At 42.4% G+C, this 115343-nt stretch carries 108 protein-coding genes, 2 tRNA genes and 1 pseudogene (2 of these 111 running past the window's edge); 73 read left to right on the forward strand and 38 right to left on the reverse strand.

Annotation, left to right across the window (positions count from 1 at the left end; genetic code table 11):
- The 29 genes and pseudogenes from rplC to RDV52_RS11255 all read left to right on the forward strand — a co-directional run.
- Positions 1–278, forward strand: partial view of a 50S ribosomal protein L3 gene (rplC, locus tag RDV52_RS05875; RefSeq protein WP_004362529.1) — the final stretch only. It extends 337 nt beyond the left edge of the window; the window shows 278 of its 615 coding nt (coding positions 338–615); the start codon falls outside the window, past its left edge; its stop codon occupies positions 276–278.
- Positions 278–907 (forward strand): 50S ribosomal protein L4, encoded by a 630-nt coding sequence (gene rplD, locus RDV52_RS05880; RefSeq protein WP_004362530.1) that lies wholly within the window; start codon positions 278–280, stop codon positions 905–907. The genes rplC and rplD overlap by 1 nt, the downstream gene beginning before the upstream one ends.
- 21 nt (positions 908–928) lie before the next feature.
- On the forward strand, positions 929–1372 hold the full coding sequence (gene rplW, locus RDV52_RS05885) for a 50S ribosomal protein L23 (protein WP_004366552.1): 444 nt from the start codon (positions 929–931) through the stop codon (positions 1370–1372).
- A 7-nt stretch (positions 1373–1379) separates the two neighbouring features.
- A complete protein-coding gene (rplB, locus tag RDV52_RS05890) occupies positions 1380–2207 on the forward strand; it encodes a 50S ribosomal protein L2 (RefSeq protein WP_004362532.1) in 828 nt (275 codons plus the stop codon).
- Positions 2208–2229: 22 nt separating this feature from the next.
- Positions 2230–2496, forward strand: coding sequence for a 30S ribosomal protein S19 (rpsS, locus tag RDV52_RS05895; protein ID WP_004362533.1), 267 nt, complete (start codon positions 2230–2232; stop codon positions 2494–2496).
- Positions 2497–2527: 31 nt separating this feature from the next.
- Positions 2528–2941: a 50S ribosomal protein L22 gene (rplV, locus tag RDV52_RS05900; protein WP_004362534.1), complete on the forward strand. Its 414-nt coding sequence runs from the start codon at positions 2528–2530 to the stop codon at positions 2939–2941.
- A gap of 4 nt (positions 2942–2945) precedes the next feature.
- Entirely contained in the window at positions 2946–3677 is a 732-nt protein-coding gene (gene rpsC / locus RDV52_RS05905; protein WP_004362535.1) for a 30S ribosomal protein S3, read from the forward strand.
- 14 nt (positions 3678–3691) lie between these two features.
- Complete coding sequence (gene rplP / locus RDV52_RS05910) at positions 3692–4120, forward strand: 50S ribosomal protein L16 (protein ID WP_004362536.1); 429 nt, start codon at positions 3692–3694, stop codon at positions 4118–4120.
- A 5-nt stretch (positions 4121–4125) separates the two neighbouring features.
- Positions 4126–4320 (forward strand): 50S ribosomal protein L29, encoded by a 195-nt coding sequence (gene rpmC, locus RDV52_RS05915; RefSeq protein WP_004362537.1) that lies wholly within the window; start codon positions 4126–4128, stop codon positions 4318–4320.
- A gap of 11 nt (positions 4321–4331) precedes the next feature.
- Positions 4332–4589, forward strand: coding sequence for a 30S ribosomal protein S17 (rpsQ, locus tag RDV52_RS05920; protein ID WP_004362538.1), 258 nt, complete (start codon positions 4332–4334; stop codon positions 4587–4589).
- Positions 4590–4591: 2 nt separating this feature from the next.
- Positions 4592–4957: a 50S ribosomal protein L14 gene (gene rplN, locus RDV52_RS05925; RefSeq protein WP_004362539.1), complete on the forward strand. Its 366-nt coding sequence runs from the start codon at positions 4592–4594 to the stop codon at positions 4955–4957.
- Positions 4958–4976: 19 nt separating this feature from the next.
- Positions 4977–5294, forward strand: a complete 318-nt coding sequence (gene rplX / locus RDV52_RS05930) for a 50S ribosomal protein L24 (protein WP_004362540.1) — start codon at positions 4977–4979, stop codon at positions 5292–5294.
- Positions 5294–5848, forward strand: a complete 555-nt coding sequence (gene rplE, locus RDV52_RS05935; RefSeq protein ID WP_004362541.1) for a 50S ribosomal protein L5 — start codon at positions 5294–5296, stop codon at positions 5846–5848. The genes rplX and rplE overlap by 1 nt, the downstream gene beginning before the upstream one ends.
- A gap of 5 nt (positions 5849–5853) precedes the next feature.
- Positions 5854–6156 carry a 30S ribosomal protein S14 gene (rpsN, locus tag RDV52_RS05940; protein WP_004362542.1) on the forward strand — a complete coding sequence of 101 codons (303 nt, stop codon included), beginning with the start codon at positions 5854–5856 and terminating at the stop codon, positions 6154–6156.
- 105 nt (positions 6157–6261) lie between these two features.
- On the forward strand, positions 6262–6657 hold the full coding sequence (rpsH, locus tag RDV52_RS05945) for a 30S ribosomal protein S8 (protein ID WP_004366547.1): 396 nt from the start codon (positions 6262–6264) through the stop codon (positions 6655–6657).
- Between the two features lie 14 nt (positions 6658–6671).
- Entirely contained in the window at positions 6672–7238 is a 567-nt protein-coding gene (rplF, locus tag RDV52_RS05950) for a 50S ribosomal protein L6 (protein ID WP_004362544.1), read from the forward strand.
- A 21-nt stretch (positions 7239–7259) separates the two neighbouring features.
- Positions 7260–7604: a 50S ribosomal protein L18 gene (gene rplR / locus RDV52_RS05955; RefSeq protein ID WP_004362545.1), complete on the forward strand. Its 345-nt coding sequence runs from the start codon at positions 7260–7262 to the stop codon at positions 7602–7604.
- Positions 7605–7610: 6 nt separating this feature from the next.
- Complete coding sequence (gene rpsE, locus RDV52_RS05960; protein ID WP_004362546.1) at positions 7611–8123, forward strand: 30S ribosomal protein S5; 513 nt, start codon at positions 7611–7613, stop codon at positions 8121–8123.
- A gap of 16 nt (positions 8124–8139) precedes the next feature.
- On the forward strand, positions 8140–8316 hold the full coding sequence (gene rpmD, locus RDV52_RS05965; RefSeq protein WP_004366540.1) for a 50S ribosomal protein L30: 177 nt from the start codon (positions 8140–8142) through the stop codon (positions 8314–8316).
- A gap of 24 nt (positions 8317–8340) precedes the next feature.
- The gene (rplO, locus tag RDV52_RS05970) at positions 8341–8787 is read left to right on the forward strand and encodes a 50S ribosomal protein L15 (RefSeq protein WP_004362547.1); all 447 of its coding nucleotides are present in this window, start codon (positions 8341–8343) and stop codon (positions 8785–8787) included.
- A 4-nt stretch (positions 8788–8791) separates the two neighbouring features.
- On the forward strand, positions 8792–10135 hold the full coding sequence (gene secY / locus RDV52_RS05975; protein ID WP_004366538.1) for a preprotein translocase subunit SecY: 1344 nt from the start codon (positions 8792–8794) through the stop codon (positions 10133–10135).
- A gap of 171 nt (positions 10136–10306) precedes the next feature.
- The gene (gene infA, locus RDV52_RS05980) at positions 10307–10525 is read left to right on the forward strand and encodes a translation initiation factor IF-1 (RefSeq protein WP_004352768.1); all 219 of its coding nucleotides are present in this window, start codon (positions 10307–10309) and stop codon (positions 10523–10525) included.
- A 12-nt stretch (positions 10526–10537) separates the two neighbouring features.
- The gene (gene rpmJ, locus RDV52_RS05985; RefSeq protein WP_004335771.1) at positions 10538–10654 is read left to right on the forward strand and encodes a 50S ribosomal protein L36; all 117 of its coding nucleotides are present in this window, start codon (positions 10538–10540) and stop codon (positions 10652–10654) included.
- A gap of 91 nt (positions 10655–10745) precedes the next feature.
- Complete coding sequence (gene rpsM, locus RDV52_RS05990; RefSeq protein ID WP_004362549.1) at positions 10746–11126, forward strand: 30S ribosomal protein S13; 381 nt, start codon at positions 10746–10748, stop codon at positions 11124–11126.
- A 78-nt stretch (positions 11127–11204) separates the two neighbouring features.
- Positions 11205–11594: a 30S ribosomal protein S11 gene (rpsK, locus tag RDV52_RS05995; RefSeq protein ID WP_004362550.1), complete on the forward strand. Its 390-nt coding sequence runs from the start codon at positions 11205–11207 to the stop codon at positions 11592–11594.
- A gap of 33 nt (positions 11595–11627) precedes the next feature.
- Positions 11628–12236 (forward strand): 30S ribosomal protein S4, encoded by a 609-nt coding sequence (gene rpsD / locus RDV52_RS06000; RefSeq protein WP_004362551.1) that lies wholly within the window; start codon positions 11628–11630, stop codon positions 12234–12236.
- Between the two features lie 14 nt (positions 12237–12250).
- Positions 12251–13249, forward strand: a complete 999-nt coding sequence (locus RDV52_RS06005; RefSeq protein ID WP_004362552.1) for a DNA-directed RNA polymerase subunit alpha — start codon at positions 12251–12253, stop codon at positions 13247–13249.
- Between the two features lie 73 nt (positions 13250–13322).
- The gene (gene rplQ, locus RDV52_RS06010; RefSeq protein ID WP_004366537.1) at positions 13323–13808 is read left to right on the forward strand and encodes a 50S ribosomal protein L17; all 486 of its coding nucleotides are present in this window, start codon (positions 13323–13325) and stop codon (positions 13806–13808) included.
- A 225-nt stretch (positions 13809–14033) separates the two neighbouring features.
- A pseudogene (locus RDV52_RS11255) lies at positions 14034–14256 on the forward strand (transposase); the annotation flags it as partial.
- Between the two features lie 172 nt (positions 14257–14428).
- On the opposite strand, the gene cls reads toward RDV52_RS11255, so the two are convergent.
- Positions 14429–15853: a cardiolipin synthase gene (gene cls / locus RDV52_RS06020; RefSeq protein WP_004366535.1), complete on the reverse strand. Its 1425-nt coding sequence runs from the start codon at positions 15851–15853 to the stop codon at positions 14429–14431.
- Between the two features lie 34 nt (positions 15854–15887).
- On the reverse strand, positions 15888–17819 hold the full coding sequence (dnaG, locus tag RDV52_RS06025; RefSeq protein WP_023925653.1) for a DNA primase: 1932 nt from the start codon (positions 17817–17819) through the stop codon (positions 15888–15890).
- A 497-nt stretch (positions 17820–18316) separates the two neighbouring features.
- Here dnaG and RDV52_RS06030 point away from each other — a divergent pair, with 497 nt between their 5' ends.
- Both RDV52_RS06030 and RDV52_RS06035 read left to right on the forward strand, forming a co-directional pair.
- On the forward strand, positions 18317–19030 hold the full coding sequence (locus RDV52_RS06030; RefSeq protein WP_004366532.1) for a hypothetical protein: 714 nt from the start codon (positions 18317–18319) through the stop codon (positions 19028–19030).
- A gap of 2 nt (positions 19031–19032) precedes the next feature.
- Positions 19033–21348, forward strand: a complete 2316-nt coding sequence (locus tag RDV52_RS06035) for a TonB-dependent receptor (protein ID WP_004366531.1) — start codon at positions 19033–19035, stop codon at positions 21346–21348.
- A gap of 203 nt (positions 21349–21551) precedes the next feature.
- On the opposite strand, the gene RDV52_RS06040 is transcribed toward RDV52_RS06035, so the two are convergent.
- Positions 21552–21815: an EcsC family protein gene (locus RDV52_RS06040; RefSeq protein ID WP_004366530.1), complete on the reverse strand. Its 264-nt coding sequence runs from the start codon at positions 21813–21815 to the stop codon at positions 21552–21554.
- Positions 21805–22404 (reverse strand): EcsC family protein, encoded by a 600-nt coding sequence (locus tag RDV52_RS06045; RefSeq protein WP_004366529.1) that lies wholly within the window; start codon positions 22402–22404, stop codon positions 21805–21807. Before RDV52_RS06045 ends, RDV52_RS06040 begins: the two co-directional genes overlap by 11 nt.
- A gap of 717 nt (positions 22405–23121) precedes the next feature.
- On the opposite strand from RDV52_RS06045, the gene RDV52_RS06050 reads away from it, so the two are divergent.
- Positions 23122–23361 (forward strand): hypothetical protein, encoded by a 240-nt coding sequence (locus RDV52_RS06050; RefSeq protein WP_004366527.1) that lies wholly within the window; start codon positions 23122–23124, stop codon positions 23359–23361.
- On the opposite strand, the gene RDV52_RS06055 is transcribed toward RDV52_RS06050, so the two are convergent.
- Genes RDV52_RS06055 through RDV52_RS06065 form a run of 3 tightly spaced genes read right to left on the reverse strand, consistent with a single transcriptional unit; the run spans position 23334 to position 26798 of the window.
- Positions 23334–25313 (reverse strand): leucine-rich repeat domain-containing protein, encoded by a 1980-nt coding sequence (locus RDV52_RS06055; RefSeq protein ID WP_004366526.1) that lies wholly within the window; start codon positions 25311–25313, stop codon positions 23334–23336. The two genes, RDV52_RS06050 and RDV52_RS06055, sit on opposite strands and share 28 nt — an antisense overlap.
- A 45-nt stretch (positions 25314–25358) precedes the next feature.
- Complete coding sequence (locus tag RDV52_RS06060) at positions 25359–26351, reverse strand: hypothetical protein (protein WP_004366525.1); 993 nt, start codon at positions 26349–26351, stop codon at positions 25359–25361.
- 15 nt (positions 26352–26366) lie between these two features.
- Positions 26367–26798 (reverse strand): hypothetical protein, encoded by a 432-nt coding sequence (locus RDV52_RS06065; protein ID WP_004366524.1) that lies wholly within the window; start codon positions 26796–26798, stop codon positions 26367–26369.
- Between the two features lie 415 nt (positions 26799–27213).
- Here RDV52_RS06065 and RDV52_RS06070 point away from each other — a divergent pair, with 415 nt between their 5' ends.
- Positions 27214–27762, forward strand: a complete 549-nt coding sequence (locus RDV52_RS06070; protein WP_004366523.1) for an outer membrane beta-barrel protein — start codon at positions 27214–27216, stop codon at positions 27760–27762.
- 310 nt (positions 27763–28072) lie between these two features.
- On the opposite strand, the gene RDV52_RS06075 is transcribed toward RDV52_RS06070, so the two are convergent.
- Both RDV52_RS06075 and RDV52_RS06080 read right to left on the reverse strand, forming a co-directional pair.
- Positions 28073–28195, reverse strand: coding sequence for a hypothetical protein (locus tag RDV52_RS06075; RefSeq protein WP_004366522.1), 123 nt, complete (start codon positions 28193–28195; stop codon positions 28073–28075).
- Between the two features lie 10 nt (positions 28196–28205).
- Entirely contained in the window at positions 28206–30020 is a 1815-nt protein-coding gene (locus RDV52_RS06080; protein ID WP_004366521.1) for a GmrSD restriction endonuclease domain-containing protein, read from the reverse strand.
- Positions 30021–30581: 561 nt separating this feature from the next.
- On the opposite strand from RDV52_RS06080, the gene RDV52_RS06085 reads away from it, so the two are divergent.
- Positions 30582–32660: an LTA synthase family protein gene (locus tag RDV52_RS06085; RefSeq protein ID WP_004366520.1), complete on the forward strand. Its 2079-nt coding sequence runs from the start codon at positions 30582–30584 to the stop codon at positions 32658–32660.
- Between the two features lie 160 nt (positions 32661–32820).
- Here the strand turns inward: RDV52_RS06085 and rplS are convergent, their stop codons facing one another.
- A complete protein-coding gene (gene rplS / locus RDV52_RS06090) occupies positions 32821–33189 on the reverse strand; it encodes a 50S ribosomal protein L19 (RefSeq protein ID WP_004364565.1) in 369 nt (122 codons plus the stop codon).
- Positions 33190–33433: 244 nt separating this feature from the next.
- On the opposite strand from rplS, the gene RDV52_RS06095 reads away from it, so the two are divergent.
- Together RDV52_RS06095 and RDV52_RS06100 are read left to right on the forward strand one after the other, a co-directional pair.
- Positions 33434–34243 (forward strand): 5'-nucleotidase C-terminal domain-containing protein, encoded by an 810-nt coding sequence (locus RDV52_RS06095; RefSeq protein WP_040557037.1) that lies wholly within the window; start codon positions 33434–33436, stop codon positions 34241–34243.
- A 37-nt stretch (positions 34244–34280) separates the two neighbouring features.
- Positions 34281–35120, forward strand: a complete 840-nt coding sequence (locus RDV52_RS06100) for a bifunctional metallophosphatase/5'-nucleotidase (protein WP_004364567.1) — start codon at positions 34281–34283, stop codon at positions 35118–35120.
- Between the two features lie 218 nt (positions 35121–35338).
- Here the strand turns inward: RDV52_RS06100 and porT are convergent, their stop codons facing one another.
- On the reverse strand, positions 35339–36085 hold the full coding sequence (porT, locus tag RDV52_RS06105) for a type IX secretion/gliding motility protein PorT/SprT (RefSeq protein WP_004366518.1): 747 nt from the start codon (positions 36083–36085) through the stop codon (positions 35339–35341).
- Between the two features lie 233 nt (positions 36086–36318).
- Here porT and RDV52_RS06110 point away from each other — a divergent pair, with 233 nt between their 5' ends.
- The 6 genes from RDV52_RS06110 (at position 36319) to RDV52_RS06135 (ending at position 41589) form a co-directional block, all read left to right on the forward strand.
- The gene (locus RDV52_RS06110) at positions 36319–36486 is read left to right on the forward strand and encodes a 4Fe-4S binding protein (protein ID WP_004364569.1); all 168 of its coding nucleotides are present in this window, start codon (positions 36319–36321) and stop codon (positions 36484–36486) included.
- 306 nt (positions 36487–36792) lie between these two features.
- The gene (locus RDV52_RS06115; protein WP_004366516.1) at positions 36793–37044 is read left to right on the forward strand and encodes a hypothetical protein; all 252 of its coding nucleotides are present in this window, start codon (positions 36793–36795) and stop codon (positions 37042–37044) included.
- A 19-nt stretch (positions 37045–37063) separates the two neighbouring features.
- The gene (locus RDV52_RS06120; RefSeq protein WP_004366515.1) at positions 37064–37414 is read left to right on the forward strand and encodes a hypothetical protein; all 351 of its coding nucleotides are present in this window, start codon (positions 37064–37066) and stop codon (positions 37412–37414) included.
- A 152-nt stretch (positions 37415–37566) separates the two neighbouring features.
- Entirely contained in the window at positions 37567–38580 is a 1014-nt protein-coding gene (locus RDV52_RS06125; protein ID WP_004364573.1) for a class II fructose-bisphosphate aldolase, read from the forward strand.
- A 106-nt stretch (positions 38581–38686) separates the two neighbouring features.
- Positions 38687–39685 carry a sialate O-acetylesterase gene (locus tag RDV52_RS06130; protein ID WP_004366514.1) on the forward strand — a complete coding sequence of 333 codons (999 nt, stop codon included), beginning with the start codon at positions 38687–38689 and terminating at the stop codon, positions 39683–39685.
- Positions 39686–39840: 155 nt separating this feature from the next.
- Positions 39841–41589 (forward strand): GH25 family lysozyme, encoded by a 1749-nt coding sequence (locus RDV52_RS06135; protein ID WP_040556845.1) that lies wholly within the window; start codon positions 39841–39843, stop codon positions 41587–41589.
- 313 nt (positions 41590–41902) lie between these two features.
- On the opposite strand, the gene RDV52_RS06140 is transcribed toward RDV52_RS06135, so the two are convergent.
- The 6 genes from RDV52_RS06140 to RDV52_RS06165 form a co-directional block, all read right to left on the reverse strand.
- Entirely contained in the window at positions 41903–42445 is a 543-nt protein-coding gene (locus tag RDV52_RS06140; RefSeq protein WP_004366512.1) for a hypothetical protein, read from the reverse strand.
- A gap of 85 nt (positions 42446–42530) precedes the next feature.
- Complete coding sequence (recA, locus tag RDV52_RS06145; RefSeq protein WP_004362872.1) at positions 42531–43553, reverse strand: recombinase RecA; 1023 nt, start codon at positions 43551–43553, stop codon at positions 42531–42533.
- A gap of 13 nt (positions 43554–43566) precedes the next feature.
- Positions 43567–44595, reverse strand: a complete 1029-nt coding sequence (locus tag RDV52_RS06150) for a radical SAM protein (RefSeq protein ID WP_004362873.1) — start codon at positions 44593–44595, stop codon at positions 43567–43569.
- Positions 44596–44619: 24 nt separating this feature from the next.
- Complete coding sequence (locus RDV52_RS06155) at positions 44620–44940, reverse strand: transcriptional regulator (protein WP_004362874.1); 321 nt, start codon at positions 44938–44940, stop codon at positions 44620–44622.
- A gap of 37 nt (positions 44941–44977) precedes the next feature.
- On the reverse strand, positions 44978–46216 hold the full coding sequence (locus tag RDV52_RS06160) for a saccharopine dehydrogenase family protein (protein WP_004366511.1): 1239 nt from the start codon (positions 46214–46216) through the stop codon (positions 44978–44980).
- 13 nt (positions 46217–46229) lie between these two features.
- Positions 46230–46850: a DUF6621 family protein gene (locus RDV52_RS06165; protein WP_004366509.1), complete on the reverse strand. Its 621-nt coding sequence runs from the start codon at positions 46848–46850 to the stop codon at positions 46230–46232.
- A 697-nt stretch (positions 46851–47547) separates the two neighbouring features.
- Between RDV52_RS06165 and RDV52_RS06170 the strand changes: the two genes are divergently transcribed.
- From RDV52_RS06170 to RDV52_RS06210, 9 genes are all read left to right on the forward strand, one after another.
- A tRNA-Val gene (locus RDV52_RS06170) sits at positions 47548–47622 on the forward strand.
- A gap of 48 nt (positions 47623–47670) precedes the next feature.
- Positions 47671–47745, forward strand: a tRNA-Val gene (locus RDV52_RS06175).
- Between the two features lie 152 nt (positions 47746–47897).
- Positions 47898–49244: an adenylosuccinate lyase gene (gene purB, locus RDV52_RS06180; RefSeq protein WP_004362878.1), complete on the forward strand. Its 1347-nt coding sequence runs from the start codon at positions 47898–47900 to the stop codon at positions 49242–49244.
- A gap of 127 nt (positions 49245–49371) precedes the next feature.
- Positions 49372–50874, forward strand: a complete 1503-nt coding sequence (locus tag RDV52_RS06185; protein ID WP_004366504.1) for a pseudouridine synthase — start codon at positions 49372–49374, stop codon at positions 50872–50874.
- Between the two features lie 80 nt (positions 50875–50954).
- On the forward strand, positions 50955–52346 hold the full coding sequence (gene asnS / locus RDV52_RS06190; RefSeq protein ID WP_004366503.1) for an asparagine--tRNA ligase: 1392 nt from the start codon (positions 50955–50957) through the stop codon (positions 52344–52346).
- 379 nt (positions 52347–52725) lie between these two features.
- Positions 52726–53343 carry a Holliday junction branch migration protein RuvA gene (ruvA, locus tag RDV52_RS06195; RefSeq protein ID WP_004362881.1) on the forward strand — a complete coding sequence of 206 codons (618 nt, stop codon included), beginning with the start codon at positions 52726–52728 and terminating at the stop codon, positions 53341–53343.
- Between the two features lie 173 nt (positions 53344–53516).
- A complete protein-coding gene (gene sov / locus RDV52_RS06200) occupies positions 53517–61022 on the forward strand; it encodes a T9SS outer membrane translocon Sov/SprA (RefSeq protein WP_458692625.1) in 7506 nt (2501 codons plus the stop codon).
- A gap of 198 nt (positions 61023–61220) precedes the next feature.
- Positions 61221–61358, forward strand: coding sequence for a hypothetical protein (locus RDV52_RS06205; RefSeq protein ID WP_155812038.1), 138 nt, complete (start codon positions 61221–61223; stop codon positions 61356–61358).
- Positions 61359–61460: 102 nt separating this feature from the next.
- On the forward strand, positions 61461–62303 hold the full coding sequence (locus tag RDV52_RS06210) for a hypothetical protein (RefSeq protein WP_004366499.1): 843 nt from the start codon (positions 61461–61463) through the stop codon (positions 62301–62303).
- Positions 62304–62524: 221 nt separating this feature from the next.
- Here the strand turns inward: RDV52_RS06210 and RDV52_RS06215 are convergent, their stop codons facing one another.
- Positions 62525–63217 carry a septal ring lytic transglycosylase RlpA family protein gene (locus RDV52_RS06215; RefSeq protein ID WP_004366498.1) on the reverse strand — a complete coding sequence of 231 codons (693 nt, stop codon included), beginning with the start codon at positions 63215–63217 and terminating at the stop codon, positions 62525–62527.
- A 95-nt stretch (positions 63218–63312) separates the two neighbouring features.
- Complete coding sequence (gene gdhA, locus RDV52_RS06220) at positions 63313–64656, reverse strand: NADP-specific glutamate dehydrogenase (protein ID WP_004362885.1); 1344 nt, start codon at positions 64654–64656, stop codon at positions 63313–63315.
- Positions 64657–65008: 352 nt separating this feature from the next.
- Here gdhA and RDV52_RS06225 point away from each other — a divergent pair, with 352 nt between their 5' ends.
- Positions 65009–66814 carry a MutS-related protein gene (locus RDV52_RS06225; protein ID WP_040556842.1) on the forward strand — a complete coding sequence of 602 codons (1806 nt, stop codon included), beginning with the start codon at positions 65009–65011 and terminating at the stop codon, positions 66812–66814.
- A 483-nt stretch (positions 66815–67297) separates the two neighbouring features.
- Here the strand turns inward: RDV52_RS06225 and mnmA are convergent, their stop codons facing one another.
- The 3 genes from mnmA to queC form a co-directional block, all read right to left on the reverse strand.
- Entirely contained in the window at positions 67298–68428 is a 1131-nt protein-coding gene (gene mnmA / locus RDV52_RS06230; RefSeq protein ID WP_004366495.1) for a tRNA 2-thiouridine(34) synthase MnmA, read from the reverse strand.
- Between the two features lie 9 nt (positions 68429–68437).
- Entirely contained in the window at positions 68438–69364 is a 927-nt protein-coding gene (locus tag RDV52_RS06235; RefSeq protein ID WP_004362888.1) for a YitT family protein, read from the reverse strand.
- A gap of 127 nt (positions 69365–69491) precedes the next feature.
- Positions 69492–70145, reverse strand: a complete 654-nt coding sequence (gene queC, locus RDV52_RS06240; RefSeq protein ID WP_004362889.1) for a 7-cyano-7-deazaguanine synthase QueC — start codon at positions 70143–70145, stop codon at positions 69492–69494.
- Positions 70146–70265: 120 nt separating this feature from the next.
- On the opposite strand from queC, the gene RDV52_RS06245 reads away from it, so the two are divergent.
- A complete protein-coding gene (locus RDV52_RS06245) occupies positions 70266–71516 on the forward strand; it encodes a phosphoglycerate kinase (RefSeq protein WP_004366493.1) in 1251 nt (416 codons plus the stop codon).
- A gap of 439 nt (positions 71517–71955) precedes the next feature.
- Here the strand turns inward: RDV52_RS06245 and RDV52_RS06250 are convergent, their stop codons facing one another.
- The 7 genes from RDV52_RS06250 to RDV52_RS06280 all read right to left on the reverse strand — a co-directional run bounded on the left by RDV52_RS06250 (position 71956) and on the right by RDV52_RS06280 (position 79909).
- Positions 71956–72831 carry a formylglycine-generating enzyme family protein gene (locus RDV52_RS06250; RefSeq protein WP_004366491.1) on the reverse strand — a complete coding sequence of 292 codons (876 nt, stop codon included), beginning with the start codon at positions 72829–72831 and terminating at the stop codon, positions 71956–71958.
- A gap of 96 nt (positions 72832–72927) precedes the next feature.
- The gene (locus tag RDV52_RS06255; protein WP_004366490.1) at positions 72928–73458 is read right to left on the reverse strand and encodes a T9SS type A sorting domain-containing protein; all 531 of its coding nucleotides are present in this window, start codon (positions 73456–73458) and stop codon (positions 72928–72930) included.
- A gap of 269 nt (positions 73459–73727) precedes the next feature.
- A complete protein-coding gene (locus RDV52_RS06260; protein WP_004366489.1) occupies positions 73728–74084 on the reverse strand; it encodes a hypothetical protein in 357 nt (118 codons plus the stop codon).
- A gap of 93 nt (positions 74085–74177) precedes the next feature.
- Positions 74178–75896 (reverse strand): acyl-CoA dehydrogenase family protein, encoded by a 1719-nt coding sequence (locus RDV52_RS06265; RefSeq protein WP_004366488.1) that lies wholly within the window; start codon positions 75894–75896, stop codon positions 74178–74180.
- Between the two features lie 19 nt (positions 75897–75915).
- Positions 75916–76938: an electron transfer flavoprotein subunit alpha/FixB family protein gene (locus RDV52_RS06270; protein WP_004366487.1), complete on the reverse strand. Its 1023-nt coding sequence runs from the start codon at positions 76936–76938 to the stop codon at positions 75916–75918.
- 3 nt (positions 76939–76941) lie between these two features.
- A complete protein-coding gene (locus RDV52_RS06275; protein ID WP_004366486.1) occupies positions 76942–77811 on the reverse strand; it encodes an electron transfer flavoprotein subunit beta/FixA family protein in 870 nt (289 codons plus the stop codon).
- A 580-nt stretch (positions 77812–78391) separates the two neighbouring features.
- Positions 78392–79909, reverse strand: a complete 1518-nt coding sequence (locus RDV52_RS06280) for a bifunctional ADP-dependent NAD(P)H-hydrate dehydratase/NAD(P)H-hydrate epimerase (RefSeq protein ID WP_004366484.1) — start codon at positions 79907–79909, stop codon at positions 78392–78394.
- 92 nt (positions 79910–80001) lie between these two features.
- Between RDV52_RS06280 and hpt the strand changes: the two genes are divergently transcribed.
- The 4 genes from hpt (at position 80002) to pgeF (ending at position 83253) form a co-directional block, all read left to right on the forward strand.
- Positions 80002–80541: a hypoxanthine phosphoribosyltransferase gene (gene hpt / locus RDV52_RS06285; RefSeq protein WP_004362899.1), complete on the forward strand. Its 540-nt coding sequence runs from the start codon at positions 80002–80004 to the stop codon at positions 80539–80541.
- Entirely contained in the window at positions 80541–81113 is a 573-nt protein-coding gene (locus tag RDV52_RS06290; RefSeq protein ID WP_004362900.1) for an adenylate kinase, read from the forward strand. The genes hpt and RDV52_RS06290 overlap by 1 nt, the downstream gene beginning before the upstream one ends.
- 162 nt (positions 81114–81275) lie before the next feature.
- Positions 81276–82448 (forward strand): GTPase ObgE, encoded by a 1173-nt coding sequence (gene obgE / locus RDV52_RS06295; RefSeq protein ID WP_004362901.1) that lies wholly within the window; start codon positions 81276–81278, stop codon positions 82446–82448.
- The gene (pgeF, locus tag RDV52_RS06300; protein WP_004366483.1) at positions 82441–83253 is read left to right on the forward strand and encodes a peptidoglycan editing factor PgeF; all 813 of its coding nucleotides are present in this window, start codon (positions 82441–82443) and stop codon (positions 83251–83253) included. Before obgE ends, pgeF begins: the two co-directional genes overlap by 8 nt.
- A 124-nt stretch (positions 83254–83377) precedes the next feature.
- Here pgeF and RDV52_RS06305 read toward each other — a convergent pair whose 3' ends face one another.
- A complete protein-coding gene (locus RDV52_RS06305; RefSeq protein ID WP_004366482.1) occupies positions 83378–83716 on the reverse strand; it encodes a MerR family transcriptional regulator in 339 nt (112 codons plus the stop codon).
- Between the two features lie 95 nt (positions 83717–83811).
- Between RDV52_RS06305 and alaS the strand changes: the two genes are divergently transcribed.
- The 6 genes from alaS to RDV52_RS06335 all read left to right on the forward strand — a co-directional run bounded on the left by alaS (position 83812) and on the right by RDV52_RS06335 (position 96313).
- The gene (gene alaS / locus RDV52_RS06310; RefSeq protein ID WP_040557035.1) at positions 83812–86475 is read left to right on the forward strand and encodes an alanine--tRNA ligase; all 2664 of its coding nucleotides are present in this window, start codon (positions 83812–83814) and stop codon (positions 86473–86475) included.
- Positions 86476–86980: 505 nt separating this feature from the next.
- The gene (locus RDV52_RS06315) at positions 86981–91018 is read left to right on the forward strand and encodes a DEAD/DEAH box helicase (RefSeq protein ID WP_004366480.1); all 4038 of its coding nucleotides are present in this window, start codon (positions 86981–86983) and stop codon (positions 91016–91018) included.
- A gap of 115 nt (positions 91019–91133) precedes the next feature.
- Positions 91134–91994, forward strand: coding sequence for an enoyl-ACP reductase FabI (locus RDV52_RS06320; protein ID WP_004366479.1), 861 nt, complete (start codon positions 91134–91136; stop codon positions 91992–91994).
- Between the two features lie 742 nt (positions 91995–92736).
- Positions 92737–93915 (forward strand): IS4 family transposase, encoded by a 1179-nt coding sequence (locus RDV52_RS06325; RefSeq protein ID WP_115098571.1) that lies wholly within the window; start codon positions 92737–92739, stop codon positions 93913–93915.
- A 187-nt stretch (positions 93916–94102) separates the two neighbouring features.
- Positions 94103–95074, forward strand: coding sequence for a YitT family protein (locus RDV52_RS06330; RefSeq protein WP_004366478.1), 972 nt, complete (start codon positions 94103–94105; stop codon positions 95072–95074).
- A 210-nt stretch (positions 95075–95284) separates the two neighbouring features.
- Positions 95285–96313 carry a porin gene (locus RDV52_RS06335; protein WP_004366477.1) on the forward strand — a complete coding sequence of 343 codons (1029 nt, stop codon included), beginning with the start codon at positions 95285–95287 and terminating at the stop codon, positions 96311–96313.
- A gap of 286 nt (positions 96314–96599) precedes the next feature.
- Here the strand turns inward: RDV52_RS06335 and RDV52_RS06340 are convergent, their stop codons facing one another.
- The 4 genes from RDV52_RS06340 to lysS form a co-directional block, all read right to left on the reverse strand.
- On the reverse strand, positions 96600–97343 hold the full coding sequence (locus tag RDV52_RS06340; protein ID WP_004366476.1) for an HAD family hydrolase: 744 nt from the start codon (positions 97341–97343) through the stop codon (positions 96600–96602).
- A 61-nt stretch (positions 97344–97404) separates the two neighbouring features.
- A complete protein-coding gene (locus RDV52_RS06345; RefSeq protein ID WP_004366475.1) occupies positions 97405–98751 on the reverse strand; it encodes a glucose-6-phosphate isomerase in 1347 nt (448 codons plus the stop codon).
- Positions 98752–98758: 7 nt separating this feature from the next.
- Complete coding sequence (locus tag RDV52_RS06350) at positions 98759–99754, reverse strand: NAD(P)H-dependent glycerol-3-phosphate dehydrogenase (protein WP_036882105.1); 996 nt, start codon at positions 99752–99754, stop codon at positions 98759–98761.
- 41 nt (positions 99755–99795) lie between these two features.
- On the reverse strand, positions 99796–101526 hold the full coding sequence (gene lysS, locus RDV52_RS06355) for a lysine--tRNA ligase (RefSeq protein ID WP_004366473.1): 1731 nt from the start codon (positions 101524–101526) through the stop codon (positions 99796–99798).
- A 1019-nt stretch (positions 101527–102545) separates the two neighbouring features.
- Between lysS and RDV52_RS06360 the strand changes: the two genes are divergently transcribed.
- From RDV52_RS06360 to RDV52_RS06405, 10 genes are all read left to right on the forward strand, one after another.
- Positions 102546–103127 (forward strand): hypothetical protein, encoded by a 582-nt coding sequence (locus RDV52_RS06360; RefSeq protein ID WP_147278294.1) that lies wholly within the window; start codon positions 102546–102548, stop codon positions 103125–103127.
- 105 nt (positions 103128–103232) lie between these two features.
- Positions 103233–103616, forward strand: coding sequence for a hypothetical protein (locus RDV52_RS06365; protein WP_004366469.1), 384 nt, complete (start codon positions 103233–103235; stop codon positions 103614–103616).
- 18 nt (positions 103617–103634) lie between these two features.
- Complete coding sequence (locus tag RDV52_RS06370) at positions 103635–104135, forward strand: pyridoxamine 5'-phosphate oxidase family protein (RefSeq protein WP_004366467.1); 501 nt, start codon at positions 103635–103637, stop codon at positions 104133–104135.
- Between the two features lie 243 nt (positions 104136–104378).
- On the forward strand, positions 104379–106130 hold the full coding sequence (locus RDV52_RS06375; RefSeq protein WP_004366465.1) for a M6 family metalloprotease domain-containing protein: 1752 nt from the start codon (positions 104379–104381) through the stop codon (positions 106128–106130).
- A gap of 352 nt (positions 106131–106482) precedes the next feature.
- A complete protein-coding gene (locus RDV52_RS06380; RefSeq protein ID WP_004364479.1) occupies positions 106483–106902 on the forward strand; it encodes a PaaI family thioesterase in 420 nt (139 codons plus the stop codon).
- A gap of 17 nt (positions 106903–106919) precedes the next feature.
- The gene (locus tag RDV52_RS06385; RefSeq protein WP_004366463.1) at positions 106920–107936 is read left to right on the forward strand and encodes an isochorismate synthase; all 1017 of its coding nucleotides are present in this window, start codon (positions 106920–106922) and stop codon (positions 107934–107936) included.
- Between the two features lie 15 nt (positions 107937–107951).
- Positions 107952–109613, forward strand: coding sequence for a 2-succinyl-5-enolpyruvyl-6-hydroxy-3-cyclohexene-1-carboxylic-acid synthase (gene menD, locus RDV52_RS06390; protein WP_309149738.1), 1662 nt, complete (start codon positions 107952–107954; stop codon positions 109611–109613).
- A 17-nt stretch (positions 109614–109630) separates the two neighbouring features.
- Entirely contained in the window at positions 109631–110458 is an 828-nt protein-coding gene (gene menB, locus RDV52_RS06395) for a 1,4-dihydroxy-2-naphthoyl-CoA synthase (RefSeq protein ID WP_040556836.1), read from the forward strand.
- Between the two features lie 6 nt (positions 110459–110464).
- A complete protein-coding gene (locus tag RDV52_RS06400; RefSeq protein WP_004366456.1) occupies positions 110465–111502 on the forward strand; it encodes an o-succinylbenzoate synthase in 1038 nt (345 codons plus the stop codon).
- A 70-nt stretch (positions 111503–111572) separates the two neighbouring features.
- Entirely contained in the window at positions 111573–112589 is a 1017-nt protein-coding gene (locus tag RDV52_RS06405) for an AMP-binding protein (RefSeq protein WP_040557033.1), read from the forward strand.
- A gap of 56 nt (positions 112590–112645) precedes the next feature.
- Here the strand turns inward: RDV52_RS06405 and aroB are convergent, their stop codons facing one another.
- The 4 genes from aroB to RDV52_RS06425 all read right to left on the reverse strand — a co-directional run.
- Positions 112646–113692, reverse strand: a complete 1047-nt coding sequence (gene aroB / locus RDV52_RS06410; protein WP_004366452.1) for a 3-dehydroquinate synthase — start codon at positions 113690–113692, stop codon at positions 112646–112648.
- Positions 113693–114329: 637 nt separating this feature from the next.
- Entirely contained in the window at positions 114330–114782 is a 453-nt protein-coding gene (locus RDV52_RS06415) for a copper resistance protein NlpE N-terminal domain-containing protein (protein ID WP_004364486.1), read from the reverse strand.
- 160 nt (positions 114783–114942) lie between these two features.
- Positions 114943–115128 carry a hypothetical protein gene (locus RDV52_RS06420; RefSeq protein WP_004366450.1) on the reverse strand — a complete coding sequence of 62 codons (186 nt, stop codon included), beginning with the start codon at positions 115126–115128 and terminating at the stop codon, positions 114943–114945.
- Positions 115129–115163: 35 nt separating this feature from the next.
- Positions 115164–115343, reverse strand: partial view of a phosphoribosylaminoimidazolecarboxamide formyltransferase gene (locus RDV52_RS06425; RefSeq protein WP_004366448.1) — the 3' end only. Its footprint extends 996 nt past the window's final position; the window shows 180 of its 1176 coding nt (coding positions 997–1176); its start codon lies off the right edge, out of view; its stop codon occupies positions 115164–115166.

A 115343-nucleotide genomic window follows, 5' to 3' on the forward strand; every position in this document is an offset into this window, starting at 1 on the left:
GAAAAGGTTTCCAGGGAGTTATAAAACGCCATGGGTTTGGTGGTGTTGGTCAGACAACACATGGACAAGATGACCGTGCAAGAAAGCCAGGTTCAATAGGTGCTTGTTCATATCCGGCGAAAGTTTTCAAAGGTATGCGAATGGGCGGTCAAATGGGTGGCGATAGAGTTACGACCCAGAATCTCCAAGTATTAAAAATTATTCCAGAACATAATCTTCTTCTTGTAAAAGGTAGTGTAGCTGGATGCAATGGTTCAACCCTTATAATAAATAAGTAATGGATATTAACGTATTAGATATTAAAGGTCAGGAGACCGGCCGAAAGGTTACTCTTAACGAGAATATCTTCGGAATTGAGCCAAACGACCACGTGATTTATCTTGATGTAAAACAATATCTTGCTGATCAACGTCAGGGAACTGCTAAAACGAAGGAAAGAAGTGAACATGCTGGTTCAACACGTAAATTAGGTCGTCAAAAAGGGGGTGGCGGTGCACGCCGTGGTGATATAAATTCACCGGTCCTTGTTGGTGGCGGTCGTGTATTTGGTCCCTCACCACGTGATTATAGTTTCAAACTTAATAAGAAGGTCAAAGTGCTTGCTCGCAAGTCTGCGTTAGCATATAAAGCAAAAGAAGCGGCTATTCTTGTTGTGGAAGACTTCGATTTTGAAGTTCCGAAGACGAAAGAGATTTTAAATATTGCTAAAAATCTTAAAATAACTAACAGGAAGGTTCTCTTCATTTTGCCAAAAGCGCAAAATAATGTATATTTGTCAGCTCGTAATTTACAGAGGACTCAGGTTACAACCGCTATGCAAGTAAATACTTATGGTGTTTTGCATGCAGATGTGATTGTTGTTACTGAAAATTCTTTGAAGACGATAGATGAGATCTTAACCAAGTAAAAATAAGGAGACAGATTAAATATGGGATTTATCATAAAACCTGTGGTCACTGAAAAGATGAACGCTATTACGGAGAAGTCTTCTGTTGACAAGACTATTAAGGTAGCAAACGAAAGATCGGCTAAAAAACATAATGCAACAGCCGAGACTCGTAACTATATCGTAAAGAATAAACGTCATCCTGAAGGTCTTAAAAAAGAAAAGACTGTTTATACTTATGTAAAGCCTGCACAGCCTAGGTATGGATTTATTGTAAAGCCAGAGGCAAATAAACTCGAGATAAAAAAGGAAATTGAGAGTTTGTATAATGTTCATGTTCTTGAAGTTAATACCATTCGTTATGCAGGGAAGCGTCAGTCTCGTTATACGAAGGCTGGATTAGTACGTGGTAAGAAGAATGCTTTCAAGAAAGCTATTGTAACAATTAAGGCAGGCGAAGAAATAGATTTTTATAGCAATATTTAAATAAAAAATGGCAGTACGTAAATTTAAACCGGTTACCCCGGGACAAAGACACAAGATTATTGGTACGTTCGAGGAGATTACTGCATCCGTACCAGAGAAGTCTCTTGTTTACGGTAAACGTTCTACTGGTGGTCGAAATAACACTGGTAAAATGACTGTCCGCTATATGGGTGGTGGTCATAAAAGAAAACTTCGTTTTATCGATTTTAAACGAGAGAAAGATGGTGTTCCAGCAATAGTAAAGACTATTGAGTATGATCCTAATAGGTCTGCTCGTATTGCTTTGTTATACTATGCTGATGGTGAAAAACGTTACATTATTGCTCCTAACGGACTGCAAGTGGGTGCAACCTTAATGTCGGGTGCAGAGGCTGCACCTGAAGTAGGTAATGCCCTACCATTATCTAGTATCCCTGTTGGTACTGTAATTCATAACATAGAATTACGTCCAGGACAGGGTGCGTTGCTCGTTCGTTCGGCTGGTAACTTTGCTCAACTTACTTCTCGTGAGGGCAGTTATTGTGTCATTAAACTACCTTCTGGTGAAACTCGCCAGATTTTATCAGCTTGTAAGGCAACTGTTGGTAGTGTAGGAAATTCAGATCATGCGCTTGAACAGTCAGGTAAGGCTGGTCGTTCACGTTGGTTGGGACGTCGTCCCCACAACCGTGGTGTTGTAATGAACCCTGTCGATCACCCAATGGGTGGTGGTGAAGGTCGTCAATCAGGGGGACACCCACGTTCACGTAAGGGATTGTACGCTAAAGGTCTTAAGACTCGCGCACCTAAGAAGCTTTCAAATAAGTATATAATTGAAAGAGCTAACAAGAAGTAAACAAAGTATTTAAGAGTAAATTATGAGTCGTTCATTAAAAAAAGGTCCATATATCAATGTATCACTCGAAAAAAAGATTCTCGCTATGAATGAGAGTGGTAAAAAGAATGTTGTAAAAACTTGGGCCAGAGCATCAATGATTTCCCCTGAATTTGTGGGACACACTGTTGCAGTTCATAACGGAAATAAATTTATCCCTGTTTACATTACTGAAAATATGGTTGGGCACAAGCTTGGTGAGTTTAGTCCTACACGACGTTTCGGTGGTCACTCTGGTAATAGAAAGTAACAGGTTATAACCCTTAGAAAAGAAATAAATAATGGGAGCAAGAAAACATATAAAGGCAGAAGAGCGTAAGCAGGCTCTTAGAAGCCAATATTTTGCAAAGCTCAAGGATTGTCCTTCTTCTCCACGGAAAATGCGTTATGTCGTTGATATGGTCCGTGGAATGGAGGTTAATCGTGCCTTAGGCGTATTAAGATTCTCAAGAAAGGCTGCTGCACAGGATGTAGAGAAACTTTTACGTTCAGCTATTGCAAATTGGGAAATTAAAAATGATCGCAAGGTTGAGGGTGATGAACTCTATATCTCTAAGATCTTCGTTGATGAAGGTGTTACAATGAAACGTATGCGCCCTGCACCTCAAGGACGCGGTTACAGAATTCGCAAACGTTCTAACCATGTTACGCTTTTCGTTGATTCAAAGGTCAATGCTAATAATATAAATAAATAGTAGAATGGGACAGAAAGTTAATCCAATAAGCAACCGTTTAGGTATTATTCGTGGTTGGGACTCAAATTGGTTTGGGGGTAAAAATTTTGGAGACAATCTTTTAGAAGATAAAAAAATCCGAGCCTATTTGAATAAACGCCTTGAAAAGGCAAGCGTTTCACGTATCGTAATTGAGCGAACATTGAAGCTTGTTACCATCACTATTTGTACAGCTCGTCCTGGATTGGTAATAGGAAAAGGTGGTCAGGATGTTGATAAACTCAAAGAAGAATTGAAGAATCTTTTTAATAAAGAGATTCAAATTAATATCTTTGAGGTCAGAAAGCCTGAATTGGATGCAAATATAGTTGGTATGAACATTGCGCGTCAAGTTGAAGGTAAAGTCGCATATCGCAGAGCTATTAAAATGGCTATTGCTAACACTATGCGCGCTGGTGCTGAAGGTATAAAAATTCAAATTTCCGGTCGTCTGAATGGAGCCGAAATGGCGCGTAAAGAAATGTTTAAAGAAGGACGTACCCCTTTGCATACATTCCGTGCTGATATTGATTATTGTCAAACTGAGGCACTTACAAAAGTTGGTCTTTTAGGTATAAAAGTATGGATTTGTCGTGGTGAAGTTTATAATAAAGTAGATTTGATGCCAGACTTTAGCCAAGAGAAAAATAATGGACGCCCCAACAACAATAACGCACGTTCTGGACGAGGTAATCGTAGGAGAAACAATAACCGTTAAAAGAGAGAGCTATCATGTTACAACCAAAAAGAGTAAAATATAGAAGACCTCAAGATGGACGTGGAAATAAAGGAAACGCCCATAGAGGAACACAGTTAGCTTTTGGCTCCTTTGGTATCAAGACACTTGAGCCAAAGTGGATTGACAGTCGACAGATTGAAGCGGCTCGTATAGCAGTTAATCGTTATATGAATCGTCAAGGTCAAGTCTGGATTAGAATATTCCCTGACAAACCAATTACTCGTAAACCTGCAGATGTGCGTATGGGTAAAGGAAAAGGTGACCCTGCTGGCTGGGTTGCTCCAGTTACGCCAGGGCGTATCCTCTTTGAAGTAGAAGGGGTTAGTTTTGAAATTGCCAAGGAGGCTCTTCGGCTCGCTGCGCAAAAGCTACCAGTAAAAACAAAGTTTGTTGTTAGACGTGATTACGATAAAAACGCTTAAGAAAGATGAAGATTAAAGAAGTTAAACAACTTGATACCAAAGAATTGGTAGAAAAGATACAGAACGCTGAAACAGCTCTTGATAAAATGAGACTGAATCATCAAGTTACTCCTCTTGAAAATCCATCTCGGATTAAGGTAGCTCGTCGTGATATAGCACGTATGAAAACTGAACTTCGCCAAAGAGAACTTAATAAATAATAATAGTTCAGATGGAAACAAGAAATTTAAGAAAAGTAAGACAGGGTGTAGTTACGAGCAATAGAATGGATAAAACCATTGTTATTGCTGCAAAGTTTAAAGAGAAGCACCCTATATATGGTAAGTTTGTTCAAAAAACAAAGAAATACCATGTCCATGATGAAAAGAATGAGGCCAATGTTGGCGATACTGTATCGATCATGGAGACTCGTCCTTTGAGTAAAACAAAAAGATGGAGATTAGTTCAAATAGTAGAAAAGGCTAAGTAATTATGATACAGACAGAATCAAAACTTACAGTATGTGATAACAGTGGAGCACGTGAAGCAAAGTGTATCCGTGTACTTGGCGGTACACGTCGTCGTTATGCAAGTGTTGGTGACGTTATCGTAGTTGCTCTGCAAAACGTTATACCATCAAGTGATGTTAAAAAAGGTGCAGTTTCAAAGGCATTGATAGTGCGCACTAAGAAAGAAATCAGACGTGCCGATGGCTCTTATATTCGTTTCGATGATAATGCTTGTGTATTACTTAATAATGCTGGTGAACTTCGTGGGAGCCGTATTTTCGGACCTGTCGCTCGTGAACTTCGTTCAGTAAACATGAAGGTTGTTTCTTTAGCACCAGAAGTTCTTTAATAGTTAAAACGAAATCAAAATGGCAAAATTCCATATAAAAAGAGATGACCAAGTTATTGTACTTGCCGGCTCTGATAAAGGTAGAAGTGGTAAAGTGCTCAAAGTTCTCGTTGACAAAGAACGCGTGTTAGTTGACGGTATCAATTTAGTTTCTAAGAGCACAAAGCCGACTGCGGCGAATCCACAAGGTGGTATTGTAAAGCAAGAAGCACCTATTCACATTTCAAATGTTAGTCTTATTGACCCCAAAAGTGGTCAACCTACACGTATTAGAATTAGACGTGAAGGAAAGACGGTTACACGTATCGCAAAAAAATCAGGGGAGGTGATTAAATAATGAATACAGCTGCATTAAAAAAAGAATATAAAGAACGAATTGCTCCTTCTCTCCAAAAGCAATTTAATTATACTTCATCAATGCAGATTCCTGTATTGAAGAAGATTGTTATCAATCAAGGATTGGGTGATGCAACTCAAGATAAGAAGATCATCGAAATCGCTATCAATGAAATTACAGCTATAACAGGTCAAAAGGCAGTTGCGACATATTCTAAGAAAGATATTGCGAACTTTAAGCTTCGTAAGAAAATGCCTATTGGTGTTATGGTGACATTACGTCGAGAAAGAATGTATGAGTTCTTAGAGAAACTTGTACGTGTTTCTTTGCCTCGTATTCGCGACTTTAAGGGTATTGAAACCAAGTTTGATGGACGAGGAAATTATACATTAGGTATAACTGAGCAGATTATTTTCCCAGAAATTAATATTGATCAGGTAGATCGTATTCAAGGTTTAAATATAACGTTTGTAACATCTGCTCAAACAGATGAAGAAGGTTATGCACTCCTGAAAGCTTTCGGACTACCATTCAAGAACGCTAAAAACGATTAAGATATATGGCAAAAGAATCAATGAAAGCTCGCGAAGTAAAACGTGCAAAATTAGTAGCTCGTTATGCTGAGAAGCGAAAAGCTTTAAAAAAGATAATTGCAACGACAGAGAATCCTGCCGAAGCTTATGAGGCAGCAAGAAAATTACAAGAAATTCCTAAGAATGCAAATCCTATCCGATTACATAACCGTTGTAAAATAACAGGTCGCCCCAAAGGATATATCCGCCACTTTGGTATTTCTCGTATTCAGTTCCGTGAGATGGCATCTCAAGGTTTGATTCCTGGAGTTAAGAAGGCAAGCTGGTAAATTTAATTATCAACCCGAATGTGCATTATTAAATGCTCATATCGTGTTCTATTCAATAATTTTTTAATATTGTCGGGATTGTCCCGATTAATTAAATATTTAATTATGACAGACCCAATAGCAGATTATCTGACACGACTCAGAAATGCGATAATGGCTCATCATCGCATTGTTGAAGTTCCTGCATCTAATTTAAAGAAGTCTATTACAAAGATTCTCTTTGAAAAAGGATACATACTGAACTATAAGTTCGTTGAAGATGGACCGCAAGGTATTATTAAGATCGCTTTAAAGTACGATCCAATTACAAAGCAAAACGCTATTAAAAACTTAAAACGCGTTTCTTCGCCAGGTCTTCGCCAGTATACTGGTTATAAAGACATGCCGAGAGTAATTAATGGACTTGGAATTGCAATTATTTCTACGTCTAAAGGTGTAATGACTAATAAAGAGGCTACAACTGAGAAAATTGGTGGTGAGGTTCTTTGTTATATTTATTAATTGGAGGATTTGAAATGTCTAGAATAGGAAAATTACCAATTAGTATTCCTGCAGGAGTAACAATCTCTCAAAAGGAAAATGTTGTTACAGTGAAAGGACCAAAAGGTGAGTTATCTCAATATGTGCATCCTTCAATCAAGGTGATAATTGAAAACAATCAAATCACTTTCGAAATCGATGAAAAACATATCGAAGGTTACAAACAAAAACAAGCATATCATGGACTTTATCGCTCACTCGTTAATAATATGGTGATAGGGGTAAGCGAAGGTTATTCAAAGACACTTGAATTAGTTGGTGTCGGATATCGTGTTTCTAATCAAGGAAATTTAGTAGAATTTACACTTGGTTATACTCATCCGATTTTCTTGCAACTCCCGAAAGAAGTTAAGGTGGAAACGAAAAGTGAGCGTAATCAAAACCCTATCATCACTATTGAAACAGCTGATAAGCAATTGTTAGGTCTTATTTGTGCTAAGATTCGTTCTTTCCGTAAGCCTGAACCATATAAAGGTAAAGGTATATTGTTCAAAGGCGAAGTTGTTCGTAGAAAATCAGGTAAATCGGCTGCCGCTAAGTAATTTTAATAATTCATTGCGATTATGACAACAAAGAAAGAACAAAGAAGATTAAAGATAAAGTATCACATCCGTAAGAATGTGAATGGTACTGCGGATCGTCCACGGCTAAGTGTTTTCCGTAGTAATAAACAAATTTATGCACAGGTTATTAATGATATAACGGGAACTACGCTTGCTGTTGCTTCTTCAGTAGGTCTTGAAAAAATGCCGAAGATCGATCAAGCCAAGAAAGTTGGCGAACTTATTGCAGGAAGAGCGGTTGCAGCTGGTATCCAACAAGTAGTATTTGACCGAAACGGTTATCTTTATCATGGGCGTGTACAAGCATTGGCTGATGGTGCTCGTGAAGGTGGACTTAAATTCTAAACGATTATGGTAACGAATAAAGTAAAAGTAAATAGTGACGTGGAACTAAAAGACCGTTTAGTTGCAATTAATCGTGTAACTAAGGTTACTAAAGGTGGACGTACATTCACATTTGCAGCTATCGTTGTAGTAGGCGATGGTAAAGGCGTAATCGGTTGGGGACTTGGTAAAGCTGGCGAAGTAACGGCTGCAATCCAAAAAGGAACTGATGCTGCAAAGAAAAACCTTGTGAAGGTTTCTATTCTAAAAGGGACAGTTCCTCACGAAGTAGAAACTCGTTATAGTGGAGCGCAAGTTCTTCTTAAACCCGCTGCAGCTGGAACAGGTCTGAAGGCTGGAGGTGCTATGCGTGCTGTTTTAGAGAGTGCAGGTATTACCGATGTCATTGCTAAATCTAAAGGTTCATCTAACCCACATAATCTTGTAAAGGCTACGATATCTGCGCTTGCTCAGATGCGTGATGCCTATACAGTGGCAGGAGAAAGAGGAATTAGTATGGATAAAGTTTTTAATGGTTGATGTAGGAGATTGACAAATGGCAACAATAAAAGTTAAACAAATAAAGAGTCGTATTAATGCTCCGAAGGATCAAAAAGCTACCTTGATGGCTCTTGGACTCCATAAAATTTCACAAATCGTCGAGGTAGAAGATACTCCAAGTATTCGTGGAATGATTCGCAAAGTACATCATTTGGTATCATTAGTTGATTAATAAATCCTTTAAAGTAACTTAGGTATGAAATTAAATAATTTGAAACCTGCAATGGGGGCAACCCAATCACGTCGTAGAGTTGGACGAGGAACAGGATCTGGACTTGGCGGAACTTCTACTCGTGGTCATAAGGGTGCAAAATCTCGTTCTGGTTATAAGAAGAAGATCGGTTTTGAAGGTGGTCAAATGCCACTCCAGCGCCGTGTTCCGAAAGGTGGCTTTAAAAATATAAACCACAAGGAATATTTTGTAGTGAACTTGTCTACTCTTCAAGAACTTGCTGAAAAAAAGAATCTTACAAAAATTGGATTGGCAGAACTTGTTGATGCAGGTCTGACAAATGGTAAGGTGCTTGTTAAGATTCTTGGAAATGGAGAATTGAAAACGAAGGTAGATGTTGAGGCTAATTCCTTCTCAAAAACTGCTGAAGCAGCAATTAAGGCAGTAGGTGGTAACACAACTATAATCTAAGTAAATGAAAAAGTTTATTGAGACACTGAAGAACTGTTGGAAAATCGAGGATTTGCGAAAGCGACTCCTCGTGACCATATTGTTCACGGCCATTTACCGTTTTGGCTCTTTTATTGTACTTCCTGGTATTAATCCAGGATTATTGGAAAAACTCCAGTCACAAACGGCTGGCGGTCTAATGTCATTGTTGGACATGTTCTCCGGTGGTGCATTTTCTAAAGCATCTATTTTTGCTTTAGGAATTATGCCTTATATCTCAGCTTCAATTGTTATGCAGCTTTTGGCTGTTGCAGTGCCATATTTCCAAAAGATGCAAAGAGAAGGTGAGAGTGGTCATAAGAAGATAAATTGGTATACGCGTGTATTGACAATTGTTATTTTGTTGTTTCAGGCTCCTGCGTATCTGATTAATTTGAAGACGCAAGCAGCTGGTGCATTGGCAACAGGCGTAAACTGGACGCTCTTCATGGTATCTGCCTCAATAATCTTGGCAGCTGGGTCTATGTTTATATTGTGGCTCGGTGAGCGTATTACTGATAAAGGAGTTGGCAATGGCGTTTCTATCATCATTATGGTGGGTATCATTGCACGTCTTCCACAGGCTTTCTTTCAAGAAGTAAGTAGTCGTTTTACAGCAATTACGAGCGGTGGTCTTGTAATGTTTATAGTTGAAATAATCATTCTATATTTAGTTGTATGTGCTGCTATTCTTCTGACACAAGGAACCCGGAAAATACCTGTACAATATGCTAAAAAGGTTGTTGGGAATAAGCAATATGGAGGTGCACGTCAATATATTCCTTTGAAATTGTTTGCTGCTAATGTTATGCCAATCATCTTTGCTCAGGCTTTGATGTTTATTCCATTGGCTATAGTTCAATATTCTACAGATAGTGCAAGTCCAATCCTTCAGTCACTGATGGATACAAAGAGTTTATTGTACAATACTATATATGTGATTTTAATAGTTGCATTTACATACTTCTATACTGCAATCACACTCAATCCGACCCAAATGGCTGAAGATATGAAGCGTAATAATGGTTTCATACCAGGTGTTAAACCAGGTAAGAATACTGCAGAATATATTGATTCTGTAATGAGTCGTTTGACAGGACCAGGCTCAGTTTTCATAGCTTTCATAGCAATTATGCCTGCATTAGCTGGGTTGTTGAATGTGCAAGATTCATTTGGTCAATTTTTTGGTGGAACATCATTGTTGATACTCGTTGGTGTAGTTATTGATACACTGCAGCAGATCGAATCTCATCTGATGATGCGTCATTATGATGGACTATTAAACTCTGGTCATACGCGTGGTAATAATAATATAGTCTCAGCATATTAAATCTTTTCTTACAATGAAAGTTTTAAAAAGATGAAGAGTAAAAGATGAGGGTGGTCAATTTACATGGAAACTCTTGTGTATCTTTGATTACCCAAATCCTTTTTGCTATGCAATATGAGCGGTTTTATTTCCGCATTTAAATATTTCATTTTTAAGACTCGTGTTTAAAATATGGCGAAACAAACTGCTATAGAACAAGATGGAACGATTTTAGAGGCACTTTCTAATGCAATGTTCCGCGTAGAATTGGAGAATGGTGTAGACATTACTGCACATATTTCTGGTAAGATGAGGATGCACTACATCAAGATACTTCCTGGTGATAAAGTGAAAGTAGAGATGAGTCCATATGATTTAACGAAAGGCAGAATAGTTTTCAGATACAAATAATAAAACATAAAAATGAAGACAAGAGCATCATTAAAGAAACGTACAGCTGACTGTAAGATAGTTCGTCGAAAAGGTCGTTTGTTCGTAATTAACAAGAAAAATCCCAAGTTTAAATTACGTCAGGGTTAAAGTTAAAATAAATAAAATTTATGGTTGCTTAATATAAATTGGGTAACTTTGCATGATTATTGTGAATAAGAAGTTTAATTAATTACAATCAATGGCAATAAGAATTGTTGGAGTAGATTTGCCCCAAGAAAAGCGTGGCGAAATCGCATTGACCTACATATATGGTATAGGTCGAAGTAGTTCAGCAAAGATATTGGACAAAGCAGGTATTAACCGCGACCTTAAGGTGAGCGAGTGGTCTGACGATCAAGCTGCTAAAATCCGTGAAATCATCAGCGCTGAATTTAAAGTTGAAGGTGATCTCCGTTCAGAGATACAGATGAATATCAAGCGTCTCATGGATATAGGTTGCTATCGTGGAGTTAGGCATCGTAATGGTCTTCCCGTTCGCGGTCAGAGTACAAAAAATAATGCTCGCACTCGTAAAGGAAAGAAGAAGACTGTTGCTAATAAGAAAAAGGCTACTAAATAGAATTTAGTTATGAGTTATGAATTATAATCTTTTTTAAGATCATAATGTAATTGCTTAAAACTTAGACTAAAAAATGTTATGGCAAAGAAAACAGCAACATCAAAAAAGAGAAATGTAAGAGTTGATGCGCTTGGTCAACTTCATGTACATAGTTCGTTCAATAATATTATTGTATCCTTGACAAACAATGAAGGTCAGGTTATTTCTTGGTCTTCAGCAGGTAAGATGGGATTTCGTGGTTCGAAAAAAAACACTCCTTATGCTGCACAAATGGCAGCAGAAGATTGTGCTAAAGTTGCATTCGAGCTTGGTCTGCGTAAAGTAAAGGCGTATGTAAAAGGACCAGGTAATGGTCGTGAGAGTGCTATTCGTGCGGTCAATACTGCTGGTATCCAGATTACAGAAATAGTTGATGTAACTCCATTACCACATAATGGTTGTCGTCCTCCTAAACGTCGTCGCGTATAATCCACATCTCTTAACAATTTAAAGAATTAAATTATGGCAAGATACATAGGTCCAAAATCTAGAATCGCACGCCGTTTTGGTGAGCCAATTTTCGGTGCAGATAAAGTGTTAGCTAAGAGAAATTTCCCTCCTGGTCAGCATGGAAATAATCGTCGCCGTAAAGTTTCTGAGTATGGTGCTCAGTTGGCTGAGAAGCAAAAGGCAAAATATACTTACGGTGTTTTAGAGCGTCAGTTCCGTAATCTATTTGACCGGGCTGCTAAAGCAAGTGGTATTACAGGTGAAGTACTTTTGCAGAGTCTTGAAAGCCGTCTCGATAATGTTGTTTATCGTCTCGGCCTTGCACCAACTCGTGCTGCCGCTCGTCAATTAGTGAGTCACAAGCACATTGTTGTAAATGGTAATGTTGTTAATATTGCCTCTTATGCAGTTAAATCTGGTGATATCGTAGGTGTTCGTGAGCGTGCAAAGTCGCTAGAAGTTATTGAAACGGCATTAGCAGGTTTCAATCACAGTAAGTATCCTTGGATAGAATGGGACGAGAATAGCAAGTGTGGTAAGTTCCTCCACCAGCCTGATCGTGCAGATATTCCAGAGAATATTAAGGAGCAGTTAATCGTTGAGTTGTACTCTAAACAATAAAAATCATTAAATTAATGGCGATATTAGCATTTCAAAAACCTGATAAAGTGGTGATGCTGGAGGTAAATGACAGATTCGGAAAATTCGAATTCCGTCCTCTTGAGCCTGGCTTTGGAATTACTATTGGTAACTCTTTGCGCCGCATCCTTCTTTCGTCATTAGAAGGTTATGCTATTAACACTATTCGTATTGCAGGTGTTGAGCATGAGTTTTCTACAGTTCCTGGCGTAAAAGAAGATGTTACCAACATCATTTTGAATCTCAAGCAAGTTCGATTCAAACAAGTAGTAGAAGAATTCGAGAACGAGAAAGTTAGTATCACCGTAGAGAATTCTACAGAATTCAAAGCTGGTGATATTGGTAAGTATCTGACTGGATTTGAAGTGTTAAATCCTGATTTGGTGATTTGTCATTTAGATTCAAAGGCTTCAATGCAGATTGATTTAACCATCAATAAGGGACGTGGCTATGTTTCTGCTGATGAAAATCGTGAATTCTGTACTGATGTAAATGTACTCCCAATCGATTCAATCTACACCCCAATACGTAATGTGAAATATTCAGTTGAGCCATATCGTGTTGAACAAAAAACCGACTATGACAAACTGATTATTGAAGTTACAACAGATGGTTCCATTCACCCCAAAGATGCACTAAAAGAGGCTGCTAAAGTCCTCATCTATCACTTTATGTTATTCTCTGACGAAAAGATTATGTTGGAGAGTCCCGACCAAGAGGGAAATCAAGAATTTGATGAGGAAGTTTTGCATATGCGTCAGTTGCTTAAGACTAAGCTTACTGACTCTTCACTTAATCTCAGTGTTCGAGCTCTTAACTGTTTAAAAGCAGCAGATGTTGAAACGCTTGGCGATTTAGTTCAATACAATAAGACAGATCTCTTAAAGTTCCGCAACTTTGGTAAGAAATCGCTTTCAGAGCTTGATGATTTGCTCGAGAGTCTGAATCTAACGTTTGGAACCGATATAACAAAATATAAATTGGACCGAGAATAATTCTAATGCAAGCACTATGAGTTAGTGCTCTTCATTGGTAAAATTTTAGTCCCCAATAAGTTTAAAGAATAAGATGAGACATAATAAAAAATTCAACCATTTGGGTCGTACTGCTAGTCATCGTAGTGCTATGCTTTCTAACATGGCAATTTCTTTGATAAAGCACAAAAGAATCACTACGACTCTCGCAAAGGCTAAGGCTTTAAAGAAGTTTGTTGAGCCTTTAATTACACGTTCTAAGAATGATACGACAAATTCACGTCGTGTTGTATTCCGTTATTTACAAGATAAAGACGCCGTAAACGAATTGTTCAAAGAAATTTCTCTTAAGATTGGTGATCGTCCAGGCGGTTATACTCGTGTAATTAAGCTTGGTTTCCGTAAAGGAGATGCTGCTCCTATAGCCTTTATAGAATTGGTTGATTATGATGAGAATATGGCTAAGACGCCTAAAGCTGAAGTTAAGAAGACACGTCGTAGCCGCCGTTCAACAAAGAAGGCTGATGCTCCTGCTGTAGATGCTCCTGAGAATGCAGCTGAAGAGGCAAAGGCTGAGTAATCGGAATATTAATTATTCTTTATATAAAAACTCCCAGCATTATGTGTTGGGAGTTTTTTGTTATTTCCTTTTTGAAGATGATTAAAAGTTTTCTATTTCAACATCTTTGATACATAGCCGTTGTGATAGAAAGGTAGGTACTGTCTTAAAAATGTGTGTAAGTCCATATTTTCCTTATCTTTGTATAATTTAGGCAATAGCTGTCATGAAGGCGTTGAGCAATGCTCAATGGCTTGCTTTACTTACATGGACTTTCCCGTACAAGTGCAAAGGTATATATACAACTAATTGGATTGAAAGGCTCAAATAGAAAGTATAAGAGGGACGATAAAATGTGAGCATTGATGCCATCAGACAAGTCAGTACCTTTCCTCCTGGCAAGTGTTGCCATGGAAGAAACAGAAGCAGCATACAGAGGAAAATACATCAATGGAAATTCTGGAGATAAAAGAAAGAGAAATGAAGAATAAGCAAAGAAAGGAACAATAATCTTACACACTTTTTAAGATATTATCGGTTTGAAACCATATATTGCCATGGGTTAAAGCTATACGCGACAAGCGTTTACGTATTTAACTGAGGAACCTTTTTATGTGGTTTCTTTATGTACAAAATGTATGTTATAATAATGGACTTAGCAGGCGGATAACCGATTCCCATAGTCGGTAAAGAAATGTTTTCTGATTTATTTCCTTTATATTTTCTAATGGGACACTATTTGCTTCATCGGCTAAGAAGATATTTTTTATGCGTTGTGCCATTGGTTTGTCATAGAAGAAAGCATTGGCTTCAAAGTTGTTTTCAAAGCTGCGGAAGTCTATATTTGCCGAACCTATCGTTGCAACATTGTCGTCAGCAACCAGCAACTTGCTATGATTGAACCCCCTTTTGTAGCACAAAACCTTTACACCTGCCTTTACTGCCTGAGAAAGATAAGACCAGGAAGCCATTTGAACTAACTTTGAATCGGTTTCTAACGACACCATCAACCGTACATCAACACCCGACAGGGCAGCTGTTCGCATAGCAAAGAACATGGGTTCGGTGGGCAAAAAGTAGGGGGTCTCCATGTAAACATATTGTTTTGCGCTTAGCAATATCTTTATATAGCCTTGCTCTAATTCTTCCCAAATACTGGTAGGACTGCTTGTTACTATCTGTATCAGACAATTATTTGGTTGCTTTGTTTTTATTTCAGGATAATATTTACGATCGGTTATTAGTGTACGGTCAGCATAAAACCAATCTACAAGGAAAGCACGTTGAAGTCCGTAGACAGCCGCTCCGCATATTTTTACGTGAGTATCGCGCCATATTCTTCCTTTATACCCTTTGACATAACGTTGCGCTAAATTCATTCCACCTATAAAACCAACCTCCCCATCTATTACGATAATCTTGCGGTGGTTTCGATAATTCACCTTTCCCGTGAAGGCTGGAAAGCGTACAGGCATAAAAGGGTGTACCTCGATACCTTCTTCGCGCATTTGTTCAAAGAAGCTGTTAGATGTTTTCCATGAACCCACATCGTCAAACAAAAAACGTATTTCCACTCCCTCGCGTGCTTTATCTATAAGAGTATCGCGTAATAAATGCCCTAACGGGTCGTCGTCTACAATGTAAGAAACTATATGAATGTGATGTTTTGCCTTGCTTATGGCGGCTAAGACTGCAGGAAAGAACTCATATCCCGAAATATAAACCTCTGCAGTGTTGTTTTTAAATGGCAAAGCTAAATTTTGATTCATGAAAAGCTGAATCAGCTTCTTGTTGTCTTCGGGGAGTTCCAATTGTTTTTGTTCGGCAAATTCTATCATAGACCGCTTTGTAAGTTGGTCTAAACTCTTTTTCCAGATATTATGATTTTTGCGGGTGCGACGACCGAAAAAGAAGTAAAGAACGATGCCTACCAACGGCAAGAACGACAGCACCAGCACCCATGCAATGGTTTTTGCAGGCTGGCGATGCTCCATCAGCACCGTAATCATTGCCACAACGGCTATCACGGTGTAGGCTGCAAGAACTATCCAGTGTACGTAAATCATTCCTTTTCCTTCCTTAATGCCTATTTCCTATCCATCACACCACAATATCGTTTCCCAATTTGCGTGCAAGCACGTTGCGCATGTCTTGCATCTTCTTTATCTCTCCCATTATTTCCATTACTTTATTCAAATCGCTCTCTGCCGACAGACTTGCCTGCAACTCTTTCAGGTGTTGTTCCACATAGTCCATACGGTAATCGAGTATAAGATGCATTATGCGGTCGCAGAGGTCAATCTCCCGTTCCTTCATCTGCATACTTTCTGACAGCTGGAAACGGTCTACGCTCAACTTTACTGCTAATGTTGAAATAAGTATATCGGGGTGATGCGTGAAATATTCTTCGGCTTTAAAATTTTCGTCTCCACTATGTTCTATGGCTTCTGTAAGAATTTGAACCGATAATGGATTTTTAAACGAAAGATTGTCCAGCCCGAGGTCGTAGGCAATATATTGTGCTACATTAAGATTGATTTTTTCGCCTGTCTCGTCGTTCAACACGTTGCGAATAATGATTTTTTCACCGTCTCGCACAATGGCTTGCACCAACATCGTTTCTACTTTCGATGCCTGCTGCATAGGCGTTGCAGGGCGCAACACTTGCTCTTCGCTTACAGTTTGTTCGGCTTCCCGCACTTGCTCCTTTCGTTGCTGTTCTCTGTCGTTATAAATGAAACGGTTCATCTGTGCAATGAGTGTGTTCTCTTTCATTCCCGTTCTGTGTGCACACTCGCGCAAATAGGTGTCGCGCAATATGGGATCTTTAATCACAGCAATGCTTTGCACAATGGAGTTTATCGCCTCCGACCGCTTCACGGGGTCGGTTATACCTCGTAATAATACATTTATCTTGAAGACAATAAAGTCTGTTTGGTTCTCTTCGATATACTTTCTGAAAGCCTCAGCAGTCAGATTGCGTGCCAACTCGTCAGGGTCTTTCCCGTCGGGCAACAACAAAACTTTCACATTCATACCTTCCGAGAGCAACATATCCGTACCGCGCAAGGCTGCATGCTGCCCCGCCTCGTCGCCGTCATACAGCAACACAATGTTTGAAGTAAATCTGCGGAGCAGCTTTATCTGATAGACCGAAAGTGCCGTACCGCTGTTTGCCACCACGTTTTCTATGCCACACTGATGCATAGATACCACGTCGGTGTAACCCTCCACCATATATACAAGGTCGAACTTGGCAATAGCTTTCTTTGCTTGGTATATTCCGTACAGCGCGTGGTCTTTCTGATAAATCTCACTACCTGGCGAATTGACATACTTCTGGCTTATTCCCTTCGTTCTTGAATCGAGCAGACGACCGCCAAAGGCAATCACCTTACCACTTACATTCAGCCAAGGGAAGATAACCCTGCCATTGAAACGGTCTGCGAGTTCGCCATTTTCACGTTCAAAACAAAGCCCCGTCTTTACAAGAAATTCAGCCTTATAGCCAGCTTTCAGTGCCGCATTGGCAAATTCTTGCTTTCCCGGGAGACAGAAACCTAACTGGAACTTTTCTATAATATCGTCTCTGAAGCCACGGTTGCGGAAGTATTGCAAGCCTATAGCCTTGCCGTCTACGTGATTGTGCAGTATGTTTTGGAAATATTTTGCAGCCCATTCGTTTACAAGAAACATCGACTCGCGTTCGTTCTCAAGTTGTTTCTCCTCCGTGGTAAGCTCCCGTTCCTTTACCTCAATACCGTATTTCTTTGCTAAGACTTTCAGAGCTTCGGGGTAAGTCATCTGGTCGTGCTTCATAATGAAGTTCACAACGTTGCCCGCCTCGCCACACGAGAAACACTTGTAGACACCTTTTGCAGGACTGACCGAAAACGACGGCGTGCGGTCATCGTGGAATGGGCACAGTCCCTTGTAGCTTGTGCCTGCCTTTCGCAGCGAAACATATTCCGAAATCACGTCCACAATGTTTGCGGCTTCCAATATTCTGTCTACTGTTGGTCTGTCTATCATAAGTCTTTTCAATCGTTGAAGTTGCTACAAAGATACAACAACAAAATAGGTCTTCCAAATTTGAAAGCACCGAAAACGATATCTGCAAACATTAGTGTGCTATAATTTTTATTATAAGCACCTGTAAACGAGAAGTACGATACCTGTGAGGCACAAAAATGAAGTAGGAAAACACATTTGTAATATGCTGCCACTCAACATAATATTTTATGACACTTTTTTTTATTATAAACCACGAAAAATATAATAAGAAAATATATTTTTTTCATTATAAAATCTGATTGTTATAATAATAATTTTTTAGCCATTATTGTCATTGGCTTTTTCTCGGTTCTTATCGGGAATGAATAATACCCTGTAATGTATCGAATTTGGGAAGCTATTACAAAAGATTATAAACTATTGCAAGCTGTTTTCTTGTGTTAAATAATAAAAACATATGAAAAACAAAATTTTATCTATACCTTTGCACTGTTAATAATAGAGAAATAAACAATATGCGATATAAATTTATTCTATTTCTGCTTTTGACATTAAAAAGTTTAAGTGTCTTTTCACAAGAAAATACCGATTATTGGTATAATGGCATAGCATACACCGACAGTACAAAATTAACTTCTGGCGTTCCTTATCTTACAATAGCATTGACTAAAGAAGGAGAGCAAATGCCCAAAGCTATTACAGTTTCAAATTCTTTAGGTGCTTTTTCTTTCTATGGAGTTCCTATGGATATATTTAAGGATTATACAATTTCGGTCATCGAAGGAAATTCAAATGCAGCAAGTTATTTATGTAACAAGTTTAATGAGAGACCAGAATTTGTAGGCAATATTAATGCCTATTTCAAATACATTCCCACCGAGAAAACATATTCTGAAACAATTCTAACCCCAACAAAAGAAGATGTAAAACTCTTGTTGTTAGACTTTCTTAAAAAGAAATTAGAAATAGAATATGAAGACAGGGTGCTGTTCCCCAAAGCATCTGATTCTCCTTATAAAGTTTTTGCAAACAATTCGGAAATACCTGATGAAAAGATGGATATGATTCTGCAGCAGGTACCTATGGAGATGATAAAGCAAATAACAGTGGTAAACTATAATACACCAAATAAATATTTTTCGGGAGTTTTGAACATCAAATTCACTGTTGGCGATGAACTAACAATAGACAAGGAAACTCAATTATTCTCATTACCAAGAATAAAATAAAAATGTACAGAAAAACCCTATTTCTATTTGCTTTTACCTTTCTAACACACTTATTTTGTAATGCTCAAATAAACGTACAAGGGAGTGTAAAAGATTTAACTACACAAGAGAAAATTGAATTTGCTCACATTGCGGTACAAAATGCTTCCGATACAACAAAAATTCTGTATAGTGCAATAACAGATATGGAAGGCTCCTACCTTATTGAGAATATTCCTATTGGTCGCTATCGTTTTATAATTTCGTGTATAGGTTACGAAACTCTTACAACTTCCACACGCATCACTATGTCCTCTTCTGGTCAAGTCTTAACCAAGAATTTTGATTTAAAACCTTCAGTAACTCAATTGAATGAAACGGTTGTAACTGCAAGTCGTAATAATCAGAAAATAGACCATCGCTCTATTGTTTTTACAAGTGAGGAAATGAAACGAGCACAAATGGCACGCGATTTATTAAAAAATATCTCTGGAGTAAGAGAAGACTTAATGTCGGGCAAACTGACAACCAACCAAGGTAATCCTCTCATTCTTATTAATGGTGTACGATCTACCGAAAATGAACTGAGAGCCATAGCTCCCAATAAAGTAAAACGAGTAGACTATTACGATTTTCCACCCGCTCGCTATGCTTCTGCTACTTGTGTTATCAATGTCGTAACAAAACAATTAGATAACGGTTATTCTTTTGGAATAAATACTTCTAATGCCGTAACAACAGGTTTTTCTAACGATGGATTGTTTTATGCAGCAACAAAAGGAAACAGCATTTTTCACATAGAATACAATTTTAATTATCGGAATTATAAGGATTGCTTTACGCAGAATAGCTACAAATACGCATTGAATGGGATTGATTGTTTAGATGAAACTTCTGGAAAAGAAAAATTCGGCTATGCTACGCACAATATTTCTCTGAAATATACCTACACACAATTGGATAAAAAGATATTCCAAGTAACACTCACACCAAATGTTGAGCGTATATTTTCTAAATCTAATAACACAGGTATATATGTAAATGGCAATTCGGCATTGAATATAATGAGCTATAATACAGACAAAACACATACTTTCAACCCTTCCATCGACTTGTATTACTGGCAAAAGTTTGGAGAAAAAAATGAATTGACTGCCAATGTTACCACTACTTTTTTCGAAACAAATGGAAAAAATAAAAACAACCAATATGTTTTACCAGGGAATAGTTTATTCTTTCAAGACGAAATGAATTTAAACAACAAGAAGTCAAGTTTTATAGGAGAAGTAATATACACACACCAAATAGGGTTAGGAAATATAAATACTGGCTATCGTTTTGACTATTCTCACTTGTTTTCTGATTTGAAAAATCTGAAAGGAAGCTATAATTACACTTCAAATATTTGGCAACAACGTATTTATACTGCCGTGGACGGTGTAAAAAATAAGTTTATGTACCAACTAAATTTGGGTTTGACACTCTTAAATATTAAAAGTGCTATAACTTCTTACCATAGAACTCTTTTTAATCCTCGATTTATTTTGGGCTATAAGCTATCGAACAAGTCTACTTTACGTTTTGTGTTTGTCTCTGGTACTAATGTTCCAACAGTAACACAACTTAGCAATAACGTAAAAATGATTAGTAAAGACATTTACTATTCTGGAAATCCAAACTTAAGGAACGAGCATAGTTGTACAAGTGGGCTGTTATACAATTTTTATAGCAAATATCTGGATTTAGAATTAATATTAAGCCATCTTTATAAAACGAAACCAATTATAGGGTATTATAGCGAAGAAGATAATCATTTAATCTACAATTCGGTGAATGGAAACTATGCTTACACGTATGGTGGACGAGTAAATGCCTCTATAAAACCATTTGGTTCAAATTTATTGCGTTTACAAATAACATTGGATCCTTGTACGAGTACAACTTCTACAGCAGATAATAAGTTCAGTGCTTTCTCTTGCAAAAACTATTTTAGTTTAGATTTCAATTATAAAAACTTGTCGGCAAACTATACTTATTCTATTCCGACTTATTCAGCAGAGGGTATTTACAAAACAAGGAGTGAATCACAAAATAATTTGAGTATTGCTTACCAGTTAAAAAACTGGAAGTTCTCATTGGGAATGCTATTTATTAGCAAAGATGCTATCTACATTACCAAAACAAATAACAACTCTATTGTTCAGGAATACTCAGAACGCAGCATCAGAGATAACAAATCGATGTGTATTTTTGGTATTGAGTTCAGTTTTAATTCTGGAAAAAATAAGTCGATTAGTCGAAAGATAGAAAATAAAGACACCGACGCTCCTATATTTTAATGTTACAGTAACCACTTTCCACGAATAAGATAGTGCACAAAAAGATAGATTCTAATTAACGATGGATGTAAACCTCACTAACAACAAACCCATCGGTAGAATTAAGTATGCACTAAATTAATTCTACCAACGGGTTAAGAAAATATTTTTTCATTATAAAATCTTATGGTTGAGAGCGACCTTTCAATTGAAGTGCAATACTATTAGTTCACCTCATCGGTATTTAAGTCTTCAATACTTTCTTCCATCTGAATAAGACCGTTGTCACTGAGCCATCTTTTTTGATAACTTTTTTGTGCTGCTCGTGCAATATCATTAATAAACGAGCCATTCATTGCAGCCCCAATACCACCGCCAATTACAGGAATAGTTTGCCCAGCTTTACGCTTAGTAAGGTTTATACCTATTATTTTTGCAATCTGTTTTATATTCAATATGCCTTTGGCGAGGAAATTTTTAGAAGCCATTTCTCCTATTTTCTTCCATGTGTTTTTTTTGTATCATAATGGAAACCTGCTTCAAAGAAAATAAGATTGCAGTTTTTTCTTCCATATTATTCGCACTTGCTGCCGAAAGAACACCTAAGGCAAATACATTTTCTTCTTCGGCATTACTTGGATTAATGTCATATCCATAACATGCACCTATCTTGTGAATGGTACGTAATGCAAAAGTTATAATAAAAGGAATATCAACTCCCATTCCCAGTACACCTGTAGATCCAGTAGCAGCTCCTTCTGCCATAGCAGTTCCAATCGCCCATTTACGAACACTATCAGCGAGTTTATCACTAAGCTCCAAGTCTTTTTTACGTAATTCAGCTATATTATCTACTTTCCCATCACGCTTCACATCACTAATGTCAGTAAAGAATACAGCCGCTTCATTTGCTCCTTTCAACGCACTTTCAATAAGACTATCAGGGACAACCTTAGTAAAAAGCTTAGTAAAAGGACCCATAATTTTCCCCACAGCTTTACTTGCAATACTTGGTTCTCTTTTCTCCCATTTCTGTATAAGGGCGAGTTGTTTTCTTTGGTATTCCGTTAAATCCATAATTAACGCAAATTAATGCCCACTGTTTCCCAGAAGTAAGCTATTAATAATTTATTAGATTAAAAAGCGTGGGAACTTTTGCTATTACTCGACTTAGGTTCTGGACAACCTCTTATGTGTAATATGCAAAAGCCCACGCCATAAGATATACTATGTCCCATAAGGGAATAATAATCCTAAGCGTGAGCGGAATTGCCTATTATCCACATAAGATTGAATTGTCCAGATTCAGTCGAGGATAATGAGTCAAACGCTCTTTTTTTAAAATGAATTCTTTATAACGCACACCTTCTCGCAGATGCACTTGAATTTCATTTGCAAAGATAATTAAAATTTTTTATTAATTACGAGGGTATGTCAAAATAGTCCTTTTTTTTTGGCTCTTCCGGAATTTGGAGTGATGGAATTATATTTTTTAGGCTTCCTGTTGATAAAGAAGTATTGTAAACTATAAATATAAGCTCTTTATGGTGTATATAGCCCATATAAGCTACATATAGATATAGTAGTCCTTATTTTAGCACTTTATATTCTTTAATACTCAACAAATAAAGGGATATAAAAGAATCAAAGTTACAAAGGTTATTGATAATCAGATATTATACGGTATCACTCCAAATTCTGGAAGAACCCTTTTTTGCGCAAAGCCCCTACTTTCTCAAGCCAGGGCTTTGCTATGTCTTAAAGTTTTTGTACCTTTAGGCAAACAAATCCATTATGGCAAAGGTACACTTTCGTTCTTACACTGACAACAAAATGGTTCTTTTTCCTCAAAGAATCGATAAGGATATTCGGGAAGATGACCCTGTCCGTCTGCTGAATGTCTTAGTGGATGGCATTAGTTTGGATAAGGTCTATAAACTCAAGAAGGTTGGCGAAACTTGCCTGCCTTTATTCTTGTTAGAATTTGGTGGTATGATAGCGGATTATCATATTATCTTTTTCTTGCCATTATGAATATAAATGCCCTTCTTTGGTTTACCATTGAGTTTTATTCCTTGCAGATTGAACCAAGAGTTGTCGTCATCGTCCTTGCTTGCCGATGGGGTGTCTATTCCTGTTGGCTCTTCTCCCTCGAACGAAACGTCTAACTTTGTTTCCGAATCTTTGCTGTTAAGGTGGAAGAATGCGTGGAAAGGAGTGATTTTAGCATACTCCCCAGCTCGTACGAAAGCACCTTTTCCTTCGTTTCCTGTAGAACTGTAAATATAGATAGTGCCCTGAAGTTGTAGGTTGTTTGCCAACTTTTTAATGTAATCAGCCTTGTAGACGCCATATAGATTTGTGACTTCCGCTGGTGTTGTTCCTGCTATTTGTGGGTTTACTTCCACATTGTTAGCCGAGATTTCCTCTCCGTTAGATATGTATATATAGGGCTTGTTTGCCTGCATTTCCTCTTCTATAGAGAATACAATGGTTTCTTTTGCACCGTTCTCTCCTTGCATCTTACTGAACGCAAAGGCTTTTCCGCTTGGCTTGGCCGTAAACGGCAATACGAGCGTTTCTTTCTTTTTCTTTTGGAAAGAAGAACGATTGAAAGTGGCTTTGTCTGCCATGAACTTATGAGGAAGGTAGTAGTTCATGTTTCCTTTCATTGCCAACTCGTTAAAATTGTCGTCAATGTTTATTTTGAAATGGCTTGTGCGGCGTTCTCCGTTGTCTGCTGTGAGAACTGTGTTGTAAGCCCGATGTTCATCGGTTTGTCCCTTTGGCGCATATACCACTGTGTTTTCGGGCAGTCCGCTTAAAAGTTCGTCGCTTTCGTTCTTTTCCAATGGTTTCAACTTAGATAAATCGAGAGATACGAGAGCCTTGCATTGTGCAAATGCGTTTTTGGCTTGTGCCGCCTCTATGTTTGTTGGCAGGGCAATATGGTGTAGCTTTTCTATGTCCTCACCCGCAAAGAAGTTTGGGGTTATACCGTTTACACGGAATGATGGTTTCCACTTGCCTGCGAAAGTATCGTTGAATACATTCTCTTTAAATTCGTTGAAAGTGTGGCTCCAAGTTGTTTCGTTACTTTTCTTATGAACCGAAGCGGTGAAGATGCTGGGGTATTCTCCCTCTTTTAGAACTTTGTAGGTAAGGCCTTCTGCGATGAATTCCTTCTGTGGAATCATGGCACTGATAGGCAGCAAACCCTTGCAGAAGTTGTTTGCAGCGTAGATTTCAGGGTTTGTGGCATACCAATGTCCTTTCTGATTGACGCTCTTTTCGTTTACCATTGGTGCTGTTGTTCCGTCGAACATATAGAAGTCGCAATCTTCAGAATGTAGGAAAGCGTCTTCTTCAATGCTTGTCAGCGAAGGTGGCAATACCACGATTTGCAGCTTACTGCTTTCAAAAGAAGCAAGCGGAATGGTTGTTATCTTGTTGGGGATAACTATTTTGTTGTCAGCGAATTGGTTTTCTGCAAAGGTTTCCTGCCCGATTGTGGCGAGATTTGCAGGTAGATTGGTGTGCTTAAGGTTTCTGCAACCTCTGAAAGCACCCCTGCCTATGGTTGTCAGCGAGGCTGGATAGCCGATGTTCAGCAGGGCGTTGCAGCCGAAGAAAGTCTGTTCGCCTATCTCCGTAATTCCTTCTTCAAGTACTACTTCTGTCAGTTTGTCGCAAAGACTGAACGCGAAATCACCGACCTTTGTAACTTTGTACTGGCGGTTTTCAGCAGCATTGGTGAACGAAGCAGGAATGACAAGCTTTCCCACAGAGTATTGACTGATAGCTGCATTCTTACCGTTTCCAACTTCTGCGACGCCTTCTCCTGTGATGTTAAACCAAATTGGAATATCTGTTCCATTCAGTTTGGCTGTACCTTTTACGAGCGTTTCTTTCTCTAAAACAGAGGCAAAGGCAGAAAGCTGTGCGCATACTGCTATTAAAAATATTAATATATGTTGTTTTTTCATATCTTTCAATGTTGAAGATTGTATATAATTTGATGTTTAATGCTGTTATGGTTTGAACTTCTTCCAGGCTTCCTCGCCACCTGCAATGGCTTCTACGCCTTGTTGTTCGTAACATTTACCAAATAATGCAAAGTAGAAAGTCTTTCCACTTTCCACGTGTCCGCCTTTATTTACATAGGTGTATTTGACAATGTTTGGATTAGCATCGGTTCTCATTTTCTGGTAGGCACTTTCCGCATTGCTCAAAGGCACAACCTCGTCAACCTTTGAATGGAAAAGATAGATGGGGTACTTGGGCTTCCAACCTTCTGTAAGATTATTAACGGTTGAAGCTGTGTACAGGTCGTCAAATTTAGGATTCTTTTCCGTTTCCTCTCCTTTCACCTTTTTAGACATAAAGGCAAATGCTTCGGGAGTGAATATTTCAGATACCTTTATATATTCTCCCTTTGCATCTTTTTGGAAGTTATATATTTTCTTTAGTTCATTTTGTATAACCTGAGTATCTTTTTCTTTCTTCTCTATCCAATCAAGGATTCCTGTCTTGAGAAACTTCTCATTGAAGTAATCTTTTATGTTGTGCCTTCCCATGTAAGGATTGTAGTCGAGCATACCTTTTATAATAAGGGGGAGGGCTACAGGCATGTATATTTTATCCTCGGTGATATAGAATTTCAGCGTGGCGATAGGGTCGTACGGACCATCTCCGCATACCGAGCCACCCAACTGGAGGTCCTTGTCGAGAAAGTTGGTTTCTATAAACTTATGAGAAGCCATAGCTACCGAACCTCCTTGAGAGTATCCTACACAGATGGTTTTCCAATCATCTCTGAGTTTAGCACGTCCTTTCTTGCTGCTTTTGTATAGCTCAATGCCGTAGCGGAGCGCATCGACACTCTGTCGGGCTGTTACTTCCTGTGCTAAGTAAGGGTGGGCTTCGTTTTGTGTTATTCCGTATCCCTGATAGTCTGGCAATATCACCAAGCAGTTGTATGCCAACTCCGAAGCACTCTTGCTTTTTGCGTGCATGACCAACATACCCACATCGCTTTTTCAATCTCCGCTCTTTATGTATTCTGAAGGCGTACTCTTATTATCGGTTATCGTAATATGGCAACCTAAAATAATGTTGTTGATAAGAACTTTATAATTGGTTGGCATTGCTGCCAGGGCTGTCAGAGTTACAGGCTCGCCTTTGGTGTTGATGCTGGGGTAGGTGTATCTGTAATATTCGTAATTCAAGCCCCAACCTGTTGTTGCGTGATGGTCTGGGTTGTCATCATCAAAGCTGTTTGCTCGCCTTGGAAGTTTTCCTTCTATCTCTTTGAAAGATTTGACACCACTCTCGATAATCTTTGCATCTGCGACATTTACGCCGGTGCGAATAGAGGAAAAGTCTTTCTGTGCAGTAACTGAAACAGAAAGAAGAACGGCTACTGTTAGACACAGATAGCGCGTAATGTTCTTTGATAAAATCTTATTCATCTTTAAATAGGTGTAATTAATTATTTACCTGTCGGTAAGGTTAAAGTTTGAAACATTCAATGCGTAAAACATAGTAAGCATAGTCATATAATACTTTGCTGCAAAGTTCCGAAATTTTCTCGGAAAGAACAAATTATTCGCAGTAAATATCGCTTTGTTTTACATAACAGAATAGACTTAGACGTTATGTTATTGGTAACTGCTAAAAAAAGTAACGCTTTGTAAAATAATCTCTAAAAAATGCAGGTCTTAACGTTCGTTTACATCACTTTGAAAAAACTTGATATAAAAATTTGGTTGTTCAGTTTAAAAGTTTTTACTTTGCACCCAAGTTCATGACTTCTTCTCTGTTTACAATAGAGTTAGGGGTGTAAAGAGATTTATATTTCAGTATTAACAAATTAATTTTATTAAGATGAAAAAGATTTTAATGACTTTTGCTGTTGCATTTGTAGCAATCGCAGCGAGTGCACAGGTTTATGTTGGTGGTAGTGTTGGTATTGCTTCTTCTAAAGAACGTGGTGGCGACAACGTAACAACCTATCAAGTTCTCCCTGAAATTGGTTATAACATCAATAAAGATGTTGCAATTGGTACCATCGTTGGTTGGGGAAAAGGTAACCCTGTAAATATAGAGGGTGAAACTCGCAACTATCTCACAGTTGCACCTTATGCTCGTTTCAATGTAGTTCGTACAAAGTATGTAGATGCTTTCATCGATGGTGGTTTCGGTTATACCCACTATAACCATGCGCATGCAGTTACCACTTCAGTTGATGAATGGTCAGTAGGTTTGAAACCAGGTATTGCTGTAAACCTTAACAAGAAAGTCAGTTTTGTAGCTCACGTAGGTTTTGCTGGTTGGAAGTCTAAAAAATACGATGGTGCAAGCAAAGATTCACACGTTTGGGGTGTAAACCTTAATGGCAATAACATTAACTTTGGTGTTTACTACAACTTCTAAAGAGCTTGCTTGAAACAAACTTAACTTAATGTTCATAGAGAGGGATGTCGTTTAAACTGCACATCCCTCTTTTTGCATTATTTAGGAAGAAGTTACCTAAGCCTGAACAAAGACTTGTAATTAGGCTATATAAGTATATGCAGACGAATGAACGTTAGGGGCTGAAAATCTCTAAATGTCCATTACTCCTGAATGTAAGTCTGTCATTTGGCATGATATGACTAAGGGCAAAATCATGAAACGATGAATGCACACGCAACAAGCGGCTCTTTTGGATAATGAGGCGTTAATATTTTTATCTATTACAATTTTATGCAAGAGAGTACTCCCATAAATTCCTCTCTAAAGTGTATGCTGTCAAATGGTCTTCTCCCTTCTCTTCTTCTGAAAGATATCCTACTTCCTTCTTAATTTTGTTTCCCCAATGTTCCATATGTTGTTTGCTACAAACTGTAATAATAGCTTTTTATTTTTGCAGCCATCATTTTTCGTCTTGCTATAAGAAATTCAGAATAATTTGAATAATCCATATTCACGATATTACTTGGTATACAGTTTTCTTCCATATTTTGTTTCAAGGCGTCTATGTCTGATACATTTCCATAAAGCGTATGCCCTCGTTCACATTGTTCCACAGCATTTTTGAAATATACGCTTGGTGCATCGTCAGATATCTCTTTGTTTACCTGTGTGTCAAGATAAGTGAAGTTAGCAATCTGGTTGTATTGTATTCGTTCGTTGTAGCCATTATCACGCAAATACTGTTTTGGGAAAATATGATGTACATCGCCCATTAATGTAATTAAATAGCTTATTTTAGTTCCGTTGCTAAATAAGGCATTATCTCCCTTGTATATTTGTGCTGCAAGAAATACATTGAAAAATGGACTGTTTATGACTTGCGTTTCGAGTAGTTGCACCAATCTGATATTCCAGAATGTCTCCGAAAGGCTGACTTCTTCTACTTCTCGAAAGAATGTCGGGAACCCCTTTTCGCGGATACGCTTGATGTCAAAATCCATTTGTGATTCAGGAGATCCAATATACCGGCTTGTTAATGTAGACATTACGAACCATTTTGCCACGTAATGCTTAATCTGACTCTTTTCTATTGCATTATCATTATTTAGCAACAAGTATAGCGTATAGGCAAAATCTAATGTTATCTGAGAATTAATTAGTTTGTTGGAGATGAAACCAGCACCTTTAATTCCAAGTATAAAGTTGGCAAATGTATATTGATTCATAAAATCGATTACTCCTTCGCTCAGCTTGGCAAAAGACTCTTCGGCTATTAATGCTTTATACTCTCGTGTCTCAAAATCGCGTCCGCCAAGAAGGTTTACAAGGTCCTTGAGCTTTGCACGACCGAATTTATACATAAAGGCTATACGTAGAATGTCGTTATAATCAGGGTCGAATATTGTTTCTCTGTCATCTTTCAGCCATTTTAGTTTGTTAAAGTATGGAGTTTTTACGAATATAGTATCTTTAACCATTTCGCCATACCAGTCGGGCTCTATCGCTAAATGTGAAAAATAGTCGATAGCCTTACGAAGTGTATTTCCTCCATATTCTGTATTGGCAGCAATTTTTGACATTGCAAAATCAGCCTGATTCAGTTTGGTACCTTGACTGTTAATACGGATAAAAATATCTGTTACCTCATCTATATTCAAATCTTTATTCAGTGTTATTATTCCGATTTGTCGGTTCTTGATATCGAGCAAACGCATTAATACGTTATTTATATGCGAACCATTCTCATCAGGATTTCGCTTACAATACTCATTCACAAAAGCCCATTGGTCAAAGTCTGGTTTGAATAATTCCGCAATGTCTGCTATCCATTTCTTATCTTTCAATATAGCATTGTCCTGAACTTTGAAAATCTCTTCATTCTCTTCCTCCGAGGCTTGAGGATTAAATGCAATCTTTATTCTGCGTTTCTTGAAATCACTGCTTATAACTTCCATTCCGACAATTGCAGTCATCAATGCCGTAACACGCTGTTGTCCATCTATCATTATCTTCTTGCCAATAGAGAGTGAACCGTCCTTCAGCTTCATATCCGGACTTTGCGAGATAATCAGATAACCTGCAGGATAGCCCTTATAGAGAGAGTCTATCAAGTCTCTTACTTGTCGGGTCTTCCATACAAATGGACGTTGTATTTCAGGTATAGCAATCTCTCCAGACTTTATATAATTTAAAATCTGTTCAAGAGAAATGTTAGAAGCAGTAAATTTTTCTGTCATAATTATTTGTTTCAATAAAAAGGCTTACTGAAGAATTATTTATATCACTTTTTAATCCTTCCATAAGTAGTCTTTTGGTTATTGTATCAATACAAGATAACTGTTGCAAATATACTATAAAAGAATCATATGAAAGATAAAGAAAGCTAACTATTTTGCTCCACCTGATATTATTTTCTCTATTATATTGGGAATAGATACAGCTGCTTTATATCTCAAATAGGTATAGGACAGTCCTTTTATTGTGGAAAAAGCCACATGTATCTTGCCGTCCTATACTCGCTTATATAGTATATTATACTCATTGTCTCGTATTGATTCTGTTGTTATCTGACATTTTTTGCTTGTTGTCATCTTGTCTGTCCGACAATTGAGCAAAATCTGTGCTGATTCTAATAACCGATTTGGATAAAATAAAAATCCTGCTCTAAGCTTATTGTGGTGGCGAAACCTACAATTGTTGCTAAGTATGTTATAAAATAGAATAAAATATTAAAAGATTATTTATAACTTTGCAAGCGTATTGAATATATTGTAAACCATAAAAATAGCATAAACAGAATGTTCTGCACAAAAGAAAATAAACTAATTAGAAGGAATGCAGCCTATCTTGTTGCCAACAGCTTTATAAAACTTTATTTGGTCTTCGGTTTCGTCTTGCGCATTATTCTGATGTTCTCAACTCCTACAACTACCGATTTTTCGTTTATCGACATTGTTAGAAGCCTTGGAGTTGGACTGCTTTCCGACTTTGGTGTTGGAACTTTACTTACCATTCCCATATTTGTTTTGTACTTAGGTCTGAACGAATGGAAATACAACAAAATGGCAGGGTATGTGATAGAGGCGTTGTTAGCTTTAGCTTTCGTCTATTCGCTTTGGGCAAAATCTATATTTCATGAATATGGTGGTGGTGCACCTCTCATAGCACGTATTTTCTTCGGTTGGAAACTCGCAAGTTTTTCGTTGCGTTTCTTTATTCCGAGATTAAGAATGGCGTGGCGACGTGTAACAATGTATGGCACATGGGGCACGTATGTGCTGCTGTTCATCTGTGTATCGGCAGGCGAATATTTCTTTTGGCAAGAATTTGGCGTGCGCTACAACTTTATTGCCGTCGATTACTTGGTATATACACACGAAGTATTGGGCAATATTATGGAATCTTATTCTATCGTTCCACTTGTTTTATTATCTGTAATTGCTACGGCAGGCATCATAATTTGGCAGTCGCGACGACGTCGCTTTAAATTAGAAAAGCTATACACGCCGAAACTGTTAGTTGTGCATAGTTTGCTTTATGTCGTTATTTGCTCCGTTGCATTCGGGGCAGCCTCGCTTACACAAGGGTTTGAAAGTTCCAATCAATACGTTAGTCAATTAGAACAGAATGGTGCCGGCAATTTTGTTGTTGCCTTCTTCAACAATAAGTTAGAGTACAACAAGTTCTACCCTATGATGGATAAGAATGAATGTATTAATACTTATCGCAGATTATCAGGTCTGAACTCGCAAGGTTATAAACTGTTAGGCAATGCGAACGGCAAACCAAGGCGTTGCAATATTGTGCTGATTACGGTGGAGAGCCTGAGTGCAGATTTCTTAAAACATTATGGAAATACCGAGGAATTAACTCCGCGGCTCGACCAATTAATTCGGAAAAGTATGGTTTTCGATAGTTTATACGCCAACGGAAACCGTACAGTGCGCGGCTTGGAAGCACTTTCGCTCTGCATTCCCCCCAGTGCAGGCGAAAGCATTATTAAACAAAAAGCGAACCGTATGGGCGATATGTCTGTAGGAGCAGTGCTTAAAGAGCAAGGATACACAGTGCAATTTTTATATGGCGGCGATAGTTATTTCGATAATATGGGCGATTTCTTCTCTCATAATGGTTACGAAGTTATCGACAGGGCAAGCATTGACAAAAACGACGTTACTTTCGCTAATATCTGGGGAGTATGCGATGAAGATATGTTCAACAAGAGTTTGAAAGTATTTGATGCGAATGCAAAAAAGGCAAAACCATTCTTCGCACAGATTATGACTACAAGCAACCATCGCCCCTATACATATCCCGAAGGACGAATAAAAGTTGAAGGTAACCCGCATACTCGGAGTGCTGCTGTACGCTATACCGACTACGCAATAGGCAACTTTATAGAACAGGCTTCTCGTAAACCGTGGTTCAACAATACAATATTTGTTATAATAGCCGACCACTGTGCATCGAGTGCAGGAAAAACGACATTACCCACAGACCGGTATCACATTCCGTGCATTATATACAGTCCAAAACATATAGCGCCACAAGCAGTAAAGACGGTTTGTTCGCAGATAGATGTCATGCCAACTCTTCTGGCTTTGCTTAATATTCCATGTAAAGTAAGCTTTACGGGACAAAACATTTTCTCTTCTGCATATCGTCCTCGTGCTTTTATGGCAACCTATCAGAATTTAGGATATTTAGAAAACAACTGTCTAACCATACTTTCGCCCGTACGCAAAATAGAACAGTTCAGTGTGAGGTACGATAAAGATGGTACAGCCATTGAGATACCATTGCGACAACAACGTAATGATTTCATACAAAAAGCAGAAGCCTACTATCAGTTTACTAATATTTATCTAAGCAGGTAAACAAATATCTAATCATTGATATTTGGAAGTCTAAGGAAGAAAAGCTTTAGGAAATAATAAAGTCCAGGATTGGAAAGGCTGAACTTGTGCATAAAAAAAAGGAAGTGCCAATTTTGTTTTGACACAACCTATTTTTATTTGGGATTTTACAAAAAACAATCTACTTGTCTTTCTTAGCAGATACCACTCTTCTTTCCTTAATACGAGCAGCTTTACCTGTAAGTTTACGTAAGTAGTAGAGTTTTGCGCGACGTACCTTACCATATTTGTTAACTTCAATAGAATCGATGTTAGGCGATTCCATTGGGAAAATACGCTCAACGCCGATGGTGCCAGACATCTTACGGACAGTGAAACGCTTCTTTTCGCCCTCACCGTTAATCTTGATTACTACACCACGGTAAAGCTGAATACGTTGCTTATTACCCTCGACGATTTTGTAAGCGACAGTTACAGTGTCTCCAGCTCTGAACTCCGGATGCTGTTTGCCGGTTGCAAATGCTTCTTCAGCAATTTTAATTAAATCCATTTTATTTATTAATTAAATATTGTTTGTCGTTCCAATACAACGTAGTACATGACTCTTCCACGACCAGCGGTTATACCGAAAAGCGATGCAAAGTTACTATAAATTATTTAATTAACGACGGAACCGTTCGTTTTTTCAAACGTTCTTTAACTACATTTTACATTTATGACGTAAAACAAGATGGCGCAGAACTCTGTTGGCTGACAAGTTTTTACTAACTTTGCAGTAAATAAAAATGTGGAATATGAATAAAAAAATATTTTTAACAGGAAGTGTGGCTGCTGTATTGACCTGTGCACCATGTGCAGCACAACACGGAAAATATCAACTCAAAGATGTGCAGCGTAGCAGAATACTGATTGACACACGCTATGATACTGCCAAAGATACGATGGCTGTAAGGTTCTTAGCACCTTACAAACATATTGTAGACAGTATTATGAGCCCAGTGGTGGCACAATCCGACCACTATATGACAGCACATCGCCCAGAGAGCGGCTTGTCAAACTTACTTGCCGATATATTGGTTTGGGCTGCAAAAGAATATAACGAGAGAGTAGATTTTGCCGTTTACAATATGGGAGGCATTCGTGCGGCTCTACCGAAAGGTAATGTTACAGTAGGCGATGTGAACGACATTGCACCTTTCGAAAATAAAATATGTTTTCTTACACTTACTGGCGATAAGGTACTGGAGTTATTCCGACAGATAGCCCACACGGGGGGAGAAGGTGTCAGCAAGGGAGTTTGCCTGGGTTTAAGCCAACGTAACACACTTCAATATGCAAGTTTGAACGGCAAACAGATTGACCCGAAGGCAAAATATCGTATTGCTACAATTGACTACTTGGCACAGGGCAACGACAAATTAGAGGCTTTTAAGGCTAAAACAGATTTCAATGCGCCACAAGATCCATCGAATAATTCGCGATACATCATTCTGAACTATTTCAAAGCGATGACAGCAGAGGGTAAGACGATTGACAGTAGGACAGAAGGACGTATTGCTTACTTCAGTACAGACGAGGAACGCCCTGCCGTTAAGGCTATGTAAGGCGAACAAATGGAATAATAATAGAAGGATTAAAATAATGAAAAAGAATATTTTACTGATAGCCTTGTGTATGTTCAGCATTGTTGTTTTCGCACAGAAGAAGCAACTCACCATTCTGCATACAAACGATACGCACAGCCAGATAATGCCTTTCAACACCACACTTGCCGATACTCTGCGGGCAGGACGTGCGGGCTTCGAACGCCGTATAGCCATGTTGAAGGAGGAAAGAGCGAAAGACCCTGACCTGTTGCTGTTCGATAGCGGAGACTTCTGCCAAGGTTCACCCTACTTCACTATGTTCAAAGGTGATGTAGAGGTTGGATTGATGAATCTGATGCACTACGATGCAGGCACAATAGGCAATCACGAGTTCGACTTCGGACTCGATAACATGATACGAATGTTTAAGGGATTGAACTTCCCTATCGTATGTGCGAACTACGATTTTGCAGGTACGGAATTGGCAAAGATAGTGAAACCTTACATTATATTAAAGCGAAAAGGACTAAAGATAGGTGTATTTGGTTTGTCTCCAGAGCTTGATGGATTGGTGGTAAAAGAAAACTACGGTCCGTTAAAGTATTTGGATCCGATAGCATGCGCTCAGAAATGTATCAATGAACTACAGAAAAAGAAATGCGATTTGATAATTTGTATATCGCATTTGGGCATAAACATAGAGGGAATTAGCGACGAGGAAGTAGTAGCAGGTACACGTGGTATCGACCTAATATTGGGTGGACACTCGCATACCTTCCTGAAAAAACTTGTATATGTAAAGGACTTGGACGGCAGGGAGGTAGGTATTGACCAAAACGGCAAGTCGGGCATATTCGTTGGAAAGATGGTTTTAGACTTGGAGAAAAAGAAGTAGGAAAGCCAAAGAAATTGTTCCGTAATCCGGAATAAGTTCTTTTGCATTGCAAAACAGGCACTTTTAGAACGCAAAAGTGCCTGTTTTGTCTTTTCGTTTATAAGGTGTTGATTACTAAAATGTTACAAACCCAATAAAAGAAGAATAAAAAAGCTGTTCCGTGCTCTCTCTCCATAGGTGGTATCCATTTGGAAAAGCATCGCCTTTTCCCAACAAACTTATTCGAAATAGAACGTAAGAGCTATCATCTTGGAGCGCGCTTCGTTTGCTGAATTAGTGTACATCAGCATACTTTTATCGCGCAATTCTTTTGAATGATTGGTGTCTAAACAATTAGACAAGCCATACATAAACTTCAGTTCGGGGCGTAATTTAAAGAACGGAAGATAGAAGTCGCAGCCCAATCCAACCTCTAAATAAGCATCGCCACCCTTCAATCGGAAAAAATCATCGGTCTTTCCAGACAGATTAACCATTGGGTTGATACCTAACATTAGGTATGGACGGTGATTATTGAAGCGTGGAGCAGCAGCTATAAGATTAAAAGCACACGAGACGTAAGCGGTTTTTAAATCTTGCATCTTTTCGGTTGGTCGCCCATTGGCATCTAAATCGGTCAGATTTCTGAAAGTAATATGTCGTGTTCCAAAATACATTGCAGGCGCAATACGCAACTGAAAGGTTGTGTTAAGTCTTAATTCGCCCAATACGCCCACCGTAAAGCCTGCGTCCCAGCGGTCTTGGTCTACTGAAACTATCTTCTGCACAGGTCCTGTACCATTATCTAAATCAACCATTTGCGGTCCGATATTGGTAAATTCGAGGTCTTGCAAGTGTGTACCGACCATTACCCCAAAGTGGAATGGGCGCAAGTCAGCGTAAGGACGGTTCTGCACAGTACGGTCTTGAGCAAAGCTATTAGCTGATGCCACTACCAATAATATTATGTAAAAAAGTCTTTTCATATATGCCACTATAACGTTCTCTGTGTCTATTTATTGTGAAATAAGGACTTTATCGTACCTAAATTGTCTTGCAGGCGATGCATTTTTATTTGTATCTTGTCTAAATATTTCAAAATATTATCATCATTTGTAGGTATTAAGAAAATATTTTTTACCTTTGCACCATACAAAAACAAGGACGCAATAACGATCCTATACAAAAACATTATTAAAATAATAAAGGAATTATAATTATGGCTTATGTAATTGGAAACGACTGTATCGCATGCGGTACATGTATTGATGAATGTCCAGTAGGTGCAATTTCTGAAGGCGACATCTACAAGATCGACGCTAATGCCTGCACAGAGTGTGGCACATGCGCAAGTGTTTGTCCAAGCGAAGCTATTAGCTTGGGTTAATAACACAACTAATTGTTACTGATTAAATTGGGCGGACTCGTGAGGGTCCGCTTTTTCTTTTGGTAAGATTTTGATTCAATATAGTTTTTTAGGGGTGTACTTTACAACGTAATGGACAGTATAATATTCGAACAGATTTTGTTCGATATAATTCAAAGTCATGACAAATTAGGAAACTAATATAGATAATCTCTAATATTTTTTGTTAGGTGCTGCCAAGAATTAGAAATATAATACTATATTTGTAGGAATTCTGATGAACAGTATGAGGGCACTTTAGACAACAAAATAATTATAAGACAAGATATGAACAAAACTTTGTGGAACTATTATAAACAATCTGCTGATGGACAGAAAGCTATACACTTGTTTGAACCACAGCCAGAAAATGTATATGACAATATCGAAGCTATTGCTACGTTTGTGAAAAAATTGGATAGTGATATTAATCCTCAGCAATTTTTTGATATGGTATTTATTCATGAAATTAATTTTGCTGAACGATACTCCATAGGCGAAGAGACTTTTAATCGTGATACCACCAATACCACGTTCTAAAGATTACAAACAATATCTAATGTATTACTATGAAATGCGTGTAGTGCTTAATGAATTTCAGAAAGGGTATGCTCTGACAGATGGAGAACTCTGTGCTTGTCTATACGATTATGGAGCAAGAGTATTGTTAGATGCAAAAGAACCAGTAGAGAGTGAACTGCCAGAACCAATAAATGTATGGCTGACAGGGGCATCGGGTAAAGGCGATTTTGAATTCCTTGACTCTTTGGGAGAATATGAGACAACTAAGACTTCTATATGGGCATGTAATGAAAGAACTCGCCGAGGAGATATAGTAATTGTGTACTGTACCTCTCCTCGCAGTTATCTACATTCTATTTGGAGAGCAGTAATAAAAGGACTCATCTAATACAAATGTTTGTTTATAGTCAAGAAATAAGTTTAAATTAACAGTTCTGCCAATATATCTTCGTGTAAGGTTTGGTATTCACAAAATAAAGGTTTATATTTGCAATCAGTTATTAGTATTCAGTATTCACATTTTAAATACATAACAATATTATGGCAGTAAATTATAAAGACTTAGGTCTCGTAAACACACGCGAGATGTTCAAGAGAGCCATTAATGGCGGTTGGGCTGTGCCCGCATTTAACTTTAATAACTTGGAGCAGCTTCAGGCTATTATTACAGCTTGTTCAGAAACAAAGTCTCCTGTAATTATTCAGGTTTCAAAGGGTGCACGCAAGTATGCCAACCAGACTTTGCTTCGTTACTTGGCTGAAGGTGCTGTTGCATTTGCCAAGGAATTGGGATGCCACCACCCGGAGATTGTACTTCACCTTGACCACGGTGACAGCTTCGAATTGTGCAAGAGCTGTGTAGATACTGGCTTTTCTTCTGTAATGATTGATGGTTCTGCACTTCCTTACGAGGAGAACATTGCCTTAACTAAGAAGGTTGTAGAGTATGCACATCAGTTTGATGTAACTGTAGAGGGCGAGCTTGGCGTACTGGCTGGTGTGGAAGACGATGTTGCGTCAGAAGAGTCTCACTATACACGTCCTGAAGAGGTGGTAGACTTTGCTACACGCACGGGTTGCGACTCGTTGGCAATCTCTATTGGTACTTCTCACGGTGCTTACAAGTTTAAGCCAGAGCAGTGTACGCGCGATCCGAAGACTGGACGTCTGCTTCCTCCTCCGTTGGCATTCGATGTATTGCAGGCTGTAGAGAAACAACTGCCTGGTTTCCCAATTGTACTTCACGGTTCATCTTCAGTTCCTCAGAAGTATGTTGACATTATTAATAAGTATGGTGGTGCTCTGCCAAATGCTGTGGGTATTCCAGAAGAGCAACTCCGCAAAGCCACAAAGAGTGCTGTATGCAAGATTAACATAGACTCTGACTCTCGCCTCGCATTCACTGCCGGTGTTCGCGAGACATTGGCATTGCACCCTGAATACTTCGACCCACGCCAGTATTGCGGTAAGGCTCGAGAGTATATGATAGACCTTTATACCGAAAAGATTAAGGACGTTCTTGGTTCAGAGAACAAGTTGGCTAACCTCGATTAATCTTTTCAGGTAATCAATACAAGCGGCGGAACCTTCATGGAGAGGCTTCCGCCGTTCTTTTCCACTTAATTAGCGAATACTAAAAACACCTTAAATAAAACAGAATATGAAGAAGACTGTCATTTCATTGGTCTTGTTTCTAATGGGCATTTCAGTGAATGCGCAAGACCAAAACTATTGGATTTATCTTGTTATCGGGCAAGATAATATGATTGGTAAAGCCGATGCAGGAACAAGTACTAATGGTTTCTTGCTCGATTCGTTCAGTAAAACAATAGCTGAAACCGCAAAAGGAAAGCGCATTGGCTTCGTTACCGTAACGTTGCCGGTAAGCCCTATCATTGCTTTCGATAAGCAAAACTATCGCAACTATGTATCGAACGTAACCGTTGAAAGCAACAAGAAAGCTTTGGAAAAGTATGATAACAACCCTTACGGCAAACTTGTCAGTATGGCACGTAGTGCCCAAAACAAGGGTGTTGTGAAGGGAATCCTGCTCCAACAAGACGGTATCGACAACTACAACGAAGCGTGGCTGAAGCGTATGAGGAGAATCTATTACGACATAGTTGGCGATTTGTCGCTCGATTCTACGAAAGTTCCATTGCTGATAGGCGAAGTAGGCCGTGCTGAATATGGCGGAAAGTATGCCGCTGCCAACGAAACCTATGGCAAAATGCACAAAGTCTTGCAGTATTCGTTTGTTGTTTCATCGGCGAATTGCCCATTGGCAGACAACAAAATCTACTATTCTAAAGAGGGACTTGAAAATCTTGGGCGCAAATTTGCTATCAAAGCTTTGCAAGGAATTGGCTATGAGCTCCCTGAAGTTCGTAGAACAACATCGATAACAAAGCAGACGATTGACCGCAAAACACTGGAAGTAAAAGTACATATAAGCGATAAGGGAATGCTGACGGCTACTTCCAACGAGCCTATCGTGAAGATCTTGGTGCTGAATGCAGCAGGAGACAACATTAAGGATATAGCAATTTCCGAACCAACAAAAGAGTATGACTTGGACTTGAACGCGTTCCCTCAAGGAAAAATCACTGTTACTTTCTATACGGCAGATGGAGAACAGTCGTTCAAGATTAATAACTAACTTCATAGAAATAACGAAAAGATGCACGTCGTAACCATTGTTTCGGCAACATTCGTGGCGTTGGAGTTTTTCAATAGTCAGCTGTTTTGTGGTTCATACTGCAACTTGTCGAGGCTATAAGAACATTTCAACCAATATAAAGAAGCAGATAAGGAATGGCGCGTTGGCATCTTACGAAACGACAATACTGCATTGTGGGTACTGTATTGTCGTTTTTTTTACTCGCATTTGTGATCTACCGAATGCTCCCACCCACGCAAGAAGACATTGATGACTGTGCCGTAGTGGTGGAGCAGCAAGCCTACTACCAACTTGAAGTAAACGGAAAGCCCACCGTTTACTTTACAGATTACAAGAATTCGGAACTCGTTGGCGGTGTTATAGAGAAAGAATTAATCCGCACACGCAAAGTCCGCACACGTGGCTATTGGGTAAATGCTTTTCCAGTCTGGCCCAGTTGCTTCGGTCGCATCGTAACAAAGTGGGCTAACAAGCCCTCGACCATCTTGAATCTCAACAGCAATGCCTTGCACAAGCTGTTAGCCAACGAGCTGGAAACTGCCGACGACGAACTGGCAGGCTTGCAAACGCAGCACAATGAACTTACCTATTATATGCGTGTGCACAATGTAAACGACTACGGATACAACAAAGTGGCTGACTATCACAGACATCTTGAACGCCAATGCGACTCGCTCCGGACGGTCATTGGCGTACTGCTGAGCATTCCAAACGACGCAGAACTGCACATAAAGCAAATCAATAGCTACGCTGTGTTGCGCAAAGATTCTGCCAAAAACACCACTTGCAACCGCATTGCCATATACAAAGACAACGGGAACTTGCTTTTGCAGACGCATTACAAGTTTACCCCCATCGGCACAATTGCTGTAATGGGTGCCGAGAGGGCACAGGAAGAGTTGGCAAAGGTGTCGCAACACAGTGAAGTGGCACTGAACAAGCCGTTTCAAATGGGTGTTCCCGATTCGTTGGGGTACTATGTCGGCGAGACGAAACACGGAAAACCGAATGGCTACGGGCAGCATTTCGGCAATAGCGGCAGCTTCTACGACGGTCATTGGGACGACGGGAAACCCAACGGATTTGGCTTCTACATTGCACCACACGAATATTTGCAGGTGGGAGAGTGGAAAGACGGCGTGTTTAAAGGCGAACGGATAAACCACAATCGCGACCGTATTTACGGCATAGACATCTCCAAACACCAGCACGAGAAGAACAAACAGCGGTTCACCATTGGGTGGAACCATCTCCGTATCACCGGTTTGGGAAAGATAAGTGTAAAGAAAGTACTCGGAAAGGTCGATTACCCCATTGCATTTATGTATATAAAGTCTACCGAAGGCTGCACGGTGCTGAACCCATACTACAAGAGCGATTATGTGCAGGCACGCAAACACGGTATAAGAGTGGGGGCATACCATTTCTTTTCCACCACTTCGGCAGGCATAGAGCAGGCTCGTTACTTCCTGAAGAATAGCATTTTCAGTAAAGGAGACCTGCCCGCGGTGCTCGATGTCGAGCCTTCCGACGAACAGATAGAGAAGATGGGTGGTGCCGAGGTTATGTTCAGGCACGTTCGCAATTGGCTCGTTGCGGTTCATCGTGCCACGGGGGTGCGCCCTATCCTTTACATCAGTCAGATGTTTACAAAGAAATACTTGCCGTTGGCTGTCGATTTGCAAGGCGAATACTTCGTGTGGATAGCCCGTTATGGCGAGTATAAGCCCGAACTGAAGCTGACTTACTGGCAGCTAAGTCCTGACGGGAGAGTCAGTGGCATACACGGCGACGTTGATATAAACGTCTTTAATGGTTATAAAAACCAGTACGAGGACTTCTTGCGCAAACATTGTATAAAGAAAGATATTGCTGTTCGCTGACGCTTGAAATGCAGCAATGTATGTTGTTGAAAGGACAGGAAAAATAGGGGAATAGTGCAAAAATTCCACGTAAAAATACCTATCGTGTAACTCCTTTATTATAAACGCTTTGCAGAACCAGTTGTTTTGCGCGTCCAAAGCGTAGGTTTTGCACGTCAAAAGAGGCTCTTTTGCAACGCAAAACCTATGCTTTTGAAAAGTCAAAGCGCAGTTATCACTTTTTAACAGAATTATTTAAGGAAAAATAGACCAAGACTACACTGTCAGCTTGCTGCATATTTCAGCCAATATGATTGTAGTTTTGGTTCTTTTATTACATAGCTGTCATATGGTAGCCTAACCGTTTCAACTCTATGGCTACACCGAAATTGTAAAGCTGATGGAGTGCTTCTACAAATGCACGGTAAGCCTCTTTGGTGCTTGGTTCGATGTTTAAACGGCGCAACTGGCTGTAAGTTCGTGCGGCACATTCGCCCACAAGGCGTTCCAAGGCGTTGGCTTCGTCGGCATTGAGCAGCAGCACCTTTTCGCGAATATAGTCGTCGGTATGGTCGAAATCGGTTTGGTCGCGCAGGTAGGCATACAGGTTTTCTACCTTGCTGTATAGTTCCCAGTCCTCGTCCCAGTATTTTGCAACTGCCATTCCGACGTACATTATCCACCCAAGCGCAACCGTCGGATAGTTCGGAAACTCGCGTATGGCATCGGGAATATAGGCTTCGGCTATTTTCTGCCACAGTTCGTCCAGGTCGGGAGCTTCGGGCAGCCGCTCGTCTACCTCGTTGTGTGATAGCAAATATTGATAAAGGTCGTCTTTGAAGATAGTTTCAAAGTTGGTTGTTGTGTCTTTTTCCATTGTCTTTTCTTCTTTTCTGGACAGAAAACAGGGCGAAGCAAGCCCACTTTTCAGTAGCTTTCTTCGCCCTGTTTTGATGTTTCCCTTATGCGTTTTGCTTTGCAGTAATGGCTTGATGTATCAGTGCTGTAATCTCTTCCGTAAGTTCTGGATTGTCTTTCAGCATGGTCTTTGTGGCATCGCGCCCCTGTGCGAGCTTTGTTCCGCCATAGCTGAACCAGCTTCCACTCTTCTGAATGATGTTGTATTCTACACCCAAGTCGAGTATTTCGCCCACTTTGGAGATGCCTTCGCCGAAGAGAATGTCGAATTCTACCTTACGGAAAGGAGGCGCAACCTTGTTTTTTGCAACCTTTACACGCACATGATTGCCTATGACATCGTCGCCGTCCTTGATGGAAGCTACGCGACGAATATCCAAACGCACCGAGCTGTAGAACTTCAAAGCGTTGCCACCCGTTGTTGTTTCGGGGTTTCCGAACATCACGCCAATCTTTTCGCGCAACTGATTGATGAAGATACAGCAAGTGTTTGTCTTGCTGATGGTAGATGTCAGCTTGCGCAAAGCCTGGCTCATGAGGCGCGCCTGCAAGCCAACGTTTGACTCTCCCATATCGCCTTCTATTTCTTTCTTAGGTGTAAGCGCAGCCACAGAGTCTACAACGAGAATGTCGATGGCTGAAGAACGAATGAGTTGGTCGGCTATTTCCAATGCTTGTTCGCCGTTGTCGGGCTGCGAAATCCACAAGTTATCTACGTCTACGCCTAACTTTTGCGCATAGAAACGGTCGAAAGCGTGCTCTGCATCGATGAACGCAGCTATGCCGCCAGCCTTCTGTGCTTCGGCAATGGCATGGATAGCGAGGGTAGTTTTACCCGAACTTTCGGGGCCGTAAATCTCTATAATGCGTCCGCGAGGGTAGCCGCCTACGCCTAAAGCAACATCGAGACCGATACTGCCGGTTGGTATTACTTCCACGTCTTCTATGAGTTCATCGCCCATACGCATGATAGAACCTTTACCGAAGTCTTTTTCTATCTTCGACATTGCTGCCTGCAAGGCTTTCAGTTTGCCTTCAGCAGGATTTTGTACTTCTTCTTTTGCCATATATTTATTAATCTTATTTTATCTGATAATTTAAACTTTTAGTCCTCGAACGTTCCCCTTTCACGGTACCAATGCCCACCAATTCTCTCAGAATGGTGCTGATGCGGCGTGTGCGTTGGGCATACTTCTCAAAGCTTTCGTTGTACGGGTCTATCTTTTCTTTCCACCCTTCATAGGGCGCAATGTAGAAGTAAGGAAGCGAATCGACTAACGAATTGCTTTTCTCTTCAGCTCCGTTCACGGTTTCCAACATCTCCAACGACTCGGGTGTGGGGTACAAACACGTTATGTTTTCTTGCTGACAATAAGCTACAACGGGCATTATCCAGCTGTTGTAGTTGTCTTTTATCGTCTGTAACGAGAAGTTGTTGTATGACGATTTACCTATGCGTTGTATGGGACGAATCTGCACAACGTTTGGTTTGGCATCTTTGAAAACTTCTTTTAGCTGTATCAGCTCTTCGGCATTGTCTGCATTGACGGTATAATTCACACGGATACGGAAGTCCGGAAAGTCTGTTCTAATCCTTGCCAAGTTCTCTATAAGTGCTGTAAACAAGTCGAATTTACCATTAGTCATCAGGCTTTCGTAAGTGTTCTTGGTGAACCCGTGTGCAGAAAGCGTTATCTCGGTTAAGCCGTTTTCCACCAGTTTATGCAATTTTTCGTAGGTCAGCAAGTTGCCATTGGTGGTTATCGTGATGTGTTTCACGCCATATTGCTTGCCCAACTGCACGAGTTGGAGCAGGTTTTGCGATACGGTAGGTTCTGCACCGCAGCCTATTTGCAGGCGAAGGGCACGTGGAAACAGCGATTTCGCAATGGCTTCAAGGTCGTCGGAGCTGAACTTTCCCCGCATTTTCTTTGCGGTTTCGGCGTCGCTGAAGTAGCACATCTTACAGCGAAGGTTGCACGACATCACAGGGTCGATGTTGATACTGAGGTATCTTCGCTTGCCTATATGGAGTGCTAAAATGCCCAAAAGTTTCACTTTCGGGCTTTTAATTCGCTGGTAAACATTCAGAAGTTTATATATATTCATGCTTGTTGCATACCACTTCGCCGTTCATTCTTTCTTCTTTCGCTTCTTGGGATAGGGCAACACCTCTGCCAAGATTGCAACAACCTTTGCTGCGTGGTCGGCTCTTGAAACGTCAAGTATGTAGTGTTCCTTTGCTCCTTCGTATGGATAGCCTTTTTCTGCCTCTGCCATTAAAGCCTCAATAGCCTCGTGTTGCTTTACGAAGGCTATGTTGTCGCAAGCTATGATGACAGGTTTTTCGTTGGCATATATCATATAGTCGCCAAACATCTTGCGGTATCTGATTGCTCCAACAGCTTCTATCTGCCGGCAAACAAACTCTATGAAGTCTAAAGAACACGCCATTTTGTTTTGCTGTTTCGTTTCTTTGATGTTTCAAATCCTATAACTCCAAGTCGCCACCGAACACCTCGTGCCAAGGCAGACCTTGCTTGTTGAGTTGCTCCATGAATGGGTCTGGGTCGAAATCTTCCAAGTTCCACACGCCCGGTTTACGCCAAATGCCCTTGAAGAACATCATTGCGCCAATCATTGCAGGCACGCCTGTTGTATAGCTGACGCCCTGCATACCTGTTTCTTCGTAGGCTTCTTGGTGCTTGCAGTTGTTGTAAACGTAGTAAGTCTGTTCCTTTCCGTCCTTGATACCACGAATACGGCAACCGATTGAAGTCTCTCCGTCGTAGTTTTCGCCCAAGTCTTGTGGGTTTGGCAATACGGCTTTGAGGAACTGAAGTGGCACAATCTTCACCTTTGCGGTCTTTCCTGAACCGTCAGCCAATGGTGCTTCGTACTCGATTTCGTCGATACGGCTCATTCCGAGATTCTGTATGCAATCCAAATAAGTAAGGTATTGCTGTCCGAAAGTCATCCAGAAGCGTGCGCGCTTGATGGTTGGGAAGTTCTTGACGAGCGATTCCAGCTCCTCGTGGTGCATTAAGTAAGAGTCGCGTGCACCGATATTAGGATACGTTAAGTCCTGATGCACCTTCAGCGGCTCCGTTTCTATCCACTTGCCGTTCTCGTAATACAGTCCCTTTTGGGTGATTTCGCGAATGTTTATCTCCGGATTGAAGTTTGTTGCAAAGGCTTTGTGGTGGTTACCGGCGTTGCAGTCCACGATGTCGAGGTAGTGAATTTCATCGAAATAGTGCTTTGCTGCATAGGCTGTGAATACCTGCGACACACCCGGGTCGAACCCGCAACCAAGGATTGCAGTGAGTCCTGCTTGCTCGAACTTTTCTTTGTAAGCCCACTGCCAGCTGTATTCGAAGTGTGCTTCGTCCTTCGGCTCGTAGTTAGCCGTATCCAAATAGTTGCAACCGCATGCCAAACAGGCTTCCATAATGGTGAGGTCTTGGTATGGCAGCGCAAGGTTTACCACCAATTCCGGCTTGAACGAATTGAAAAGCGCCTTTAATTGTTCCACATCATCGGCGTCTACCTGCGCTGTTTTAATGTCGGCTTTGTAGCCTTTGTCGTGAATAGACTTCACCAATTCATCGCATTTTTCCTTACGGCGACTTGCTATCATGAAATCAGTGAACACGTCTTGGTTCTGAACTATCTTGAATGCGGCTACCGTGGCAACGCCACCTGCGCCTATCATAAGTACTCTTCCCATTTTATAATTTATTTTACTCTATGTTTTTATCTATTTCTTGCGATGTTATCCCCATGGCATTCATCAGCGAATAGCCTAAAATCTGCTGCTTGAAGTTGCCTCCTTCCATGGGCATCATGGCGAACATGGTGATGTGTTTCTGCTCGTCGTCCACGTCTTTCAGCGTGTTGCGGATAACGCCGTAGATGTTGCTGTCTTCTGCATTCGGCACTATCATTATGCGGCGGATTTCGTCGTGGCTCAGCGCAATGCGCAGTATGTCGAGCAATACATCGTCTTTCTCGGTAAGCGCACTGCCCGTAGCAATGGTGTTGATTATGAATTCGCCCAACCGTTCATCGGTAAATGCTTGCTTGTCTAACTCTTTCTGAAAGTCGGAAGGCACAAAGTTCTCTAATTTTGCTTTGTTCTTATCGTGCAAAATCACCACTTGCGTTTCGTGGTTGCCCGGCTTCAGCCGTCCGTCGAGTGCTATATCCACCACCCATTGACTGAAGTCGGCTGCCGGAATCTTCCTATTGAGCATTCGTTCGAAGTTTACAATGAGGTTAAACGCCACTCTGTCGATGTAGTCGCCATCGACAATGATGATGTTTTCGCTCATTTTTATGTTCTGTGAATGTTGTGTATTCATTGCTACAAAGTTACATTAAAAGGCGTGAATGCGCAAAATATTTTGCCATTTTTTGCTTATTGTAACCTTAGATTGGGTAGGGAAGATGTTTGGCAGCAGATAAATATCTTGTTATTGTTCGGATTATTTGTAACGGAAAGCCATCTGCTGGGCGACAGAATAGTTTGTCGTGTTAGCTATCGTCCCCAGTCAATTGTAGCAGAATTCCATCTTTGCTTTTAAGAAGAATTGCCATTCAAAGAAGAACCCGTCGCTTTGGCGTTGCAAGAAGGTGGGTTTTGGCGCGCAAAAGGGTGGTTTTTACCGTTTAAAAGAGCCTGTTTTGTAACACCACTCTGACTCTATCCGTAACCGTCTGATACTCAATCTCTGACCATTGGCTTATATTTTCATTTTGCAAACTTGCCATACACGGTTGTAAATGCTTCACAGCAAGGATATGAAGACAATATTAAACCAATATGTTTATTTAAAAATAGACATTCGGCAACATGTAAGAACTACGTTCATCAAAATAGCTTCGTACTTCTCTCCTTACAAAATAATCTTCTGTTTCTATGTGCGAGACAAATGAAAAGTACCAATACGGTATTGATACCGGACATTTGTTATTTTCGCAAATGGCAAATAAAAACGAATTAAAAATTTGGTAGTTAAATTATTTATGTCTATCTTTGCACCCGCTTACGATAAGTAAGGGCGTTTAGCTCAGCTGGTTTAGAGCATCTGCCTTACAAGCAGAGGGTCGGCGGTTCGAATCCGTCAACGCCCACAGGGGTGTTCCCTGTAGTCTTTCGGGGTTGCAGGGAGTTTTTTAAAAGGGCGTTTAGCTCAGTTGGTTTAGAGCATCTGCCTTACAAGCAGAGGGTCGGCGGTTCGAATCCGTCAACGCCCACAGAGACATAAACAGGGCTTTACAACGATGAGTTGTGGAGCTTTTTTGTTTTTATAAGCAACCTTTAACCTTTAAAATACAAAGATTATAGAGATTTATTGCTTTCATTCCATTTTAAAATACTACTTTTGCAAGAAATAAAAAATAGATTTATGGTTCTTGATATTTTAACAGCCATATCACCGGTAGATGGACGTTATAGGGGCAAAACTGCAAAATTGGCAGATTACTTCTCAGAGTTTGCACTCATACGATACAGAGTACGCGTAGAAATAGAGTACTTTATATCTCTGTGCGAACTGCCTTTGCCACAGCTGGCTTCGTTTAATAAACAACTGTTCGAAAGTCTACGCAACATCTACAAGGACTTTACGGAAGAAGATGCGGCACGGGTCAAGGAGATAGAAAGTATCACGAACCATGATGTAAAAGCCGTAGAATATTTCATTAAGGAAGAGTTCGACAAGATTGGAGACTTGGATTCCTACAAAGAATTCATACATTTCGGTCTTACATCGCAAGATATCAACAATACAAGTGTACCACTCTCCATATCAGAGGCGTTAGTAAGAGTTTACTATCCGCAGGTAGAAGAACTCATTGCGCAGCTTCAACAATATGCTGAAGAGTGGAAAGACGTGCCAATGTTGGCTAAAACACATGGACAACCAGCTTCTCCCACTCGTCTGGGCAAGGAAATAGAGGTGTTTGTATATCGTTTGCAAGAACAGTTGGCGGGTTTGAAGGCATGCAAACTTACTGCAAAGTTCGGTGGCGCAACCGGAAACTTCAACGCACACCATATTGCTTACCCTGAATATGACTGGAAAGCGTTTGGCAATAAGTTCGTGAACGACTACCTTGGCCTACAGCGTGAGCAATGGACAACCCAGATTAGCAACTACGATCACCTTGGAAGCATATTCGATGCAATGCGCAGAATCAATACGATTATCATTGATTTAGACCGCGACTTCTGGTTGTATATCTCTATGGAATACTTCAAACAGAAAATTAAGGCAGGCGAAGTGGGCTCGAGTGCAATGCCCCACAAGGTAAATCCCATCGACTTTGAAAACAGTGAAGGAAATCTTGGCATGGCAAATGCCATATTACAGTTTCTCGCACAGAAGCTTCCAGTGAGCCGTTTGCAGCGCGACCTTACCGATTCTACCGTGTTGCGCAACATCGGGGTACCGTTTGGACATAGTATTATATCTATCCAAAGCACATTGAAAGGGCTTCGCAAGCTCATTCTGAACCAAGAAAAGCTAAATGCCGACTTGGAAAATACATGGGCTGTAGTGGCAGAGGCAATTCAAACCATTCTCCGTCGTGAGGCATACCCACACCCATACGAAGCCTTAAAGGCACTGACACGTACCAATGCCCACATGACAGCCGAGACTATCCACGCTTTCATTCAGACATTGAATGTAAGCGACAAGGTGAAAGCCGAATTAATGGCTATCACACCACTCAATTATACAGGCATGTAAGCTAAGAAGAAAATTAAGAAGTTACACATTATATATATTACGGAAATAGAAACAAAACTTAAACACAAGTACAGTTAGTTTTCGACCGTGAGGTTAAGTATTATTCAAAACAAAAGAAATTAAAATTATGGCAGAAGAATTCGAGAAGAAAGAAAATCAATCTGGACAGGCTGAAGAAAGCCAAGAAAGCAGTTCAACTACCGGGCAAGGAAGTTATTATGAAAGAAACTACCACAGCACGGGGCGTCCACAACGTCCTCGCATCCAAGCACAACGTGCTTATGGAATAAACCGTGAAGACAACAAAGAGGAAGGATTCCGTCCTGAAGGCTTCGGTTCTAACTTACAAGGGAGTGGTTTGGCAGATCGTAAAACTGGCTATCGTCCACGCACCAACAGTTATGGAAATAGCTATCAGAGTCGCCAACAACAAGGAGGATATCGTCCTCGCTACAACAACGGTGGCGAAGAAGGCGGATACCAAAACCGTGGTGGTTACCAGAACAGACAAAACAACTACAACAATCGTGGTGGCTATCGCCCACACTACAATATGAACGAAGGTGAGGAAGGTGGTTATCAGAGCCGTCAGTCGCAAGGTGCATACCGCCCACGATATAACAATAATGGTGAAGAAGGCGGCTATCAGAGCCGTGGTGGATACCAAAATCGTCAAGGTGGATACAATAATCGCGGCGGATACAACAATCGTGGCGGATACAATAACCATCAGGGCGGATACAACAACAACCGACAAGGCGGATATAACAGCCGTCAGGGTGGATACAATAACCGTCAAGGCGGATATGGACAGCAAGGCGGATACCGTCAGCACAATGCCGATTACGATCCAAATGCAAGATATTCGCTCAAGAAACGCATAGAATACAAAGAAGAGAATATAGACCCGAACGAACCATTGCGTCTAAACAAGTACCTCGCAAATGCTGGTGTATGCTCTCGTCGTGAGGCAGATGAATTCATTCAGGCAGGTGTCGTAACCGTAAATGGCGAGGTTGTTAAAGAACTTGGAACAAAGATACTACGTTCAGACGAGGTGAAGTTCAAAGACAAACCAGTTTCTCTCGAAAAGAAGGTATATGTTCTTTTGAACAAGCCAAAGGACTATGTAACTACAAGCGACGACCCACAGCAACGCAAAACCGTTATGGATCTTGTCAAAGGCATCTGTCCGGAACGCATCTATCCTGTAGGACGCCTCGACCGCAATACTACGGGCGTGTTGCTGCTTACCAACGATGGCGACATTGCAAGCAAGCTAACTCACCCTAAGTTCTTAAAGAAGAAGGTTTACCACGTATTCCTCGACAAGCCTGTAACACCACAGACGCTTCAGCAAATATCTGACGGTATTGAGCTTGAAGATGGAGAAGTCAAGGCTGATGCGATTGAATACGCTGACGAACGCGACCAAAGCCAGGTGGGAATCGAAATCCACAGCGGCAAGAACCGCATTGTTCGCCGCATCTTCGAGAGTCTTGGCTATCGTGTTGTAAAGCTCGACCGCGTACAGTTTGCAGGTCTTACAAAGAAGAATCTCCGTCGAGGCGATTGGCGTTACCTAACCGAAAGAGAGGTAGACATGCTTCGTATGGGATCTTTTGAATAACAAAAGAACCAACTCCTCGTACACAACTGCTATATGAAGCGAAGCCGTGTATGAGGAGTTATCGTAATAAATAAAATATAATGAAAAGAACAAAAGTCGTCGATGCTTTAAGTTGCACCGACTTTGGAAAAGATATTAACGTCAGAGGATGGGTACGTTCTCATCGTAGCAGTAAAGCTGTCGATTTCATTGCATTGAACGACGGTTCTACCATTAAGAACATTCAGATTGTTGTAGACCCCACAACCATAGATGCAGATACGCTCAAGAACATAACAACAGGTGCTTGTATCAGTGCAACAGGAACGCTTGTGGAAAGTCAGGGTAAGGGACAGACTTCTGAAGTACAGTGCAAAGAGATTGAAATATATGGTCTTTGCCCAAGCGACTACCCTATGCAGAAGAAGGGTCAGAGCTTTGAATACATGCGCAAATATGCACATTTGCGTCTCCGTACAAACACTTTTGGAGCGGTCTTCCGCATTCGCCACCACATGGCAATAGCCATTCACCAGTACTTCCACGAACACGGATTCTACTATTTCCACACACCGCTCATCACAGGTAGCGATGCTGAAGGTGCAGGAAATATGTTCCAAGTAACCACACTCGACTTAGACCGTGTGGCAAAATCGGACGAAGTGGATTACAGTGCTGACTTCTTTGGCAAGAAAACCCATCTTACCGTATCGGGACAGTTGGAAGGCGAACTCGGTGCAACGTCGCTCGGAGCCATCTATACGTTCGGTCCTACGTTCCGTGCAGAAAACTCTAACACGCCAAGACACTTGGCAGAGTTCTGGATGGTAGAGCCCGAAGTGGCTTTTATCGACCAAAAAGAATTGATGGACTTGGAAGAAGACTTCATTAAATATTGTGTTCGTTGGGCATTGGAGAACTGTAAGGACGACCTTGAGTTCCTCAACCAAATGATTGACAAGGAACTTATTGCCCGCCTCGAAGGTGTTTTGAAAGATACTTTCGTGCGCCTTACCTACACAGAAGGCTTCGAAATATTGAAGAAAGCACAAGAAGATGGAGTTAAATTCGAGTTCCCAGTAGCTGAATGGGGAATGGACTTGAGCAGCGAGCACGAACGCTACTTGGTGGAAGAACACTTCAAACGCCCGGTAATTATGACCGACTACCCAAGTCAGATTAAGTCTTTCTACATGAAGAAGAACGAAGACGGAAAGACTATGCAGGGCACCGACGTACTCTTCCCACGCATTGGCGAAATCATTGGCGGCTCTGTTCGTGAGGAAAGCTACGAAAAGCTGCTCGAAGAAATCCACAACCGTGGCATGAAAGAGGAGGTTTACGACTGGTATCTCGACACCCGCAAGTATGGAACGTGTCCTCACGGCGGTTTCGGACTTGGTTTCGAGCGTCTCATTCTCTTCGTAACGGGTATGCAGAACATTCGCGACGTGATTCCATTTGCACGTACTCCGAAGAATGCTGAGTTTTAATACCCACTTAATAAATAGAATTAAAATAACATTCCGGTCTGCAGATTACTTTCTGCGGACCGTTTTTTATATCATTTGACCATTTGTTCCCATCTTACTTTATCGGTCTTTCTGCAGTCAGACTATTATCTTCCTGCGCTTTCAATATAGCTTTTTTACCAATAGCTTATAAGCTTTTTGTAAAATATCTACGGTGTTCGGGTGCTTTATTCATAGTGGACAGTGAGCTTGTTCATAGAGTTAAGCCCTAATCTGACTATACCTTACAGAGAAAATATCTGCTTTTTCAGCATGGCATACAATAAACAACAGCACGTATCGTTTATAAAAATGTATATACGAAATACTGTTAAAGCAGGAAAAGCAAAGAGATTTTTTTATGATAGAATATATAAAAGGTGATCTAACCGACCTTTCGCCGGCGTTGGCAGTTGTTGAAGCACACGGCATAGGCTACGGATTGAATATTTCGCTGAACACTTACAGCGCCGTTCAAGGCAAGAAAAACATAAAGCTATACGTACACGAAGCCATCATGACGGGCGGACGCGACGACAACTATACACTTTACGGGTTCGCAACCAAGCAAGAACGTTCGCTCTACAGACTACTTATTACAGTGTCGGGAGTGGGAGCAAACACTGCACGAATGATATTGTCGTCGCTCACACCAGCCGAACTCTGCAACGTAATTGCCAATGGCGACGATAAAATGCTGAAGACTGTTAAGGGCATTGGCTTGAAAACAGCACAACGCATCATAGTAGACTTGAAAGACAAGATAGTGCAAAGCGGCATTGCCGACGAACTGCACGTAAGCAATCAGCCCGGCACGCCAAACGTAAACAATGCGGTTAAGGACGAAGCAGTTGGGGCGCTCACCATGTTAGGATTTTCTCCTGCTCCGTCGGCAAAGGTGGTTGTTGCGATATTAACCGAACAGCCTGAGCTTCCGGTAGAACAAGTTGTGAAGCTGGCATTGAAGCAAATAAAATAAAAATGTAGCGCATTCGTGTCCATCGCACAAGAAATACTGAAAGAAAAGACGATGCAAGGTCTTCGTTAATGAATCAAAGAAAATACATATTGTCCATTCTTCTGTTGCTCGCAGGCTTCAGCTTGCTGACTTGGAGCGGTGTGTTTGCAGGCGATCTTCCATTTGCAAGCGCATTGCAAAGCATGGTTGCACCGCCAGACACCACGAAGACGGCAAAGACATTAGACGTTGAACTGGAAAACGAGGACATTCCGGACTCGCTGCTGCACCCACGTTGGAAGGTGCAACGCACCACGCCCGTCACGTATGGCGACTTGCAGCAAGGCTCGTACGACCTTGCCCGCCCCGAAAACCTGAAGCAGAGCGTAGAATACAACGACTCGCTAAACATGTATGTAATAGGCAACAAGATAGGCGACACCTATATTACGACACCTATCATGATGACCCCTGACGAGTACAGGGCATGGAGCGAGAAACGCAGTTTTGCCGATTACTACCGCCAGAAGAACAAGGAGATATTAGAAAAGAAAGGTAAAGAGAAGTTCGACTTCACGGATATGCACTTCGCACTCGGCCCGGCAGAGAAGATATTCGGTCCCGGAGGCGTCCGTGTAAGAACACAGGGAACAGCCGAACTGCGCTTTGGTGCTACGCTGAAGAACATCGACAACCCATCGTTGCCCATCAGAAACCGCAAGATGACAACGATGAACTTCGATGAGAAGATAAATTTGAATGTGAACGGAAAGGTGGGCGACAAGGTGAACATGAACCTTAACTACAACACCGATGCCACATTCGACTTCGATGCGCAAAACTTCAAGCTGCGCTATGAAGGCAAGGAAGACGAAATAATAAAACTTGTGGAAGGCGGCAACGTGTCGTTCCCGTCCAACAATTCGCTGGTGCAGGGCGCATCATCGCTCTTTGGTATCAGAACCGACATGCAGTTTGGCAAGCTGAAGCTGCAAACGGTGCTGTCACAGAAGAAATCGTCCAACAAGAGCGTAAGTTCGAAAGGAGGAAAACAGCTTACTCCGTTCGAGATTGACGCAGCCGACTACGAGGAAAACCGCCACTTCTTCTTGTCGCACACGTTCCGCGAACGCTATAATGATGCCATGAAGACATTGCCCAACCTAACGACGGGCATAACCATAAACCGCGTAGAGATATGGGTAACCAACAAGACAGGCACAACAACCAATACCCGGAACATTGTTGCATTGAGCGATTTGGGCGAGAACTCAAAGATTAGCCGTACCGACTTGTGGGGCAGTGGAACAGGAAACACGCCATCGAACAATGCAAATACCGAGTACAGCACCATAGCGCAGGGCTATCCGCAGGCACGCAACATGGACCAGACCAATACCGTGCTTGACGGTTTAGGTATGGTGGGCGGAGCCGATTACGAGAAATTATCGAACGCCCGCCTGTTAAATAGTTCCGAATATACAGTTAATCAGGCACTGGGCTACGTGTCGCTGCGTACAGGCTTGCAAACAGACCAGGTGCTTGCCATTGCCTACGAATATACATCTGGAGGCGTTACCCACCAGGTGGGAGAATTCTCGAGCGACCGCACCGATGTTTCGGAAGCGCTGCTTGTAAAGTCGTTGAAGAACACAAGCAACAACCCAAAGCAAGCCAACTGGAACTTAATGATGAAGAACGTGTACTACCTTGCCTCTACGGTTGAGCGCGACAAGTTCCGTTTAGACGTGAAGTATCAGAGCGATACGACTGGCGTTTACATTCCTTATATTCCGGAGAAGCAAGTAAAAAGCCAGCCTATCATACGAATTTTAGGTGCCGACCGCTTAGACAACAACAACAATCCACATCCGAATGGATATTACGATTATGTAGAAGGATACACAATTTCCAACGGTCGTGTGTTCTTCCCCGTTACAGAACCTTTCGGCGAATATATGTATAAGTACTTGGTGTCGAAAGGGGTCTCGGCTGCAAAGGCCAGCAAATATGCGTTCACAGAATTATACGATTCTACCAGAACAGTAGCGAAACAAATTGCAGAGAAAGATAAATACTTGCTCGTTGGACAATATCGTGGTACAAGCGCCAACGTTATTTCGTTAGGAGCATACAATGTTCCGCAAGGGTCGGTAGTGGTAACAGCAGGTGGTGTGCGGCTGACGGAAGGTTCGGACTATAGCGTCGATTACAATGCGGGCGAGGTTACGATATTGAATCAGAGCATTATAGACGCAGGTACAACCGTAAACGTTTCGTTGGAAAGCCAAAGCGATTATGGGCAACAGCGCAAAACGATGTTCGGTTTGAATTGGGAATACGACTTCTCGAAGAACTTTATGATTGGCGGTACGTTTATGCACCTGTCCGAGCAAGCACTGACGACAAAGGTGAATATGGGTGCCGAACCGCTCAACAACACCATTTGGGGATTGAACATGAGCTGGAAGAAAGAGAGTCAGTGGCTCACGAATATGCTCGACAAGATACCTTTCCTGCATCTTACGCAGCCTTCGCACATCTCTCTTTCTGCCGAATTTGCTCAATTGATAGCAGGACAGAGCAGCGGAACACAAGACCGGGCATCGTATTTGGACGACTTCGAGAATACAAAGAATACCATTGATGTAAGCCAGCCTACTACTTGGGTCATCTCAAGTGTACCTTCTGATTTCCCCGAATCAACAGATAAAACAACACTTCGCAGTGGCTTCAATCGCAGTAGGTTAGCGTGGTACAACATAGACCCACTGTTTACACGTCGCAGCAGCTCGCTAACGCCGGCACATATTAAGAGCGACCTTGAACAATTGTCTAACCATTACGTGCGGGAAGTCTATACACACGAGCTGTTTCCTAATCGCGACCAAAGCAGTTATAACGGTTCAACATCTACATTGTCTGTTCTTAATCTTGCTTATTACCCTACTGAGCGTGGTCCTTATAACTTTAGTCCAACGCTCGACATTAACGGACACTTGCCAAATCCACGCCAGAAATGGGGCGGCATGATGCGCAAGCTTGATACGAACGACTTTGAAATGGCAAACATAGAGTACATTGAGTTCTGGTTGCTCGACCCATTCATCTATTCAAACAAGCAAACTGATGCTAATTTATATGGTGGTGATTTCTATATAAACCTTGGAGAGGTGTCCGAAGATATATTGCACGACGGCAAGAAGTTCTATGAGAGCGGTATGCCTGTAGATGGCAGTCAGGCTTGGACAATTACTCAGTGGGGCAAAATACCAACGCAGACCACCATAACATACGCTTTTGCCACTACAAAAGGCAGTCGTGCACTGCAAGACGTGGGATTCAACGGACTCAATGATGAGGAAGAACGCAACTTCCCTTCTTATCAGGCATTCCTTACATACGCTCGCAGCCATACTAATCAGGCTGTATTCGACTCTATCTGGGCAGACCCTGCCAACGACAACTATCACTATTTCCGTGGTTCGGACTGGGACAGAATACAAGCGCCTATACTTCAACGCTACAAATATATAAACAACCCGCAAGGAAACTCGCCCGATAGTGACAACCGCAATGAACGTTACGACACATCGTATAAGTCAGGACCAGACGTCGAAGACATTAATCAAGACTACACGCTCAACGAATACGAGAAGTATTATCAGTATAAGATTAGTATAAGACCGCAAGATTTGGTTGTGGGACAGAACTATATTGTTGATAAGAGAGAGACTGCCGCCCCACTACGCAAAGGTGGAAAGGAGACCGTAACGTGGTACCAGTTCCGCATTCCTGTGCGAGAATATCAGAAACGGGTGGGGGGTATTAGCGATTTCACAAGCATTCGCTTTATGAGAATGTTCCTTACGAACTTCGAAAAGCCTGTTGTTATGCGCTTTGCTACGCTTGACCTCGTGCGAGGAGAGTGGCGCCAGTATCAGCAGAACCTTACCAACTCGGCTTCAACGTCGGGGACAATGTCGGTAGGAGCAGTGAGTATCGAGGAAAACAACGATAAAACACCTGTAAACTACGTTCTTCCTCCAGGCATTTCGCGCGAGCAAGACCCATCACAACCACAGCTTGTGCAAAGCAACGAGCAGGCTTTGGCCATGACGGTGCATAATTTGGGATATAAAGAATCGAAAGCCGTCTACAAGAATACTACGCTCGACATTCGGCAATACAAGCGTTTGCAAATGTTTGTGCATGCCAATGCGCTCAAGCCAAATGTTTCTAATCTTGCCGATAATCAGTTGGCAGTATTCGTCCGCTTGGGTTCCGACTACAAGAATAACTATTACGAGTACGAAATTCCGTTGAAATTGACTCCCGAAAAGCAGTACGACAAGTATTCACGACAAGATTGTGAGGCTGTCTGGCCTGAAGACAATATGCTCGATGTGCCTATCTCGGTATTCACCGATGTGAAGAAGCAACGCAATATTGGTCGTGGAAACGGAACGGCAAGTTTCAATAGAGAGTTTTCTATGTACGATGAGAAGCACCCAGCCAACCGTGTCAGTGTGATGGGAAATCCGACATTGGGCGAAATAAAAACAATGATAATTGGTGTGCGTAACCTTTCGAGCAGTGAAAAGAGCGGTGAAATCTGGGTGAACGAAATGCGTTTGCTCGAGTTTAACAACGAAGGCGGCTGGGCTGCGCGTGGTCAGCTTAACATTCAACTGTCCGATTTTGGTACGGTAGACATCAATGCCAGCCACAGTACTGATGGCTTTGGCGGTCTGGAACAAGGTGTAAATGCCCGCAAGAAAGAGACAAATACTGACGTTACGGTTACAACAAGTCTTGAGTTGGGCAAGTTCTTCCCAGACAAGGCTAAAGTTTCTGCACCTTTATATTATAGTGTAACGAAGAGTGAAAGCCGTCCGAAGTATAACCCTCTTGATACGGATATGCTGTTAGACGCTGCCCTTGATGGTACTGCGAACGAACACGAGCGTGATTCTATTGAGTCGATTGCGGTTACAAAGCGCACCACCACCAACTTCTCGTTGTCGAATGTGCGGGTTGGAATACAGAACAAGCGCCACCCGATGCCCTACGACCCTGCCAACTTCTCGTTCTCTTACAGTCATGCGCACACACACACAACTGGCGAAACAACCGTATATGAGAATGAAGACAATTGGCGTGGTGCTATGAACTACAACTGGACGCCTGTCTACAAGTCGCTGTCTCCACTCAGGCGGCTCATAAAAAGTAAATCGAAATGGTTCGATATTCTTAAGAGGTTCGAGCTAAATTGGCTACCGCAGAACGTTGCTTTCAACACGGAAATAACGCGTAACTACTACGAATTGCAGGAACGCGATATGGAAGCGACAACCATGAACAAGCTGCCATTAACCTTTAGCGAGCAATTCTTGTGGAACAGAGACTTCGCTGTACGTTGGGACTTGACACGCAACCTGCACATAAACTTCCAAAGTGCTACCCATGCCGAAATAGAAGAACCATACACACCAATCAATAAAGATCTTTATGCCGACCGATACCAGGCTTGGAAAGATTCTGTATGGACCAGTTTAAAGCACTTCGGTACACCGTTAGACTATCAGCAGAACTTTACGCTTTCCTATCAGCTGCCTTTAAATATGCTCCCAATATTCGATTGGATTAACTCTGATGCTACTTACAACTCTACCTATACATGGGTTCGCGGTACACGGTTAGAGAATGGAAAATCGTTGGGTAATACGATTACGAACAATCGGACACTGAATATAAACGGTTCGTTCAACTTAGAACGCCTCTACAATCATATTCCTTTCTTGAAGAAGACCAACGAAAGGTTCAACAAGTCGCGTCCAAGTCTTAGCCGAAGTGGTACGTTCGATAGTCGTGGACGCGTAGATGAAGGCAATTTTGCCGAACAGTTGAACAAGGAATTAGGAAGAGACACCAAGAAGAAGAAAGACAGCGAGCAAGAAAAAAAGAAGGCTTTGCCTAAAAATGCAAAGAGTTTTGAGCAAGAAGTAACGCTTCCTGCCGATACTGCTATTATTGTTGCACATTCTAAAAAGACAAAGCGCATAGTAGTTTCGCTGAAGGATATAGATGGGCATGCCGTGAAACTAAAGTGGAAGAAGATGGACGACAATAGGTTGAAGCTATACAACAAGACCGACTCCGTCCTGCGTTTAAAACTCACTGTTACACCTAAAGAGCCACTCGACAATAAGGGGTGGTATAAAACAGCGCAATGTGTAGCACGCGCTTTAATGATGGTACGCACCGTCAGCATATCCTACCGTAATCAATATTCTATGTCGCTACCAGGCTTTATGCCTACCATCGGCGATGCTTTCGGACAAACTCGGCAGAACGGGATTATGGCTCCTGGACTCGATTTCGCATTTGGCGTTATTGACGACGACTATATAGGAAAGGCAAGAGACAACAGATGGCTCCTCGTTTCGGACAGCATTGCTACTCCTGCAACAACAAACAAGACGGAAGACTTGCAACTCCGTGCAACGCTCGAACCTATCCGCGACCTGAAAATAGACCTCAATGCAAGTCGTACCGAAACGGTCTCAAAGAGCATTCAGTATATGTATGCTGGCATTCCTACCACGCAAAGCGGAACGTTAACAATGACGACAATATCTATAGGGACAGCTTTCGAAAGTATGGGCAATGCCAACAACGGCTACCACAGTGCCACGTTCGATAAATTTGTTAAGTCGCTCGACACCTATCGCAACCGTGTAGAAGCCCAATACATAGGTGCCAACTATCCGATGTCGATGGGTGGAGGCAGGTTTAATCCCACCGTAGGAACTGTGAATAAATATAGTGCCGATGTCATGATACCTGCTTTCTTAAACGCATATACCAGTATGGGTGGCAACGGACTTGACATCTTCCCTAAACTTAAAAGTATGTTGCCCAACTGGACCATTCGTTACAGTGGTCTTTCACGCTTGCCTTTCTTCCAGAACATCTTTAAAAGCGTAAACATCAACCACTCTTACAAGAGTATTTTTGCCATCGGATCGTACCAAAGTTTCAGCACGTGGCAGGAATATATGAATGGTTTGGGATTTGTGAAAGATGCAACGTCGGGCGCACCCATACCAAGTTCGATGTATAACATTTCGCAGGTGAGCATCAACGAAGCCTTCGCTCCGCTGCTCGGTATCGATGTTACATTACAGAATAACCTCACGGCTCGCTTAGAATATCGCCAGACACGTATTCTGTCGCTCTCTATGACGAGTGTGCAAGTAAACGAAGCAATGTCGAAAGACTGGGTTATTGGGTTTGGTTATCGCATTAACAACGTAAACTTGTTTGGAGGTCGCAACACCAGATTGGTGAAGAGCATTAAGAAGAACAGTGGTCAGCAAAACCAGCAAAGCGGCAATACACAAAGCGTTAGCAACAGAAACAACGGTGGAATAAACCGCGACCTGAATCTTCGTCTCGACCTAAGTTATCGTAGACAGGCTTCCGTTACACGCGATATAGCGACACTTACATCGGCGGCATCGAGCGGAAACACGGCCTTCAAGGCTTCTTTCATTGGCGATTACACACTTAGCCGGCTTATTACGGCGAGCATTTATTACGACATTCAAATCAATACGCCGTTGCTTTCTTCGAGCAGTTTCCCTACGACGACCCACGATTTTGGCGTCAGCCTAAAGCTTAGCCTGACACGATAGTAACCTTTTGTAACTAAGAAATCAAGAAGAATAGTTTACCTAACTCCTCTAAAAGAACCATAGTTCTCCCTATTTACAAAGAATTGCAATTCGTCGAGCCACGTTAATTAACGTTCGTTCGATGGAATTAAAATGATATGGAACCTGACGGTATCCCTCTTCCGGGCAACTCATAAAACCGCAACAGAGTAGCGACCATTGTCGCTACGGGGTTACGGCAATCATCGCTACGGGGTTACGGCAATCGTCGCTACGGGGTTACGGCAATCGTCGCTACGGAGTTACGACAATCGTCGCTACGGAGTTACGACAATCGTCGCTACGGGGTTACGATAAATCTCTATTCATTTTAGGGAATTTCCCCTAAACTGGTAGGGATTTTATTTTCTTGAACCCTATATTTATTGCTACTTTTGTATCATCAAAAGAAAACAGAATATGAAGAAGATAATTGTATTAGGAGTTGCTACAACCTTCTTGCTAAGCAGTTGCGATTCATACATGGGTAACATCTACGCTGGCGGCTCACTGGGTAGCGTGCTTGGAAGTGCCGTAGGTGGTATTGCAGGAGGAGCGCGAGGCTCTGATATAGGTACAATTGTCGGAATGGCTGGAGGTGCCGCCGTAGGAGCAGCCATAGATGCCAACGCGAAGAAAAAGGCTAAAGAGGTTGCCTGCGACCGCTATGAACGCTTGCAACAAAACGAAGCTGACGGACAAGATTCGTACGGTCAGCAAGAGATAGATGCAGAACAATGCAGCAATCAGCCACAAACTAAAGATGAAAGCGGGTTCGATAGTACGAATTCAGGGGACGATAGGCTATACGGTTTCCAAATAGAGGCGGCAGATAGTCTTGCCAGAGAAGATGCGAGACCTATCCGATACTCAAACGAATCAAGCATTGAGCGGCTCACGCAATTTACAAGCGAGACGCCAAAGATTGAGATTAGCAACGTAGTTTTCGCTGATAATGACGGCAATAACATCTTGTCGCGCGGTGAATTTGGTCAGATTGCATTCGAGATACGTAACAATGGGACACAGGCAATTAGCGATTTGTACCCCACAATAACCGAAGCAACCCACTCGAACCACTTCAGAATAAGTCCAACAACACGGATAGACTTACTGAAACCGGGCGAGATTGTAAGATACACGGCAACAATTATTGCCGACAAACGTATAAAAACTGGAGAATATAACTTATCCATCGCAATACTCAAGGACAATAAAAGTATTGCAAAAGTGATGGAGCTGCATCTGAGTACACAGAAATAAACTGACTCGATATCAATATTTGGACTATAAAAAGAGAGAAAAAGAAGTATTGAGGATACAAATAGAAAAGGTTCAGAACAACCATTGATTAACTAATGACTCAACTCTGGCGCATCGAAAACGATGCGTCTTTTTTTATTTACTTCCTCGAAACAATATAAAACCAAGAAAAACAATCGGCTGTGTCATGATTGTTTCGGGTTAAATGGCAGTTTGTTGCTTCAATCAAACCAGCTACTGATACCTTTCTTTATGTTCTTAAAGAAGTCCGTCCAATTCTTTTGATCTGTCTTTTGTGGTATAGGACGTTTACTTTCTACAGGCTTTTGTGCGGTCTTTACAGGAGTATTTGTTGTTTTGGAGGGTGTTGTAACACGTTTGTTCTTTTTCGGCTGCAAAGATGTCTTAACCTTACGCTCAATGGTTTTCGGCTTATCTTCTTTGCCCTCTGCCTCCCATTCAGGAATAAATTCGTAGCAGACACCAGCAAAACCATACTCTACTTCAGGCATCTTCAGTCCAATTTGTTCTGAAGCATAAGGTATCTCTGTTTCCTTTGGCAATATTTCTACTTTCACGTAAGCCACACCACTGGATATCATACCCAACTCGCGGGCAGCCGCATACGACAAGTCTACAATTCGTCCATGAGCGTATGGGCCACGATCAGTAACTCTTACTTCAACCTCTTTGCCGTTTCTGGGGTTTGTAACCTTCAGTCGTGTCCCGAAAGGCAAAGTCCGATGGGCACAAGTAAAACCGTTACGGTTGTAACGTTCTCCGTTACTCATCTTTCGTCCATGTAGGCTATTACTATAATAAGAGGCTTTACCGTCCGACTGTGCAGTGCACTTTGTCGAAACAGTAAAGCCCATTATCATTGTTACTAAAAGGAGATTTCCGATTTTATCCATAAAAACAAGTTTACGTCAGTCCTCTCTTTCTGTAACTGTCTGTTTCCCTTTCCCTACAAAAGGAATGTAGGAAAGGGGAAAGGAGAAGACTTTTATTAAATTACACCTTGCTCCAACATTGCCTGAGCAACCTTCATGAAGCCAGCGATGTTAGCACCCTTAACGTAGTCAACAGTTCCGTCAGGCTTTTCACCGAACTTAACACATTGCTCGTGAATGCTTTCCATAATCCACTGTAGTTTTTCGTTTACTTCAGCAGGAGCCCAATTCAGGTGAGCGGCATTCTGTGTCATCTCAAGTCCAGAGGTAGCTACACCACCAGCATTTACTGCTTTACCAGGAGCAAAGAGTATGCCGTTCTTCTGGAAGTAGTGAATTGCGCCTGGTTGGCAGCCCATGTTAGATACCTCGCAGCAGCACCAGCAGCCATTAGCAACCAATTCCTTAGCATCGTCTTCGCTGAGTTCGTTCTGGAATGCACATGGTAGAGCGATGTCTACAGGAATGCTCCATGCCTTCTTGCCTGCTGTAAACTTAGCCTTACCTGGGAACTTGGTAGCCATATCTTCTACCTTGTTGCGGTTAGAGCTACGCATTTCGAGCATGTAATCAATCATTTCAGGTGTGATACCGTCAGGAATTTCGCAGACACCGTCAGGTCCAGAGATGGCAACAACCTTACCGCCGAGTTCAGTTGCCTTTGTTGCAGCACCCCAAGCTACGTTACCGAAACCTGAAAGTGAAACTTTCTTGCCCTTGATGTCCTTGCCTGCTTTCTTAAGAAGGTGCATTGTAAAGTAGAGAGCACCGAAACCTGTTGCTTCAGGACGGAAGAATGAGCCACCCCAAGTCAAGCCCTTACCAGTGAGAACACCAGTGTGGTACTGGCGTGTGAGCTTCTGATACATACCATTCATATAGCCAATCTCACGACCACCAACACCTACGTCGCCTGCAGGGATATCCTGGTCTGGACCAATATTATGACGAAGCTCGAGCATAAAGGCTTGGCAGAAACGCATAATTTCTGCGTCTGACTTGCCAACTGGGTCGAAGTCTGAACCACCTTTGCCTCCGCCCATTGGCAAAGTAGTAAGTGCGTTCTTGAATGTCTGCTCGAAACCGAGGAATTTCAACATTGAAGGTGTAACAGCCTTGTGGAAACGGAGACCGCCTTTGTACGGACCGATAGCGCTGTTGAACTGTACACGATAGCCAAGGTTGGTCTGAACCTTACCCTTATCGTCAATCCATGTAACACGGAATGTAAAGATACGCTCTGGTTCTACCATTCTTTCTACAATCTGGGCTTTCTCGAACTCAGGGTGTTGGTTGTAAACTTCCTCAATAGATTCGAGGACTTCCTGTACTGCCTGTAAGTACTCTGCTTCTCCTGGGTGCTTTTGCTCCAGGCTCTGCATAATCTTTTTGACTTCCATAGTAATTTTTGATAAAACGTTTATGTTAGTATTTCAAATTATCAAATCTACGGCAAATGTATTGAATTTAAATTAGAGCACCAAATAAAATTGTGCCTTTTTGCATTCATACTAACATATTTTAAATTCATAATACCTTTATTTCTATATACGTAGAGATAGAAACAAACTTTAATACTGCCTTTTTGTTACAACAATATTATATATACGTCCATTTTGCTATATATTTATTAGTTTTCCCATTCTATGGTTAAACAACTACTTTTTCGTTTTACACCATTCATTTTATTGTATAATGTCGTTTCTAAACAGAATATCTCATAGTTAAAATTATTTTGTCTATCTTTGCAATATGAATAAGACTCTGAATGGATTATACAAAAAACGAATTACAGAATTAGTACAAACAATTAGTAGTTTGCGTGCAAAAAGTCGCATATTCGTAATGGCAGAAGTGCTGTCGTTTGCCGTTTCCATTGGCTTCGTGGTGCTTTTCACGGTTCTCGACGATGCTTCGTGGACATTGGGTGTGGCACTATGCGTACTATTCCTCTATTTCTATATTCGGAATTTAGACACAAAGAACGACAGAAAGATTGCCGACGCATCGGCTTTGAAGCTTGTTTACGAAAAGGAAGTAGCCTATCAGACGGGCGACTATACGAAATTTGATGCTGGCGAACGCTACCTTCAGCCTACACACCCGTTCACTTTCGACCTTGACGTCTTCGGGCAAGGCTCGCTTTTCCAACGCATCAACCGCACCATATCTTCGGGCGGAAGCGACTATTTAGCCGAAAGTCTGTCGGGAAAGTGGGAATCTTTGCCTACTGCGGAACTCCTAAAACACATAGAACAACGTGTGGAAGCCATCGGCGAACTCGCTGGGAACGAACCTTTCCTGTCGCAGTTCAAGGCACAGGGAGCGGAAAAGCCGATAGATACCGCTGCCGTGAAAGAAGCTTTCGGAAGCATTCACGCATTGCAGATACCTTCCTACTTCGGCAATCCTACCTTCCGAATACTTCTCTACGCCAACCTTGTGGGCTTTTACCTCAGCATTTTCCTCTCTATCGGCAACTTCGTGCCTGCGTTCCTTCCGCTCTGGTGGGGCATTTTCAACTTTTTCCTTGCCACATTCTGCACCCACAAGTACATAAAATTGGTGAACGAAGCCATATCTAAACTGAAAGACCAAGTGCGCGGCTACGTAAACATGGCGTCGCTGATAGAAAAACAATCGTTTACAGCTGCTCATTTATGCGAGATGAAAGCCAATTTGTCAGGCGCAATGGCATCGTTCGGACAGTTGGAGCGCATTCTTCAGAAGATAGATAATCGGAGCAACGAAATAGGCATCGTACTTTTCAACTGCTTCGGACTATTGGACATAACCATCGTTCGCCACTTCCTGCGTTGGCAACGCACCTACGAACCCATTACCGACCAATGGATTGGCGCATCAAGCGTGTTCGACGCACTTGTGTCGATGGCGACTTTCCGCCTCAACGAGGACGAAGCGCAAGAGGCAACCATCATCGACAGCAGCGGGGTAAGCTACAAGGCACGCAGCATTTACCACCCTTTCTTAGGCGAAAAGGCTGTGCGCAACAACTTCGACATACAGAACCACGAGTACTACATTATAACGGGAGCGAACATGGCAGGCAAGAGTACCTTCCTGCGAACGCTGGGCGTGAACTATATTCTTGCCATGAACGGACTGCCCGTGTTTGCCGAAGAGATGCGCGTTTCGGTGTTCCGCCTCTTCACCAATATGCGTACGACCGACGACCTTACGCACGGCATCAGCTATTTCAACGCCGAACTGCTCCGACTGAAGCAACTCATTGCGAGCTTAGATCCCAATGTTCCGAGCCTAATCATACTCGACGAGATTCTGAAAGGTACAAACTCGTTGGACAAGCTCAACGGTTCGCGCCTGTTCTTGGAGTATATTTCCGAACGAAACGTTACGGGCGTCATTGCCACACACGACTTGGAGCTGTCTAAACTCGAAGATGAGAACCCACAACGCTTCCACAACTATTCGTTCGAAATAGAACTTGGAACCGACGTTACCTATACATATAAGATAGGTAGAGGCGTCGCACGGAACCAAAATGCCACTTTCTTGCTGAAGCAAATTCTCATCTGACGATTTCCAAATTGACATCTTCTATCTGTGTATAATGCCAATATAAATTCTAAAAAACATCAGGAAACGGCTAATTCAAACATGCAAGTAAGATAATTGCCATAGTATGGTGTAACGATAAAAATGCTATTTCTTTTCAAAAGCATCGCATTCATTTTTCAAGACAACCGTTTTCGGTTACCAAAACAGGCTCTTTTGCGTTGCAAAAGAGCCTGTTTTGGAATGCTAAACAATGGGTTCTGCAATGTGTTGAGAACAAGGTAGTTTGCTGACAGGTATTCTTTGAATAAATATTTACGTGTTTCTTGCTTTCTGTTTCTTCATAAAATAGGTAGTTTCCATCAGTTTTTTATTCGTCTAAGGTATATTTTTATTGGACAAAAAAGTAGGCGCGTCTTTGGTTAATTGCTTTTTATGACTTGCTGAAAATAAAAATTCCACGTTGCGATAAAGGCATTGCAACGTGGAGTTAAGATAGTATATTTATAGTGTAATCTCTGCCGAACCGAAGCAGCGGTTGTGGTCTTTGTCGTAGATAACGCAGAACTGACCGGGTGCTACACCGTGTATCTTGTCTTCAGAATGTACGATTGCTTCTGTCGGTTCGCCATCGTCATTGGCAGGAAGCAACTCCAAATAGCCCTTATGGAACTCCGGCGTATGTCTGATTTTAAAGCAGATGGAAATCTGTCTATACGTTTCGGCATCGCTGCTGCCTGCTTCGGGGCGGGGCGTTTCGGTGAGCCAATGCAAGCCGTGCACCTTAAAGTCTTTCTTGTACGCCGTTTCGGGGTCGTAGCCGTGGCTGACAAACAACACGTTGGCAGCTACGTCTTTCTTCACTACAAACCATGGTCCGCCGCCAAAGCCCAAGCCCTTGCGCTGTCCGATGGTGTGGAACCACAGTCCTTTGTGCTGTCCTATCTTCCTTCCTGTCTCCAATTCCACCACATCGCCTGCCTGTTCGCCAAGATAGCGGCGCACATACTCGTTGTAGTCGATGTTGCCCAAGAAGCAAATACCCTGCGAATCCTTACGCTTGGCATTGATAAGGTGTTCGCGTTCGGCTATCTCGCGCACCTCGTTCTTCTCGTAATGTCCTATCGGAAATATGGCTTTTCTAAGTTGCCAGTCGTATATCTGTGCCAGAAAGTCGGTCTGGTCCTTCACTGGGTCGGGACTTGTGCAGAGCCATTTCTTTCCGTCAATCCACTTGGTCTGTGCATAGTGCCCCGTAGCAATGAGGTCGTAGTCGTGCCCGCACTTCTCGTCGAAGGCACCAAACTTAATAATGCGGTTGCACATGACGTCGGGATTGGGCGTAAGACCTGCACGCACCTTGTCCATGGTGTACTTCGTTACCTGACTCCAGTACTCCTTATGACAGTCTATCACATTGAATCGGCAGCCATAACGCCGTGCCACAGCCGTTGCCATCTCCACGTCTTCTTCCGAATTGCAGTCCCATTCTTCTTTCTCTTCGGGACCGATGCGGATATAAAAGCAGTCGGGGGTAAGCCCTGACCGTGCAAATTCGTAGACAACGACAGAACTATCGACACCGCCCGAAAGCAGTACCGCAATGCGCTTATCCTTTATTTCATCATAATTCATACTGCAAAGCTACTGATTTTCATTAACGTTAATAGCATAATTGGAAATCTTTTTGCGGCTTCCTATCTTCATTTTGTCGAACCCAATGCCATAAACGCCGTTTACAGCACTCTGCGAAACAAAGGCTTCGGGGTCTATCTCGTCGATAACACGGAATATATCTCGGGTTTCGGAACGACGCGCAAGTATGAAAAGCATACCCAGTTCCTTGCCCGTATAGAAGCCACGGGCATCGATAAGCGTACAGCCACGCTCCACTTCACTGTTGATGGCATTGCCAATCTCGTCCCATTTTTCGGAAATAACGAAGAACTGAACCGAGCCACGCATACCATTAACAACATAATCGACTACTCCCGACATAATGAAAAGTGTGATGTAGCCATATATAATGTTCTCCCAATTGTGCAGAACCAAGTAGCCCGACGTGATAATGACGAGGTCGCAGCCCAAGATAATCTTACCCAGCGATACATCGTGGTGCTTGTTTATCATTGCTGCAATCACGTCCGAGCCGCCCGTGCTGGCGTTATACTGCAGCGCTATGCCCGTACCAAAGCCTAAAAGCACGCCACCAATAACACTGGCAAGGAAAGGATCGTCGGGGAAAAGCACATTGCCTGCCATTGATTTCTGGAAGATGGCACTGGTTAGAGTAAACATTACCACGGCAAAAATGGTTCGGACACAAAACCGCCAGCCCAAGACTTTGAGTGCTATCAGCAGCAACAATATGTTCAGCACGAAGTAAGTAACCTGCACAGGAATATCTGTGCCCCAGTAAAGCACTGATGAGAAACCCGCAATACCGCCGATAGGAATTTTGTGGGGCAATACAAATGCACACCAGCCAAAGCACCCTATGGATATGGCAATGGCAATAATCAGGAAGTTTTTAATCTCTCTGAAAATCTGTTTTTGTGTAATCTCGCTCATTTTTATGCTTTCATTTATTCTTAATTCATATTGTGTATTAAAATAATGTGTTGGTTCTTTCAGAATAAAAAGGCACTGCCTGGTTGCAGAAACCGTTTTATCAATCTGTTCTGTTGGCGACTTCGCCTTATTCCTCGTATTTTGTTGGGTCTGTCAATCCTGTTTCACGGAAGGCTTCCTTGCGCTCTATGCAAGTGCCGCACTTGCCACAATGACAATCGCCTCCCTTATAACAGCTCCACGTTTCGGCATAGTTGATGCCGAGTTTCGTCCCGATGCGCACGATGTCGGCTTTTGTAATGTTGGTAAAAGCTGCTTCTATGCGGGTGTTGTTGAATGTTCCCGCCTGCGTGGCAGCAGTCATTGCTTTAATAAATTCAGGGCGACAGTCTGGATAAATGGTGTGATCGCCACCATGGTTGGCAATGTATATGCGGTTGAGATTGTGGCTTTCGGCAATGCCTGCTGCGATGGCGAGCATGATGCCGTTGCGGAACGGCACAACCGTAGACTTCATATTCTCCTCTTCGTAATGCCCTTCGGGAATTTTGTCCGACCCCTCCAGGAGCGAACTCTTGAAGTATTGCTGCATAAACTGCAGGGGAATAATAATGTGGCGTATGCCCAAGCGTTGGCAATGCAACGCTGCAAAAGGCAATTCGCGGCTCGCATGGTTCTGTCCATAGTCGAAAGAGACAGCCAAGGCAATGGTTTCAGCCTTGTCGTACAGGAGCGTAATGGAGTCGAGCCCACCGCTAACGATGATGATAGAATCTTTCATTTATGTCTGTTTATCGGTGCAAAATTACAAAAAAGATTGCGTATAGTTTTCCCGATAAGATATTTTTTCGTATTTTTGCCGTAGGAACGTATTCATTATAATAATATAAAAATCAGTCAAATGAAGATTAGTAATTTCAACTTCGCAGGACATAAGGCCATTGTCCGCGTGGATTTTAATGTGCCATTGGACGAGAATGGCAATGTAACAGACGACACACGCATTCGTGGAGCCTTGCCAACGCTGAAGAAAGTGCTTGCCGACGGCGGCGCACTCATTATGATGAGCCACATGGGAAAGCCTAAAGGCAAAGTGAAACCGGAACTTTCGTTGAGCCAGATAGTTAAGAATGTAAGCGATGCATTGGGTGTTCCAGTGAAGTTTGCCAAAGATGCAGCAAACGCCGATGCCGAAGTTGCGGCATTGAACCCCGGCGAGGCACTCTTGTTGGAGAACCTTCGCTTCCATGCAGAGGAAGAAGGCAAACCGGTAGGTGTGGAAAAAGGCACACCGGAATACGACACTGCCAAGAAAGAAATGAAGACGCGTCAGGCTGATTTCGCAAAGAAGTTGGCTTCATACGCCGATGTTTACGTAAACGATGCCTTTGGTACGGCTCACCGCAAGCACGCCTCAACAGCCGTTATTGCCGATTACTTCGATGCCGACCACAAGATGTTAGGCTTCTTAATGGAGAAAGAGGTAACCGCAATCAACAATGTTCTGAAGAACGCACAGCACCCTTTCACCGCAATTATCGGAGGTTCGAAGGTCAGCTCCAAGCTCGGCGTCATTAAAAATCTGCTCGACAAGGTGGACAATCTTATCATTGGCGGTGGCATGGGCTTTACTTTCATTAAGGCACAAGGCGGAAAGATAGGCATGTCGCTGCACGAAGACGACCTGATGCCCGAGGCATTGAACGTAATAAAGGCTGCAAAGGAAAAGGGCGTAAACCTTTCGCTCTCTATGGCAACCATCTGCGCACAACAGTTCTCTAACGATGCAGAGCGCAAAGAGTTCCCCATCGACCAGATACCTGACGGCTGGGAAGGCATGGACGCTGCTCCCGAAAGTCTTGAAGCGTGGAAAAAGATTATTCTCGGCTCAAAGACAATCCTGTGGAACGGTCCTGTCGGCGTGTTCGAATTCGATAACTTTGCTCACGGTACAGGCGAAATTGCAAAGTATGTTGCCGAAGCTACACAGAACAACGGTGCGTTCTCGCTCGTTGGTGGTGGCGACTCGGTAGCTGCCGTGAACAAGTTTGGCTTGGCAGACAAGGTTTCTTATGTCTCAACAGGTGGCGGTGCAATGCTCGAAGCTATCGAGGGCAAGGTGTTACCAGGCGTTGCAGCGATTGAGAAATAGAATTATCGTTCAGGCAAAACAGAAACTTGATGAAGTGAAGTAAACAAGAAACATAATACTGTCCCAATGGTAGAAATGCCATTGGGACTTTTTAAATTAATCAAACACTATGGAAACCGAAAAGCAAGGAATTGTCGACTGTTTGTATTTGTAAATTTCCGATACAATAGAACGACTTGCCGGTATGTCTGTTTAAGACTTGTTTTATCAGTATTAAAACAGACAGTGAATACTAATCAAATTTCATTGTCATGCCGTTGCCAATGGATTATCTAAACATTGCGCTTCTAACTTGAATGTTTAAATATGAGAACAGGAGATAAACATCTTTGAGTGGTGTTTACCTCCTGTGTGATTGGTATCTTTGTTGTTGTTTTATCTTGCCTGATGCGTTGTTGTTTGTGGTTTCCTTGTATGGTGCTTTGTGGCAAGATGGGTTTTACTTCATCAGTACAACGCGGAAACCTGCATCGTCCAAGCGACTGCTGTGTTCGCTTCCGCCTCGATATGCGCTGCGACACTGCATTGCACGACTTGTCCAACTGCCTCCGCGCAATATGCGGTAGGTTCCGTTTTCTGGTCCTTTAGGGTCTGTTTGTTCGGTTTGAGGGTAGTCGTCGTACCAGTCGGCGCACCATTCCTGCACGTTTCCGTGCATGTCGTAGAGTCCCCATGCGTTTGGTTCTCCTATGGTTCCTACGGCTACGGTTTTCTTTCGGTAGTCTCCTTTTTCGTTATTGTTGTAGGGATAGTTGCCATCGTAGTTTGCATCGTTTGTCGTCAGGTTGTTTCCTGTATTAAATGGTGTGGTTGTTCCTGCCTTGCAGGCATATTCCCATTCGGCTTCGGTGGGCAGACGGCAGCCTATCCATTCACAGAAGGCTATGGCATCGTCCCAGCTTACGTCGATAACGGGTCGGTTTTCGCGCCCCCATGTGTAGTCGCTGGGTTTCTGTCTTCCCGTTGCTTCGCAGAACTTGTCGTATTGTTCGAAGGTGATGGGGTATTTGCTCATGTAGAAATCTTTGGTTATTGTAACTTTGTGTTGTATTTCTCCCGATTCGCGCTGGGGCTCATTGTTCGGACTTCCCATTAGGAACGAACCTGCAGGAACCTTTACGAACTCGATGCCTAAGTCTTTTGGAGTAACTGGTTCTGAGCTTTTTTTGAAGAAGGTTACGTCTTTTACCTTCTCTACAGCAATTGTGTCGTATGTTCCGTTGCTGTGTGCCACAACCATATTCCAGCTTTGGGCACAAACGTTTGCTGCGAGCGCAAAGGCTGCCATGGTACAAAATAGAAATTTCTTTTTCATAGTTCGAATGCTTTTAATTCTTGTCGATGGGTTAAATGAGTGCGTATTTTAATTTCACGACAAGATGTTGTTAATGTTACTTGTGATATAGATAAATTATTTCTTCAACCATTTGAACGATTGTTTGCCCGTGTTGACAATGTAGATACCAGCGGGCTGATTGCGCATATCGAGCTGGGCGCTTCCGTCTTTGCCTACTTCTACGACGGCAACCCGGCGACCTTCGAGCGTATATACCATAATGCGGCTTCCAGCGGGATAATGTGTGAAGTTGGCAATGCCTTGTGTAAAGTCTGCCTGACCTTGCTGAACGTTGCCTTTCTCAGTCTGTCCTATTCCAGCCGGGTTGCGTTCTTCAAAGTGGTAATCCTTAATATCCTTCAATGCGAAGTTTAGTTGTTGGTTATCATAAACTACTGCCAAGCTATCAGAAAAGTACATTAGCTTCGGACTCTTGCCTAAAAAGAAGATACTTTCTCCTCCATCTTGCAGTTTAACAACGAGACAAGTAGCATTGTCTGTTTCGTTCTGTGAAGCCTTTTGAACTTCTGACGCATTAACGGAATTGAACACGCTGCCCAACAACACGGCAACGAAAGTAAGTAAAGATTTTGTTTTGACCTTCATATTGTTATGCTTTTATTGTGATGTAATGAACTGGGAATAATAGCAATTTATTCTTTTTGTTGCTTTACAAAAATATAGATTATAATCTAAATAAGCAAGTGAATCGTCCTATTTTATTGTTTTTAACGATTATATTGAACTCTAATTGGTTGCCAAAGCGTATATGATTATAAAAGAGGAAGTCGAATAACTGTTGATTATCAATATATTATTCGACTTCTTTTATTGTTGTACGAGGCTCTATCTATAAATGTACTGAATGCTGTTAGTTATTGCAGCTGATATGTGTTATCTTTGTTTACAGTCGTAACACCTTTTATTTTCTTGAAATAGACTATGGCTTTGTCTATGTCCCAGCCTTTCGGAAGCTTTATGGCAACACCGCTAAAGTTCTTGTAATTGTACATTATAGTGCAGCCTTTTTTCTCTATAGCTCGCATCAAAGCCTTGTTGCCTTCCGACTTATCGTAATAAATAATCAGTCTATTGTTGGGCTCTGATGTGTTCTCATCTTCTTCATTGTTGCCCATTATCCGTTCTTTTATTGGACATTGTGCTGATATTAATGTTGAATGAGCAAATGTAAAGCCCATTAGTAAGATACCTATTTGAAAGTATTTCTTCATAATTCTACATTCTAAGTATATTAAAAAGGCAACTAAATAGAACTACTCAGCCGCCTTAATGATAAAATAATATATTTGGAAACCTTATCTTTATTAGATAGTATCCTCGGCTTTGAAGTATTCGAGCTCCTTGCTGTCGAATGCTTTAATGTATGCTACACTGCCTGCAACTTCTTCTTCTGTCATACGGACAAACACATTAGCCGACTTCTCGAACAGTTCTGGTGCCTTGCTTGCATCTTCAATAAGGAGCAACGACTCTATGATGCCAGCAGTCATATTGTACAGACGGCGTGCGAGGAAGTCTATCGTGTCTTGGCATTCGCTTGCCTTCACCTTTTCCAAAGCCTCTTCGTAAAGTGCAACAAGGCGTTCTACACGAGCCTTCAAGTCCTTCATACAGTCGCAAACGTCGTTTGCCAACATTTCCTTCATTATGTTGAGGTAGGTTCCATTGGTGATATAGCGCACCGCAGCCACTACCTGCAACTGTGTTGTACCTTCGTAGATAGAGAAGATACGTGCATCGCGGTAAAGACGCTGGCACTTGTATTCCATAATGAAACCTGAACCGCCGTGAATGGAAATTGAGTCGTAAGCGTTCTGGTTCGCATATTCGGAGTTGATACCCTTTGCCAATGGCGTGAACGCATCGGCGAGGCGGGTGTATTGTTTCATTTCCTGACGTTCCTCAGCCGTTAGTTTCTGGTCGCGTGCAATGTCTTCCAACGCCTTGTAAATATCTACATAGCGTGCTGTTTGATAGAGCAGCGAACGACCTGCATCTAACTTCGCCTTCATACGAGAAAGCATATCGTAGACAGCAGGGAAAGTTATGATTTTCTTTCCAAACTGCGCACGTTCCTTCGCATAGTTCAAACCTTCTTTATAAGCTTCGCTCGAAAGTCCCACACTCTGTGCTGCGATGCCAAGACGAGCACCGTTCATGAGTGCCATAACGTACTTGATGAGTCCCATACGGGTGTTTCCGCAGAGTTCGGCTTTCGCATTCTTGTAAACCAATTCGCAGGTTGGCGAGCCGTGAATACCGAGTTTGTGCTCTATGTGGCGCACGTCTACACCGCCATTGCGCTTGTCGTAGATGAACATAGAAAGTCCACGACCGTCGTGTGTGCCTTCTTCCGAACGGGCAAGCACCAAGTGAAGGTCGGAATCGCCGTTGGTTATGAAACGCTTCACACCGTTCAGTCGCCAGCAATTCTCCTTCTCGTCGAATGTCGCCTTGAGCATTACGCGCTGCAAGTCGGAACCTGCATCAGGCTCGGTCAAGTCCATCGACATGGTTTCGCCGTTGCAGATACGAGGTATATACTTCGCACGCTGCTCGTCGTTGCCGAACTCGTAGAGCGTGTCGATGCACGACTGCAACGACCAGATGTTCTGGAAGCCGCCGTCGGCAGACGAAATCATCTCTGAAAGCATAGAGAACACCACGTTGGGGAGGTTCAATCCACCGTATTGGCGAGGCATGCTGACACCCCAAAGTCCTGCCTTGCGGGTAGCATCAAGGTTCTCGTAAGTCTTGCTTGCATAGTGCATGCGGTTGTCGATGAGGTGTGGACCTTCCAAATCCACCGATTCTGAGTTAGGCTCGATGATGTTTGCTGCCACCTCGCCCGTAATATCAAGTATGCGCTTGTAGTTTTCTATGGCGTCCTCATAGTTTACAGGAGCCTCGTCGTACTTGTCCTTGTCAGCGTAATTGCGTTCTTTCAGCTCAACAATTCGCTTCATCAGAGGGTGTTCCAAGTGGAACGCAATCTCTGGTTGGTCTGTATAATAATTTGCCATGTTTGTTTCTCCTCTTCTGTTACTTACTGTTTTGCTTGTAATACTTAATCATTTTTGGCAGCACTTCGCCTACATCGCCGTTGATAACATAGTCGGCAATTTGGTTGATGGGGGCGTCTGGGTCGTTGTTGATGGAAATAATGATGCCCGAATCCTGCATACCAGCAATGTGCTGTATCTGTCCTGAAATACCACAGGCGATATATACTTTCGGGTGAACCGTAACACCTGTCTGTCCTACTTGTCGGTCGGTTGGTATCCAGCCGGCATCTACCGCTGCGCGCGATGCACCTACTTCTGCGTGCAGTACGTCGGCGAGTTGGAAAAGCGTTTCAAAGTTTTCTTTTGAGCCTACGCCGTAACCTCCCGATACAACGATTGCTGCACCCTTCAGGTTGTTTTGCGCTGCTTCGACGTGGCGTTCAATCACCTTTACGGCATATGCTGCCTCATCAACATACTTGCTTACTTCTGGATAAACCACTTCTTGCTTTGCCTTTCCTTCGTAAATGGCTTTCTGCATAACGCCTGAACGGACTGTCGCCATTTGTGGACGGTGGTCTGGATTTACGATTGTAGCCACGATATTGCCACCGAAGGCAGGGCGAATTTGGTACAAGATGTTGTCGTAGTGTTTTCCAGCCTTCTTGTCGTCGTATTCACCGATTTCAAGTTGTGTACAGTCGGCGGTCAGACCCGATGTCAATGACGATGACACACGAGGACCCAAGTCGCGCCCGATAACGGTTGCGCCCATGAGCGCAATCTGTGGTTGCTCCTCTTTGAATAGGTTTACGAGTATGTCAGTATGGGGTGCTGATGTGTAAGGGAACAAGCCTTTGCCATCGAATACAAAGAGTTTATCAACTCCGTATGGCAGTATCTGGTCTTCCACCTTACCTTTTATATCGGTTCCAGCCACGATGGCATGGAGTTCTACGCCTAATTGGTTGGCGAGTTTACGTCCTTTTGTGAGCAATTCTTGCGATACTTCCTGCACCGTTGTCTGCTCTATTTCGCAATATACAAATACGTTATTCATAGCTTATCCTATTATCTTCTCGTCCAACAATTCTTTTATCAAGCCGTCAATGTCTTCGTCCGAGCCACTGATGGTTTTGCTTTCTTTCGCTTGGAACACAATGTTCTGCACGGTTTTCACCTTTGTTGGCGAACCAGAAAGTCCGCATTGCTCTTCATCGCCATCAACATCGGCTACCGACCACTGATTTAACGTAAGGTAAGGACGCTGTTCGAAGAGTTCTGCCCAAGGCTCTTTGCCTGTGCGTTCCATAGGACAGGTTGCATATTTGTATTTCATCACGAGCTTTGCGTTGCACGGACGTGCTGGCGCAGCGGTGCCATTCACGGTTATAACTACGGGTAAGGGGGCTTCAACCGTTTCCACACCGCCGTCAATCATACGGCGAATGGTAGCCTTACCATCTTCTATCTTCTGAATTTCTTCAGCGTAAGTAACCTGATTTAGCCCTAACTTCTGTGCTACCTGCGGTCCAACCTGTGCCGTATCGCCGTCAATGGCTTGTCGTCCACCAATTACAAGGTCTACATCGCCTATCTTTTTGATGGCAGTAGCCAAGGCGTAAGAGGTTGCAAGCGTATCGGCACCAGCAAATTTGCGGTCGGTCAGCAACCAGCCAGTATCGGCACCGCGGTACAAACCTTGACGAATTATCTCGCCGGCGCGGGGAGGTCCCATTGTAAGGATACCCACTGTCGAACCCGGATATTGTTCTTTCAATCGCAATGCTTGTTCAAGTGCATTCAAGTCTTCAGGGTTGAAGATTGCGGGCAAGGCGGCACGGTTCACCGTTCCTTCTGCTGTCATGGCATCTTTACCCACATTTCGTGTGTCAGGTACCTGCTTTGCAAGTACAACAATTTTCAAACTCATATTATATAATGTGTTGTTTAGATGTTCATTACTTAAATAAAAAACGTGTAGCAAAAGTACGGTTTTTTTATAAATCACACAAATTTAATGCACAAAAACCTACAGAACGTGCACAAACAAGGACATTTGCGCAATGATAAAAGCGATAGAAGCCGATTGGCTAAAACTTTTTTACGGTGCATGAAGGTAGGGTAGGGCTTCCTGCTGTTGGGATTTAGCAGAAAGTTATAGGAATTTTCGGGGGCAGACAGTCGCCAAAACTAACCATCGGCATATTATTTTCTTTTGCTTCATTCTTGGTTTATAAAAATACGGAAAACGCTCTTGTTTTCTATAGAAAGTCCTATTAGAAAATGGTAGTTTCGCTTTGACATAGCAAAAGAGGTTGTTTTGGACGGTCAAACAGCCTGTTTTGAACGGTCAAACAGGCACTTTTATATTGTCAAAGCATTTTTATTATTTTGTTAAAGAATAATCTTTACGAAATAAAGATGCTTTGGGCATATTCTGTACGTAATAAAAGAGAAGGATTATTCTCCATAAAGTTTTTTGCCAGACCACAAGAATGGTAAGCCAAGAACTAATCGCCAAGACGCTTGAAAGCCTTTGGAAGATAGTCTACAATGTCGCCGGCAATAAGGCTTTCCTTGCCTAAATCGTTTGCAGCAAGGTCGCCTGCCAAGCCGTGCAGGTACATTCCAGCGGCACAAGCATCTGCATGGGCGTAGCCACGAGCCAGCAAAGCCGTTATGATACCAGTGAGCACATCGCCACTGCCCGCCGTTGCCATACCGCTATTGCCCGTAGAGTTGAAAAGAATGTTGCCATTTGGCAGACAAAGGGCACTGTTATGACCTTTCAACAATATATATACCCCAAGGTTTTGAGCCATCAGCTGCGCCTGTTCCAACCTTTCGTATTCTCCATTGGCAGGTGTTCCGCTCAACCTGTCGAACTCTGCTGCGTGCGGTGTCATAATTATGTTCTTCGGTAACTGCTGCAACCACGCTCTGTGAGAAGCCAGCATGTTAAGTGCATCGGCATCTACCACGACGGGACATTGTGTCCTTCGTATTTGCGAAATCATGGCAATGGCAGTGTTTTCTTGCTGTCCCAAGCCCGGACCAATACCCAACGAATCGAAATCTTCCACGTTTACTGGTTCAGAGAAGTAGGTTTCTTCGTGGTCTATCTGCATTACAGCCTCTGGAACGGCAGTCTGCATAATGTCATAGTTTCGCTTTGGCGTGTGTACAACCACCTTCCCGGCACCAGAACGGAGACAGGCACGCGTGGCAAGCACTGCTGCGCCAGCCATTCCGTAGCTTCCTGCAATAATTAAGGCCTGTCCCATAGTTCCTTTATGGGCAAAATCGTTGCGCGGAATCAACTTTGCTCGTATGTCGTTCTCTTCCAAAATGGTGTATTGCGCACCTGTCTTACAAATAAATTCTCTGCTCAATCGTATGTCGAGAACCTTTACACGCCCCAGAAATTGCTGCGATTCGCAAAACAAGAACGAAAGTTTCTTTTGGTGCAAGGTAAGTGTTAGATCGGCTTTTATGATGTTTGCAGCTACATTTCGCGAGTTATCTTCGGCTAAAAGTCCCGAAGGTATGTCGATGCTGACTACTTTTGAAGGACTCTGATTGATGTATTTAACGAGTGAGGCAAATCCGCCTGCAAGGGGTTTGTTCTGACCAATGCCAAACAAACCGTCTATGACAAGTGTTTCGGCTGTAAGTTCGGGAGGGTCGAACGATACTTTTACCTCGGTAAAGTCTTTAAAATGCCTTAAGTCTAACAGTCTGTCTTTATTCAAGGCACAGTCTTCAGACAGTTTATCAGTGATATTGAACAAGATAACTTTTACCTGATAGCCTTCGCCATGAAGCAAACGTGCCACCGCCAAAGCATCGCCACCATTGTTTCCCGGTCCTGCAAATACCACCACAGGGGTGCTGTTGCTCCACTCTTCCATAATGGCATGGGTTAGTGCTTTGGCTGCCCGCTCCATCAAATCAATCGATCTTATGGGTTCGTGTTCTATTGTATATTGGTCAAGTTCGCGCATCTGAGCGCTCGTAAATATCTTCATAATAGTGGCAAATTTACAAAATAAATGCCAATCATATAGGATAGTTCAGTTTAAATTTCGTAATTTTGCGGATAAATAACAGATTTATCACAATGAGTCGCGTAACAATTAAAGATAAAACATTCGAGATATCAATCCCAGAAACAACTATTCTTGAGAAAGTAAAGAGTGTTGCCGACAGGATAAATAAAGATATGGCAGGCAAGAATCCTTTATTTCTTGCTGTTCTCAATGGATCGTTTATGTATGCTGCAGACTTGATGAAGTTTATTGACATTCCCTGCGAAATAAGCTTTGTAAAGGTTGCTTCTTACATGGGAACCCAATCATCGGGAGAGGTTACCGAAGTTATTGGCTTGAACGAAGACATTGCAGGGCGCGAAATAGTTATCGTAGAAGACATAGTAGACACGGGTAGAACCATGGAACGTATGCTGAAAACACTTTGGGAAAAGTCTCCGGCAAATATCAATATCAGTACATTGCTACTGAAACCGGGCAAGTTGCAAGTGGCATTGGACATAAAATACGCGGCAATGGAGATACCTAACGACTTTATTGTGGGCTACGGCTTGGACTACGATCAGCAAGGACGGAATTTAAGAGACATATATACTTTAGTACAAGAATAATGAAGAATATCGTAATTTTCGGTGCTCCCGGTGCAGGAAAAGGCACACAGAGCGACAGAATGATAGAGAAATACGGCTTCGAGCACATCTCTACGGGCGACGTATTGCGCGCTGAAATTAAGAAAGGAACAGAACTTGGTAAAATTGCAAAGGGCTATATAGACAATGGTCAGCTTATCCCCGATGACCTTATGGTGGACATATTGGCTAATGTTTACGACAGTTTCGGCAAGGAACACAAAGGTGTTATCTTCGACGGATTTCCCCGTACCATTCCACAAGCCGATGCATTGAAGTCTATGCTTGCCAAACGAGGACACAAAATAGCTGCTATGATAGAACTGTTTGTGCCAGAAGAGGAACTTATGAAGCGCCTTATTCTGCGCGGGCAGCAAAGCGGGCGTTCTGACGACAACGAAGAAACCATTAAAAAGCGTCTGAACGTGTACCACACACAGACCTCTCCGCTGATTGATTGGTATAAAAAAGAAGGCATTCACCACCACGTTGAAGGTCTTGGAACAATAGACGAAATCTTCGGTCGCATCGAATCTGTTATCGAAGAACTATAATATAGAACGATGGTAAATCGCAGAAAGCTTTGCTGTATGCATACTTTTATCTGCTGTTTATCATCGTTTCTATTTTATAAAATGCCGCTACTGATAGGCATTTCTACCAGTATTCATTACAAGAACTCCCCATTAGGCTATATTAAAACTCCTTATTAAGCTATGGCAGAAACGAACTTTGTAGATTACGTCAAGATATATTGTCGCTCGGGTAAGGGCGGTAAAGGTTCTATGCACCTACGCCACGTGAAGTATAATCCTAACGGCGGACCTGACGGAGGAGACGGAGGAAAAGGCGGAAGTATTATTCTGCGTGGCAACCACAACTATTGGACACTGCTACATTTGCGTTATCAACGCCACATTTTCGCCGAACATGGAGGCAACGGAGGGCGCGACAAGTGTCACGGAAGCGATGGGAAAGATGTTTATATCGACGTTCCCTGTGGTACGGTGGTCTACAATGCGGAGACCGGAAAGTTTGTCTGCGACATCTCATACGACGGTCAGGAAGTGGTATTGCTGAAAGGCGGCCGTGGCGGATTGGGCAATTTCCAGTTCCGTACTGCCACCAACCAGGCACCACGCTATGCCCAGCCAGGCGAACCAATGCAGGAAATGACGATTATTTTGGAACTGAAGCTACTGGCAGACGTGGGTTTGGTGGGCTTTCCAAATGCCGGCAAGTCTACATTGCTGTCGTCGCTGTCAAGCGCAAAGCCGAAAATAGCCAACTATCCTTTCACGACGATGGAGCCATCGCTGGGCATTGTGAGCTATCGCGACCATCAAAGCTTCGTCATGGCAGACATTCCGGGTATCATCGAAGGTGCAAGCGAGGGTAAGGGATTGGGCTTGCGCTTTCTCAGACACATAGAACGCAACTCGCTTTTGCTGTTTATGGTGCCTGGAGATACCGACGATATAAAGAAGGAATACGAGATATTGTTGAACGAACTCCGTCAGTTTAATCCCGAAATGCTTAGCAAACACAGAGTATTGGCAGTTACGAAGAGCGACCTTTTAGACGAAGAGCTAATAGAGATGCTAAGAGAAACATTACCAACCGATTTGCCTGTGGTGTTTATTTCTGCAGTTACTGGTAGCGGAATAGAGGAACTAAAAGACATGTTGTGGAAAGAACTTAATGCAGAAAGCAACAAGTTGAACGATATTGTAGCAGAAGACACGCTCGTGCACCGCGACAAGGACATGGCACGTTTCGAGAAAGAAATGCACGAAGAAGGTGCCGATGTTGTAGATGTAGAACCGTATGACGAAGACGAACTTGACGAAATAGACGAACTTGACGACTTTGAGTACATTGATGAATAAGCCCGAGTTACATTATTATGAGCTTGCAAGCAATGTCGTTGCCTTCTCATCTACACGGTACGGAGGCGTGAGCAAAGGCAATTATGCTGCTTTCAACATTAATAAATATTGCGGTGATGTGCCAGAAGACATAGAACAAAACCGCAGAAACTTAGCCAACAGTTTAGGAATTGATATTGACAAGCTTATTGTTCCACACCAAATTCACGGTGATTGTTCACAAATCATTGCTCACGAATATTTTAATTTGCCTGCAAACATTCGTGAACAAATTATAGAAGGTGTCGATGCGGTAATGACGAATGAGCTAGACGTTTGCATCGGAGTATCGACTGCCGATTGCATTCCTGTTCTATTATACGATACCAAGCACCATGCTGCCGCCGCAATACATGCAGGTTGGCGTGGAACAGCGAAACATATAGTGCAGAAAACCATCAGGGAGATGGGCATTGTCTACCAAACCAAACCGCAAGAACTGCGAGCAGTGATTGGTCCAGGCATCTCTTTGCAGAACTTCGAAGTAGGCGATGAAGTCTACGAACAGTTTGCCAATGCGCAATTCTGTATGGAACGAATTGCCAAACGCTTTCGTGTTTTGCAAACTAAAGAGGGAGAACTCCCTTTGAAATGGCATTTAGATTTGAAGCTTTCCAACCGTATAGATATGGAAACAATGGGTATTCTGCCGCAAAATATAATTGATGAGAAAATCTGTACCTACGATAATACAAGCGATTACTTCTCTGCTCGTAAGCTCGGAATAAACTCTGGACGTATCTATAACGGAATTATATTGAGGTAAGAAGTATTTCCTTACCCATTTATTCTATTGTTTTGCCACGACCGTAAAACTATTCTTGGCGTGCCAAACGGTTTCTGTTATATATTCAAAGTACCTCTAATATATTAAGGTGTAAGCAAACCGCTTACACTAAGCCGCTGAGCTGTGCTTTCAATTCTTTTAGCTGGTCGCGTACCGACATCAGGCTCTCAAGCACTTTCTGACTCTTATCGGCACCACTGCGGTTCTCTTGCAACATTTTTCTTGCTGCAGCTATCTTAAATCCACGCACTTTTACAAGATTGTAGATAATCTTTATATGCTCAATATCTTTAACGGTATACTGTCGGACACGGTTTCCTGTGGTCTTGGGGCGGAGATGGGGAAATTCTGTTTCCCAGTAACGAAGTAAACTTTCCGACACACCTATCATCTGTGCCACCTCCTTAATGGAATAATATAGTTTGCGCGAATTATCTGCCATAGCTTAATCAATCTACAATTCGTTTGCAAAAATAGTGAAAAGTCAGTATCTTTGCAACACTTTTAGATGAATTTTATAAAATAAAGTATATGAAAATGATGACTGCGAATGAAATCCGCGACTCTTTCAAGAAGTTCTTTGAGTCGAAAGGACATGTCATTGTACCGTCCGCGCCAATGGTTATCAAGGACGATCCAACGCTAATGTTTACCAACGCTGGTATGAACCAGTGGAAAGATATAATACTTGGGACGAAAGACCCGGAGCCACGCCGCCGTACAGACTCACAGAAATGTTTGCGTGTAAGTGGAAAACACAACGACTTGGAAGAGGTTGGACACGACACTTACCACCATACAATGTTTGAAATGCTCGGCAACTGGAGCTTTGGAGACTACTTCAAGGAAGGTGCCATCGACTATGCGTGGGAGTATTTGGTTGATGTTCTGAAGTTAAATCCAGCCGATCTGTATGTTACAGTGTTCGAAGGCAGTCCTGAAGATGGTATTCCTCGCGATGACGAAGCTGCCAAATACTGGGCTAAACACCTACCGGCAGACCACATTATAGATGGAAACAAGCATGACAACTTCTGGGAAATGGGCGAAACAGGTCCGTGCGGTCCATGTTCGGAGATACATGTAGACTCTCGCAGCAACGAAGAAAAGGCGCAAACACCCGGGCGTGAACTTGTAAACAAAGACAACCCGCAGGTGATTGAGATATGGAATATCGTCTTCATGCAGTTCCAACGCAAGTCCGACGGTTCGCTCTCACCCCTTTCAATGCACGTCATCGACACGGGTATGGGCTTCGAACGCCTTGTACGCATGCTGCAGGGAAAGAACTCAAACTACGACACCGACATCTTCCAGCCTACCATTAAGGAGATAGAACGCCTGAGCGGAAAGAAGTACGGCTTCACTACGCCATCGGGCAAGAACGGAGAAGCGAAGACCGAACAAGAGAAGATAGACATTGCAATGCGCGTTATTGCCGACCACATGCGTGCCGTTGCCTTCTCGATTGCCGACAGCCAGTTGCCGGGCAACGCGAAAGCAGGCTACGTTATCCGCCGTATCTTGCGCCGTGCCGTGCGCTATGCCTATACTTTCTTGAACCAGAAAGAGGCGTTTATTTACAAGTTGCTCAACACGTTTATCCACGAAATGGGTGGTGCTTATCCCGAACTTACGGCTCAGCGCGAGCTTATTGTCCGAGTTATTAAGGAAGAGGAAGACTCGTTCCTGCGCACTTTGGAGAAGGGTATCAACCTTTTAACCAACACAATGGACGAAATGAAAGCGCAAGGAAAGACCGAACTCAGCGGGAAAGAGGCGTTCCGCCTGTTCGATACCTACGGTTTCCCACTCGATTTGACTGAATTGATTTGTCGCGAACACGGCTTCAGTGTAGACGGAAGGCAGTTCGAGGAAGAAATGGCACAGCAAAAGGCACGTGCCCGCAATGCTGCAGCTGTGGAAAACAGCGACTGGGTGGTACTGCGCGAGGGCGAACAAAAGTTTGTCGGCTACGACTACACCGAATACGAATGCCACATTCTGCGTTACAGAAAGGTTACCCAGAAGAAGAATACTTTCTATGAATTGGTGTTGGACCACACGCCATTCTATGGCGAGATGGGTGGACAGATTGGCGACCAGGGAGTCTTGGTAAGCGAAGACGAGACCATCGACATTGTGGATACGAAGCGAGAGAATAACCAAAGCATTCATATAGTAAAGCAACTGCCAAAGAATGTGGAGGCAGACTTTATGGCGTGCGTAGACACCGACAAGCGCGACGCATCGGCTGCCAACCATACTGCAACCCACTTGTTAGACTATGCGCTGAAACAGGTGCTGGGGGAGCATTGCGAACAAAAGGGTTCGTACGTCAGTCCAGACACTTTGCGTTTCGATTTCTCACACTTCCAGAAGGTAACCGACGAGGAACTACGCCAGGTAGAGCGTCTTGTGAACGACATGATACGTCAGGACTTCCCATGCGGAGAGTATCGCGACACACCGTTGGAGGAAGCTAAGGAAATGGGAGCGGTGGCACTGTTCGGTGAAAAGTATGGCGACAAGGTGCGTGTTATTAAGTTTGGGCCGTCGTGCGAGTTCTGTGGCGGCATTCACGCTACGTCCACAGGGCGCATAGGCTTCTTCAAGATAATCAGCGAGAGCAGCGTGGCTGCAGGTGTCCGCCGTATAGAAGCGCTTACCGGCAAGCGATGCGAGGAGACTATCTACCTGCTCGAAGACACCGTACGCGATTTGAAGGCGATGTTCAACAATGCAAAAGACTTGCGTGGCGTTGTAGAGAAATACATTCAGGAGCACGATGCAATGAGGAAACAGATGGAGAACTTCCGTCAGCAAACCGTTGCCCGCCTCGCAAATAGCTTGGTGGAAGGTGCCGAAACCGTGAATGGAGTGAAAGTAGTGAAGGCTGTGCTGCCCGTGGAACCTGCTTCGGCAAAAGACATCGTCTTTAAAGTGCGTGCTGCAATCCCCGAAAAGCTCGTCTGCATATTGGGTTCCACCTACGAAAACAAGCCGTTGCTCTCCATTATGCTGAGCGATGACATGGTGAAAGACCACGACTTGAACGCCGGGACGATTATCCGCGAAGCTGCAAGACTGATAAAAGGCGGCGGAGGCGGACAGCCACACTATGCACAGGCAGGTGGCAAGGACGTTGAAGGTGTAACTGCTGCGGTAGACAAAGCCGTCGAATTAGCTAATCTGCATTAATTTTATATATACCCAATTTCGGAGTCTCGTTGTATAGAAGTGTACAGCGAGACTTCTTTTTTCTATCTGCCGTCATCATTCGGGGGAATTTTTCGCTTGCAAAACCCCTGAAAATGATGAATAAATTATTGCACTTTTCGGTCATCAAAAGTCCTCAAAGACGAGTCTTTTTGCTGCCTTTGTAATCAGTTAATAATCAATATGATATCATATAATGAAAAATATGACGTTATATTTTCTCAAATATGATGTCATATTTTTCTAATTGAGACGTCATATCTGTTTTTATATGATTTTTCTCCAATCTTTTGTAAAAGCTTATGATAACAGGAAATGCCATCTTTTCCAATTGGAAATGACGTCCCATTTCTGACAGATACCAATAACCTTTGCCGTGAAAATACGAAATAGTCAGAATAGTTTTGCATATCTCGCAATAAGCAGTAACTTTGCAGACAGCAATAAAACACGGCATAAACTTTTTAACATCATAGATAATATTTGCATGACTGATTTCGACTCTCTATCGCAACACGAGCAGACCTTGGCAATGCTATTGGCATATTTCGACGATTATTCTAAATCTAAATCTACAATATTAGGATTAGGATCCAAGTTGATGGTGAAGGAATTGGCATCTGATGCCTTCAAAGGACTTTTGTCGAAGAATATAATACAGGTTCGCTCCTCATACTATGGTAAACAAACCAACCTCTACAAATTGGAAAGCGGCATTTTGTTAGAAGCACTCTACAGCTTGTTTGAGCTCCGGAACGGTGTACTGCTGAAAAGCATTCGAACGCTGTATAAGCGGGAACACAACATAGACAAGCCCGACTATGGCGTGCGCAGGTTGATTACGCTTATTGCTTCCACCAAGCAACCCGAGAATTTAAACACGCCATTGATTATAGACGAAGACATTTGCCACTATCTTAATCCTCTGCTTGATAAGCCAAAATACAGAGAAATAATCGACAAAATACCCGATTATAGATTTGCTTCGTTGCTGAATAGCAGGCTGCTAATTGCCATTTGCAACGACGAAGACATAAACTGGGAATACTTAAAAGAGCTTGTAAGCAATCATAATCAAGTCAATTCGTACGCCGGTGTAGATGTATTCGCAACAGAAATATTCGCTTTCTACTATTATTTTGCAACAGGCGAGCTTTGCATCGATTTAAATACTGCAGCAGTAAATCAGTTCACGCTGCAACTTATAGCCATTCAGGCACTGTACAAAGGCAACTATCAGCAGGCATACAAAATATTTCTTAAGGCATTTACGCTGAACAATAAGGTAGCGTCGGAGTCAGGCATATTTGTTAATCCGGTGAGCAACTACTATTATTTGTTGGCATTGCTTTTGATAGGAACCGAAGAATCGCTTAAGAAAGTGAATACTTTGAGTAAGAAAAACTTGGCAAGCTACAACTCGTTGCCGTCTGTTAATTCGAGCTATTTCATAGTACAGCCGATGCGAGACTACTTCTGCGACAAGATAGACATTACTTCCGACGAGTGGACCAGAATAATGTCGTTGAGCGAACTCGCCGCCATTGCAACTCTTTGGCTAAGTTGTAGCATATATAAACGGCTCTATTCACGCCCGGAAGAGATTTCAACACCAGCCCAAAAGCCTAAATGGGCATACTTAAAGCTGGAAACGCAAACTGCAGACGGTGGCGCTGAGACGTCTGAACTGAAGAAACTGTTTGGTGGAGAGCCGTTGTTGAGCCGTCTGAACATTAAGGAAGCATGGCGGAGGCGGTTGGAAAGTCTTATAAAAAGTAATATTTCAACAAGCGTGGGCAACGAAACAAAGGGCGAAGCCATGCTGATTTATCTTATCAGAAACCATTATATAACTCCTATTGTCAAGCGAAAACTGAAGTCGGGCAAATGGTCTGTAGGCAAAGAAATATCTGTAAATAAACTGAAAACGCTGGAAGAATCGCTGTTAGACGACACAGACAACCGGCTGATAAAGTCGATTAAATCATGGGACTATTATGTCGATGTCGATTCATATCTGCCTCAACTTGTGGGCTGCAACCATGTTTATGTAGGCTCGAACTACGATTTGCAACCCGTAACAATACACGAAGACAAGCCATTCCTTATAATAGACAAGCAGAAAGACGGAACTTTTAAGGTATCGACGAATATAGAAGAGCTGCTGATAAGCAACGATATGAAGCATTATGTAAAGAAGAATACCGACACCGACTATTCTGTCATCTTCCCCAAACCACAAGAAGTAAAGGTTTATAGGGAGATATTGGCACAAGATACATACCCTGCCGAAGCCGAGCCGCTACTTGTAAAACTCATCACAGCGTTGGGCGGGAAGACCGAGATACATTCCAATATGGTGGCAGAATTGGATACTATTCAGTCTGTAGACGCTCCACCGGTCATCACGCTCCGCATTTTGCCCATCAATCCCGTGCAGTTTAACGTAACAGCCATGGTGTGTTCCGACTCGCTTAACTTCGTTCCAGGACACGGAAACATAACCACCATTATAGAAAGAGATGGGAAAAAGCTCCAATTGGTTAGGAAGCTGAAGGCAGAGAAAAAGAATATGAAGCGCATAACCGAAGGCTTAATAGAAGCAGAAGTGTGCGACGAAGGTGACGAATGGTTGCCCGACAGCGTTACCGATGCGCTCACACTCACTACGGAACAGCTGCTTTTGTTTATGCAATGGTGCAAGAACAATCAGGAAATCTGCACAATGGAATGGCCCGAGAACCAGAAATTGAACCTATATTCCGGAATAAGCAGCAGCTCAGCCAGCATATCGTTCATGCAGAAAGCCGGTTGGTTCGAGGTAGAAGGCAATGTAGAGATAGACAAAGGGCAGGTTATATCACTTCAGAAGCTGCTCAACATAATGCGGGAAAACAACAAGCAGAAGTTCATTCGCATTGGCGACAACGAATACATTACATTGAGCACTCAGCTTACTCGCATATTGAAACGCTTGGACACGGTAACTTCTGAGAGTCATTCGCATTTGCAAATGGCGCCTGCAGCCGTGTCTTTGATAGGCGAAATACTCGACGACAAATCGTTGAACCTAAAAAGTAACCCAGCCGTAACCCGGCTGCGAAAGCGGATAGAAGAAAGCAATACAACCCCGCCTTTCGTTCCCAACACGCTCAATGCACAGCTTCGCGACTATCAGGAAGAAGGTTTCGAATGGTTGTCTAAGGTTACATCGTGGGGGGCAGGTGTGTGTCTTGCCGATGATATGGGACTGGGAAAGACGCTGCAAACCATAGCTCTGCTGTTGGAACAAAGCAGCAAAGGAGCATCTTTGGTAGTTGCGCCAGCCTCGGTAGTGCCCAACTGGCGCAACGAACTAAGGCGATTTGCCCCTACACTGAACGTTATTGTACTGAACCAAAGCGACAACCGCACAGCCGACATAGACAAAGTGCAGGCTGGCGACGTTGTTGTTACTACCTATACACTGCTGAACATAGAACAGAAAATACTCGTTACTCGCGAATGGAACGTAGTTTGTCTCGACGAAGCACATACTATAAAGAATGCCAACACAAAGATGTCGAAGGCAGCCATGCAGCTGAAAGCCCGAAGAAAGGTCATTCTTACAGGTACACCCATTCAGAACCACCTGTCCGAACTGTGGAATCTGTTCCAGTTTATCAATCCTGGTCTGCTCGGAAGTGCTGAACAATTCAAGCAGAAATTTATACAACCGATTGAAGGAAACAACGATAAAGAACGGCAAAGTCAGCTCCGCCGGCTTATTGCACCTTTCTTATTGCGTCGCACAAAAGGCGAAGTTATAAAGGAATTGCCCGATAAAACCGATATACAACTGCCCGTTGAACTATCGTCGAACGAAATAACCATGTATGAAATGTACCGTAAAATGGTTGAAGAGTTGGTTCGCACCGACAAATCGCTTAACGTCAGCACGCTTGCCGAGATTACAAAACTGCGCCAAATGGCATGTAGTTGCTCGCTTGTAGATAAAAGTTGGAAGGTACCAAGCAGTAAATTGCTCGCCTTTATTGACTTGGCAGAAAGTCTCAACGATAGCGGAAACCGAGCATTGGTGTTCAGTCAGTTCACCAGTTTCTTGGAAGAAGTGCGCTATGCAATGGACAACGCTCAGCTACCTTATCTGTATTTAGACGGCAGTACGCCCATGGCGAAACGCGAACAGCTTGTGAAAGACTTTCAGTCGGGTAGGTGTCCATTCTTCCTCATCAGTCTGAAGGCAGGCGGATTAGGTTTAAACTTGACGGGTGCAAACTATGTTGTTCATTTAGATCCGTGGTGGAATCCCGCTATAGAACAACAGGCAACCGATCGTGCCTATCGCATTGGGCAGCAACAAGACGTAACCGTATACCACTTAATTAGCCAACACACCATTGAAGAGAAGATACTTCGCCTGCACAAAACCAAGCGCGACCTTGCCGATTCGCTTCTCGAAGGCTCCGATATGGCACATGTCATCACGCAGGAAGAGATGCTCGATTTGCTGAAAGATGACTAATGTACACGTTCTCTCAATTCTCTCAATTGGGCAAGGAAACCCTATTTAACAATAGAATAGATGAGTTTTCCAACAATATTTATTACCTTTGAACCCAATTTAGAAGGATAATAATATGGGTTATAACTTATTAAAAGGTAAAAGAGGCATTGTTTTCGGTGCACTTAACGAACAATCAATTGCATGGAAGGTTGCAGAACGAGCAGTAGAAGAAGGAGCAACGATAACACTTTCCAATACACCCGTAGCCGTAAGAATGGGTACTGTAAGTGCATTGGCAGAGAAACTGAACTGTGAGGTCATAGCAGCCGATGCTACAAACGTAGAAGACTTGGAGAACGTGTTTAGGCGTTCGATGGAAATCTTAGGAGGTAAGATTGACTTTGTGCTTCACTCTATCGGTATGTCGCCTAATGTTCGCAAACGTCGTACATACGATGATTTGGACTATAACATGTTGAATACGACGCTCGACATATCGGCTGTATCTTTCCACAAGATGATTCAGAGTGCGAAGAAGCTCGATGCTATCAACGACTATGGTTCTATCTTGGCTTTGACATACATTGCTGCCCAACGCACATTCTTTGGATATAACGATATGGCTGATGCGAAGGCACTCTTGGAAAGCATTGCACGTAGCTTCGGCTATATATACGGACGCGAGAAGAACGTGCGTATCAACACCATCTCACAATCGCCAACGATGACTACGGCTGGGCAGGGTGTGAAGGGAATGGACAAGTTGTACGATTTCGCCAACCGTATGTCGCCACTCGGTAACGCTTCTGCAGCCGAATGTGCCGACTATTGCATCGTTATGTTCTCTGACTTAACGAAGAAGGTAACCATGCAAAATCTCTACCACGATGGTGGTTTCTCTAACATCGGTATGAGCCTTCGTGCCATGTCTACCTACGAAAAAGGTATCGGCGACGAATACAAAGACGAGAACGGAAAGATTATTTACGGGTAATATTTCGTACTTCAGATATACATGTAAGCAAGGGACGACACTCATGGTGCCGTCCCTTGTTGCTGTTTGTTCCAAATTGACATTATCTCAATTTGGGTTTATTTTTCCGTTGATTAGGAACGATATTGCTTACAGATTGAAACTATTCGTTTATAATAACCTTAAAGAAAAGCTTCTTTATCGCTTTATACTGTCTTTTATTCATGCTTTCCAACATATATGTAAGGATATTGCTTATAATTTAAAAGCAATATATATGTTCCTGCCGTTATTTCCGTTCTGTCATCATAATAGTACCAGATAATGTTTATCGCAAAATCACAAGACGCTGAATAGAATTAGACAATAAGATACTAATTGCTTAGCAAAATCAACGCTTTCTATATAATAATGTGTAAAATAATTGAGATTATGTCGTTTCAGTTGTCTAAATGTCAAGATGCAATAAATCAGAAATACACATTTATACCTTAAATATTAAGAGAGCATAACTTCTAAAAACACATCATATAAGTTTAAATAAGCCGAATAATTGGTCCGGCTATCCCATATTATTGGTATAAAATCAAGAAAAGAGTGAAAAATTACAAGTAAGACCTTATTTTTTGCGTATTAAATTACTAGTGGTGCAATAAAATTGAAGCCACTTCTATATTGATTTGATATTTAATCAGTTATAACGTTCTTAGTTTTTTTGATTTGAAATGGTAAGAGTAATTTTGCAGCCTAAATCTGCAAGATTATGAATATTGGAAAGTACATATTCTCTCAAGTCATAGACTTTGTTCCTCGTTACCAGTTTGATAAACTTGTCACGAAATATAAAGGTGATAGACATTCAAGAGAATTAAACAGCTATAATCATCTGTTACATTTATTGTTCGGTCAGATTACTGGCTGTGATTCCTTAAGAGACATATGTATGTGCCTGACAGCACATCATAATATATTGTATCATTTAGGAATTCGCAAAACAGTCACTCATTCTTCGTTATCTCGAGCCAATGAGAACCGCAACTATCACATATACGAGGAACTGGGCAAATATCTCATTGAACAAGTACGTCCATTGTATTCAGAGACAAAATTGTCAGAGGTATCTGTTGACAATGTACTTTATGCTTTAGACTCCACAACAATATCAACAAGCATAGTGCTTGCAACCTGGGCTTTGGGTAAATACAGTAAGGGAGCAGTTAAAATGCACACATTGCTTGATTTACGTGGAAGCATTCCTGCCAGCATTCATATTACAGACGGCAAATGGCATGACAGTAACGAGCTGGATAGGATTGAGCCAGAGCCACTTGCATTTTATATGATGGATAAGGCATATGTGGACTTTGATGCATTATACAGATTTCATAAGGCTGGTGCATTTTGGATTTGCCGTCCAAAAGACAACATGCGATATGAGATTGTAGACCACAAAGAAGACTTTGATGTAAGCACTGGAGTAAGAGGCGATTTTACAATACGCCTAACTACATGCAAATCCAGAAAGCTATATCCTGAACATATCCGAAAAGTGTGTTACTATGATGCAGACAACGGTAAAGAAGTCGAATTCATAACCAATAACTTTGAGATTGAAGCATTAGAAATTGCAAATCTCTATAGACACAGATGGGATATTGAGGTCTTCTTCAAATGGATCAAACAAAATATTGTTGTCAAGACTTTATGGGGATTTTCAAAGAATGCGGTAAGCACCCATCTGTGGGTTGCAATTATCACATATCTTCTAATTGCCAAGATGAAGCATGAGTACAAAAGCCCATATTCAATAACAGAGGTGGCTACTTTAACAAGAATTTCAGTACTTGAAAAAGTAAACTTGAAAGAGCTTATAACGAAGCAAGACCCTCTTCCATCTCATAATCAATATGTCAAAGAACGATCTCTTTTTGATGATATTTAATTACCGTGCAATTTTATTGCACCAGTACTAGTATTAAATATTTGTTATATCATTTAAATAGTGTAATTTTGTACCGCATTTATAGTTGCCTTGTCTTGCTAACCCTATAGAATTGAAAAGGCACGTGCACATATTCGAGAAAGTAAAAAAATATATAAGAACAATCTAACTTAAATCGAATTTAATTATGAATCAAGATTCTAAGAAAGTCAGTCCATTCTCAGCTGAAGGCATTAACCAAGGTCTTTCCAAAGTTGGAGGATTGCTGAAGACAAAGAAATTCTGGGTAGAACTGATCATCATGACCCTTGGTATGTTCGTTGCAGCACTCGGTGTCTACTTCTTCCTTATCCCAAGTAAGCTCATTGTAGGTTCTATTACTGGTCTTTCGCTGGTAATTGCCAAGCTTTTACCATTCATTTCGGTTGGTAACGTAATTTTCATTATCAACGCAATCTTGTTGGTATTGTCGTTCATTCTGATAGGGAACGAGTTTGGAGCCAAGACCGTTTACACTGCGCTTATACTCGGTCCGATGATTGATTTCCTCGGAAAAGTCTTCCCAATGTCAGAATCTATGTTCGCCCAACACCTTGCCAGCCACGGCATTGTTACCAATCCGTGGTTCGACCTGCTCTGTTTCGTGCTGATTTTGAGTGCTTCGCAAAGTATTCTTTTCAGCATCAACGCTTCTACCGGTGGGCTCGATATTCTGGCAAAGATTATCAATAAGTACACTGGTGTCAGCCTTGGTACATCGGTAACGTTCGCAGGTGCTGCCATTTGCTGTACTGCTTTTGCCATCAATACCCCCGATCTCGTTATCATCGGTCTTATCGGTACATGGATGAACGGTCTCATCTTGAACCACTTTATGCTGGGTATGAACATGAGAAACCGTGTATTTGTTATTTCAAAAGACTACGAGCGCATTCAGGATTACGTCATCAACACTCTTCACCGTGGCGTAACCATGCATGAGGTTATTGGTGGTTTCAGTCATCAGAAGAATGTACAGCTGGAAATTATTCTAACCAACGAAGAGTTGTCAAACTTTATGGCGTTCCTTGGAAAGGAGCAAATTGATTCGTTCTGCACTACCGATACTGTAAGCGAAGTACACGGATTGTGGAACAAACATAAGAAGATAAAACATTAAATGTACATTTAAGGGTGTACTAAATCCTATATCTCAATGTTTAAAGTAAAGAGACGGTGTAGCAATATGCCGCCTCTTTACAATGTAAAAGAAATATAAGCACAACATATAATAGGCATATATTAATGTAAGGCGAATATTCGTGCAGCGCATAAAAGGCATTGATGTGCTGTTGAATATTGTTAAAACCAAACTTATCGACTACCGATTATGAAGATTAAAAGTATAATTGCTCTTGTGTTTTTGTGGATTTCCACCATTGCGATGGCACAAGAGACAAAGCCTGTCAGCCTGCAATTCGAAGCAAGAGCCGACTATCAGCGTACAGATATAGATGGAAAGCACATTAAGAACGAAAGCGGCTTTAAAGGATATATAGTGAATATCATTCTGAAAGGCGACATTTCTCCAAAGTTCTCGTATGCTTTCCGTAACCGATTGAATGGTATTAATAAAGACTACAACTTCTTTAACTCCACCGATTGGCTCTACTTAAAATATAAACCTAATAAAAATGTAGCTATTATTGCAGGAAAATACATTGTATTGGTGGCGGGCTACGAGTTGTTGCCAGCACCCATCGACTGTTATTTCTTATCTGAATTTTGCTATAACTTCCCTTGTTACCAATGGGGAGTAGTGGGTGAACTGGCTACCAATAGTGGAAACGATGTATTCTCGACACAGATTTGCCAAAGCCCATATCAAAAAGTCTATGAAAACAAGGCAGGTAAGGCAGCCGAAATGTATGCCTATAATGTATTGTGGAATGGACGACACGGAATATGGGAAACTTTTTGGTCGGTAAATATGTCGGAATATGCTCCTCATAAGTTTATCAACTACATTTCGTTAGGCAATAAATTTCACTTTACCAACAACCTCCAATTAGAGTTGGACTATTGGAATCGTGCCGCTTCCGGACAAGGTTTCATTGGTAAAGACTGCTCGGTTATTGGTCAGCTGTCGTATCAACCTACTGAAAAACTGAATGTTTTCGCAAAGGCAAGCTACGAAGTGAACCACGCAGGAACTGAAGCCGACGTTGCCTTGCATAATGGAACAGAACTCACTCGTGTAGGGGCTGGTGTGGAATACTACCCACTTAAAGACAAGAACGTCAGAATACACGGTTATTACAGCTATGCATTTGGCAAGAATGCGAACCCCGAAGGGGTAGTACAAGACAAGATGTCGCAGTTCAACGTCGGTGTAACCTGGCGTGGAAAGGTACTTTAACGTACCTCTATAATTATATTTAGACTGAATAATCCATAATAATAAAGGTGAACCAATGCTCGTGATGAGTGTTGGTTTGCGCTTTTTTAATCATTCATTGATGGAGATAAGGCAACGTTTTGTATCTTTATAGCCTTTTTCTGTATGGATAATAAGATTACGGGTGGGGTGGAGCAGAAAGATAACAGTGCCTTCTTGTTTGGACAAGGTGGCACTGTATGCTTCTTCAACGTAATTATCGATTGCTTTGATGTCGGAAATCCAGTCCTGTTATCTGCCTTTTCTTCTATCTTTTTAATGATTGTGCCACACTGGCTGTCAGCTGTTCCCAGCTGTCGGAAAATGCACGAATAGTTTCGAAAAGGACATCTGCGCCTTCGTTGAGAAGGGCTGCGTCGGGTAGGGGGCCGCTGTTGATGGCGACCGTGAAGCACCCCGCTGCTACACCTGCACGCACTCCCAAGGGGGCATTCTCTACGACGATGCCTTCGTGCGGTGCAGAATTGCCTGCCTTTTTCAAGCCCATCAGGTAAGGGTCGGGGTTCGGTTTGCCACGTTTTACATCGAAAGCGGTGGTTATTTGTGTCTCGTTGATAAAGTCTTTGAAATCAGAAAGTAATCTGTTAATAAGCTGTCGCTGTCCGCTTCCTGTTACAATGCCTATCTTTAAGCCGCTGTTTTGTATCTTCTGCATTAAGTCTTTTACACCATCGAAGATGTCTGTTGTAGGCATTTCTTGGAAGTAGCACGCCTTTAGCTGGTACATTTCTTCCGCTTCCTGTTCGGTCAGTACCTTGCCTAACTGCTCCTTTGCATACCTCCGGACAGTGTCTACACCTCTTGCACCCTCTGTTGCGTATGCGTCTTCGGCAGTGAAATGGATTCCAAATTCAGCCATTGCCCTTTGCCAGGCCTTTGCGTGGTTGGGCATAGAGTCGTATAATACGCCGTCCATATCGAAGAGAACAACCTTCGGCGCAAAGGGTTGTGCAGCTTGTTTGTTGTATTTTCTGATTGCTTCCTGAAACATTCTTGCGTGTAAAACTAAAAAGCCCAACCCATTTAAACAATGGACTGGGCTTCTTTTATCTTTATAATCGTTTTCTGATAGCTTTGCTTTCTTCCTCGTAACCCGGTTTGTCGAGCAGGGCAAACATATTCTTTTTGTATGCCTCTACACCCGGCTGGTTGAACGGATTTACCTGTTGAACCAAGCCGCTGATACCGCAAGCCTTCTCGAAGAAGTAGATAAGCTGTCCGATATAGTATTCGTTTAGTTTTGGAATGCTGATGCGAATGTTTGGAACACCGCCATCAACGTGTGCCAGTCGTGTGCCTAATTCAGCCATTTTGTTTACTTCGTCCACGCGCTTACCTTCGAGGAAATTCAGTCCGTCAAGGTTTTCATCGTCGTGTGGGAACAGCAATTTCCTGTTAGGTTCTTCGATAGAGAGTACCGTTTCAAATATTGAGCGTTCTCCTTCCTGTATCCATTGTCCCATGGAATGAAGGTCGGTGGTGAAGTCGCACGCTGCCGGGAAGATACCTTTTTGCTCCTTTCCTTCGCTTTCTCCGTAGAGTTGCTTCCACCATTCTGCCATAAAATGGAGCTTTGGCTGGAAGTTTGCCATTATTTCTATCTTCTTTCCAGCTTCTGAATAAAGTGCCTGACGAATGGCAGCATAGCGTGCTGCAATGTTCTGAGCGAACGGAACATCTGTGCCTGTAGCCTTTTCCATGTCTTGTGCGCCCTTTATAAGCTGCTGAATGTCGAAGCCTGCCACTGCGATAGGCAACAAGCCAACAGGTGTAAGCACAGAGAAACGACCGCCAACGTTGTCTGGAATAACGAAAGTCTTGTAACCTTCGCGTGTTGCTGCCGTACGTGCTGCACCCTTTACAGCGTCGGTAATGGCAACGATAACGTGTTTTGCTTCCTCCTTGCCACGCTGATTTTCGCATTGTTTCTTCAGCAAACGGAAAGCAAGGGCAGTCTCCGTGGTTGTTCCAGACTTGGAAATGTTGATGACACCGAAACGCTTATCCTTCAGGAACTCGGTGAGTTCGTACAGATAATCTTCGCTGATGTTGTTGCCAGCGTAAAGGATTGTAGGGTTCTTCTTGTCGTTCAAGAGCCATGCAAAGCTATTGCTCAAGGCTTCAATGATGGCACGTGCCCCTAAATAAGATCCGCCAATACCTGCAACGACTACGAAGTCGCACTTTTCGCGCAGGGTGCCGGCAACGCTGTTAATCTCGTTTATAAACTCTTCCGTGATGTTTGTAGGCAGGTGTAACCAACCTAAGAAGTCGTTACCAAGGCAAGTTCCTTTTTCTAAAGCCTCTTGTGCTGCTGCCACCTGTGGCGCATACGATTCCATTGTGCCCGGGTTCAGCACCTGAGCTGCTTTTGAAATGTCTAATTTAATATTCTCCATTTGTATGTTATCTGAAAGAATCTGTTAATAATTTAATCTCTATTTTGGGGCTAATACCTTCGTACAGTATATTGTAAACTGCATCGAGGATAGGCATGTTCACGTGCAGATGGCGGTTGATTTCCTTCATGCACTTCGTTCCGAAATAGCCTTCGGCAATCATTTCCATTTCCATTTGTGCCGATTTAACGCTGTATCCTTTTCCTATCATCATGCCGAAAGTGCGGTTACGGCTGAAGTTGCTATATCCCGTAACGAGCTGGTCGCCAAGATAAACGCTGTCTATCATGTTGCGTTTTATAGGATTTATACTCGTAAGCAGCCGTTCCATCTCTTGCATTGCATTCGAAATAATTACCGCTTGAAAGTTGTCTCCATACTTCAAACCCGAGCAAATACCCGAGGCTATGGCATAAACGTTCTTCAGAACCGAAGCATATTCTATGCCAAGAACATCGTGCGATACTTTCGTTTTAACGTAATTGGAAACCAATACTTCGGTCAGCGCCTGCGCTTTCTCCGTGTCGGTGCAGCCTACGGTAAGATACGTCAGGCGTTCCATAGCCACTTCTTCGGCATGCGACGGTCCTCCTATTACCGCCAAGTTTTCTTCTGGCACCTTCATAACCTTGCGGAAGTACTCCGAGCAAACCAAGTTCTCGTCGGGTACAATACCTTTAATGGCTGTTACGATGAACTTATCGTGCAACTTGTGCTTTACTTTCTTCAGTATTCCTTTCAGGTAAGGCGATGGCGTTACAAAGATAAGCGTATCGTAATCTTGCACCAAACGATTGATGTCTGACGACAAACGGATTTCGTTGGTGTCGAAATGAGCACTTGTCAGATAGGTGGGATTGTGCCCCAACTTGCGAAATTGCTCTATTGTCTCGTCGCGTCGAAAGTACCAACCTATGTGGTGCGTGTGTTCCACCACAATCTTTGCGATGGCTGTAGCCCAGCTTCCGCTTCCGATGATTGCTATGTTTCCTACGTCGTACATGTCGTATTCAAGAGAGAAGGGCACGCCTTCCCTTTATGTTGTCATTGTGCTTTGTCAATCCAACGCTGAATTTCGTCAACCGATGGCTTGTCGTATCCCAACTTGTATTTCTTGTTTATCTCGCCAAGTTTCTGTTGCAAGCCTTGCGCTTTCTCCTCTTTTATATTCTGAATGAGGTTGAAACCGCATTTGCGCAGCACGTAAACCCACTCTTCTGGGACACCAATCTCTGCCCATTCCTTTATGCTGCTTTGCGGAACTTTGGCTTCTGGCTTCATCTGTGGGAAGAGCAGAACCTCTTGAATGTACTCCTGTCCTGTCATCAACATCACCAAACGGTCGATACCGATGCCGATACCCGATGTTGGCGGCATACCATATTGCAGGGCACGCAGGAAGTCTTGGTCGATAACCATTGCTTCGTCGTCGCCGTTGTCTGCCAATCGCATTTGCTCCTTGAAGCGCTCTTCCTGGTCGATAGGGTCGTTCAATTCCGAGTAAGCGTTGGCAATTTCCTTACCATTCGCAAACAATTCAAAGCGTTCGGTAAGTCCTGGCTTAGAACGATGCATCTTTGAGAGTGGCGACATCTCCACCGGATAGTCGATAATGAATGTCGGCTGTATGAAAGTACCCTCGCAGAACTCACCAAATATTTCGTCTATTAGCTTACCTTTGCCAAAGCTATTATCGATACCTTCAATCTTTAGCTCGTTCACAGCAATGTTACGAATTTCTTCTTCTGTCTTACCATCAAGGTCGAAACCAGTCTTTTCCTTAATAGCATCGAGTATTGGAAGGCGGCGGAATGGTGCCTTGAAGCTGATAAGGTTGTCGCCCACTTGTATTTCAGGCTTACCGTTCACCTCTGTACAAATCTTTTCTATTAGCTTTTCGGTAAAGCTCATCATCCAGTTATAATCTTTATACTGAACATAAAGTTCCATACAGGTGAACTCTGGATTATGGAAGCGATCCATACCTTCGTTGCGGAAGTTCTTCCCAATCTCATAAACACCTTCGAAACCGCCTACAATCAGTCGCTTCAGATAAAGTTCTGTAGCGATGCGCATATACATTTCGGTGTTCAGCGCATTGAAGTGTGTGATGAAAGGACGGGCACTTGCACCACCCGCAATGGTCTGCAATATTGGGGTTTCCACTTCAGTGTAACCTGCATCGTCGAAGAAACGGCGCATAGTTCTCAACACCGTGGCACGCTTTTTGAACGTTTCCTTCACGCCATCGTTCACCACCAAGTCCACGTATCTGCGGCGATAGCGAAGCTCTGGGTCGTCGAACTTATCGTAAGCCACACCGTCTTTATACTTCACAACGGGCAGTGGCTTCAGGCTTTTCGACAGTACGGTGAGTTCTTCGGCGTGTATAGATATCTCGCCCATCTGTGTTTTAAACACAAAACCTTTAATCCCAATGATATCGCCGATATCCAATAACTTTTTAAAAACAATGTTATAAAGATCCTTGTTCTCGCCTGGACAAAGGTCATCGCGAGTAATGTAGACCTGTATTCTGCCTTTGCTGTCTTGTATTTCTGCAAAAGACGCCTTGCCCATTACACGCTTTCCCATAAGGCGACCTGCAATTACAACTTCGCGTTTCTCGTCTTCTTTAAATTCATTCTTTATATCTGCAGAGTAAGCATTAGTTGGAAACTCTGCTGCTGGATAGGGGTCGATGCCCATATTGCGCAATTCCTGCAAACTCTGACGGCGCACAATCTCTTGTTCTGATAATTCTAAAACGTTCATATATTCTATTAATCGAATTATAATTCTTATAGTCTGCAAATTTAATAAATTATTTGCAATTCCTCGTTCTTTTTGTCTTTTTTATGCCTTAATCAGGTGGTTACGTTTGCATCGTAGTACGAGAATAATGTAAAGTAAAGTTAAATAAAATGCGTTAAAAGTTAATTTTGAAATCGTGAAACACGCTGAGAAGAGCTGTTTTCTGCACAAAGATAAAATCGTTTTCAAATAAGCCCACTTTTCACGTGCAACGCTAAGCCTACTGAACATCAACAAGTTCACTGCTTAGTGGGTAGCACTGTGCTATCACGTAGCGACGTTTACCTTACGAACAGAACTGAAAAGGTAGCAGAAAGAACTGTTTTCAGCTCGCAAAATCTACGTTTTCGCCTTGCAAAACCTACGCTTTTGACGAGTAAAACCTATTGTTTTAAAAATAAAAGCGTAGGTTTCAGAAATCTCAAACCGTTTTTAAAATTTTTCAATCCCGATTCTATTGTTTCACGGTTCTGTTTTAGAGCTTTTTAAATGTTAAAACCATACACTCTTTTTAATATTTTTATAGATTTTCATTTGTTCATATTGGTCATTTTACGTAAATTTGCAAAAATATTATTAACAAAAAAAATAATTTAATTTAATTATGAAAAGAAAAAAAATCTGTAGTAAAAGTATTCTTATTAGGCAGTATTCTTGTTTTAACAGCATCATGTAGTAAAGAGAACGAAGTAGAAACTACACCATCCCCCCGAAATAATAGTGTAGAACTTAAAACTTTTCTAACTTCAGTCGATAGTTTAAATCAACAAGTTTTATTTGAGCAAAAATTAATAGGAAAGGGAACAAGAGGAAATTGGCACAAATGGGCACACAAATGGGCACGAAGAGGACTATCTGCTGTAGCAGATGGCTGTGTTGCTACAATAGCGGGTGCTGCAACAGGAGGTTTTGGAGGAGCTATTTTTGGGGTGTTAGCTTCTGGACTGTATGATGACTACATGGATTATGTAGAAAAGAAAATGAGAAAATCAAAGCATTCACAAACACGAGATAGTATTGCGACATCTACGCTAAGAACATTTATTCCAAATACCATTTATCCATGTTTTTTAGACTCAATAGGCTATTATCACAATGTAATTTTACAAGATTTAACCAAATCAAACAGTTCATATGTTTCTAAAGAAGGAAATATAGATTACGATGGGATGTACAAGGCTGTTGCCACTTTATTTGCAAAATATAAACAAAACTACTCGATAGAAAAATTTAACATGCAAAAAAATAGTATATTTTCATTTACAGATAATTTAATTAAAGAATTGGCAAATAGTGAAAAACCTGATTTGCTTCCCTGCTTCAATTTATTGCACAGTAACGAATATTTATCATTAAATTTCAGTAACGAAGATATTGAAATGTTATCAGAACTTTGCAATAAAATAATTTTGACTATTAATGAACTTGACCATGATAGTTCTATTTCATATGGAAATAAGATTTATGAGCTGGTTGAGAAATCAAAATTGCCATTAAAGTTAAAAAATGAAATTAAAATAGCTAACAACGTTACAATAAACAGTAACTTATATTGGTATTAAAAATAGTCTTAATTTCCATATACCTACAAGAGTTGAAATAAGTATCAACTTTTGTAGGTATAATATTTTTTAAGAAATAAATTAAAAGAAATACCAGAGAATAAGATGAAATACAAGATAAGCAGAAACTTTAAAATCACAATGGCATTGGCTTTAATTGCTAGTTATCTTTTTACAACAATGCTTTGTTACTACCTTTTTCGTTCAAACGACTTCGATTTCTTCGCTGTCTTTTGGTTTTTAGGTACAATAGCAATCTTTATCGCCTACTATTACCGCATGACGATAAAGATAGAAGGCAACTTGCTGACGTACAAAACAACGAACGAAGTGAAGACGCGCACGCTGCCGCTCTCCGAAATAGCAACTGTAAGCATTCGGAAAAAGTTGTTTTACCCTGTTTTAACCATCACTACGAAACAGCAAACCAAAATACATCTCTACCCCGAACAGCCCGAACAGTTGGAGAAAGCGTTAATCGTGCAATAAAATATTAACGTTTTTATTATGACAGAATTTAGAACTATGCGGCGCAAACGCCAAGAATTAACAGAAACGGAATGCACGGAAATATTGGAAAAAGCAACCTCCGGTGTGCTTTCTTTGCTTGGCGATGACGGCTATCCCTATGGTGTGCCCATCACTCCTGTACTTGTGGGACGCAAACTATACTTCCATTCTGCATTAAAAGGACATAAACTGGACGCTATTCACAATAGTAATAAGGCTTCGTTTACAGTAATCGATCGAAACGAAGTGAAGCCCAAAGAGTTCACTACCTATTTTCGAAGTGTCATATGCTTCGGAAAAGTCCGCTTAATAGAAGATGAAACGGAGAAGATGGAAGCCCTCTGCAAATTGGGCAGGCGGTACAATCCCGACGATGAAGAAGGGCTCAGACACGAGATAAAGAAAGATTTCTCACACCTTGTCATGATTGAATTCACCATCGAACATATCAGTGGGAAAGAAGCAATTGAGCTTGTGAGAATGAAAAAAGCCCGATGATATTTACCTGAAGTGCCTCTGAAAGCTGGACAAAAAACTTTCAGAGGCTCTTCATTTTTATTATACTCGTAGAAAACAACGTAGTTCTATAAACGTTTGAACATATAATTTGCCTATTTAACGTGAAACGTTTATTCTTAAAAAAACAAAAAAGATTGGAACATTGTAAGGGATTTTATATAGGATTTAGTTATATTTGCAGACCCATTTATTAAATATAGGTAATATCTACAATAAAGAAATATGAAAAAAATCTTAATTTCAATGCTTTTGTCGGCAGCTATTACGCTCCCGACACTTGCTGTTGGACCAATGCCAAAGGTTTGGACAGTGAAACAAAGCGACAGCACCAGCATCAAGATAATGGTTAGAGGCGCAGGCGGTCGTACGGTTTATTATACAACGCTCGATGGGAAAATCTTGTCAAAAGGCGCTAACAATAGTTTTTATTATGCCGTTATACGCGATGGAAAACTACAACCATCTGCTTTAATAGCACACGAAGCAGGCGATCGGACAGCCGAAGAAAAGGCTTTCTTGGACGCAAACAAGACCGAGAAGAATATGCATTTGCTAAACAGTGTAGCTAAACGTACAGCGCATAATGCACCGCTTAAGGCGATAAGTGCCTCTACGGCCGATGGCTTAGGCGAGTACAACAGGTCGGGAATGGGCGGCATCAACAGTATAGGAACACCACTTGTGCCCGTTGTAATGGTAGAATTTAAGGATAAAGACTTTCTTTCTACAACTACACCGGAGAAGATGATGCGCTATTATAACGAGGCAGGTTATCACGACGAACCAGGTTGCGTAGGTTCTGTAAAAGACTTTTTCGAGTCGCAAAGCCGTGGTATGTTTGTGCCAACATTTGAAGTAATAGGTCCGATAAAGGTAAATCACAGCTATGCATACTATGGCAGAGATGAGAAAACAGCAGAGTTAGTGCGCGACGTTGTGAAGGAAGCTAAAGCACAAAACATAAGTTTCGACAAGTTTAAGAACGCAAAGACAGGGCATGTAGAACTTATTTGCTTGTTCTATGCAGGTCGCGGACAGGCTACCGAAGACCCCAATAAGCCAGGCTATGAAAACTATATCTGGCCGCAAGAGCAAGACATTAACGAAACCATAGAAGGCATACCTTTCAATTCATACTTCGTAGGAAATGAGCTAAACTACTATGGAACGCTTATGGGAATGGGCGTTTTCTGCCACGAGTTCGGCCATGCGTTAGGCTTGCCCGACTTCTATAACACCGACCCTTCTGTAACTTTGTCTCGCAATCCGTTTGGTTATTGGTCTATTATGGACGCTGGTCCTTATGTGAACAACGCCAATGCACCCATCGGTTATACTGCTTACGAACGCTCTTATTTAGGTTGGTTGAAGATAAAAGAACTGACTTCTCCTCAGACAGTTAAGCTCGATCCTGTTTCAAACAGAAACGGCGAGTTGGCAGCAATAGTACGTTCGACACGTAATCGTGCGGAATACTTTATTCTTGAGAACAGAACTTCGGACACGTGGTATCCCAAAGCATATAAAGAAAGAAGAGCTAACGGCTACGAAACGTTTACTTTCGGCGATGGCTTAATGCTTAGCCACTTTGCCTACACCAAGGGAACTTGGGAGACTAATAGCGTAAATACGGTTGATAGCAAGATGCGTGCATACATTATTCCTGCCGATGACGAACAGCTGAACTATAGTGCTCACAAAGAAAATCTGTTCGGAGTAGAAAAGAAGAACATCGACAAACTAACGTTCTACGATGGTCTTACGGTGAACAATGCCATACAAGGCATCGAGGTGAATGCCGACGGCACCATTCTTTTCGGCTATCGCCAGCAACCAAACGCCATTGAAAACATAAGCGAAACTACTACAGAAAATGCCGGTGACGGCTACTACTACGACCTGCAAGGGCGTAGAGTGCTGAATCCGACACGTGGTATCTATATTCACAACGGCAAGAAAATCGTAGTGAAGTAAACAATATAAAGTCGTATAGATAAAGTTCCTCCTCGTTCGATATACTTCGAACGAGGAGGATTTTGTTTGTTATGTAGGTTGAAATCCATGATTAGCAATCACTATATTTAGTCCTCTTTGTTGTCAGTCTGCAAGTGTAAAAATATTGAAAGAATAAAAAAGGGAATACAAACTAACACCCATTATCCGCTTATGTGAAAGAAATGTGATTGTAGTGTGGTCTAACCAATAACACAAATTAATAGCTTTGGCTTCTTTATCTGATAGTTTATTGCTAACTTTGCAGTAGTAGAACTACAATCAACTCAATAATATTTGTTGTTAATTATAGCTATTAGATAGAATAAAAAGAATGAACGTAGAGAAGTACAGTGCTATTTTAGAGAACGAAGAGGGGTTGAGCCGCACCCTGGGAATGCACTTTATATCAACCCCGGAACCCGACACGTTGATGGCAAAGATGGCTGTCGGCGACAGAAACAGGCAAACGTTTGGTTTCCTTTCCGGTGGTGCAACATTGGCATTGGCGGAGAATGTGGCAGGTTTAGGCTCCATGGTGCTTTGCGATGGTAAGATGGCTTTGGGCATAAATGTAAGTGGAAACCACGTAAAGGCAGTGCCTTACGGAGGTATGGTTACGGCTTATGCACGCATTTTGCACCAAGGCTACAAGCTGCATGTATGGCATATAGACGTAAAAGATGATGAAGGAGAACTTATTTCTTCGGTGCAAGTTACAAACTATATCGTCCATTCAAACAGAAAACTGTAGTTATAGGAGTTTTAGTCATGCGTTCGTTTGCTGTCTACCGCTTGCCTTTTGCCGAAGAATGTACAATGTTGGTGCGGCATTCCGCACCTTCAGAGTTGTCGTCGCTTACCGAATTAAACGGCAAGGAAGGCTTTGTAATTGCACCGTTCAGTCCATCAGCCGATTGTCCCATACTGCTTTTGCAGCCCGACGAAGTGCGTATGATGCCCGTAAAAGAGGTGCAGTCTTTAGCAAAAGAAAAGCAAGAAGCAAGCGAAAAAGAAGCAGACAGAGCGAAATATCACAGAGATTTCGCTGCCTTTCATAAAGAATTGGCAAACAACAAGTTTGCTAAAATAGTGCTCTCACGTTGTGTGCAGGAGCAAATTCCCCACGATTTACAACCCGAAGAGGTGTTTTGGCAGGCTTGCAAGAAGTATCCACGCCAGTTTGTAGCCCTCTTTTCCACCCCACAGTCGGGCATTTGGTTAATGGCAACGCCCGAAATACTGCTCGATGGCAATGGCACGGAATGGCGAACAATGGCTTTGGCAGGCACAATGCCTTACAATGAGAACGGAATAGAATGGTCGGCAAAGAACAAGGCAGAGCAACAGTACGTTTCTCTCTATATAAAAAGGTGCTTGGAACGCTGTGCCGATGAGATAAAGGAAGAAGGGGCATACACCACGCAGGCTGCCGACTTGGTGCATCTGCGCACCGACTTCAGTTTCAAGCTACGCCCCGATGCAGCCATAGGACAACTTCTGTCCGACCTTCACCCAACACCTGCGGTTTGCGGAATGCCCAAAGACGAGACAAAGGCATTCATTCTTGCCAACGAATCGAATAAAAGACTTTATTACAGTGGTTTTGCAGGACCGCTAAACCTACAAGGCAACACGCACATTTATGTGTCGTTGCGCTGTATGCAGATGCAAACAGGTGTCTGCAACCTGTATGCCGGTGGCGGAATACTGAAAGAAAGCACGGAAGAAAGCGAATGGAAAGAAACCGAAGCCAAGCTATCGACAATGCGACAACTACTTCGTTAAAACGCAATAATAAAGATGTTCAGTAACAAAGAGAACGTAAATATCCTGACGGCGTTGCTCGTTCAGCACGGCATAACGCAGGCTGTGGTGTGCCCTGGCTCGAGAAACTCGCCACTTGTGCATAATCTTTGTGAATGCAAAGATATAAAATGCTATCCTGTAACCGATGAACGGTCGGCAGCATTCTTTGCTTTAGGCGTTGCTATAAGTACCCATTCGCCCGTTGTTGTTTGCGTTACGTCAGGGTCGGCACTGCTGAACGTCGCACCTGCCGTGACAGAAGCGTATTATCAAAACCTACCTTTGATAGTGGTTTCAGCCGACCGTCCCCAGCAATGGATAGGGCAATCGGACGGACAAACCATGCCACAAGCCAACGCTCTCGCTCCGTTTGTGCGCAAGAGCGTCCACCTTATCGAACCCAAAACGAAGGAAGAACATTGGTATTGCAACCGTTTGGTAAACGAAGTTCTCATTGAATGCAAGCGATTTGCGTATGCCCCAGTACATATCAACGTACCAATAAGCGAGCCGTTATTCGATTACGATGTGGCAACCTTGCCCACAGAACGACATATTTCTGCTACATCTGTCTGCAACGACAATGCTGCCGTAGCCGATGTTGTAACGATGGTGCGACAGGCGCAACGTCCTTTGCTTATCATCGGGCAGGAAGCGTGGGCTGATATGAAGGCGGAATTAGTAAGGTTGCGCCAACACATCGTGGTGATACAAGACAAGCTTTCCGATGTTACTGACACCGCACCGCAGCTTGTCGATGCGGCAATAACAATTGCAGAAGACACGGAAGCATTGCGCCCAGACCTTATTATATATATGGGCGGCACGTTGGTGAGCAAGCAGTGCAAACAGTTCTTGCGGAGTTGCACCCCGAAAGATTCTATTTTGATAGACCCACGTGGCGATATTCGCGACACATTCACCAACCTTACCGCCGTAGTTCAGTGCCAGAGCGATGCTTTCATCAAGGCGTTGGCAAGCGGTTTGGAAGATTTTGCAACTTCAAAGTTCTATCACGGTTGGCAAAAGGCTTTGAACAATGCCGCAGCCACTGCGCAATCGTACGTTCCAACTTATTCGCAGATGTTGGCAGTAAAGCGTTTTCACACGCTATTGCAGCAAAACAACGATGCCAAAGCATTGGTTTACGGGAACAGTTCGGCAGTTCGCTTGGGCAATTTCTTCTCGTCCGACTACATTTTTGTAAACCGTGGGGTAAACGGAATAGAGGGAACGCTCTCCACTGCAGTAGGTATGGCAGCGGCAAACAAAGACAAACGTGTGTTCTGCGCTATAGGCGACTTGAGCTTTTTCTACGACCAAAACGCCTTGTGGAACAGCAATTTGGGCGACAACCTTTCCATCTTGCTGCTCAACAACAGTGGTGGCGGTATCTTTCAGCAACTGTCAGGATTGGAAAAATCGGCACACCGAGCTGCGATAATGGGTGCTGGCGTAAGCGTTACCGCCAAAGGAGTATGCCAAACGCATAACATAGGCTACCTTTCGGCAACCAATTCGGAAGAGTTGGAAAACTGTTTGGCAGCGTTTCTCAACATCAGAAAAAGTTCCGTACTATTGGAAGTGTTCACCGATCCCGAAAAAGATGCCAAGGCGTGGAGCACATTTTACAAGCAATTAGAAAAGAAACAATAAATAAAAACAATCATAATATGGCTAACAGAGAATGGAAAACCATCGAAGGTTTCGACTTTAAGGAAATCCTTTTTGAGGAATACAACCACATAGCAAAGATAACAATCAATCGCCCACGCTATCGAAATGCGTTCACACCGCTAACGGTTTGGGAGATTTCACAGGCGTTTTCGTACTGTCGTGAGGCTTTAAACATTCGTGTAGTGCTACTTACAGGTGCAGGCGACAAAGCCTTTTGCGCAGGTGGCGATATGAATGTGAAAGGTCGTGGCGGCTATGTCGGTGGCGACGGAGTACCCCGTTTGAATGTGTTAGATGTACAAATGCAAATCCGCCGCTTACCCAAGCCTGTCATTGCTATGGTAAACGGCTTCGCAATCGGTGGCGGACACGTGCTCCACGTTATGTGCGACCTAAGCATTGCATCAGAAAATGCAATCTTTGGGCAGACTGGTCCGAAGGTAGGTTCGTTCGATGCAGGCTTCGGAGCATCGTATCTTGCACGCATAGTAGGACAGAAGAAGGCACGCGAAATATGGTTCTTGTGCCGTCAATACTCTGCGGCTGAGGCTGAACGTATGGGGTTGGTAAACAAGGTTGTACCTTTCGATAAGCTCGAAGACAAGTGCGTGGAGTGGGCAGAAACCATGATGGAACGCTCGCCATTGGCTTTGCGTATGATAAAAGCAGGACTGAATGCCGAGTTAGACGGTCAGGCGGGCATTCAGGAACTTGCTGGCGATGCCACAATGCTTTACTATACAATGGACGAAGCGCAAGAAGGAGGACGTGCTTTCTTAGAGAAACGCAAGCCAGACTTCGACAAATACCCTCAATTTCCATAAGCAGCGATGCGCAAAATAACGATTACTTCCAAGCTGTTACACTTTCTTCAGCCTGCAGGAACGTCGCGTGGAGTATATAATACACGTCTTAGTTTCTACTTGAAACTTACCTCCGACGAGCAACCCGATGTGGTCGGAGTGGGCGAATGTGCCACGCTGCCCGACCTTTCTTGCGATGCGATGCCACCAAACGAATACGAACGCAAGCTGAGAACGTTCTGCGATGAGTACGAACGTACAGGGGTAATCGATTATGAAGCAATGCGCGCCTATCCATCTATGCTCTTCGGACTTGAAACAGCAGTGGCACAGTTCAACGCTAAAGGCAGTTTAAACTTCTTCGACACACCTTTCGGACGTGGCGAAGAAGGCATTCCAATCAATGGTTTGGTATGGATGGGAACGTTCGAGGAAATGTTTGAACGTTTGGAAGCCAAGCTAAAGGCAGGTTTCCGCTGCATAAAGATAAAGATTGGAGCGATTGATTTCGACCGAGAACTGCAACTCATACGCCACATTCGTTCCACTTTCAGCCGCAACGACGTCGAGTTGAGAGTGGACGCAAATGGCGGTTTCACACCCGAAGAGGCACTTTCGCGAATGGAAGCGTTGGTTCAATACGACATTCATTCCATTGAGCAACCGATAAAGCAGCACCAATGGACGGAAATGGCACGCCTTTGCACTACGACACCTTTACCAATAGGGCTCGACGAAGAACTGATTGGAGTGAACGAAAGGCAGAAAAAGATTGAATTATTAGACACAATCCGTCCTCAATACATTGTTTTGAAACCCAGTTTGCACGGCGGAATGGCAGGAACGGCGGAATGGATACAACTCGCTCGTGAAAGAAACATTGGCTCTTGGATTACTTCTGCCCTCGAAAGCAACGTCGGTCTTAACGCCATAGCGCAATTGACAGCAAGCATTTACGGCACAAACATACGCCACGCTCAAGGTTTAGGCACGGGACAACTGTTCGCCGACAACATAGAAATGCCTTTAAAAGTTATCGACGACAAGCTTTGGATAGTGCAATAACAGCACGATTGAGCGTAAACAGACAAGAAAGAAGAGTTTGAAAGTGGGAATTTTAAACGAAGAAACAGCAATGACTTTAGAGCAATTTCTTAGCGAATGGCACAGCGAAGCCCCCACTTTACTTGTTCATACGAGTGGTTCGACAGGGCAGCCAAAGCCGTTGCATGTCGAAAAAGCACGTATGCTGAACTCTGCACGCATCACTTGCGACTTTCTCAAGTTACGCCCCAACGATACAGCCTTACTGTGTATGCCACTCGATTACATTGCTGGGAAGATGGTTGTGGTACGTAGCATAGAGCGAAAGCTGCGTCTGCTGAGCGTGAAACCATCAGGAAACCCACTTTCCGATGCTTCGCTTGCTCAGCTTTCAGACCCCGATGAACCCATCACCTTTGCAGCAATGGTGCCTTTGCAGGTATTCAACACACTGCAAAACAGCAAGGAACGCGAGCGATTGCAGCGCATTCGCCATTTAATAATAGGTGGAGGAAGCATTGACGATGAACTTTCTGCACAGTTAAAAGACTTCCCGAATGCGGTATGGAGCACTTACGGTATGACGGAAACGCTCTCGCACATTGCCCTTCGTCGCTTAAACGGAAGCGAACGTAGCGATTGGTACACGCCATTCGACGGCGTAGCGTTGTCGCTGAACGATGATGGCTGCCTCGTAATCAGTGCGCCAGCCGTCTGTTCTCAACGTTTGGCGACCAACGACATAGCTGAATTGCGCATGACAGAGGCAGGACGAACCGAGTTCCGTATATTGGGACGCAAAGACAACACCATCAATACAGGCGGAATAAAGGTGCAAATGGAAGAAGTGGAACAGACATTGCTCCCTTATCTCGCTGCTCCATTCCTAATAACGAAGCGTAAAAACAAGAAGTTTGGTGAAGAAATAGTACTCCTGACCGAAGCTAATGACTTGGAAGAAGTACGTGCCGCCTGTGTGAAAGCATTGCCACGATACTGGCAACCTGCACATTATCAACACACAGACCAACTTCCAACCACCGAAACAGGTAAGATTGCCCGTGCAAAAGCCTTGCAGATGGTAGACCAACCCACCAATACGAAGTAACCCAACTTAGGCAAAACGTTTCAAGCAACCTGCAAACCAACCTCCAAAGCACAGCCCTACCCCTCTCTTAAAAAGTCTAAAGCTTCTTTTATCTCGTCTTCTGTCGCTGTCTGATTAATGGAAACTTTGCCTAAATCTTGCAATAAAGTAAAGTTAATCGTGCTGTTCACATTCTTCTTATCGTGCTTCATAAGGTCGATTAACGCATCGTAGTCGTTGCAGGAAATGGCAAATTCTCCATAATTGGCTTTGATAAAATTAACCGTTTTCCGCATTATATCAGTCGGAAAACCTTGTTTTACAACCGAAAGATAAAGCTCGCAGACAATTCCGTATGCCACTGCATAGCCGTGAAGGATAGGTTTTCGCGTCATTGCCCACGCTTCAAAGCTATGCCCAAACGTATGTCCGAAGTTCAAAGCCTTCCTTATGTGCTTCTCGTGGGGGTCTTGTTCCACTATCTTTTCTTTTATTTCGACACTCTCTTTCAGCATTTCGGCGAGCTGTCGCAAGTCGAACGTATCGGTGTCGAAAGCCAATAGCGTTGCCAATGCTCCCTTTTCGGCTATCAACCCGTGTTTCAGCATTTCGGCATAACCGCTCAACAGATTTTCACGGTCGAGCGTTTCCAACCATTGTGTATCGATAATAATAGTTTGAGGGAAAGCGAATGCTCCTATTTCGTTTTTCAATCCACCAAAGTTTATACCAGTTTTGCCTCCTACACTCGCATCTACCATAGCCAACAATGTGGTTGGTACGTTTACGAAGTTAATGCCACGCTTGAATGTAGCTGCTGCAAAGCCACCAAGGTCGGTTACCATTCCACCACCAAGATTTATAAGCATTGAATGCCTGGTAGCCTTTGCAGTTTGTAAAACCTTCCACACACAGGAGAGCGACGATAAGTTTTTGTTTACATCTGCACTTGGAATAGTTATGGGTTGTGCTTTTTTAAGACATTCGAAGTGTTTTATCCTATTATAGCACATTCCGATTGTTGTATCGTCGGCAAGAACAAATATCTTATCTGGATTACATTTTGCTATGGAATCTGAAAGACTTTGCTCGAATTTATGTGTAAAAACAATTTGCTGCTTCATTCTCTTCTTTTATTTTAATTGCTCACAAATGTAATGCTTTTCTTTGTGTTCTCGGTAGCTTTGGTTGGCTTTTTTTGTGGCTCAGTAGAAAAGAAGTGGAGGATTCTTTAGGAAAGAAGATTATTGTAATGAATTGCTCTCTTATGTAACATAATATCGAACAACATAGTGTTTATCAAACACTTATAATGATATTCAAATTAAAGCAATGCAGAATAAAAGATTTCATATTACTCAGCTGATAAATATATTTCGAGTATTAGACTATAAAATAATAAAGGTTGTAGTTTGTTGTGATATCTAATTTGAAAATAACAGATATCTAAAGCGAACGTGACAGATATCTAAAACGCAACTGACAGATATCTGAGACGAACGCGACAGATATCTAAAACGCAACTGACAGATATCTGAGACGAACGCGACAGATATCTAAAAGAAAAGTAACTACATTTGACGGGCTTTTATAAATATCAGCGACATTCCATTTGATTAGCGTGTAGACAGTAGACGCTGCTTATAATTTTTCCACTTCTTTTCTACTGATTTCTTTTTGCACTTGTGGTATATATAAACAAAAATAGGAGACGATGTTCCTTTCGGGCATTATCTCCTATTTATAAATTTCTTATCCGTATTACTTAACTAACTTTAAGTCATAGTTAAGGTCTTTTGTTGCGGCTTCTTCCAACTGGTCGTTCACCATACGAAGTGTAGAGTCGTTAGCTTGCAAGAAGTAGAGAGCATCATCTTTACCTGTTGTAAACTTGTAGCCAACTTTCTTCTGTCCTTTAACGTCTTTCTCTATCTTCTCTGCTTTACCTGTATAGTTGAGCACCTTATCCTTACCCTTTTCAGCTTTTAGATAGGTTTCCTTTATGCTGAAACCGTTTGTGCTGTCGTTTGCCAATGCAATTTCGTAGCGTATACCTGGACCATCGGCTGCAGGAACTTCGCCTGCATAACGCATAGAGTCAGTAGCTTCAACCTTTGTTGTATCGCCTGCTTTAGCATCAGCATTTTGTTTTCCCTTCTGCTGGCATGCAACCATTGTGGCGCAAACTGCCATTAAAATGAATACTTTCTTCATATCTTTTTATTGCTTTAAAAATAATATGTGCAAAGATAAACGATAATCTTTTATATCATCAAACTATTTCTGTTAATTACGTTTAATCTAACAAAAATATGACATAAAGCAAATCTCTATAGCCTTATATTAATGTTTATTGTACAGATATTTGTAATACTTACTTATGTCGGTTAGCCCTTTGTTGTCTATACTTTGCTTTCTGCTTCGCACTTCCAGAACCATGAGCGCCTGTTATGTATTTCTTTTTTTTTGCTTTAGTTTTTATTTTACCATCATCGGCTTTGGCTTTAGGTGCTCCTCTGAAAACCATTCCGTTTTCTATAATTTCGTCTATATCGCTCATACTTTATGTATTTACTCAATCTGGCTTATATTTTATTAATGATGGAACAAACGCACACCTGTAAATGCCATTGCTATGCCATACTTGTTACATGTTTCTATAACATGGTCGTCGCGTATGCTGCCTCCAGCTTGGGCAATATATTCAACACCACTCTTGTGTGCACGCTCTATATTGTCGCCAAAGGGGAAGAATGCATCTGACCCTAAAGCCAC

It is taken from the genome of Prevotella nigrescens (assembly GCF_031191185.1).
GTDB lineage: Bacteria > Bacteroidota > Bacteroidia > Bacteroidales > Bacteroidaceae > Prevotella > Prevotella nigrescens.

What these genes read in the sequence shown, in the direction of transcription:
- menB (WP_040556836.1), top strand. Translation starts at nt 109,631, where the DNA reads ATGGCTAACAGAGAATGGAAAACCATCGAAGGTTTCGACTTTAAGGAA.
- rplE (WP_004362541.1), top strand. Translation starts at nt 5,294, where the DNA reads ATGAATACAGCTGCATTAAAAAAAGAATATAAAGAACGAATTGCTCCT.
- RDV52_RS06280 (WP_004366484.1), bottom strand. Translation starts at nt 79,909, where the DNA reads ATGAAGATATTTACGAGCGCTCAGATGCGCGAACTTGACCAATATACA.
- pgeF (WP_004366483.1), top strand. Translation starts at nt 82,441, where the DNA reads ATGAATAAGCCCGAGTTACATTATTATGAGCTTGCAAGCAATGTCGTT.
- rpsE (WP_004362546.1), top strand. Translation starts at nt 7,611, where the DNA reads ATGGTAACGAATAAAGTAAAAGTAAATAGTGACGTGGAACTAAAAGAC.
- RDV52_RS06270 (WP_004366487.1), bottom strand. Translation starts at nt 76,938, where the DNA reads ATGAATAACGTATTTGTATATTGCGAAATAGAGCAGACAACGGTGCAG.
- RDV52_RS06420 (WP_004366450.1), bottom strand. Translation starts at nt 115,128, where the DNA reads ATGAGCGATATAGACGAAATTATAGAAAACGGAATGGTTTTCAGAGGA.
- rplO (WP_004362547.1), top strand. Translation starts at nt 8,341, where the DNA reads ATGAAATTAAATAATTTGAAACCTGCAATGGGGGCAACCCAATCACGT.
- infA (WP_004352768.1), top strand. Translation starts at nt 10,307, where the DNA reads ATGGCGAAACAAACTGCTATAGAACAAGATGGAACGATTTTAGAGGCA.
- secY (WP_004366538.1), top strand. Translation starts at nt 8,792, where the DNA reads ATGAAAAAGTTTATTGAGACACTGAAGAACTGTTGGAAAATCGAGGAT.
- RDV52_RS06050 (WP_004366527.1), top strand. Translation starts at nt 23,122, where the DNA reads ATGGCAAAGGTACACTTTCGTTCTTACACTGACAACAAAATGGTTCTT.
- rplP (WP_004362536.1), top strand. Translation starts at nt 3,692, where the DNA reads ATGTTACAACCAAAAAGAGTAAAATATAGAAGACCTCAAGATGGACGT.
- RDV52_RS06130 (WP_004366514.1), top strand. Translation starts at nt 38,687, where the DNA reads ATGAAGAAGACTGTCATTTCATTGGTCTTGTTTCTAATGGGCATTTCA.
- rplN (WP_004362539.1), top strand. Translation starts at nt 4,592, where the DNA reads ATGATACAGACAGAATCAAAACTTACAGTATGTGATAACAGTGGAGCA.
- RDV52_RS06045 (WP_004366529.1), bottom strand. Translation starts at nt 22,404, where the DNA reads ATGGATTTAACGGAATACCAAAGAAAACAACTCGCCCTTATACAGAAA.
- rpsH (WP_004366547.1), top strand. Translation starts at nt 6,262, where the DNA reads ATGACAGACCCAATAGCAGATTATCTGACACGACTCAGAAATGCGATA.
- rplQ (WP_004366537.1), top strand. Translation starts at nt 13,323, where the DNA reads ATGAGACATAATAAAAAATTCAACCATTTGGGTCGTACTGCTAGTCAT.
- RDV52_RS06225 (WP_040556842.1), top strand. Translation starts at nt 65,009, where the DNA reads ATGAATAAGACTCTGAATGGATTATACAAAAAACGAATTACAGAATTA.
- rplV (WP_004362534.1), top strand. Translation starts at nt 2,528, where the DNA reads ATGGGAGCAAGAAAACATATAAAGGCAGAAGAGCGTAAGCAGGCTCTT.
- rpsD (WP_004362551.1), top strand. Translation starts at nt 11,628, where the DNA reads ATGGCAAGATACATAGGTCCAAAATCTAGAATCGCACGCCGTTTTGGT.
- RDV52_RS06385 (WP_004366463.1), top strand. Translation starts at nt 106,920, where the DNA reads ATGCGTTCGTTTGCTGTCTACCGCTTGCCTTTTGCCGAAGAATGTACA.
- RDV52_RS06125 (WP_004364573.1), top strand. Translation starts at nt 37,567, where the DNA reads ATGGCAGTAAATTATAAAGACTTAGGTCTCGTAAACACACGCGAGATG.
- RDV52_RS06030 (WP_004366532.1), top strand. Translation starts at nt 18,317, where the DNA reads ATGCGATATAAATTTATTCTATTTCTGCTTTTGACATTAAAAAGTTTA.
- RDV52_RS06260 (WP_004366489.1), bottom strand. Translation starts at nt 74,084, where the DNA reads ATGAAGAAATACTTTCAAATAGGTATCTTACTAATGGGCTTTACATTT.
- RDV52_RS06120 (WP_004366515.1), top strand. Translation starts at nt 37,064, where the DNA reads ATGTATTACTATGAAATGCGTGTAGTGCTTAATGAATTTCAGAAAGGG.
- RDV52_RS06235 (WP_004362888.1), bottom strand. Translation starts at nt 69,364, where the DNA reads ATGAGCGAGATTACACAAAAACAGATTTTCAGAGAGATTAAAAACTTC.
- RDV52_RS06150 (WP_004362873.1), bottom strand. Translation starts at nt 44,595, where the DNA reads ATGAATATATATAAACTTCTGAATGTTTACCAGCGAATTAAAAGCCCG.
- RDV52_RS06040 (WP_004366530.1), bottom strand. Translation starts at nt 21,815, where the DNA reads ATGGCTTCTAAAAATTTCCTCGCCAAAGGCATATTGAATATAAAACAG.
- aroB (WP_004366452.1), bottom strand. Translation starts at nt 113,692, where the DNA reads ATGAAGCAGCAAATTGTTTTTACACATAAATTCGAGCAAAGTCTTTCA.
- RDV52_RS06400 (WP_004366456.1), top strand. Translation starts at nt 110,465, where the DNA reads ATGCGCAAAATAACGATTACTTCCAAGCTGTTACACTTTCTTCAGCCT.
- RDV52_RS06160 (WP_004366511.1), bottom strand. Translation starts at nt 46,216, where the DNA reads ATGGGAAGAGTACTTATGATAGGCGCAGGTGGCGTTGCCACGGTAGCC.
- cls (WP_004366535.1), bottom strand. Translation starts at nt 15,853, where the DNA reads ATGATTTACGTACACTGGATAGTTCTTGCAGCCTACACCGTGATAGCC.
- RDV52_RS06275 (WP_004366486.1), bottom strand. Translation starts at nt 77,811, where the DNA reads ATGAGTTTGAAAATTGTTGTACTTGCAAAGCAGGTACCTGACACACGA.
- RDV52_RS06255 (WP_004366490.1), bottom strand. Translation starts at nt 73,458, where the DNA reads ATGAAGGTCAAAACAAAATCTTTACTTACTTTCGTTGCCGTGTTGTTG.
- RDV52_RS06210 (WP_004366499.1), top strand. Translation starts at nt 61,461, where the DNA reads ATGAAGAAGATAATTGTATTAGGAGTTGCTACAACCTTCTTGCTAAGC.
- rplB (WP_004362532.1), top strand. Translation starts at nt 1,380, where the DNA reads ATGGCAGTACGTAAATTTAAACCGGTTACCCCGGGACAAAGACACAAG.
- RDV52_RS06115 (WP_004366516.1), top strand. Translation starts at nt 36,793, where the DNA reads ATGAACAAAACTTTGTGGAACTATTATAAACAATCTGCTGATGGACAG.
- rpsS (WP_004362533.1), top strand. Translation starts at nt 2,230, where the DNA reads ATGAGTCGTTCATTAAAAAAAGGTCCATATATCAATGTATCACTCGAA.
- RDV52_RS06315 (WP_004366480.1), top strand. Translation starts at nt 86,981, where the DNA reads ATGACTGATTTCGACTCTCTATCGCAACACGAGCAGACCTTGGCAATG.
- RDV52_RS06080 (WP_004366521.1), bottom strand. Translation starts at nt 30,020, where the DNA reads ATGACAGAAAAATTTACTGCTTCTAACATTTCTCTTGAACAGATTTTA.
- RDV52_RS06215 (WP_004366498.1), bottom strand. Translation starts at nt 63,217, where the DNA reads ATGGATAAAATCGGAAATCTCCTTTTAGTAACAATGATAATGGGCTTT.
- RDV52_RS06415 (WP_004364486.1), bottom strand. Translation starts at nt 114,782, where the DNA reads ATGAAGAAAGTATTCATTTTAATGGCAGTTTGCGCCACAATGGTTGCA.
- hpt (WP_004362899.1), top strand. Translation starts at nt 80,002, where the DNA reads ATGAGTCGCGTAACAATTAAAGATAAAACATTCGAGATATCAATCCCA.
- RDV52_RS06165 (WP_004366509.1), bottom strand. Translation starts at nt 46,850, where the DNA reads ATGAATACACAACATTCACAGAACATAAAAATGAGCGAAAACATCATC.
- RDV52_RS06340 (WP_004366476.1), bottom strand. Translation starts at nt 97,343, where the DNA reads ATGTTTCAGGAAGCAATCAGAAAATACAACAAACAAGCTGCACAACCC.
- RDV52_RS06380 (WP_004364479.1), top strand. Translation starts at nt 106,483, where the DNA reads ATGAACGTAGAGAAGTACAGTGCTATTTTAGAGAACGAAGAGGGGTTG.
- RDV52_RS06135 (WP_040556845.1), top strand. Translation starts at nt 39,841, where the DNA reads ATGGCGCGTTGGCATCTTACGAAACGACAATACTGCATTGTGGGTACT.
- rpmD (WP_004366540.1), top strand. Translation starts at nt 8,140, where the DNA reads ATGGCAACAATAAAAGTTAAACAAATAAAGAGTCGTATTAATGCTCCG.
- RDV52_RS06185 (WP_004366504.1), top strand. Translation starts at nt 49,372, where the DNA reads ATGGCAGAAGAATTCGAGAAGAAAGAAAATCAATCTGGACAGGCTGAA.
- RDV52_RS06100 (WP_004364567.1), top strand. Translation starts at nt 34,281, where the DNA reads ATGAAAAAGAATATTTTACTGATAGCCTTGTGTATGTTCAGCATTGTT.
- menD (WP_309149738.1), top strand. Translation starts at nt 107,952, where the DNA reads ATGTTCAGTAACAAAGAGAACGTAAATATCCTGACGGCGTTGCTCGTT.
- RDV52_RS06350 (WP_036882105.1), bottom strand. Translation starts at nt 99,754, where the DNA reads ATGTACGACGTAGGAAACATAGCAATCATCGGAAGCGGAAGCTGGGCT.
- rplX (WP_004362540.1), top strand. Translation starts at nt 4,977, where the DNA reads ATGGCAAAATTCCATATAAAAAGAGATGACCAAGTTATTGTACTTGCC.
- lysS (WP_004366473.1), bottom strand. Translation starts at nt 101,526, where the DNA reads ATGAACGTTTTAGAATTATCAGAACAAGAGATTGTGCGCCGTCAGAGT.
- RDV52_RS06265 (WP_004366488.1), bottom strand. Translation starts at nt 75,896, where the DNA reads ATGGCAAATTATTATACAGACCAACCAGAGATTGCGTTCCACTTGGAA.
- mnmA (WP_004366495.1), bottom strand. Translation starts at nt 68,428, where the DNA reads ATGAATTATGATGAAATAAAGGATAAGCGCATTGCGGTACTGCTTTCG.
- purB (WP_004362878.1), top strand. Translation starts at nt 47,898, where the DNA reads ATGGTTCTTGATATTTTAACAGCCATATCACCGGTAGATGGACGTTAT.
- RDV52_RS06070 (WP_004366523.1), top strand. Translation starts at nt 27,214, where the DNA reads ATGAAAAAGATTTTAATGACTTTTGCTGTTGCATTTGTAGCAATCGCA.
- alaS (WP_040557035.1), top strand. Translation starts at nt 83,812, where the DNA reads ATGATGACTGCGAATGAAATCCGCGACTCTTTCAAGAAGTTCTTTGAG.
- rplW (WP_004366552.1), top strand. Translation starts at nt 929, where the DNA reads ATGGGATTTATCATAAAACCTGTGGTCACTGAAAAGATGAACGCTATT.
- RDV52_RS06065 (WP_004366524.1), bottom strand. Translation starts at nt 26,798, where the DNA reads ATGAATAAGATTTTATCAAAGAACATTACGCGCTATCTGTGTCTAACA.
- RDV52_RS06005 (WP_004362552.1), top strand. Translation starts at nt 12,251, where the DNA reads ATGGCGATATTAGCATTTCAAAAACCTGATAAAGTGGTGATGCTGGAG.
- RDV52_RS06365 (WP_004366469.1), top strand. Translation starts at nt 103,233, where the DNA reads ATGAAATACAAGATAAGCAGAAACTTTAAAATCACAATGGCATTGGCT.
- RDV52_RS06060 (WP_004366525.1), bottom strand. Translation starts at nt 26,351, where the DNA reads ATGTTGGTCATGCACGCAAAAAGCAAGAGTGCTTCGGAGTTGGCATAC.
- dnaG (WP_023925653.1), bottom strand. Translation starts at nt 17,819, where the DNA reads ATGATAGACAGACCAACAGTAGACAGAATATTGGAAGCCGCAAACATT.
- rplS (WP_004364565.1), bottom strand. Translation starts at nt 33,189, where the DNA reads ATGGATTTAATTAAAATTGCTGAAGAAGCATTTGCAACCGGCAAACAG.
- RDV52_RS06325 (WP_115098571.1), top strand. Translation starts at nt 92,737, where the DNA reads ATGAATATTGGAAAGTACATATTCTCTCAAGTCATAGACTTTGTTCCT.
- RDV52_RS06250 (WP_004366491.1), bottom strand. Translation starts at nt 72,831, where the DNA reads ATGAAAAAGAAATTTCTATTTTGTACCATGGCAGCCTTTGCGCTCGCA.
- rpmC (WP_004362537.1), top strand. Translation starts at nt 4,126, where the DNA reads ATGAAGATTAAAGAAGTTAAACAACTTGATACCAAAGAATTGGTAGAA.
- RDV52_RS06075 (WP_004366522.1), bottom strand. Translation starts at nt 28,195, where the DNA reads ATGGAACATTGGGGAAACAAAATTAAGAAGGAAGTAGGATATCTTTCA.
- RDV52_RS06290 (WP_004362900.1), top strand. Translation starts at nt 80,541, where the DNA reads ATGAAGAATATCGTAATTTTCGGTGCTCCCGGTGCAGGAAAAGGCACA.
- gdhA (WP_004362885.1), bottom strand. Translation starts at nt 64,656, where the DNA reads ATGGAAGTCAAAAAGATTATGCAGAGCCTGGAGCAAAAGCACCCAGGA.
- RDV52_RS06055 (WP_004366526.1), bottom strand. Translation starts at nt 25,313, where the DNA reads ATGAAAAAACAACATATATTAATATTTTTAATAGCAGTATGCGCACAG.
- recA (WP_004362872.1), bottom strand. Translation starts at nt 43,553, where the DNA reads ATGGCAAAAGAAGAAGTACAAAATCCTGCTGAAGGCAAACTGAAAGCC.
- rplF (WP_004362544.1), top strand. Translation starts at nt 6,672, where the DNA reads ATGTCTAGAATAGGAAAATTACCAATTAGTATTCCTGCAGGAGTAACA.
- RDV52_RS06095 (WP_040557037.1), top strand. Translation starts at nt 33,434, where the DNA reads ATGAATAAAAAAATATTTTTAACAGGAAGTGTGGCTGCTGTATTGACC.
- RDV52_RS06320 (WP_004366479.1), top strand. Translation starts at nt 91,134, where the DNA reads ATGGGTTATAACTTATTAAAAGGTAAAAGAGGCATTGTTTTCGGTGCA.
- ruvA (WP_004362881.1), top strand. Translation starts at nt 52,726, where the DNA reads ATGATAGAATATATAAAAGGTGATCTAACCGACCTTTCGCCGGCGTTG.
- RDV52_RS06335 (WP_004366477.1), top strand. Translation starts at nt 95,285, where the DNA reads ATGAAGATTAAAAGTATAATTGCTCTTGTGTTTTTGTGGATTTCCACC.
- RDV52_RS06345 (WP_004366475.1), bottom strand. Translation starts at nt 98,751, where the DNA reads ATGGAGAATATTAAATTAGACATTTCAAAAGCAGCTCAGGTGCTGAAC.
- RDV52_RS06305 (WP_004366482.1), bottom strand. Translation starts at nt 83,716, where the DNA reads ATGGCAGATAATTCGCGCAAACTATATTATTCCATTAAGGAGGTGGCA.
- asnS (WP_004366503.1), top strand. Translation starts at nt 50,955, where the DNA reads ATGAAAAGAACAAAAGTCGTCGATGCTTTAAGTTGCACCGACTTTGGA.
- obgE (WP_004362901.1), top strand. Translation starts at nt 81,276, where the DNA reads ATGGCAGAAACGAACTTTGTAGATTACGTCAAGATATATTGTCGCTCG.
- RDV52_RS06140 (WP_004366512.1), bottom strand. Translation starts at nt 42,445, where the DNA reads ATGGAAAAAGACACAACAACCAACTTTGAAACTATCTTCAAAGACGAC.
- RDV52_RS06035 (WP_004366531.1), top strand. Translation starts at nt 19,033, where the DNA reads ATGTACAGAAAAACCCTATTTCTATTTGCTTTTACCTTTCTAACACAC.
- RDV52_RS06370 (WP_004366467.1), top strand. Translation starts at nt 103,635, where the DNA reads ATGACAGAATTTAGAACTATGCGGCGCAAACGCCAAGAATTAACAGAA.
- rplR (WP_004362545.1), top strand. Translation starts at nt 7,260, where the DNA reads ATGACAACAAAGAAAGAACAAAGAAGATTAAAGATAAAGTATCACATC.
- rpsM (WP_004362549.1), top strand. Translation starts at nt 10,746, where the DNA reads ATGGCAATAAGAATTGTTGGAGTAGATTTGCCCCAAGAAAAGCGTGGC.
- rpsK (WP_004362550.1), top strand. Translation starts at nt 11,205, where the DNA reads ATGGCAAAGAAAACAGCAACATCAAAAAAGAGAAATGTAAGAGTTGAT.
- RDV52_RS06155 (WP_004362874.1), bottom strand. Translation starts at nt 44,940, where the DNA reads ATGGCGTGTTCTTTAGACTTCATAGAGTTTGTTTGCCGGCAGATAGAA.
- RDV52_RS06085 (WP_004366520.1), top strand. Translation starts at nt 30,582, where the DNA reads ATGTTCTGCACAAAAGAAAATAAACTAATTAGAAGGAATGCAGCCTAT.
- queC (WP_004362889.1), bottom strand. Translation starts at nt 70,145, where the DNA reads ATGAAAGATTCTATCATCATCGTTAGCGGTGGGCTCGACTCCATTACG.
- RDV52_RS06405 (WP_040557033.1), top strand. Translation starts at nt 111,573, where the DNA reads ATGACTTTAGAGCAATTTCTTAGCGAATGGCACAGCGAAGCCCCCACT.
- porT (WP_004366518.1), bottom strand. Translation starts at nt 36,085, where the DNA reads ATGAAAAGACTTTTTTACATAATATTATTGGTAGTGGCATCAGCTAAT.
- rpsC (WP_004362535.1), top strand. Translation starts at nt 2,946, where the DNA reads ATGGGACAGAAAGTTAATCCAATAAGCAACCGTTTAGGTATTATTCGT.
- RDV52_RS06330 (WP_004366478.1), top strand. Translation starts at nt 94,103, where the DNA reads ATGAATCAAGATTCTAAGAAAGTCAGTCCATTCTCAGCTGAAGGCATT.
- rpmJ (WP_004335771.1), top strand. Translation starts at nt 10,538, where the DNA reads ATGAAGACAAGAGCATCATTAAAGAAACGTACAGCTGACTGTAAGATA.
- rpsQ (WP_004362538.1), top strand. Translation starts at nt 4,332, where the DNA reads ATGGAAACAAGAAATTTAAGAAAAGTAAGACAGGGTGTAGTTACGAGC.
- RDV52_RS06245 (WP_004366493.1), top strand. Translation starts at nt 70,266, where the DNA reads ATGAAGATTAGTAATTTCAACTTCGCAGGACATAAGGCCATTGTCCGC.
- RDV52_RS06110 (WP_004364569.1), top strand. Translation starts at nt 36,319, where the DNA reads ATGGCTTATGTAATTGGAAACGACTGTATCGCATGCGGTACATGTATT.
- RDV52_RS06360 (WP_147278294.1), top strand. Translation starts at nt 102,546, where the DNA reads ATGAGAAAATCAAAGCATTCACAAACACGAGATAGTATTGCGACATCT.
- rpsN (WP_004362542.1), top strand. Translation starts at nt 5,854, where the DNA reads ATGGCAAAAGAATCAATGAAAGCTCGCGAAGTAAAACGTGCAAAATTA.
- rplD (WP_004362530.1), top strand. Translation starts at nt 278, where the DNA reads ATGGATATTAACGTATTAGATATTAAAGGTCAGGAGACCGGCCGAAAG.
- RDV52_RS06375 (WP_004366465.1), top strand. Translation starts at nt 104,379, where the DNA reads ATGAAAAAAATCTTAATTTCAATGCTTTTGTCGGCAGCTATTACGCTC.